The sequence below is a fragment of the Priestia sp. SB1 genome, assembly GCF_038898415.1.
Genome location: NZ_JBBJSS010000007.1, coordinates 285,968 through 373,439, shown reverse-complemented (window position 1 = coordinate 373,439; position 87,472 = coordinate 285,968). Strand labels below are relative to the sequence as shown.

The window sequence follows — 87,472 nt, the reverse complement described above, 5'->3', positions numbered from 1 at the left end:
TCCTGAGCCAGGATCAAACTCTCCGAAGAAATGTTTGACTTGCTCATTTTAAAAAATAAAAATTAACGTTGACGTTTACTATTTCGTTCAGTTTTCAAAGAACTCTTGTCTTAAAGCGACTCCTACATAATAACACTTTATAAGAATCATTGTCAACACTTTTATATAACTTTTTTTAAAACTACTAAAAAACTTATATGTGTTTTGCTGACTTTTTATATATTACCAAAATAAAAAGCCTATGGCAAGGTTTTTTACATAAAAAAAAGCCCCTGCTTTTTCAGGGGCTTTTTTTATTCTTCCGTTTCTTCAGCTTCAATTATTATATCTGTCTCTTCATGTTCATCTAATTCATCTAATACTTCGTCTTCATCTTCTGAAGTTTGTACTTTTGCAACCGTTGAAACAAACTCTTCGTCTCCTAAACGGATGACTTTGACACCTTGTGTGTTACGGCCCATTTGTGAAATATCTGAAACAGAAACACGGATAAGAACGCCGCTTACTGTGATAAGCATAATATCTTCTTCTTGAGATACGCATTTCAGTGCGACAACATCACCATTTTTATCAGTGATATTACATGTTCTTAAACCTTTACCGCCTCTTGTTTGTACACGATATTCCTCAATCGGCGTACGTTTTCCGTAACCATTTTTCGTAATGATCAAGATATCTGATTGTTCTTCGAGAATCTCCATACCGATTACTTCATCTTCTGAATCGAGAGTAATCCCTTTAACTCCAGTAGCTGTACGTCCCATTGAACGAACATCATTTTCATTAAAACGAATTAACATACCCTTCTTCGTTCCAATAACCATATCGCGCTTACCATCTGTCAATTTAACAGAAATCAATTCATCTTCTTCTCTTAAATTCAAGGCGATAAGTCCGCTATTTCGAATGTTCTCAAAAGAAGATAAAGGTGTACGCTTAGAAATTCCTTGTTTTGTAGTAAAGAATAGATACCAATCGTCTACAAATTCATCGACGCGAATGATGGCATTTACCCATTCACCTTTGTCTACTTCTAATAAGTTAATAATAGGTATCCCTTTAGCTGTTCTTCCATACTCTGGAATTTCGTATCCTTTCGTACGGTAAACTTTTCCCTTATTTGTAAAGAAGAGAATCGTATCATGAGTAGACGTTGTTAGAAGATGTTCAACGAAATCATCTTCGTTTGTATTCATTCCTTGAATACCTCTTCCGCCTCTTCGCTGACTCTTATACGTAGAAACAGGCAAACGTTTAATATAGCCGTTGTGCGTTAAGCTAATAACAATATCTTGGCGAGGAATCAGATCCTCGTCTTCGATAATTTCAGCTCCTCCGCTTACGATTTCTGTTCGACGGCCGTCATTGAATCTTTCTTTTACTTCTATTAGTTCTTCTCTAATAATTTCTAATACTTTTTCTTCATCTGCTAAAATAGCTTTTAATTCAGCAATTAGCGCTAATAAAGATTGATATTCCGCTTCAATCTTCTCTCGCTCTAATCCTGTTAAACGCTGCAGGCGCATATCCAAAATAGCTTGCGCTTGTTTTTCAGATAACGAAAACTGCGTCATTAATCCTTCACGTGCAATATCTGTTGTTTGAGAACCTCTAATTAAAGCAATAACAGCATCTAAATTATCAAGAGCAATCTTTAAACCTTCTAAAATATGCGCACGTGCTTCGGCTTTTCGAAGTTCAAATTCAGTACGACGACGAATCACCACTACCTGATGGTCTAAATAGTACTGTAGACATTGCTTTAAGTTCAATACTTTTGGCTGTCCATCTACTAATGCAAGAGTATTAATACCAAAACTTGTTTGAAGAGATGTCTGCTTATATAAGTTATTTAATAAAACATTTGCATTTGCATCACGTCTTACTTCAATAACAATACGCATACCCGAACGGTCAGACTCATCTCGTAAGTCCGTAATTCCATCAATCTTCTTATCACGAGCTAGCTCGGCAATTTTTTCAATTAGCTTTGCTTTATTTACTTGGTATGGAAGTTCATGAACAATAATAGTTTGTTTACCATTGTTTTGTTCTTCAATTTCTACTTTTGCGCGAACAATAATAGAACCTTTCCCAGTTTCATAAGCTTTACGAATCCCGCTGCGGCCAAGAATTTGTCCTGCAGTTGGGAAATCCGGTCCTGGAATAATCTCCATTAACTCTGCAATTGTGATATCAGGGTCTTGACTTACAGCTAAAACGCCGTCAATGACTTCCCCTAACTGATGCGGAGGAATATTTGTCGCCATACCTACCGCAATTCCGGCTGAACCGTTTACAAGTAAATTTGGAAATCTAGCAGGTAATACAATTGGTTCACGTTCAGAACCGTCATAGTTATCTTGATAATCAATTGTATCTTTATTGATGTCACGTAACAGTTCCATCGAAACTTTTGACATTCTTGCTTCTGTATAACGCATAGCTGCTGCTGCATCTCCATCAACAGATCCAAAGTTTCCATGACCGTCAATTAGCATATAACGATAGCTAAAATCTTGTGCCATACGAACCATTGTTTCATATACAGCTGAGTCACCGTGTGGGTGATACTTACCAATTACTTCTCCTACGATACGAGCTGATTTTTTATATGGCTTATCCGATCCCATACCTAAATCATTCATTGCATATAAAATACGACGGTGCACGGGCTTAAGTCCGTCTCTTACATCTGGTAAAGCACGCGATACAATTACGCTCATTGCATAATCTAAAAAGGATGCGCGCATTTCTTGACTAATATTTACTTCTCTTATTTGAGAGTTTGGTTTATCTGACATCGATAAGAACCTCCTTCGCGAAGTTCAGTATAGTAATTCATATATATGTAAACGCAGGATAGAACCTATCTCTATCCTGACGTTTATATACCCTTTATAAAAAATATAAAGGGTATTACCGTTCATTTAAATATCGAGATTTTTTACGTACTGAGCATTTTCTTCGATGAAATTACGGCGCGGTTCTACTTTGTCGCCCATTAAAATTTCAAATGTCTCATCAGCTTCAATTGCATCTTGCAAGTTCACCTGAAGAAGGGTACGGAATTCTGGATCCATTGTTGTTTCCCATAATTGTTCAGGATTCATCTCTCCTAAACCTTTGTAACGCTGAAGGTTTGGTTTTGCGCCTTCAGGGAAAGAAGCTAATACCTCTTCTAATTGACGATCGTTGTACGCGTACTCTACTTTTTTACCTTGTGAAACTTTGTAAAGCGGCGGCTGGGCAATGTACACATATCCGTGCTCAATAATCTGTCTCATATAGCGATAGAAGAACGTTAGAAGAAGCGTACGAATATGCGCACCATCTACGTCTGCATCTGTCATAATCACAATTTTATGGTAGCGGGCTTTCGAAATATCAAAATCGTCACCAATACCCGTTCCTAGAGCGGTAATGATTGTACGAATTTCGTTATTAGATAAAATTTTATCTAAACGCGCTTTCTCTACGTTGATAATTTTACCGCGCAAAGGCAAAATAGCTTGGAAATGGCGGCTTCTTCCCTGCTTAGCTGAACCTCCGGCAGAGTCACCCTCTACTACATAGAGTTCGCTAATAGAAGGATCTTTTGATGAACAATCTGCTAATTTACCCGGTAAGTTTGAAATTTCAAGCGCGCTTTTACGTCTTGTAAGCTCACGAGCTTTTTTAGCTGCCATTCTTGCTCTTGCAGCCATTAAACCTTTTTCAATTACCTTTTTCGCCACAATAGGGTTCTCTAGCAAGTAAGTTTCTAAGTGTTCTGCAAACACAGAGTCAGTAATTGTTCTTGCTTCACTATTTCCCAGCTTTGTTTTTGTTTGTCCTTCAAACTGCGGATCTGGGTGCTTAATAGAGATAATAGCTGTAATTCCTTCACGAACATCTTCACCCGTTAAATTGGCGTCACTATCTTTAAATACGCTGTTTTTACGTGCATAGTCGTTAATTACACGCGTTAACGCTGTTTTAAATCCTGCTTCGTGCGTTCCACCTTCATATGTGTGAATGTTGTTTGCGAAAGAATATAAATTACTTGTGTAGCTATCGTTATATTGAATAGCAATTTCTACAGAAATGTTGTCTCGATTACCTTCAATATAGATCGGCTCTTCGTGAATCACTTCTTTCGAACGGTTTAAGTGTTCAACGTAAGACTTAATTCCGCCTTCGTAATGGTATTCACGTCTTTTATCTTCTTCACGTTTGTCTTCAATCGTAATTTTAATGCCGCGGTTTAAGAAAGCTAACTCACGCAGACGATTAGCTAACGTATCAAAATCGTATTCAAGCGTTTCTGTAAAAATTTCACCGTCTGGATGGAATTGAATAACAGTACCTGTTTTATCTGTTTCTCCAACTACTTTTAAGTCAGCAGCCGGTACACCTCGTTCATATTTTTGATAATGAACTTTACCGTCACGATGTACGTGTACTTCCAAAGAGGTAGAAAGTGCGTTAACAACTGAGGCACCTACACCGTGTAATCCACCAGATACTTTATAGCCGCCGCCGCCAAATTTACCTCCGGCATGAAGAACCGTTAAGATAACTTCAACAGCAGGTCTGCCCATTTTTTCTTGAATACCAACTGGAATTCCACGACCGTTATCTTTGACTGTAATACTATTATCCTTTTCGATAATAACATTAATTTCATCGCAATAGCCGGCCAGCGCTTCATCAATACTATTATCTACAATTTCCCATACAAGATGATGTAAACCCTTTGCGCTCGTCGATCCAATATACATCCCCGGACGTTTACGAACAGCTTCTAATCCTTCTAATACTTGTATCTGATCAGCTTCATATGCTTGTACTTCTTTTTGTTCCATCGTCAAATGTATCACCTACACTTTTTTTTAACAGCAAACTGCTGTATTTATCATTTTGTATTATGTTTTTCGAATATTATGTGGAAATAATACGGAGCCTTTAATGTATTTGCCATTTGTTTACTTATGCACAAAATTTTCATAATCGAGGGTACGAGTTGAAATATATAGACTTAAAACTATAATGATATCATATTTCAGTTAGATTGCCTTGTGAAAAGTTTTTAGACAGATCAATTGCTATTTGACCTTTTGAATTTGGCCAGCTTCTACATGATATGTAGCGGCTTTTTCTAAGGTCTCGTGATGAATTCCTTCAATGCTCGTTGTCGTTACAAACGTCTGAACTTTTCCTTGGATGGTATTTAGCAAGTGTGATTGACGAAAATCATCTAATTCAGACAATACGTCATCTAAAAGCAAAATTGGATATTCACCTACTTCTTGATGAATTAACTCAATTTCAGCAAGCTTTAACGATAAAGCAGTCGTCCGCTGTTGCCCTTGTGAACCAAATGTTTGAACGTCTTTTTCATTAACGTAGAAAAGAAGATCATCACGGTGTGGTCCTGCTAAGGTGACACCTCTATCAATTTCTCTACTTTTTATTTTATCAAACTTTTGATGATATGCTTCTAACATTTTCGACAAATCTGCATCTTCTGATACATCAATTGAATTCTTATACTCAATTTTTAATGTTTCTAAGTCTCGACTGATCCCTTTATGAATAGGCTCTGCCCACTGTTGGAGTAACTGTAAAAACTCAAAACGTTTTTTTAAGATTTTCGCTGCCATTTCACTTAACTGTAACGTAAGTACGTCTAAAAGTGAAAGATCCGTTTGTTTTTTTGTCTGCAGCTGCTTCAAATATTGATTTCTTTGCTGCAAAATCTTTTGATACCTGCTTAGATCATGCATGTAAACAGGCGAAACTTGACCAATTTCCATATCGATAAATTTGCGCCTAACTTGCGGACTCCCTTTAACTAGGTTCAAATCCTCCGGAGCAAACATGACAGTGTTAATTGACCCTATATATTGACTGAGTTTTTTCTGCTCAATGTGATTATATTTTGCTTTTTTCCCTTTTGTTGAGATGACTAAATCCAGTGTAACGGGCCCTCTATGCTTTTCTACAATGCCCGATAGCTTTGCATACTCACAGTCCCATTTAATTAATTCTTTATCGTTGGACGTACGATGAGATTTAGCCATAGATAATACGAAGATCGATTCCATCACGTTTGTTTTACCCTGTGCGTTTTCACCCAAAATGACGTTTACTTTATTTTCAAAGGGAATCGTTGTCTTCGTATAGTTTCGGTAATTTGTTAAAGTAATTTCTTTAATATACAAACGTTTCACCAACTTTAAGTAATAACAACAAATGATCCTGCAGCCGGTATATCTACTTCGTCATTTGCATATAATTTACGTCCGCGGCGCTCTTCTAGCTCCCCGTTCACATATACTTCGTGCTCACTTAAAAACCATTTTACCATTCCACCTGTTTGAATGACGTCTGCTAGTTTTAAAAACTGGCCAAGCGTAATGTATTCAGTTGAAATTTTAACCTCTGTTTTCATGCGACTCTCTCACTTTCTAATGATGTATCTCTATTTTACTAAATAATTCTTCTTGAGAAAAGAAAGCTACTAGTACGGCATGCTAGTAGCTTTCTGAGATTTAATATGTTCGCACTGGTAAAATCAGCTGCAGCATTGAATCATCCTCTAATGTTCGAATGACAAATGGACGCATCGCACCAGTGAAGTTAATTTTGATATCTGTTCCTTCGAGCGCTTTTAATGCGTCTAACATATATTTTGCGCTAAAAGAAATTTTTAATTCTTCTCCTGAGATAGACTGACTTTGTACCTCTTCAATGACTTTTCCGATTTCAGGAGAGTTAGAAGAAATTTCAACAATTCCTTCATCTAGCGTAGATAGTTTTACTACGTTGTTTCTTCCTTCACGAGCTAATAAAGAAGCACGGTCAATCGATTGTAAAAATTCTTTTACGTTCAATATAACATCCGTTTTACTATCGGCTGGGATCAATCTTGAAGTGTCAGGATAATTTCCGTCCAGTAATCTTGAGAAAAATAGTAAGTGTTTTGTTTTGAATAATACTTGATTTTCCGTGATAACGATGTCTACTAATTCATGAGAATCATCAAGGATCTTACTGAATTCACTTAAACTTTTACCTGGAATAACCACATTATACGTTGCTTCATTTCCAGTTTCAATGGTCGCTTTTCGCAAAGCTAGACGATGACTGTCAGTGGCAATACACGTTAATTCTTTGCCGTCGACTTTCCAGTTTACACCTGTCAAGATAGGTCGTGTTTCTGAGGTGGACACTGCAAAGACAGTTTGTCGAATCATGTTTTTTAATAAGTCTGTCGGTAATCTAAACATGTTGTTTTCTTCGATCTGTGGCAAATGAGGATACTCTTCTGCATCTAAACCATTTAAGTTAAATTCAGCTTTTCCTGAACGAATGATTGTTAAAAAGTGACTTTGGACGTCCAATTCTACGATGTCTTTAGGAAGCTTTTTGACGATTTCACTAAAGAAACGAGCTGGGAGAACAACGCTTCCTGGTTTTTGGATATCAACAATCTCTTTTCCTTCTTCCTCGTTTGGAATAAACGATTCAATAGAGATATCAGAATCACTTCCGGTTAAAGTAACACCTTCTTCAGTCGCTACAATTTTAATCCCTGTTAAAATTGGAATTGTTGTTCTAGAAGATACAGCTTTCATAACGTCTTGAACGCTTTGAACTAGGTAGTCTTTCTGTATGATAAATTTCATAATAATTAATCCTCCTTAAAAGTAGGTTTAAAAGCTTATTATTTATTATATTTTAAGATAGTAGTAGTAATAGGGGCTGTGGAAATGTGGATAACCCCTAAAAACGTGAGAACACAGCCTATCCACATGTGGACAGACTGTGTACAATCCTAACTCACTTATACACAAAATACAAGTAAAAAAAGCCTATATTTTTAGTGATTCACTTATTTCTTTAATTTGTTTTTGTAGGTCAGTATCTGTTTGAACAAGTTTTGAGATTTTTTCATGAGCATGGATGACCGTAGTATGGTCTCGCCCGCCAAACTCTTCTCCAATTTTAGGAAGCGAAAAATCCGTTAGTTCGCGAGAAAGGTACATGGCAATTTGTCGAGGAAACGCTACTGACTTTGTACGTTTCTTCGCTTTGAAATCATCTAATTTTATATTAAATTCTTGTCCAACAATCTGTTGAATATCTTGAATCGTAATAACCCTAGGTTTTGAACTAGGAATGATATCTTTTAATGCTTCTGCTGCTAAGTCAGCGTTTATATCTTTATTAATTAGTGAAGAATAAGCTACTACGCGAATAAGTGCTCCTTCTAATTCTCTGATATTTGAATCAATCTGATTGGCGATATAAAGCATAACTTCATTTGGAATAACTAAGCCGTCCGCTTTTGCTTTTTTACGCAAAATAGCAATTCGTGTTTCCAAATCTGGTGGTGTGATGTCTGTAATAAGGCCCCATTCAAAGCGAGAACGAAGTCGATCTTCAAGTGTAGGAATTTCTTTTGGCGGTCGATCACTTGAGATGACAATCTGCTTGCTTTCTTCATGAAGCGTATTAAACGTATGGAAAAATTCTTCTTGTGTCTGCTCTTTACCCGCTAAGAATTGAATATCATCAATCAGTAAAACATCTACATTGCGGTATTTGTTGCGGAATTCTACTGCTTTATTGTCACGAATAGAGTTAATAAACTCATTTGTGAATTTTTCAGATGATAAGTACACGACTTTAGCAGCAGGATTATGATCTAACACATAGTGGCCTATTGCGTGCATTAAGTGTGTTTTACCTAATCCTACTCCCCCGTAAATAAAAAGCGGATTATAGGCTTTAGCCGGCGCCTCTGCTACTGCTAAAGAAGCTGCATGGGCAAAACGATTCCCAGATCCGATAACAAATGTATCAAAGGTATACTTCGAATTTAGCATACTTTGAGGGAATTCTGCTCCTTCGTCTTTATTGACTTTCTTTTTAGGAGTTTGAATATCGAATTCTTCCTCGGCCTGGTTAGGAGGAATAATAAATTTCACATCTAACTCTTCCCCCGTAAGGTCGTAAAGTGTTTCAGCAATTAAATTAGAATACCTAGATTCTAACCAGTCCCGTGCAAAATCATTAGGTGCAGTAATAATGAGCGTGTCTCCTTGCAAAGCATGAGCTTTTGTCGATTTGAGCCAGGTTTCAAAACTAGGTTTGCTTAATTTTTTTTCAATTTGATCTAAAGCTCTGTTCCATAAATCATGAATGTTTTCCAACGAGTAACCCCTCCTTTTTCTAGTTTTCATGCGCTTTGTACAACCCTTGTACAACCTGTACAAAACCTTATGCATAAAAAATTTATATTTATACAATTGCTATTATGTGGGTAAATATATATTATAGAAGAAAGCCGACTATTCGACAGATTCCACATGGTGTGGATAACTTTATACAGTGATAGTGGAAATGATGTCCACAAGTTGTCCACAGTTTGTGGATAAAAACCAACTGTGGAAAAGTAATTAAGAGTGAAAACAAAAATATAATATCAAAGAATTCGGCATGATGCAATGAATTTTCGAAACTTATCCACAATCACTACACCTTGTGGAGAAAAGTTTTCCACAACACAAGATAGTGTGCATGAGTTGTCGATAAGAAATGGAAAAGTAGAAAAATGTCGAAAAAACTTATCCACAAAGGTTTAAGAGAAGAATTTGAATAAAAAAGAGGCTTTTTATAACATTTATTGTTGTAGTTTTGTTCAGTAACGATGCGATCGCAGCTGGTAGAGAAAGAAAAAGAGATGAAAAGGAAAAATTTTTTCTTTAATAAATCAATGAATTTTATTGATTAGGTATAGACAATTGGGTTATAAAGATATTAGAATGAAGAAGATTGAGTAAAACAGATAATGAAACCAAGAGATTGAAAATTTTATTTTTTAAATAACATTGACATCTTCTTAGTCTTTTCATTATAATTGCAAGGACTGTCTTTTTCAGTTATTCCTCGAGGAGGTGTTTATAGATGAAAAGAACTTACCAACCAAACAAACGTAAGCACAGTAAAGTACACGGTTTCCGCGCTCGTATGAGCTCAGCGAATGGACGTAAAGTTTTAGCTCGTCGTCGTCGTAAAGGAAGAAAAGTATTATCAGCATAATAGACCACTGACGCCAGTGGTCTTTTTTCGCTTTCTAAGGCTAAAATCACCTCTGTTCCTGTAGGGACTACATAAAAGCATGACCTGAAAAAGGGCAGGAGTTGTTAAAAATGAAAAAAAGATATCGTATAAAAAAGAATGATGAATTTCAAACCGTTTTTAAAAAGGGCAAGTCCGTAGCGAATCGCCAATTTGTCTTGTATGTTCTAGACAAACCGGATCAAGAACATTTCCGCGTAGGATTCTCCGTGGGCAAAAAGATTGGAAATGCCGTGACTCGTAATCGAGTTAAGCGCCTTGCTAAACAAATTATGTTTGAATTCACACCGTATTTAAAGCAAGACAAAGATTATATTGTAATTGCAAGGCAGCCTGCTGCAACAATGAGCTATGAAGAAATTAAAAGCAGTTTGCAGCATGTCTTTAAGCGTGGCAAATTACTTACACATAGACAAAACGATTAATAAACAATAGAAGAAAAGCCTTTAATAGCTGTTGTTTTTCTACCGCATCCTTATATAATGGATTTTGACGCACTTTCAGAATTGAAAGGTGAACATGTAGAAGGAGGAAAAACAGGTGAAGAAGAAGTTGTTTTTAGGGATAACGCTTATCTTTCTATTAACTGTTTTAGCGGGTTGTACGGAAATGAACCAACCTATTACAGATGATAGTAAAGGTTTTTGGAATGAGTATGTTGTGTATCCGCTGTCATTAGTCATTACGTATCTGGCGGAGGTATTTAAAAGCTATGGAGTTGCGATCATCGTTGTCACGATCCTGATTCGCTTACTTATTCTACCGCTTATGATCAAACAGATGAGAAACACGAAAGCAATGCAGATGCTTCAGCCCGAAATGCAGAAGTTAAAGGAGAAGTACAGTTCAAAAGATGCCCAGACGCAGCAGCAATTGCAGAAAGAAACGATGGCATTATTCCAAACTTACGGAGTAAATCCTTTAGCTGGGTGCTTCCCAATTCTAATTCAAATGCCCATTCTTATTGGGATTTTCCACGCGATTACACGAACTTCGGAAATCGCAAACAACAGCTTTTTATGGTTTGATTTAGGTGCGCGTGATCCGCTATTTATCTTACCAATTGTCGCAGGAATCACAACGTTTATTCAGCAAAAGATGATGATGGCCGGAAATGTAAATCAAAATCCTCAAATGGCTATGATGCTTTGGATTATGCCGATCATGATTGTGGTTTTTGCAATCAATTTTCCAGCCGCCTTATCTCTTTATTGGGTAGTGGGAAATCTATTTATGATTATTCAAACCTACTTCATTAAAGGGCCAGACTTAAAACAAGCGAATATTGAAGGGGTTAAAAAATGAACGAAATCACAATTACGGCCCAGACGATTGAAGCTGCTGTTCAAGAAGCATTAAATGCTTTAGAAGTAGAGCGAAATCAAACAAATGTAGAAATAATTGAACCAGGTAAAAAAGGATTTTTAGGAATCTTTAAGGGAAAACCGGCAGTTGTAAAAGTTACAAAAATAGTTGACCCTGTAGAGGAAGCGGTTCATTTTATTACAAATGTTAGCCGTGAAATGGGGATTTCGATTCATACGAACGTCAAAAAAACCTCCAGAAACTGCATAATTGAGATTAGTAGCGATTCAGCGGGAATGTTGATTGGAAAACATGGACAAACCCTCAATGCGCTCCAGCTTCTCACACAATTGGTAGCTAATCGATACAGTCAGCAATTTTTAAATGTTGTCTTAAATCCAGAAGGCTACCGGGAAAAACGAAAAGAAATGGTCGAAAAACTGGCATTAAAAATAGCTAATCAGGCGATTAAAACGAATCGATCTGTTCAACTAGAACCAATGCCTTCCCATGAAAGAAAAATGATTCACCAAGCGTTAGCTAAAAATTCTTTAGTTGAGACACAATCCGTTGGCAAAGAACCCAAAAGAAGTATTTTGGTTCAGCCAGTTGCCAAAAAGCACTAGCAAAATAAGCTAGTGCTTTTTTATATGCTTATTTTATCGATCCAGCGTTCAAAAAAATCAAGATGCATACGTTGTTATTCACATGTGGATAAGTTAAAATAGTACATACTGCCTGTTTTTCTTGCTGTGCATAACAGAAGAACGTTAGAGATGTTCCAAATCGGTGAATTGTGGTATTCTATTTATTTGGTTCATACAAATCACGGGCCTTAAAATAGATGTTTTTGTTCGTAGAAAATTGTTAACGATGATAGTATATAACATCGTTTAAAATAAAAGGTTTATAAAATGAAATGAGGTGAAGTTGGTGCTAGATTTTGATACAATTGCGGCCATTTCTACACCAATGGGAGAAGGAGCTATTGCCATCGTCCGCCTGAGTGGTGAAGAAGCAATTACGATTGCAGATCGTATCTTTAAAAGCGTTTCGAATAAACGATTAACAGACGTAGCTTCTCATACTATTCACTACGGTCATATCGTAGATCCCAAGACGGAGCAAGTCGTTGAAGAAGTGATGCTTTCCATTATGAAAGGTCCTAAGACATTTACTAGAGAAGACATTATTGAAATTAACTGTCACGGAGGAATTGTATCCGTTAATCGTGTGCTGCAGTTAGTTATTGCAAATGGTGCTCGTTTAGCCGAGCCAGGTGAGTTTACAAAACGAGCATTTTTAAATGGTCGAGTAGACTTATCACAAGCAGAAGCTGTAATGGATTTAATTCGTGCCAAAACAGATAAAGCGATGAATATGGCAATTGGCCAAATGGAAGGGCGTTTGTCCAAGCTAGTACGTCATTTACGCCAGGAAATTCTCGAAACACTTGCCCATGTAGAAGTGAACATTGACTATCCAGAATATGACGATGTAGAGGAAATGACTCACCAAGTGTTGATCGAAAAAGCTTCAAATGTACGCCAAGAAATTGATAAGCTTCTTCAAACCTCTCATCAAGGGAAAATTTTAAGAGAAGGATTAGCTACGGTTATTATTGGACGTCCTAATGTAGGGAAATCTTCTCTTCTAAATAGTTTAGTGCAAGATGCAAAGGCTATTGTCACAGACATTCCTGGAACGACGCGAGATGTGATTGAAGAGTACGTTAATGTGCGAGGAGTTCCTCTACGATTAGTTGATACAGCTGGAATTCGTGAAACAGAAGATATTGTAGAACGAATTGGTGTGGAACGCTCCCGTCAGTATTTGAAAGAAGCGGATTTAATTTTGCTTGTGTTGAATTTCAATGAAGAATTAACGGACGAAGATAAAAAGCTATTTGAAGCTGTAGAAGGCATGGACGTTATTGTCATTGTGAATAAAACAGATCTTGAGCAAAAAATTAATCTAGAGGAAGTGCAGCTATTTGCTGGTGATCATCCAGTAGTGACGACTTCGCTTCTTCAAGAACAAGGAGTGGATCAGCTTGAAGAAGCAATCGCAGCTCTTTTCTTTGAAGGAACAATTGAATCTCAAGATTTAACATATTTATCTAATACGAGACATATTGCGCTTTTAACGCAAGCAAGAGGAGCTATCGATGAGGCCATCACAGGTATTGAAAGTGGTGTTCCAATCGATATTGTCCAAATTGATTTAACAAGAACGTGGGAACTATTAGGTGAAATTATTGGTGATGCTGTTCACGAAAGCTTAATTGATCAGTTGTTCTCTCAATTCTGTTTAGGAAAATAGATTATTAAAGGAGGCTACTATTATGCAATATGAAGGTGGACAATATGATGTTATTGTCATTGGAGCAGGTCATGCAGGATGTGAAGCGGCGCTTGCTTCTGCGCGTATGGGTGCTAAAACGTTAACGTTGACCATCAACTTAGACATGGTGGCGTTTATGCCCTGCAATCCTTCTGTAGGTGGTCCTGCAAAAGGTATTGTCGTACGTGAAATTGATGCTCTTGGCGGAGAAATGGGTAGAAATATCGATAAAACTCATATTCAAATGAGAATGTTAAACACAGGAAAAGGTCCGGCTGTTCGAGCACTTAGAGCTCAAGCAGATAAATTTGCTTATCAGCATGAAATGAAAAAAACGTTAGAAAATGAAGAAAACTTAACCCTTATGCAAGGCATGGTAGAACAGTTAATCGTAGAAGACGGTGTATGTACAGGTGTTGTCACTCAAACGGGAGCTGTGTATAAAGCTAAAACAGTTGTTATTACGACAGGAACATTCTTACGCGGGGAAATTATTTTAGGTGAACTAAAATACTCAAGCGGTCCTAACAATCAACAACCGGCTATTAAGCTTTCTGAACACTTAGAGGAGTTAGGACTGGACATGGTCCGTTTTAAAACAGGAACTCCACCTCGTGTTAATAGCTCAACTATCGATTACAGCAAAACGGAGATTCAGCCTGGGGATGATGTGCCTCGTGCTTTCTCATATGAAACAACACAGTACATTACAGATCAATTGCCTTGCTGGTTAACATATACAAGTGAACAAACGCATCAAATTATTGATGACAACCTCCACTTATCCCCTATGTATTCTGGGATGATCAAAGGTACTGGACCACGCTACTGTCCATCTATTGAAGATAAGGTTGTGCGCTTTAATGATAAACCGCGTCACCAAATTTTCTTAGAGCCAGAAGGACGAAATACGCAAGAAGTATATGTTCAAGGACTATCAACAAGCCTTCCTGAGCACGTACAGCGTCAAATGCTTGCAACAATTCCTGGCCTTGAAAAAGTCCAAATGATGCGTGCGGGCTATGCTATTGAATATGATGCAATTGTTCCGACTCAGTTATGGCCAACGCTGGAAACGAAGAAAATTAAAAATCTTTATACGGCTGGACAAATTAACGGAACGTCTGGTTATGAAGAAGCTGCAGGCCAAGGTCTTCTTGCCGGAATTAACGCGGGAAGAAGAGCGCTGGAACAAGAAGAAGTCATCTTAGGACGTTCTGATGCTTACATCGGTGTATTGGTGGATGATTTAGTAACAAAAGGAACAAATGAACCGTATCGTCTGCTAACATCGCGTGCAGAATATCGTTTATTGCTTCGTCACGACAACGCTGATTTACGCCTCACTGAAATTGGTCGTGAACTAGGATTAATCAGCGATGAGCGCTATGCTAAATTTGAACAAAAGAAAGCGGAAATCGAGCAAGAGAAGAAACGTCTTTTCTCTTTTATTATTAAGCCGAATGAAGCTGTTCAACAACTGATTAAAGAAGCTGGCGGCAGCGAATTAAAAGATGGCATTCGTGCGACAGATTTACTTCGCCGCCCTGAAATGACGTATACTCATATTCATCAATTAGCACCAGCGGATGAGACGGTAGATCCTGAAGTAGCTGAACAAGTAGAAATTCAGGTGAAATACGAAGGATATATTCAGAAATCACTTCAACAAGTTGAACGCTTGAAGAAATTAGAAAACAAAAAGATTCCTGATTATATCGATTATGATGCAATTAACGGTTTAGCTACAGAAGCCCGTCAAAAATTAAACCAAGTGCGTCCACTAACGGTAGCGCAAGCTTCACGTATTTCTGGAGTCAACCCAGCTGATATTTCAATCTTGCTTGTTTATATTGAACAAGGGCGCATCGCTAAAGTATCAAATGATTAAAACTCTTAGGCGCGAAGAAAGGGAAACTCAATGAATATTCAACAGTTTCAACAGCTATTAGAAGAAAAGGGAATTTCTCTTTCTTCTAAACAGCTGAATCAATTTGAAAAGTATTATCAAGTTTTAGTGGAATGGAACGAAAAAATGAATTTAACTGCTATCACTGATCACGGTGAAGTGTATGAAAAGCATTTTTACGATTCTATTTCAGCTGCTTTTTTTCAAGACTTTACAGAAATTGAATCCATGTGTGATGTAGGGGCAGGAGCAGGATTTCCAAGTATTCCGATCAAAATTTGTTTCCCGCATTTGCATGTAACCATTGTTGACTCGTTACAAAAGCGTATTACGTTTTTGACGCATCTTGTAAATGAGCTTGAACTAGACAATGTCACACTATGTCATGATCGAGCTGAAACATTTGGTAAAAAAGAAACGATTCGCGAGTCATTCGATCTTGTAACAGCAAGAGCCGTGGCACGTATCTCGGTTCTTAATGAATTTTGCTTACCGCTTGTTAAAGAACAAGGACGCTTTTTAGCAATGAAAGGTGCTTCTGCCCCTGAGGAATTAAAAAATGGGGAAAAATCATTTCAAGTATTAGGTGGAAAAGTGAAGTCGATTGAACATTTCCAATTGCCTTTGGAGCAAAGTGAACGTTACATTATTTTAATAGATAAAATAAAGAAAACGCCTAAAAAATATCCTAGAAAACCTGGTACCCCAGTTAAGCTTCCATTAGAGTAGGCGGTAAATAGATAGAGAAGAAAATGTTTCATATGAAACATTTTCTTCTCTATATTTTCTGTTTAGAAAGCAGGATATGATTAAAAAACATCGAATTAGTTTAAGGCGGGATTTTCCTGAAGGTGGTGTGGGACTATGAAATCTGCTTTTTCACGTTTTTTTAATTTAAAAGAAAAAGATGAGGATATTCATGTAGAGATTGAAACTGTCCAAGATGAAAATGTCGAAAAAGTTTTAAGAGATGAAGTAAAACAAATTAGGGTTTCAAGTATTATTCCGAATCGTTATCAGCCGCGTACTGTGTTTAATGAAGCAAAAATTGAAGAGCTAGCTCTTACTATTCATACACACGGTATTATTCAACCTATTGTGGTTCGACCGACTGAGGGCGAAGAATACGAATTAATTGCTGGAGAACGACGGTGGAGAGCTGTACAAAGCTTAGGATGGGATACGGTTCCTGCAATTGTGAAACATTTTAATGATACAGAAACGGCCTCTGTGGCTTTAATAGAAAACTTACAACGTGAAGAGCTAACGGCTGTCGAAGAAGCACTAGCCTACGCAAAGTTAATTGAGTTACATAATCTTACCCAAGAGGCATTAGCTCAACGTTTAGGAAAAGGCCAATCCACAATTGCAAACAAGCTTCGTTTGTTAAAGCTTCCTGTTGAAATACAAGAAGCAATCAAACAAAAATTGATTACAGAGCGACATGCGAGAGCGCTCATTCCCCTCAAAAATCAAGAAAAACAACTTCAAGTATTAGCTGAGATTATTGAAAAACAATTAAATGTAAAACAAACGGAAGATCGAGTAGTTAAATTGTTAGAAACGCAGGTTAAAAAGCCAAAAGCAAAAAGAAAAGCGTTTAGTAAAGATACGCGTATCGCAATGAATACAATCCGTCAATCGTTGACAATGGTTAGTGACAGCGGTATCTCATTAAACACAGAAGAAGAAGAGTTTGATGAATATTTTCAGTTTACTATTAAGATTCCGAAAAAATAAAGAAATAGCCCTCATCTTTTTTTGATGAGGCTTTTTTATCAAAGTTTTTCGTCAGAAAATTCAATGAACAATAAAACTGTCTGGACAAATGGGATGGAAATGAAAGTAGGTGACAACATGGGGAAAATTGTGGCAGTTGCGAATCAAAAAGGCGGGGTTGGAAAAACAACAACCGCTGTTAATTTAGGCGCTTGTTTAGCTGAACAAGGAAAAAAGGTTCTACTTGTAGACGGAGATCCACAGGGTAACGCTACGAGTGGAGTTGGCATAGATAAAGCAGATGTAGATGAATGTATTTACAATGTAGTAGTGGAAGATATGGAAGCCAAAAACGTTGTGCGTTCAACAGCCGTCGAAAATTTATCAATCATTCCCGCGACCATTCAATTAGCTGGTGCAGAAATTGAATTAGTGTCGACTATTTCACGTGAAGTTCGACTTAAGAGAGCTTTAGAAACGGTGAAAGATCACTTTGATTATGTTATTATTGATTGTCCCCCTTCTCTTGGTTTACTGACATTAAATGCGTTAACTGCAGCTGATTCTGTTTTAATACCTGTACAGTGTGAATATTATGCGCTTGAAGGATTAAGTCAATTGCTAAATACCGTTAGATTAGTCCAAAAACATTTGAATAATCAACTGCGTATCGAAGGTGTATTGCTTACTATGCTTGACGCACGCACAAATTTGGGACTCCAGGTAACAGCAGAAGTGAAGAAGTACTTTCAGGATCGGGTTTATCAAACGATTATTCCTCGAAATGTTCGTTTGAGCGAAGCACCTAGTCATGGTGAACCAATTATCTTATATGATGCAAGATCTAGAGGGGCCGCAGTTTATACGGAACTTGCAAAGGAAGTGATTTATAATGGCGAAAGGATTAGGGAAAGGAATTAATGCCTTATTTTCAGGCTTAGATGCACAGGCTGATGATTCAATTCAGGAAGTTGCTATTCACGAACTTAGACCCAACCCCTATCAACCACGTAAAACGTTTAATAAAGAAGCAATTAATGAGTTAAAGCAATCCATTTTACATCATGGCATCTTACAGCCTATTGTAGCTCGCAAAAGCATTAAAGGCTATGAAATCTTAGCGGGTGAAAGACGATTTAGAGCTGCTAAAGAAGCTGACCTTGCTACTGTTCCTGTCATTATAAAAGACTTTTCAGAAAAGCAAATGATGGAACTAGCTTTGTTGGAGAATTTACAGCGTGAAGATTTGACGCCAATTGAAGAAGCAACGGCTTATCAATTGCTTATGGATAAGCTCGATATGACACAGGAGCAACTTGCTACACGACTAGGAAAAAGCCGACCTCATATTGCTAACTATGTTCGCCTCTTGCAACTGCCTGAGGAAATTCAAACCCTCATTTCTACTAATGAATTGTCTATGGGACACGGGCGTACGCTAGTCGGTTTAAAAAATAAAGCTCTTCTACCTAAAGTAGTTGAAAAAATACGCAAGGAACAATTAAATGTCAGACAGCTAGAGGCTTATATTGCTCACTTAAATAAAGCCGTTCCACGTGAAACATCAAAAACCAAAAAAGATAAAGATTTATTCATAAAACAAAGTGAAACACAGCTCCGTGAGCGCTTTGGTACCTCTGTTCATATTACACAAAGCAAGAAAAAAGGAAAAATTGAAATCGAATTTTTCTCTAAAGAAGATTTAAACCGTCTTCTTGAATTATTTAATGATCTTTCTCAGACCAATAAATCTTCTGTATAAAAAAGGTTGTCCTAGTTTTAGGACAACCTTTTTTATTGTTTATAGTGTCTTACAGTTTGGTAAACCGGAGAAGCATTAAACTCTTTCTCTCGTTCGTTGTGTACAGTCTCAATACTTTTCGCAATTAAATCGGCAATGCACATAACAAGATGAAGCCTCGTATTTTGCAAGACGAAAAACTCCATAAATCCGCTCACGTTGACAACCCCTGTTATATGAATATCCCCGACTGGCGGCAATTCTTTATTAACCCCTGCTCCTGGTTTAACGGGTCCTATTCCAAGTGATGCAGAGCCTACGCTTTTCATACGACCTAAACAAGCATCAATTCCAATAATAAAAGGATTCGGGAAAAGCTTTTGAATATGTTTTAACGTTTCTTTCAAATTAACAGCATGAACAGGCTCTTCTAACGTTCCAAAAATATGAAAAGATGAAACCTTTTTTTCATTCAGTTTCGTTCCGACTAATGGACCCAATGAGTCCCCAGTTGAACGGTCCGTTCCAATACATACAAAAACAATTGGTCTGTCTTTCTGTGCTGGAAGTAAAGATAGTAACTGTGTACTCAGCTTCTTTATAGCAGATTCTTCATCATGAAATACGCGGGTTGAATGTTGTGTCTTCTCAAAGAAGGGAGATTTTAAATTCATAGGGTCCACTCCTTATACATAATAGTAACAGTATACGAAGATTTTGAAGATTCTATACATATATTTCATAGATTGGGGGAAAATCGATGTGGAGAGCAGGATGTAAATGGATATTCTTAATTATGGGAACCATGATAGGCGCTGGATATGCTTCAGGGAGAGAGCTATGGCAGTTTTTTGGCGAAGAAAGCGGACTTGCTATTTTTCTATTTTCTATTATTTTTGCGATTTCTTGCAATGTGATTATGCAAATCAGCTATCGCTATCGAACCAATCAATTTTACCCAGTACTAATTGAATTAATAGGAAAGAAATGGGCTGCAGCCTACGACGTTTTAATCGTTTTTTATTTGTTTACGACGACGGTGATTATGATTGCAGGAGGCGGGGCGACATTAGAAATGTGGCATGTTCCTTACTGGTGGGGAATTGGTGCTCTTAGTGCGTTGATTGTCTTTGTTTTTTCAAGAGGATTAAGTGGACTGCTTTCTATCAATTCTTTCGTTATGCCAATCTTAATGATTGGACTAGCTGGCGTACTTCTTACATTTGTTTTACGTCATCCTGGAGTAACTAATTGGCATCTTCAGCATAATTGGCCTGCTGCTTTTACCTTTACGGCTTTGAATATTCTTCCTCTCGTCGCGGTATTATCTACAATTGGAAAGGAAATTAAAAGCAAAAAAGAGATTTATATTGCAAGTGTTGGCAGTGGTTTTTTATTAGGAGGTCTCTCCTTTATTTATAATGAATCACTTATTCAAGTTTCAGGGCTTCTTTCCTCTTATGAAATTCCATTATTCGCTATTCTTAAAGAGTTTCCTTATATGATGACGTTTTTAATGAGCATTGTTTTGCTTATCGCAATTTATACGACAGCCGTTTCGGGAATTTTAGGATTGACCGCTCGTTTTCATACTGAAAAGGTGCAATCTCTTTGGAAACTGGCAGCCTGCTGGCTACTTTTAATGATTCCCTTTACAAAGGTAGGGTTTTCTACTTTGATTGCCGTTTTGTATCCAATGTATGGAATCGTCAATTTATTTCTAGTAACAGCCGTTCTGTTGTATCCATTTCGAAATCGCTACAAAAGTTCGTAGAAACTTGCTACAATAGGTTAAAACTTTCTCATATGCAGATTATGTTATGTTAGGAGCTACATGTAGTATGAATTCGTTGAAGTCGGTTTTTAAGAACGTGTTTGAGCCATTTTTTCAAGAAGAAACGTGGGCACATATTGGAGAGGGATTTATAAAAATTCTGTTGATTCTACTTATTTCCATGTTTTTAATTCGGATTGGAAAGAAAGCGTTAAATAAATTTGTAGAGGTTCGCACAAATAGCCCTCTGCGTATTTCTGAGCGACGAGAAGCTACGATGGTCCGTTTGCTTCAAAATATTTTTTCTTATGCCATTTATTTCGTTGCGGGAGTTATGATTTTAGAAACGTTATCTGTAGATGTCCGTGGATTGCTAGCGGGGGCTGGAATCGTAGGGCTCGCAGTAGGGTTTGGTGCTCAAAACTTAGTGAAAGACATTATCACGGGATTTTTTATTATCTTTGAAGATCAGTTCTCCGTTGGGGATTATGTTCGAGTAGGAACATTCGAGGGAACTGTGGAAGAAATTGGGTTGCGCACCACGAAGATTAAGAGTTGGACAGGCGAAATTAATATTTTGCCTAATGGCAGTATTGTGGAGGTCACTAATTTTTCGTTACATAACAGCGTAGCTTTCGTTGATGTAAGCATTTCTTATGAAGAAAACATACAAAAAGCAGAACAAGTGATTTTAGACCTGTTAGAAGAATTGCCAAGTCGCTATGAAGATATGGTGAAAACGCCTGAACTGCTGGGGGTTCAAAATATCCATGCAACTGAAGTTACAATGAGGATTACAAGCGAAGTAAAGCCAATGAGACATTTCCATATTTCTCGTATGATTCGTAAAGAAGTGCGTACAAGGCTAAATGAACATGGAATTGAAGTTCCATTTCCACGTATGGTTATGTATAATCGTACAGAAGAAGCACAGCATTCGTCGACGTTGAAAGGGACATAAGGAGGAGAGAGCTGATGACGGAAAAAGAATTTGGTTTAAATGACGTTGTGGAAATGAAAAAACCTCATCCTTGCGGTACAAATGAATGGAAAATCATTCGAATGGGAATGGATATCCGTATTAAATGTGAAGGCTGCGGCCATAGCGTAATGATTCCAAGACGTGATTTTGCACGTAAAATGAAAAAAATTCTTGTAAAGCATGAGGAATAACCTCATGCATTTTCTATGTTTATGCCTTATACTGTAAGGTGGGACAAAATGAGGCACCTTAACCCCATGCGGTTAAAGGTTCTTTATCAAACTTGTATTTCAAAAGTTGACTCACTATAATTGTGACAGGTTAACTTGTTTCGGATATATAAAGAGGAGTGAATAAATATATGGCTTTAACAGCTGGAATTGTTGGTCTTCCTAACGTTGGAAAATCAACATTATTTAATGCAATTACACAAGCGGGCGCAGAATCTGCGAACTACCCTTTCTGTACGATTGATCCTAACGTAGGTATCGTAGAAGTACCTGATCATCGTCTTCAAAAACTTACAGAGCTTGTAAAACCTAAAAAAACAATCCCAACAGCATTTGAATTCACAGATATCGCTGGAATCGTAAAAGGTGCTAGTAAAGGTGAAGGATTGGGAAATAAATTCTTATCTCATATTCGAGAAGTAGATGCGATTTGTCACGTTGTGCGTTGTTTTGAAGATGAAAACATCACGCACGTTTCAGGAAAAGTAGATCCTATCTCAGATATTGAAACAATTAATTTAGAGTTGATTTTAGCAGATTTAGAAACGGTAGAGAAACGTATTGGCCGTGTTCAAAAAATGGCTAAACAAAAAGACAAAGAAGCAATGTATGAATACGAAATTCTAGAGAAACTAAAGAATGCATTTGAAAGTGATCAGCCAGCTCGTGCTGTATCATTTACAGAAGAACAAATGAAATTAGTAAAACAATTTCACTTGCTAACGATTAAGCCTATTCTTTATGTAGCAAACGTTGCTGAAGATGAAGTAGCCGATGCATCTGCTAACGAATATGTAGCAAAAGTGCGTGAGTATGCGGCAAGCGAAGGTGCAGAAGTAATTGTTGTTTGCGCACGCATTGAATCTGAAATTGCTGAACTTGAAGGAGAAGAAAAAGCAATGTTCCTTGAAGAACTAGGCATTGAACAGTCAGGTCTAGATCAGCTTGTACGTGCAGCGTACGATTTACTTGGATTAGCTACGTACTTTACAGCTGGTGAGCAAGAAGTACGCGCGTGGACGTTTACACAAGGTATGAAAGCTCCTGAGTGTGCAGGTATTATTCATACAGATTTTGAACGTGGATTTATTCGTGCAGAAACGGTGTCATACGAGGATTTATTAGCTGCCAAAACAATGGGAGCAGCTCGTGAAGCTGGAAAAGTACGTTTAGAAGGAAAAGAATACATCGTAAAAGACGGAGACGTTATGCATTTCCGCTTTAACGTATAAGATTAAAAGCCGAAAGAAGATATCTTCTTTCGGCTTTTATCGTTGGCGAAAATATTAGCTTATATTTACGAAACAGCCCGCAATGCATATTGCTTTGCCTAGGGTAGTGTGCTATAATTTTAATTCGTGAGTAATATTTTATTGCTCCTTGCCCGTTTCGGGCCGTTAGACCAAAAGGAGGTGACAGTGATGAGAAAGTATGAAGTAATGTACATCATCCGTCCAAGCATTGATGACGAAGCAAAGAAAGCATTAGTTGAGCGCTTCAACGGCGTATTAACTGATAATGGTGCTGAAATCGCAAATGTTAAAGAATGGGGTAAACGTCGTTTAGCATACGAAATCAATGATTTCCGTGACGGTTACTACATGATTCTTGACGTGGCGGCTACTTCAGAAGCAGTTTCTGAATTTGATCGTCTTGCGAAAATCAACGAAGACATTATCCGTCATATCGTTGTTAAACAAGAAGCATAATTAAACGTTTAAATAAATGGGTTTTATTTCCTTAAGGAGTGGTTCTGATGATGAATCGCGTAATTCTCGTAGGACGCTTAACCAAAGATCCTGAATTACGTTATACCCCGAGTGGAGCAGCGGTTGCAACATTCACTTTAGCGGTAAACCGCACATTTACAAATCAGCAAGGTGAACGTGAAGCTGACTTCATCAACTGTGTTGTATGGCGTCGTCAGGCTGAAAATGCAGCCAATTTCCTTAAAAAAGGAAGTTTAGCTGGTGTTGATGGTCGACTACAATCTCGCAGTTACGAAGGACAAGACGGTCGTCGTGTATACGTAACGGAAGTTGTAGCGGAAAGTGTGCAATTTTTAGAGCCGAAAAGTGGCGGTGGGGATACGCAACGCAGTAACTTTGCTAACACTGGAGGATCTGGACAAGGCTCTCCATTTGGAGATAATCAGAACCGTAACTCAGGTAATCAAGGTTATACTCGCGTTGATGATGATCCATTTGCAAATAATGGCGAGACAATTGACATTTCTGATGACGATTTACCGTTTTAATTCGCAGTAGATTATCCGGAGTATAAAATTTTATAGAAATTTTTAAGCGGAAGGAGGCGTATCAAAATGGCAGGTGGACGTAAAGGTGGACGCAACAGACGTCGTAAAGTTTGTTTCTTCACAGCAAACGGCATCACTCACATCGATTACAAAGATGTAGATATGCTTAAAAAATTCGTTTCAGAGCGTGGTAAAATTTTACCTCGTCGTGTAACTGGAACAAGCGCTAAATACCAACGTAAATTAACGATCGCTATCAAACGCGCTCGTCAAATGGCATTATTACCATATGTTTCTGGTGAATAATGAACGGTATAAAAAGAGGCAGTAAGGATTCCCTTACTGCCTCTTTTTACATTACATAGGTGCTCTTTTGTCAAATAGTTGCTTCTTATGAACTGAATCGATAAAATAAATAATAGTCTATATCAACGAGGTGAAGTTGTGAAAGGAATTCGATATATTACAGAAGGAGCAGCTCTTTTAGCGCTGTTTGTAGCGCTGTTGCTTTTTTCACTATACATACCTGTTGTGGGAACCATTTTTCAACTAGCGCTAGCTGTTCCATTTATTGTGTATACCGTTCGTCATGGGTGGAAAAAGGCAATATTATTTTTAGTAGTAGGGTTGTTATTGACTTTGTTATTTGGAAATGTATTGACTCTTCCTTTTACACTTGTATTTGGTATTGGTGGATTAGCAATAGGAATGCTTTACCGACAAAAACAAAAAAGGTATACCATTTTACTAGGCGGCACGGTTGCATTTAGTTTAGGTTTACTTTTATTGTTCGTAGGAGCAAATGTCATTTTTAATGTTAATTTAATGGAGCAAATAAATAATGCTTTAGATCAATCGATTAATCAAAGTATTGAAATGATGAAAAGTTTAGGACAAGACGTTAAGGAATCTCAAATTGACCAAATGAGAGATGCATTTGATATGTTTAAAAATCTGCTGCCTCTATTAATTGTTATGGGTGGAGTTATTCTAGCCTTTTTCTCTCAGCTTATTGCTACGCCTATTCTTAAAAGAACAGGTTATGAGGTGCAAGCATTCCCGCCTTTTCGTGAATTTAAACTTCCTAAAAGTATTCTATGGTATTATTTGATTGCATTAATCTTATCTTTCCCATCTTTTAATATTGAACAAGGTACATTTATGTACGTAGCTATTATCAACATCGTGATGGGACTGCAAATGCTAGTCGTGTTACAAGGGATCTCTTTTATTTTCTATTTCTCACATCAAAAAGGGTATGCCAAAGCAATTCCAATTGTTGTAACAATTTTAGCATTAATTATTCCAATTATCCTTCAAATTGTGCGCATCTTAGGTATAATTGATTTAGGATTTAATTTAAGAAAACAATTAGACACAAAAAAGTAGATATTGTGGAACTTAAAAAAGTAGGAGCTGAAATGGATGCCTGTCTTTACAAAAAAGAACGTCATTCGCTATCCATTTTACTCATTGTATAGTATAGCCCTGATTTTAGTAGGTATCGTGACCTATCATAATTGGATCATAGGAATGATAGGCTTTATATTACTATTAGCCTGTCTTTTTCTATACATGAGAATGGAGCGAATGCTGTCCGATGAGTTTGAAACCTATATTTCAATGCTGTCTCATCGGTTGAAAAAAGTAGGCGAAGAGGCATTAATGGAAATGCCGATTGGGATTATGCTATTTAATGATGAATATCAAATTGAATGGACCAATCCTTTTCTAGCATCTTGTCTGGGTGAAGACACACTGGTGGGAAGATCATTATACGATGTGGCAGAGAGTATTATTCCACTGATCAAACAAGAAGTGGAAACAGAAGTTGTCACGTTGCATGATCGGAAATTCAAAGTGGTGATTAAACGAGACGAGCGCTTACTGTACTTCTTTGATATTACAGAGCAAATAGAAATCGAAAAATTGTATGAGGAAGAACGAACAAGTTTAGGCATTATCTTTTTAGATAATTATGATGAACTAACGCAAGGAATGGATGATCAAGTTAAAAGTAACTTGAATAGCCAAGTAACTTCTATGTTAAATAGTTGGGCTCAAGAATACGGTATTTTTATTAAACGTACGTCTTCTGAGAAATTTATTGCGATTATGAATGAACAAATCTTAATTCATTTAGAGCGAAGCAAATTTTCTATCTTAGACCAAGTTCGAGAAGAGACGTCTAAACAAAATATACCGCTTACATTGAGCATTGGTATCGGAGCTGGTGCTGCTGATTTACCTGAGCTGGGTGCTTTAGCTCAATCTAGCTTGGATTTGGCCTTAGGCCGAGGTGGAGATCAAGTAGCGATTAAACAGCCGAATGGAAAAGTGAAATTCTTTGGCGGCAAGACTAATCCAATGGAAAAACGGACGCGCGTGCGTGCCAGAGTTATTTCTCACGCGTTAAAAGAGCTCATTACAGAGAGTGGAAAAGTGATTATCATGGGTCATAAGTATCCGGATATGGATGCTGTAGGAGCTGCTATTGGGATATTAAAAGTAGCGCAAGTAAATCAGAAAGACGGTTTTATCGTATTAGATCCTGATCATATTGATACAGGTGTTCAGCGAATGCTAGAAGAGATTAAAAAGAAAGAAGGCCTGTGGGAACGATTTATTACGCCTGAAGAAGCCTTAAATCTTGTGAGTGATGATACTCTTTTAGTAGTAGTAGATACGCATAAGCCGTCGCTCGTTATTGAAGAAAGGTTATTAAATCGTATTGAAAATGTCGTGGTCATTGATCATCATAGACGAGGAGAAGACTTTATCGAAGACCCTCTTCTTGTCTATATGGAGCCATATGCTTCCTCGACAGCAGAACTCGTTACTGAGCTTCTTGAATACCAGCCAAAACGATTTAAAATTGATATGCTAGAAGCAACAGCACTTTTAGCCGGTATTATTGTCGATACAAAAAGCTTTACATTACGCACGGGATCTCGTACGTTTGATGCAGCGTCCTTTTTACGTTCTCAAGGCGCAGATACGGTTCTTGTTCAAAAGTTTTTAAAAGAAGATATTACGCAATATGTACAGCGAGCACGCTTTATTGAACATGCAGAGATTTATACAGCAGGTATTGCCATTTCACGCGCTGAACCGAACAAAATGTATGATCAAGTGTTAATCGCGCAAGCTGCAGATACGCTGCTTTCAATCAGCGGAGTGGTTGCTTCGTTTGTTATTTCTAAGCGACGGGATAATCTAATTGGCATTAGTGCTAGATCGCTTGGAGATATCAATGTACAAGTTATTATGGAAAGTCTCCAAGGCGGAGGCCACTTAACGAATGCTGCTACTCAGCTTCAAGACATTAGTTTGGATGAAGCTGAAGAAAGGCTTAAACAAGCAATTGATGAGTACTTAGATGGAGGTAAAAAATCATGAAAGTAATTTTCTTAAAAGATGTAAAAGGAAAAGGCAAAAAAGGTGAAGTGAAAAATGTTTCAGACGGTTATGCACATAACTTCTTATTAAAGAATGGTTATGCTGTTGAAGCTACAGGCGGTAATGTGAAGGTATTAGAAGCACAAAAAAATAGAGAGCAAAAAGATGCAGCTGCAGAACTTCAAGCAAACAAAGAGTTAAAAGCAACTCTTGAAGAACTAACAGTTGAATTAACAGCAAAATCTGGTGAAGGTGGCCGTTTATTCGGTTCTATCACAAGCAAACAAATTGCTGAAGAATTAAAGAAAAAACACAAAATTAAAGTAGATAAGCGTAAAATTGAATTAAATGATGCCATTCGCGCATTAGGCTACACAAATGTACCGGTTAAATTACATCCGGAAGTAACGGCTACTGTAAAGGTACACGTGACTGAACAAAAATAAACGTACGATTGAGAAATAAGTAAATAATATAAAGGGTTGGCGCGGACTTGTATTTGTTCGCGCCAACATTTATGATGAAAGAAAATACTGAAAGAATATAAGAGGGGCATAGAAATATGAGTGATCTTTTTGCTGATCGTCTTCCGCCTCAGAATATTGAAGCAGAGCAAGCGCTATTAGGGGCCATTTTCTTAGAGCCTTCTTCTTTAACCTTAGCATCTGAACTGCTGATACCTGAAGATTTTTATCGGGCATCGCACCAGAAAATCTTTACATGTATGCTGAAACTTTCTGACCAAGGTGAACCGGTTGATTTGGTAACGGTAACGTCTGAATTAGCTGACCAAAAAATCCTAGAAGAAGTTGGCGGCGTATCGTATTTAAGTGATTTAGCTAACTCTGTTCCAACGGCTGCAAACGTAGAGTATTACGGTAAAATCGTAGAAGAAAAGTCGATTTTACGCCGTCTAATTCGTACTGCAACGCATATTGCTTCAGAAGGATATGCAAGGGAAGACGAAGTGGAAGTTTTATTAAATGAAGCGGAAAAAAACATTTTAGAAGTAGCACAGCGTAAAAACAGCGGTGTGTTTCAAAATATCAAAGATGTACTTGTACAAACGTACGATGATATCGAAGTTCTTCACAATCGAAAAGGTGACATTACAGGTATCCCAACTGGGTTTAGTGATTTAGATAGAATGACAGCAGGGTTCCAGCGAAATGATTTAATCATTGTAGCGGCGCGTCCATCGGTAGGTAAAACGGCTTTTGCCTTAAATATTGCGCAAAACGTTGCAACGAAAACGGATGAGAACGTAGCAATATTCAGTTTAGAGATGGGTGCTCAGCAGCTTGTTATGAGGATGCTGTGTGCCGAAGGAAATATTGATGCACAAAGGCTGCGTACAGGCTCGCTTACAGCCGATGACTGGGGAAAGCTCACGATGGCAATGGGATCTTTGTCCAATGCAGGGATTTATATTGATGATACACCGGGTATTCGAGTAGGTGAAATTCGTTCTAAGTGTCGTCGCTTGAAACAAGAAGGCGGACTTGGGATGATTTTAATTGACTACTTACAGCTTATTCAAGGTAATGGACGAAGCGGAGAAAACCGACAACAGGAAGTATCTGAAATTTCGCGTGCGTTAAAAGCTTTAGCCCGTGAATTAGAAGTTCCTGTTATCGCCTTATCACAGCTTTCCCGTGGCGTAGAGCAGAGACAAGATAAGCGACCGATGATGTCTGATATCCGTGAATCCGGAAGTATTGAGCAGGATGCCGATATCGTAGCTTTCTTATATCGTGAAGACTATTATGAAAAAGACACAGAAAATCAAAATATTATCGAGATTATTATAGCCAAGCAGCGTAACGGTCCAGTTGGAACCGTACAGCTTGCCTTTGTAAAAGAATACAATAAATTCGTTAATCTCGAGCGGCGCTTTGATGACGCAGGAGTGCCGCCTGGTGCATAAAACCTCTCAATATGAGAGGTTTTATTTTATTGTTATCGCATTCGTTCCGCAAAATACGATATATTTGTAATAACTTTTGTTAAATCGTTCGGATTTAATTGACTTTAGTGTGATAAATTGATACACTTATCCATGGTTAAATTATGTCGTAGTGAGCTGTTGCTTACTAAGCGGAGGTGCTTAAGATATGTCTTCAGTCGTTGTAGTAGGAACACAATGGGGAGATGAAGGAAAAGGGAAGATTACAGACTTCCTATCAGAAAATGCAGAAGTGATTGCACGTTACCAAGGTGGGAACAATGCAGGTCACACAATTAAGTTTAATGGTGAAACTTATAAGTTACATTTAATTCCTTCAGGTATTTTTTATAATGACAAAACGTGTGTAATTGGAAACGGTATGGTTGTTGATCCAAAAGCACTTGTTCAAGAATTAAAATACTTACATGATCGCGGTGTAACAACAGAAAACTTACGTATTAGTAACCGAGCTCATGTGATTCTTCCATATCATTTAAAATTAGATGAAGTTGAAGAAGAACGTAAAGGTGAAAATAAGATTGGTACAACGAAAAAAGGTATTGGACCAGCTTATATGGATAAAGCAGCACGTGTTGGTATTCGAATTGCCGATTTACTAGACCGTGAAGTATTTGAAGCAAAATTAACACAAAACTTAGCTGAAAAGAATCGCCTTCTTGAAAAAATGTATGAAGTAGAAGGCTTTACATTAGAAGAAATTTTAGATGAGTACTATGAGTATGGTCAACAAGTTGCAAAATATGTTGTTGATACATCAGTAGTATTAAATGATGCGTTAGACGAAGGACGTCGTGTACTATTTGAAGGCGCACAAGGTGTTATGTTAGATATCGACCAAGGAACATATCCATTTGTTACATCTTCAAACCCAGTAGCGGGTGGAGTAACAATTGGTTCTGGTGTAGGTCCATCTAAAATCAAACACGTTGTAGGTGTATCAAAAGCCTATACAACTCGTGTTGGTGACGGTCCTTTCCCAACTGAATTAACAAACGAAATCGGTGATCAAATCCGTGAAGTAGGACGTGAATATGGTACAACAACTGGTCGTCCTCGCCGTGTAGGTTGGTTTGACAGTGTAGTTGTACGTCATGCTCGCCGCGTTAGCGGAATCACAGACTTATCTTTAAACTCAATTGATGTATTAACGGGAATTGAGACATTAAAGATTTGTGTAGCTTACCGTTATAAAGGGGAAGTTATGGAAGAATTCCCTGCTAGCTTAAAAACACTTGCAGAATGCGAACCTGTATATGAAGAGCTTCCAGGTTGGACAGAAGATATCACGGGTGTGAAAACATTAGATGAGTTACCTGATAACGCTCGCCACTACTTAGAGCGCGTGTCTCAATTAACAGGTATTCCTTTATCTATTTTCTCTGTAGGTCCAGATCGTACACAAACAAATGTATTACGTGGTGTATATAGCTAAATAAAAAGAGTTAGCTCTTCGTGAGCTAACCTTTTTTATTTATAATTGGTGCTTTTTAACAAGACTTTTAAAAAAAGCTCAATAATAAAAAGAAAGTTTTAAAAAAACTATTGCATTTATATGAAATATCATGTTATTATAATAAGCGTCGCTAAGAGATATAACATGAGCCATTAGCTCAGTTGGTAGAGCATCTGACTTTTAATCAGAGGGTCGAAGGTTCGAGTCCTTCATGGCTCACTTTTGTTACAACGTGGCCCGTTGGTCAAGCGGTTAAGACACCGCCCTTTCACGGCGGTAACACGGGTTCGAATCCCGTACGGGTCATTTTTAATATTTTTAATACATAGCATATAGACTGAGGTCCCGTGGTGTAGCGGTTAACATGCCTGCCTGTCACGCAGGAGATCGCGGGTTCGATTCCCGTCGGGACCGCCATTTTGGCTCGGTAGCTCAGTTGGTAGAGCAAAGGACTGAAAATCCTTGTGTCGGCGGTTCGATTCCGTCCCGAGCCATCAAAAAGCATGACTTTATTTAAAGTCATGCTTTTTTCTTTTATTTACATTTAAAAGAAAACGTTATTTGCTTTGCATCTCTTTTATGGTAATATATTACTTTTGTATTTAGAGATGGTTGAAAATCATATATCTTCATGTATAGTAGAGGATGAACTTGTGACGTTTCAAGGGTTATCAAGTATAATAAAACTACGGTATTCAAACAGTATGAATACTATCTTTTATATTTTGCTTCAACTAATAAAGGAGAACGATGATCATGGATAAACGTATTTTAGTCGTAGATGACGAAAAGCCGATTGCAGATATTTTAAAGTTTAATTTGCAAAAAGAAGGTTACGAAGTATTTTGTGCTTATGATGGCGTAGAAGCACTTGAAAAAGTGGAAGAAGTACAGCCTGAAATGATTTTATTAGATATTATGCTTCCTCAGAAAGATGGAATGGAAGTTTGCCGAGAAGTGCGCAAAAAATATGATATGCCCATTATCATGTTAACAGCAAAAGACTCTGAAATTGACAAGGTTTTAGGTCTAGAATTAGGTGCAGATGATTATGTAACTAAGCCGTTCAGTACGCGTGAATTATTAGCACGTGTAAAAGCTAATTTACGTAGACATCAGCAGGTAGCTGTTCCAACAGAAGAAAGTGAAACGAATGAAATTACGATTGGAGCACTTGTTATTCATCCAGATGCTTATATTGTGTCTAAGCGCGGAGAAACGATTGAACTGACTCATCGTGAATTTGAGCTGCTGCATTATTTAGCGAAGCACATTGGACAAGTCATGACGCGTGAACACTTGCTTCAAACTGTATGGGGTTATGACTATTTTGGTGATGTGCGTACGGTAGATGTAACAGTTCGAAGATTACGTGAAAAAATTGAAGATAATCCAAGCCATCCAATGTGGATTGTAACAAGACGTGGAGTAGGCTATTATTTACGCAGCCCAGAGCAGGAGTAATTTTAGATGAAGAAAGTAAGGCTCCTGCAATCTATTCATTTAAAGTTTGTATTGATTTATGTGCTGCTTATTTTAATTGCGATGCAAATTATTGGGGTCTATTTTGCTCGACAATTAGAAAAAGAATTAGTTAACAACTTTCGAACGTCTCTTCAAGAGCGGACAGACTTGCTGACGTATAACATTGGACAAGAAATGGTGAAAAATCGTGATGATGATTCACCGACTCTTGAGGAAGACTTAAAGACTATTTTACGAGATTTTGCTTCAAGACCCAATTTAGCTTCAAATGATATGAATGACATCTCTGAAGTAAGAGTCATTGACCAAAATAGAAGAATCATTGCTACATCGAACTCAAATCCTCAACAGATCATAGGTAAAAAGACTAATGATTTAGCGATTACAAATGCGTTGTTAGCAGGAACGAACTCTGATAATGTATTTGTTGATCAAAGCGGGCAGCGAATCAGAGTTATGATACAGCCTATCCGTTTACAGGATAAAGTAGGTGCCAGTCAATCAAGTTCAACTAATAAAAATGGAAAAGTTCAGTCTAGCGAAGAAATCTTAGGCGCTATTTACTTAACAGCTTCCATGGAGCCTGTTTACGATCAAATGAGTAATATCAATCAGATCTTTAAGGCAGGTACGGTGATTGCTCTTTTTATCACAGCTATTTTAGGCGTGTTTTTAGCTCAGACCATTACTCGTCCAATGTCTGAAATGAGAAAACAAGCACTTGAGATGGCCAAAGGTAATTTTACGAGAAAAGCTAAGGTGTACGGGTATGATGAAATTGGTCAGCTAGCTCTCACATTCAACAACTTAACAAGAAAGCTTCAAGAAGCACAGGCAACGACAGAAGGGGAGCGCCGTAAGCTTAGTTCGGTATTAGCTCATATGACGGACGGCGTTATTGCGACGGATCGAAAGGGAAGAGTAATTTTAATTAATGATCCAGCCGCAGCTATGCTAAATGTTTCACGTGAAACGGTTTTGTCTGATCCAGTTGTTTCCCTATTAGATCTTGAAGAAACGCATACGTTTGAAAGCTTGCTTGCCAATCAAGAGTCATTAATTTTGGACTTTAGTACAAAATCGGATCCCTTTATTTTACGAGCTACCATTTCCGCTATTCAAAAAGAGACCGGTTTTATCAATGGGATTATCATTGTCTTGCATGACATTACAGAGCAGGAAAAAATTGATCAAGATCGCCGAGAATTTGTAGCGAATGTTTCACATGAATTGCGTACGCCGTTAACAACGATGCGCAGTTATTTAGATGCGCTTGCAGATGGTGCTTGGCAAGATAAGGACTTAGCTCCAACATTTTTAAATGTAACGCAAACGGAGACAGAGCGAATGATTCGTCTCGTTAACGACTTGCTTCAATTATCTAAGCTAGATAGCCAAGACTACCGATTTAGTCGTGACCCAATCAATTTTGTAAAGTTTTATCATTACATCATTGATCGCTTTGAAATGACAATTGAACAAGGTATTTCGTTCGTGCGCGACTTGCCAAATGAAGCAATCTATGTCGCTATCGATCAAGATAAAATTACACAAGTATTAGATAACATTATTTCCAATGCAATAAAATATTCACCTGAAGGCGGAACCATTACATTTTCAATTGCTCAGCATACGCATGAAATTGTTGTGAGCATTAAAGACCAAGGTATGGGAATTCCAAAATCAAATTTAGCTAAAATTTTCGAACGCTTCTATCGTGTAGATAAAGCACGAACTCGTAAATTAGGCGGAACAGGATTAGGGCTTGCTATTGCCAAGGAAATTATTGAAGCACATGATGGACGCATTTGGGCAGATAGTCAGGAAGGAAAAGGAACAACGATTTACTTTACTCTTCCGATTGAAAGTGAGAATGATGACGAATGGGAATGAGATATGAACATATCAAAACGGCCATCTTAGTTGTTCTCGTCGCTTCCAGTTTAATTATGACGTATCATATATGGACGTATCAGCCTTCTTATAAGGTCATTTCAAAAAATCAACATTTGCAAGAAGTTGAAGTTAGTTCAAAAAGTAAAATAGAAGATCATATTCTTCCAACAGAAGTTCTCTATCATCGAAACGATAATCACTACATGTCTCACGATGAAGATGATGTAAACAAATGGGTAAATGAAATGAAAAAGTGGAAATTTTCGAATGTGACGGACGTTTCGGATGCTATTTCTCCTGATGGATTTTTAAATTATGTACATGGAAGTAATTCTATTGAAGTGCTGTATCCAGACGCACTACCTTTGAAAACATTTCAACAGCTTTTTTCATTTTCTCAAACGTCTTTGCCTAATCAAACATTTGACCGTGTACTCATTAAAATTAAGCGTACACCTTCCTTTTTCGTGAGCGTGTATCTTGTGAATTATGAGCAAAAAAAGATTTATTCGGTTACAGTCAAGAATTTGGCCAAAGATGATATCAAAGAATTAGAAGATAAAATGAAGCGTACGTATGCCCCGAGCCTTGTATATAAAGAAAACAAAAATCGGTATATTTTCCTTCCGGAAAATAATATTACGATGAATAGTGAAGTCTACTATACGAGCATGAGGCATTTAGATATTGAAAAATATAAAGAAGCGCTTTTTAACAACCCAGACTATGCACGGAAAGAAACGTCTACAAACCGAGATGTCTACACTGAAGGTACAAAAGTAATCAATGTCAATACGAAGACAGATGTGATGGAATATGTGAATCTTGTAAATTCCACGACCGAGGTAATGGAAGATTATAATTTAATAAATCGCAGCTTTAGCTTCGTTAATGACCACGGCGGCTGGACAGAATCTAATTACAGGTTCAACAGCTGGAATCGCATTACAAAAGAAATTAGCTATCGTTATTATAAAGATAACTATCCAGTGTACAGCAATCAGGGAATGACTGAAATATATCAGAGATGGGGAAATGCGGAGATTTTAAATTACCGTCGTCCTCTTTATCGTTTTGTAAGAGTACAGGACTCGAGTGTAGAAAAGCTGCAGTCATCTCAAAAGGTGATTCAATTAATTGAAAAACATCAAAACTTTGACCCGAATCTGTTAAAAGATATTTCAATAGGCTATCAGCTAGAAGAAGTGTCACAGCAGCCGAAAACCGGCGAAAAGACGGTTGAGTTTAATTCTAATTCTGTCAAACTCGTTCCTTCTTGGTTCTATTATTATAATAGCAAATGGTATCGAATTGCACCGCCGACCGAAGGAGGCGATAACGATGGATTGGAATAGAACAAAAACCATCTTTATTTTCACTTTCTTGATTCTTAATATTTACTTAGGCTATCAGATTTTTAAAACTCATCAAGAAGATCAGTACTCTCTATTTGTGGAGTCGAGCGTGGAAGAACAATTAACGAGTGAAGGCATTGAATATAAACATTTACCTGTAGATGTGAAAGAAGCTTCTTCGTTAAATGCTAAAAGTAAGCTGTTTAAAGAAGAAGACTTAAAAAAGCTGAAAGAGCAAAAAGCAGCGCTGCTTGAGGAAAAAACAATTCGAAGCGTATTGGACAAACCTTTTTCAGTGCCTGAAAAAAATACAAAAGCAAAGCTAAGTCAATTTTTGAAACGATATGTGCTCTCCGGTGAAGATTATGAGCTATGGAACGTTAATAAAGAGAAAAAAACAGTTACATTCTTTCAACAATATAAGAAGCACAAAATCTATGACAATGAAAATGGCATGATCATTGCTCATTTAAATGATAAAGGTGAAATTGTTTCATATGAACAAACGATGCTAGGTTCCGTGAAAACGTTGGATGATGAGCAGGATGTTTTGTCTCCTTTAAAAGCATTGGAAAATTTGTTTTTGAAGGATGAATTGAAAAAGAAAGATTCTGTAACAAACGTAGAGTTTGGATACTATACGTTTGATCTGCCGTTATTAAATTCCCAAGTTTTAGCACCAACTTGGCACATTGTTGTAAATGGAGATACAAGTTATTTTGTAAATGCCTTTGAAGGACAGATCATTAAAAAAGGAAATAAATAAGTATTTGGAGTGAGATAAATGAGCCTGCATTTCAGCGTGCTAGCGAGTGGAAGCACAGGAAATGCGATTTTAGTAAGTGATGGAGAACATTCCTTACTAGTTGATGCAGGGCTGAGCGGAAAACAAATGGAAGCTCTCTTTCAACAAGTAAATCGCAATATCCCGGATTTATCAGGAATTTTAGTGACTCACGAACATAGTGACCATATTAAAGGACTAGGTGTTCTGGCACGTAAATATAAGCTCCCTATTTTCGCGAATGAAAAAACGTGGAACGCAATGGACGGCTTGATCGGCAACATTGATACGGAACAGAAGTTTCACTTTGAAATTGGCCAAACGAAATCGTTTGGTCAATTGGAAGTGGAGTCTTTTGGCGTTTCGCATGATGCTGCAGAGCCTATGTTTTATGTCTTTCATCAAGGGTCTAAAAAATTGACCCTTATTACGGATACCGGCTATGTAAGTGACCGCATGAAAGGTACAATTAAAAATAGTGATATGTACGTATTTGAAAGCAATCATGATGTTGAAATGCTGAGAATGGGGCGCTACCCTTGGAGCATTAAAAGACGAATTCTAAGCGACGTGGGACATGTATCGAATGAAGACGCGGCGCTTGCAATGGCAGATGTGATCGGAGATCAAACCAAACGCATTTACTTGGCGCATTTGAGTCAAGACAATAACATGAAGGAAATTGCCCGCATGTCGGTTGCACAAGTGTTACAACAAAAAGACATCAATGTAGAGGACAATATTCTTCTATGTGATACTGATCCAAAAAGACCAACTGATATTGTTTATGTATAGTCTCTAGAAAGGAAGCGAAAAATAACTTCATTTAGTACGTGAATGCAGACATTCACGATGATAAATGAAGGGTTCGGTGATAGTGTGGAACATTATGATGAAGGCCAAGAGCCGAATAGTCGGCCGCCTAAACGCCGCAGAGGATATTTCGCTTCTGCTCTGATTGGAGCTATTATAGGTGCACTTATTGTACTGCTTCTTATGCCAGCCTTGGTGAGGAACGGGATTTTGCCATACGGATGGATGAATGATGAAAACGGAGATGAACAAACAGGGTCTACGATACAAAAGTCAGTATCTCTTGACGTCACTACGGCCGTCACAAAAGCTGTTTCCGAAGTCAATGCAGCAGTTGTAGGAGTTGTAAACATTCAGAACTCTGAAAGCTTTTGGAATGATGAACGAACTGATGCCGGGACGGGCTCAGGTGTTATTTACAAAAAGCAAGGCAATAAAGCTTATATTGTGACAAACTATCATGTCATTAAAGGTGCTAACGAAATTGAAGTGAGCTTCAGTAACGGTACAAGGGTATCAGCTAAAATTCTTGGCAGCGATGATTTAATGGACTTAGCAGTTCTTGAAATTGATGCAGGTCACGTGACAAAAGTGGCTACCTTCGGAAATTCTGATAAGCTTAAAGCTGGTGAACCAGTGATTGCTATCGGAAACCCGCTAGGCCTTCAATTTTCTGGATCCGTTACACAAGGAGTTGTCTCAGGAGTTAACCGTGTCATTCCTCAAGATTTGAATGGCGATGGAAATCCTGATTGGCAATCAGAAGTCATTCAAACAGATGCCGCAATTAACCCTGGCAATAGCGGGGGTGCTCTTGTTAATATTGATGGTGAATTAATAGGCATTAATTCCATGAAAATTGCCCAAGAAGCAGTAGAAGGCATTGGTCTTGCAATACCAATTAACATGGCTAGGCCCATTATTAATGACTTAGAACGATATGGTGAAGTTAGACGTCCGTATCTTGGAGTTAGTACACTATCATTAAGTGAGGTATCAGGGTATCATTTAAAAGAAACCCTTAAGTTACCGCATGATGTAGTAAACGGAGTCGCTGTTCTAAAAGTCGAGCCAGGTTCGCCAGCCGCTAAAGCTGGGTTGAAGGAATATGATGTGATTGTCGAGCTAGATCACAGCAAAGTAAGAGATATTGCGACACTTCGCAAACACCTCTACATTGAAAAAGAAATTGGCGATAAAATGAATGTAACGTTCTATCGTGATGGCAAAAAGAAATCCACAGAAGTAAAATTAACGCGTCAAATGAAGTAAAAGAAAAGTTATCCACAGGGGATAAACTCCTGTGGTTTTTTAATGAAAAGAATAGAGAAAGGAAGATAAATACATGAAGATATATTGCTGTTTAGAACACACGGAACTAGCGCTGGATGTAATGGTAGATGAGATTGAGCTAGCACCTGTTTTTGAAAAAATAGAAAATTCAACTGACAAAAAAAGCTGCGAATATTGTGACAATGAAGCTGTATATGTAGTAGGGAACTAATATTCTTATACAAAATGTGGATATGACATGTGGATATGTGGATAATATCTGTGGATAAGGGATAAAGGAGAGGAGAATAGCCTGTGAATATCTCTATTATAACCATTGGGAAGTTAAAAGAAAAATACTTAAAACAAGGCATTGAAGAATATTTAAAGCGTTTATCAAGCTATGCAAAAGTAGAAATTATTGAGCTTGCAGATGAAAAAGCGCCCGAAAACTTAAGTGAATCTGAAATGGAACAGGTGAAACAAAAAGAAGGAGAGCGTATCTTAGCGAAAATCTCAGATGATACTCACGTGATCGCATTAGCTATCAACGGAAAACAAAAATCTTCCGAGGAACTGGCAAAAGAAATCGATTCATTAGCTACTTACGGAAAAAGTAAAGTAGCGTTTGTCATTGGCGGATCGCTTGGCTTAAGCAGCGAAGTAATAAAACGTTCAAACGCAGCTCTTTCTTTTTCAAAAATGACCTTTCCTCATCAGCTTATGCGCCTAGTATTAGTAGAACAGATTTACCGAGCTTTTCGTATTATTCGAAATGAACCTTATCATAAATAGAATGTGTGGATATTTTTTCATCAAAAGCTGAGGCAGAAGGAAATGTAGAACCTTCTGCCTCAGCTTTTATCATATGTGGATAAATAGCAAACGTCTATAAAATAGAACAATTGAGTTTAAGCAAACGAGCTCTTATTTAAGAAACAGAAAAACCTTCGTCTTCTTTCACTCCAGCTCTGTCTTTAAACTCATCAAGCAATGCACGCACTTCATCAGTCGTTTCCGTGCTCATGAGTAGATTTCTTAATTCACTTGCACCGCGGAATCCACGAACGTAAATTTTGAAAAAGCGTCGAAGCGGTTTGAAAGGGCGCGGCTCTAGCTCTTCAGAATATTTGTCATGAAGGTCTAGCTGCAGGCGAAGAAGTTCTAATAGCTCTTCGCTTGTGTGCTCTTTCTTTTCTTTTTCAAACGCAAACGGATTATGGAAAATTCCGCGTCCAATCATGATTCCATCAACGCCGTACTTCTCTGCAAGTTCCAGACCTTTCTGGCGGTCAGGAATATCACCGTTAATTGTTAGTAGCGTATGAGGCGCAATTTCGTCACGAAGTTTCTTAATCTCCGGAATTAACTCCCAGTGCGCGTCAACATCGCTCATTTCTTTTTTCGTACGAAGGTGAATAGAAAGGTTCACGATATCCTGTTCTAAAATGTGCTTCAGCCAGTCGTACCACTCATCAACTTGCGTATAGCCAAGACGAGTCTTTACGCTTACTGGAAGCCCTCCAGCTTTGGCTGCCTGGATAATCTCAGCCGCAGTATCTGGACGGCGAATCAAACCAGAACCTTTTCCGTTTCCTGCAACGTTCTGCACAGGACAGCCCATATTAATATCAATGCCGCGAAAGCCCATTTCGGCCATGCCGATACTCATTTGACGGAAGTACTCAGGCTTGTCTCCCCAAATGTGCGCAACGATTGGCTGTTCATCGTCTGTAAACGTCAAACGTCCTTTTACGCTATCTTTTCCTTTCGGATGGCAGTAGCTTTCCGTATTCGTAAACTCTGTAAAAAATACGTCAGGTCGTGCTGCTTCAGTCACAACATGGCGAAAAACGACATCCGTCACAGCTTCCATCGGTGCCAAAATAAAAAACGGACGCGGCAACTCATGCCAAAAATTATCTTTCATCTTATATCTAAACCCTTTCTCTTAGGGAAAACATCTTCCCAAAATTAAAAAGTGTAATTTCTTTTATAAGGTTGAATGCTAGTATAAACTTCAACCAATATATACTTTAATGGTATGGAACGAAAAGTGCAAGGGAACGAGACATTTTGTTTAGCTGGAAATACTTATTGAAACGAATTTTATATCTAGCATTAGTGGGGCATAAGGGAGCCTGAAGGGATATACCGGATACTTACCAATAAATATGCTAACGCGTTTGGGGCTAGGCACTTTCTTTAAGGATATTATAAAGTATTCACCATAATTGTGGTTGCGATAAGCGGTTTTATAAATAACTTCTACTATATAAAAACCACGTCTGTCACTCACAACAGACGTGGTTTCATTACGTATTAATGCTTTTTGTAAGGAGCGCCGTCCTTAGAAGGCAGTCCAGAAATGTATCCGACACCACCAGTTTCTTGAATGCCAATGCTTTCTTTCATTGCATTAGCTAACTCTTCTTTATCAACAGCGGTAATATTTTTGTCGCTGATGTCCTCGCCCGGGTGCTGATAGTTGCTTAGTACGTAGCGAGAGTTTTTAATGTTTTCTACTGCACGAAGTCCTGTTGCTTCTGCTCCCACTGGAACCGAAAGGATGCGTGATAGTTTTTTGGTTTTTACATTATAGGCCCATACAAAGTTGTTTGTGTGCAGTGAGCTGTCTTCTCCGATAAACAGTGTATTTAAGTCATTTGAATACGTAAGGTTATCAGGGTTGGCAATTTTATTTGGATCCGCTGTATTGCCGTATGCATCTGCTTTTTCTAGGTCTTGTCCAATCAATAGCCCTTCCATACTTGCAGGAACGTAGCGGCTGTTAATCTTGCCTTTTGCTTGGTCTTTTTGATGCGAGCCTAAGTTCAGCTGGTAGGTCACACCAGACTCTAATTTTGGAAGCTGAATATCATCTTGTACAGCACCAGGCTCTTTTAGCATGGCACTATTTTGGTAAGAAATAGCCATATACGCTTTTTTGTCTTTTTTATTAACCGTTAGTCCTTCCATCTTGTTGAATTCAGACGTGGCACCTAGAATCGCACCGTATCTGCGTGATTCTAAAAAGGCAGCTGCTTTTTCCATGCCAGGCTTTACTTTTAAATATTCAACTTTTTTACTTGCGGCGGTTTCGACTGCTTTAAATCCTTTTGTAGGCTGGTCGGCTGTTTCAAAAATATCACTGAATTTTGTGCCTTTGTCGATTATTGTTTTCACTTCATTGTCTGTTGCATGGCCAAGCTTAATCCACTGAAGGTCGCCTTTCCCTCCATTTTTTGTGCTCGTTTGTTTAAACTTTGCGGCATAAAGAGTTCCTGCTGAGAAGTCTTTTTCCTTATCTGCTACATACATAAACATCATGGTATTAGACCCATCGTCTCCAAAAAGAGCGGTTTTATTATCTGGAAGTACCTGCATCATTTCATGTGAAAAACGGCCTGTGCTGTAATGTTTTACGACAGACGCATCGCCGCTTTCATCCACTGAAATTTCTGGAATCCAGCCGTAGTAGTAAGGGTTTGCTTTTGACGTGTCACCGAAATAAAGCTTAGCGAAGTTCGTAACGTCTTTATAAGAGCTAGATGCAGGGTCTTCAAAAGCGCGTGCATCAGGCTCGTATTCTTCTGAACCGAGGTGAGTACCCCAATCCGTTGTAGAGCCATTACACGGCGTCCACAAACCATTTACATTAGAAAAATCAATTTTTTTAGCATGGTTGACGGTTAGTTTTCCTGTTTTATCATCTCGGTCAACTTGTGTAAGCGTCATGGAAGCAGGAAGACCGGAAATCTCTTTTCCAGCATTATTAACAGATTCGTATTCATAATGTGAAATAATATAAGACTTACCGTTAATGGTAATAAAGCTGTTTGAATCTGGCGCGTCTGATACATACGGTGATGGCTGATCAGGAACGCTTCGGTCAATAATTGGATCCCCGTTTGCATCGATTGGTGTACCTGCGGCGATTAATTCTCCTTTATTATCGACAATTTTATCTTTTGAAAGAAAGAGTTGGTTATAGTTAAGCGGCGTTTCTTCCACACTTCCATCTTTATACGTTACTTTTACAGAGGCCTCTGTATACGTTTTAATCATATTTTCAATCGTAGTAGGTGCTTTCATTGGCTGAAACTCGACGCTTTTGATTTGTTTTGGATGTTGAACTGGATGATGCTCTGCTGCAAAAGCAGAAGCGGCGCTAGAAGCTAAGAGAGTGAGAGATAGTCCAAGAGATACTCGTTTTTTCATGGTTGATAACCTCCAAATCGTATTCATACATTTATTAAATCATTTGATTGTTGAGGAAATATGAAGAGAAGCATTGGATTTGTTGAGCTGTTGTTAAGAACGTTGAACATTTAGATGACAAGTTTAACTAGAAGTTATTCAGCTATCTTTCAGAATTTGTTCAGATAGCATTCAGCTGGGCTTCATAGTGAATTCATGTTCCGCTCTTACAATAAACACATAGCTAAAGAGGACAAGAAGCGCTTTGGCTCGTACAGCAAAAGTGAAAGGTATTTTAGCAGAAAAAAACGTTACTCCAATGGCGCTATTTTGATAAATGACCGCTGTTAAAACCTTTAGCTTGTGCTGTAAATACATTGGAAATTACGCGGAGGTATAATCATGATTGGAAAAGTATTAGCAGGAAAAGCAGTAGTAGCAAAAGCCGTGGGAGGTGCCACAATTGGAACAGCTATTGCTCTTGGTTCAATGACAAGTGCATTTGCTTCAGACGGTCAGCACATTACTTCAACAAAAGCGTCGGCTCATACTGAAGCGGCCACATATACACAAGCTCAAGCAAAAACAATTGCCTTAAAGAACTGCGGAGGAACGGTTCAATCGGTTTCTTTTGAAAATAACGCCTACACGTTTTTAATTCACGGAAAAGATAATCAAGACCATCATGTGAAAGTAAATGCACACAGCGGAAAAGTGGTAAAGGTTGAAAAACTATCTTTTTCTCAAAGTGAGGCACAAGCAGTAGCGGTGAAAAACTGTGGAGGAACGGTTAAGTCGGTAGGCTTCAACGATGGAGTGTATACGTTCTTAATTCATGGAAACGATAGCCGTGATCACCACGTAAAAGTCAATGCACAAAGTGGAAAAGGGATTCAAATTCAAAGCGCTGCATTTACAAAAGCACAGGTTCAATCAATTGCATTAAAAAATTGCAGTGGAACGATTCAATCGAGTTCATATGCAAATGATGTATACACATTTTTAATTCACGGGAAAGATAACAAAGATCACCATGTGAAAATAAACGCTGAAACGGGAAAAGTAATCAAAGTCGAAGCGGTAAAGTTTACGCAAGAACAAGCTAAACAAGCTGCTCTTCAACAGCACAAAGGAACGGTTCAATCTGTTTCATTCAGTGAACAAGCGTACACGTTTGTGATCAAAGGAACAGACAATATAAAACATACTGTAAAAATCAGCCCTCAAACAGGAAAAGTATGCTGATTTGATAAAAAAGACGATTGCTTCAAGGCAATCGTCTTTTTTATGTCAAGGGCAATACGATTTCAAAAGCAGTTCCTGCATTCAATTTGCTTTCTACATGTATTTTCCCCCCGTGCAGCTCTATAATAGATGCGCTGATGGCCAAGCCTAAGCCCGCTCCTCCATATGCCCGAGAGCGTGAAGCATCAGCTTTGTAAAATCGCTCAAATAAATGAGGAAGGTGTTCTTGAGGAATACCATGACCGTTATCTTGTATTATTAACGAAAGTTCTTTCTCATTTATTTTTCCTATCACTTGAATAACTCCTGTAGTTGGATTTGTATGCTGTACGGCGTTGGAAAATAAGTTTAAAACAACTTGTTTAAATTGATCTTTGTTAATGTCTGATGGTAAACGGCTTGGAAAGTCGAATAAAACCTTTCTGTTCCCCGCCAATAGTATGAGTTGAGGTTTCATATCTAAAATCAACTCATCTACAAAACAGTATTCTTTTTGAAACGGTGGAAGTTGATCAAGCTGAGCAAGAAGCAGAAGATCCTGAATAAGTTTGTGTAGCCTTTTGGACTCTCCATACATGCTTTTTAATGCGTCGTTTAATTGTTCTGGATTACTGCTAGCCCCTCTTAATAAAACTTCTAAAAAGCCGTGAATAGATGTAAGCGGCGTTCGCAGTTCATGCGAAGCATCCGCAACAAAACGCCGCATTTGTTCTTTGGCTTCTGTTTCTGCTTTAAATGCTTTTTCAAGACGTTCAAGCATTTCATTAATAGAAAGAGAAAGGCGATCCATTTCGATTTGTCCTTGATTAACAGGCAAGCGGTCATGTAAGCTTCCGGCATTAATATGCTCCACTTTTTTAGTAGTAGTAAACAAAGGGACTAACGTCTGTTTTAAAACAGAAGAAAAAACAAAAAAAGCAATGGTCATTGCGGTAAGTGAAAGCATTAAAAAGATGAGCATTTGTCTGATTAAGAGGTCTCTTAATGATTCTGTGGGAGTATTAATTTGAATAACTCCCTGTATTTCTCCATCAAAGATAATGGGTTTTAAAACAATGACTTGCTCTTGATGACCATCCATTTTTTTTATAAGGCTCGTCGTGTTGTCCGGCTGGTTGCTGTTTTTCATTACTTGTTTGTATGCAGATGCAGAAAGCTTAGGGAAGTAAGAATGATGTGGATCCTTAGCCAGCCGTAAAAAGGTGCTTTTTTGATTGATAAAGGTAATATTAACGCCCGGGAAATAAACCATTGGTCTTGATGATTGTTTTACATTCTGGCTTGTTTCAATATCGTGCTTCCAGACATCATCGGGAATCAAGTGAATTTGGTCTTCGATGCTTCTAATTTTATTTGTGTAAATAAATTGCTTCATAAATACGTATTGAAAAACGCCTATCAGCATCAGTAAACTCAAAATAACGAGTAAACTTCTAGATAAAAGCTGAAGGCGAAGAGAGTTCAAATGAAAGAAACGTTTGTGCTTCATGAAATATCAATCCGGTACCCTACACCGCGAAGCGTTCGAATAACGGTTCGGCTATGGTCCTGTAATTTTTCTCTCAGTGATCGAATGTATACTTCAACAATGTTTTCTTCTCCTCCAAAATCATATCCCCACACTCGATCTAAAATGGTGGATTTACTTAGTACGAGACCGTGATTAATAACTAAGAATTTTAAGAGTGCATATTCAGTAGGGGATAAATTAAGTATGTGATTAAGGTATTTAATTTCTTTGCGGCGGTCATCAATTTTAAATGGACCGATGGATACTTCGTCTAATAAGTTGGGAAATTGATTGCGGATTCTAGCTTGAATGCGCGCAAGAAGTTCTTCAAAACTGAAGGGTTTGACCATATAATCATCTGCTCCAATAGTCAGCCCCTTTACTCGATCGTCCACTTGATCTTTTGCTGTTAGCATGATGACAGCTATATTCCCCATTTTCTTTAACAAACGGCATACTTCAAATCCATCCATTCCCGGAAGCATAACATCTACAATAGCGATATGAGGCTTGAATTCTTTGGCTATATTAATGCCTTCCATTCCGTCTTGGGCAGCTTTGATATCAAATCCTTCATTCGTTAACCCTAAAGATAAAAACTGTAAAATAGTTGGTTCGTCATCTATAAGTAAGACTTTAATTCCTTTTAGTTGATCCATCATGGTGAAAACTCCTTTGCTCCTCTACTTTCTATTATGCTTTTTTATCTGAAACAGCCCTGAATAATAGCTGAAAGCAAGCTGAAAAATAGTAGCTATTCTTATATCTTCAGCTAACTTTAAGCTTCTATTCGTCTTATTCTCAGAAATCTTTTGCATAATGAACGGCGTACTAGATAAAACGCCATAGACGGAAAGTCTAATGGTGAAAGAGGAGGAAATGTAAAGATGATTAAATGGGTAAAAGTATTGTCTACATCTGCTTTAGGAGCTGCAGTTGCATTTAGCTCTATTACAACGAGTCACGCTGCAGAAATGAAGACAGCGAAAGCAGAGACAACTGAACATGTGAGTATCTCGCAAGCTCAAGCAAATGGTATTGCTCTGCAAGATTGCAAAGGGACGGTCACATCTACGGAATTTAAGCAAGAATCAAGTGTGTATGTGATTACAATTGTAACGAATAACCTTGAGCAAAGAATCGTAGAAGTAAGCGCAAGCACTGGAAAAGTAGTGAAGAAGCAAGAAGTGAAGTTATGGACACAAAATCAAGTGAAAGAATCCATTTCTAAGCAGTATACAGGAGCGATTCAATCTATTACATTTAACAAAGAAACGCATGAATATACGTTAACTGTAGTAGATGGCAAAGTAGAATATACGCTAACCGTGGATGGTCTAACGGGGAAAGTCATTCATGAGAATAAAAAAGAGCTGCAGCTAATATCAGAGCAAAAAATAAAAGAAACAATTGTTAAACAATATAGTGGTTACGTATATAGTCTAGAGTTTAAAGAATCCGCTAGTCAGTATGTCGCAGTGATTCTTAAAGATAGCACTCAATATACGGTAACGTTAGATGCTTTCACAGGAAAAGTAGTTAATACTTCTCAGCAAGCAGTGAAGCTATTAACGAGACAAGATGCAAAAGATCTTGCATTGGCTACATATGCAGGTAAGGTGAAAATGGTAGAATATGATCAAAACGCAGCGATTTTCACAGTAAAAATAATCAAAGATAATACGGAATACACCGTTACAATCGATGCGGTTTCGGGTGAAATCACACATGTAAGACATGATAAGCTTCAGCCGTTAACGGAGACCGCTGTGAAAGTTCTTGCTTTAAAACATCAAGAAGGAAAAGTAGATCATATTGAGCTTATAACAGAAAACTCAATAACTGTATACGTGGTGACTTTAGTGAGCGGAAGCAAGCAGCAGACGCTTAAGTTCGATGCATATACTGGACAAGAGTGCTCATAATTTTTTATCTTAAAACATAAAACATACATTTCATTTTTCATTCATATCAAGCAGGGGGTGCTTCAAGGCATCCTCTGCTTTTCTATTTTGTAACTGGAAACATTACCGGTTATCTATGTTAAGATAAATGTAGATTATTCTCGTAAAATGGATAAAACTAGAATGAACTAAATTAAATAGATAGGGTGTACACATGAGAAAAGAAGTACAAGTTATAGCCAAAGAAGCTTTTATTAAAAAAGTGAATAAAGGTTATCCACTCATTGAAAAAGATGCGCTTGTTGATGGTCATAAACTGCAAGAAGAAGGCGTTATTATTAACTTAGTCACTCCAAAGAATCAATTCTTAGCCAAAGGCTATTATGGAAAACAAAACAAAGGCTACGGATGGATTCTGACGAAGAAGAAAAGTGAACAAATTGACGCGGCGTTTTTTGTACGAAAAATTCAGCGAGCTATTACCTCTCGTCACGATTTTTATGCGTCTGAAGATACAACTGCTTTTCGTGTATTTAATAGTGAAGGTGACGGAATTGGCGGCTTAATCATTGATTATTATGACGGATATTACGTCACGAGTTGGTATAGTGAAGGAATTTATCAATTTAAAGAATACGTTATTGAAGCTTTAAAATCTGCGCCTAACTTTAAAGGGCTGTACCAGAAAAAACGTTTCAACGTAAAAGGGCAGTATATTGAAGAAGATGATTTTGTCACAGGAAATAAAGGTGAATTCCCTTTAATTGTAAGAGAAAATGGTATTCGTTTTGCCGTTTATTTAAATGACGGAGCGATGGTTGGGGTCTTTTTAGATCAGCGAGACGTCCGTAAAACGATTCGAGATAAATATGCAAAAGGAAAGACCGTTCTAAACATGTTTTCGTATACAGGCGCATTTTCAGTGGCGGCCGCTCTTGGAGGAGCTGCGAAAACAACAAGTGTCGACTTGGCCAATCGCAGCCTGGCAAAAACAATTGAGCAATTTAGTGTAAATGGAATTGATCACGAAGCACAGGACATTATTGTGGAAGATGTTTTTAAGTATTTTAAATATGCAGTTAAGAAGAATATGACGTTCGATCTTGTGGTGCTAGATCCGCCGAGCTTTGCTAAATCGAAAAAGCATACGTTCAGCGCGGCAAAAGACTACAAAGATTTATTAAAAGAAGCCATTGCTCTTACAAAGCCAAATGGTGTCATTGTAGCTTCGACGAATGCAAGTAATTTTGATATGAAAAGATTTCATTCGTTTATTGAAAAAGCTTTTAATGAAAAAGGGGAACGCTACAAAATGATGGAGCAGTTCTCTCTTCCAGCTGATTTTAAAACAATAAAAGAATTTAAGTCAGGTGATTATCTCAAAGTCGTGTTTATTCAAAAAGTAAATCGTTAAATGCAAGGCTGCATGATGAACTCATGCAGCTTATTTATTTTGATGAAATAACGCTTACAAGCTATTTTGAAGGGAATAAAATGAAGGTGAAAGATAAAAATTGTCAATATGTATGATAAAATAATAAAGGAATTATGCTCAACACTTCACAAATTTACAATATCATCCTTATGAAACGTATTTTTACAATTATTTTATTTTAAATGGGACAAGTATTGGGTACGAAGGGGAAAGAGCATACTACTATTATTATTTAAAAACATGAAAGGAGAAAGATTATGGCTGAAACAACTAAAAAGCCTGCCGGCGAAGTGAAGTTTATTCCTTTATTAATTTGTCTGGCAATCGGACTTATTTTATGGTTTATTACACCTCCGTCCGGACTTGATGTGAAGGCTTGGCACTTATTCGCTATTTTTGTGGCTACTATCGTAGGTCTTATCATTAAACCATTGCCATTAGGCAGTGTAGCTATTTTATCTTTAACCATTATTGTATTAACTAATACATTAACACTTGAACAATCGCTCAGCGGTTTTCAAAATACAACGATTTGGTTGATCGTTATTGCATTCTTTATTTCTAGAGGTTTTATTAAGACTGGTCTAGGAACAAGGGTTGCCTATATCTTTGTCCGTTTGTTCGGTAAAAAGACGTTGGGACTATCGTATTCTCTTATCGTAAGTGATTTACTTTTATCACCTGCAATGCCGTCTAATACAGCACGAGCTGGAGGAATTATTCTTCCAATCATTCGTTCTTTATCTGAAACATACGGATCGAGAACTGGAGACGGTACGGAGCGCAGAGTCGGTGCTTTTTTAACAAAAGTATCGTTTCAAGGAGATATGATTACATCGGCTATGTTCGTAACGGCAATGGCGGCCAATCCTCTTGCTGTTAAAATGACAGAACAAATTACAGGAAAGACTATTTCATGGGTTGGATGGGCAGCGGCTGCAATCGTGCCTGGAATTATTAGTTTAATTGTTATTCCGCTCGTTATTTATAAGCTGTATCCGCCAGAATTAAAAGAAACGCCGGAAGCATCTGAAATTGCAGCAAAAAAACTAAATGAAATGGGTCCGCTAAAGAAAGAAGAATGGTACATGATTGGCGTATTTTTACTTCTTCTTGTGCTGTGGATTTTTGGCGCTAATTTAAATATTAATGCAACAACAACTGCTTTTATTGGTCTATGTGCGCTGCTTTTAACGCAAGTGTTAAGCTGGTCGGACATCAAAAAAGAACAGGGAGCATGGGATACATTAGTCTGGTTTGCTGTTTTGGTTATGATGGCAACTTTCTTAAATGATCTAGGCATGATTCCTTGGTTCAGTGATCTGATGAAAGGCACTGTTAGTCATATGTCTTGGATGACGGCGTTGATTGTACTAGCTATTGCATATTTTTATTCTCACTACTTTTTTGCGAGTAACACGGCTCACGTCAGCGCTATGTACGCAGCATTTTTATCTGTCATCGTGGCCGCTGGTGCGCCTCCGTTACTGTCAGCATTAATTTTAGCGTTCTTTAGCAATTTATTTGGCTGTTTAACTCACTACGGCAGTGGACCGGCACCGGTGTTCTTCGGTAGTGGATATGTAACGCAGCAAAAATGGTGGTCGCTCGGCTTTTTAATTTCAATTATTCATATTATCATTTGGATTGGAATTGGCGGCTTGTGGTGGAAACTGCTAGGTCTATGGTAAAAAAACAGTGGCGCAGGCCACTGTTTTTTTATGCTTCAGCCCAAACGGATACAGAGCCGCCATTTACAGGGAAGTGTCCGTAGCCGTCTTCTTCAATCACAACTTGGTCTTCTCGGTTCTTTGTGAAGTCGATCCACGTTTGTCCGCTTCGGTGTTCGCCGACGAACATTCTCTTTTCGCCGTCTTCGCCGTTTGACATCACCACAGCGCATCCAGACTTCTCAAATTCCTCTACACCATGCCTTACCCATCCAATGGTATTCGGGTGATCAAAATAATCGTCTTGCTGTCCGTATGCTTTGTCATAGCGTACGTGCAAGAGAGCAGAAATATCTTTTTCTTTTCCCTCAATTGGATGCTCTCCACCTATCCCAAAATAGTCTCCGTAAAATACACAAGGATAGCCGTCTTCACGAAGTAAAATTAGAGCGTAAGCACTTTGTTTGAACCAATCTTCTACCCAAGATTCTAAAGATTCATTTGGCTGAGAGTCATGGTTATCTACAAATGTGACAACATTCAACGGATGAGTCTTAACCAATGTATCATCAAAAATTGTGGTTAAATCAAAATCTCTTCCTTGCTGAGAGGCTTCATGCAGTTTGTAATGCAGCGATACGTCAAACAAATCAATTTGATAATCAATAACGTCTAAAAATTCCTGACAGGTTGTTAATTCTGGATTCCAAAACTCTCCCACAAAATAAAATGGCTTTTCTTGAGAAGAGGACAATTCGTGAGCAAACTCTTTAATAAAATCATGGTTAATATGTTTAATGGCGTCTAATCGGTAACCGTCGCACTGCAGGGTGTCTGCTAACCATTTTCCCCATTTGATCATTTCTTCTCGAACTTCAGGGTGGTCGTAATCAATATTCGCAAACATTAAATAATCGTAGTTGCCAAACTCTTGATCAACATTTTCGTTCCAGCTTTTGTTTTCCCCGGCAATACGAAACACACCTTCTTTTCCATTTTTATCATCGTAATCAGTGCCATTAAAATGATTAAAGTTCCATTTGAAAGAAGAATATTGATCGCCGCGCCCTTCAAATGTAAACTTTGTCCACCCTTCAATTTCAAAGGGTTCAGAAATCTCTTCTGTTCGGTTCATGGGGTCTACTTCAATGACGTGGAAGGTTTCTTTTTCATCCGCTGCAGCTTTATGATTCATCACAATATCAACATAGACATTAATTCCGTGATTATGACAGGCATCAATTGCTTCATGCAGCTCTTGCTTGGTTCCATACTTTGTACGAACGGTTCCTTTTTGATCAAACTCGCCAAGATCATATAAGTCGTAAACGCCGTAGCCATTATCCTCTGATGAAACACCTTTTGTAACCGGGGGAATCCACACGGAATCAATTCCTTGTTCTTTTAGTTGAGGAGCGAGCTCTTTGAGGCGTTTCCAATGCTCGCCATCAGCTGGCACATGCCATTCGAAAAATTGCATAATTGTATGATTCCGTTCCAAGTTAAATCATCCTCCTTTTAAATAAAAAGATATAATCGCTCACGGATAGTTCTTTAGAATCAAATGAGGAATTGATTATATTTTTTCTTTTAACGTTCCTGTTATCCCTATTCCTTAAACCTTTTTCAATATATGATGCTTAAGAAAATCTTAAGATTCCCCCTTCTTTTTTCTTAAGAAATGCAGTTTACAATAAAACCCATAGACGAAATGACCCATGATATACTTTTGAAAGGAGTGTGAGAAATCAATGAACGAATATGTGGTTTTAGTTGTAGATGATGAGCAAGAAATCCGCAATGGTATTGCTATTTATTTAAAAAATGAAGGTATTAAAGTCTTTACGGCCAAAGATGGAATCGAAGCCATAGAGATACTAAATAAAGAAAAAGTTCACTTGATTATTCTGGATATTATGATGCCAAGGCAAGACGGCATTTCAACAACGTTTAAAATTCGAGAACAAAAAAATATCCCGATTATTATGCTGAGTGCTAAAAGCGAAGATGCCGATAAAGTGCTTGGTCTGCAGGTAGGAGCAGACGATTATGTGACAAAACCTTTTAATCCATTAGAACTGATAGCAAGAGTTAAATCACAGTTAAGAAGATATGTGACATTAGGTACCTATGAAGAAACAAAGACGATTAATATCCGAGGTCTTGTACTTGATATTGAGGCTAAGTCCGTCACTCTTGATGGGGAATTCATTAAGCTCACTCCCATTGAGTATAAAATTGTAGAATTATTAATGAAAAATGCAGGAAGAGTTTTTTCCATACATGATATTTATGAGCGCGTATGGAATGAACCCGGCTACAACGCAGAAAATACGGTAGCAGTGCACATTAGAAAAATAAGAGAAAAAATTGAGATTGAACCAAAAAATCCGAGATATGTAAAGGTTGTGTGGGGACTTGGATATAAAATGGAAAAATAGCGTTATTTCAGCTATAGGTATTATCTTGTTTTTATTTGGTTTAGGAGCAACCATTTCTTCTATTGGCAGCATGCATAACCTAGTAAAAGCAAACTACTTACAAAAAAGTACCTATGTAAAATCAGAAGACTTCCAAAAAGAAATAGATCGTTTTACAAATGATCTTTACCTCTTAGAATTGACATCCAAGAATAAAAATACCGTTAACGCAAATACGATAACAGAAGAAGAAATTGAGTCGTATCGATATGCAGAAGGAAACTTAACGGAACAAATACAAAACGTACACGATAAATATGAAGAAAAAATAGAAGACGCTAAGCAAGCAAAGAGTAAAAAAGTTGAAGATGCCTATGTAAAGCAGCGGGATCTAGAAGTTAAAAACATTCAAAAAAAGTTTCAAGATGATCAATTTGTTCGAGAAAAAATAGCAAAAAATAAAGAATTCGAAATAACGAGAATTTATGATGAAGCTTTTGATCGGCAAAAACCATTATCTCAATATAAAAAAGACATCATGTATTATTTGAAAGATAGAAACACACAAAAAATATATACGAACATCCAAAATGCAAGCAAGGAAAACGTTAATCAATTAGTAAAACAAAAAAATATGTTGTATAAACATACCTATTCAGCTCAATCACCCCTTGTGTTTCAACTAGATGAATATAAAAATTCATTGTTAAGCAGTGAGACAGACTCAGAGATTCCAAACCGGTATTTAAAGCAGAAGTTTACGGGTATAATTGCTGTTCCTGAAAAAGAAGCTTTCAGTAGTTCTTTATTTGATGAATATAACTATTACCATCACCAAAATGTAGTATTTCTCGTGTATGCATTGTCAGGAATAATAGCTCTGTTAATAGTTTACTTTATTTATAAAAGAACAATAACCGGACGTTTAAAAGAAATAACAAGACAAAATGCCGTACAGAGGATTTATAAAAAAGTACCTTTAGATATGTGTATAATTGTTTTTCTTTTGTACTCATTTTTCACATCAAGTCTAGTTCTGAACGGCTATCCAACTTCTTTATTAGAATCATATAAGCATGTTGCTATATTTTTCTTTTATATGATAGTTATATCCATAGCTATTTGCCTGTGGGTACTTCAAGTATTTTTACTGTTTCAGCGTATGCGCACACTAGATGATATAAAAGAAGAATATCACAGAACGTGTGTTTATCAAGTCATTTATTTTCTTCAATCTATTTTTATTATCAGACATATTGGCATGTATATAATGGTTGTAGTACTGCTTTTAGTTTTTGCGGTATTTGCTGTTGCAGCTTTATTGACCAGTGGATCTATGTTTGTAGAACAAGTGTCTATACTATACTTAGCTGTCGGCAGTGTTATAGGAGTGGTTACTTTGATACTGCTTATGCTACGAATTAATTATTTAAATAAAATTATTATTTCCATTAATCAAATCGCCACAGCTGAGTGGAAAAGGCCGTTACCTATCAAAGGAAAATCAGCTTTAACTCAAGCAGCGATAGATATAAATCATATTCAGCAGCAAATTCAAAAATCTCAGCATGTTCAAGTTAAAAGTGAACGCTTGAAAACAGAGTTAATTACCAACGTCAGTCACGATTTAAGAACACCATTGACTTCTATTATGACATATACAGCGTTGCTAAAGTCCCAAGATCTTACTTGGGACGAACAACATGCTTACGTTGAAATTATTGACCGTAAATCAAAACGTTTACAGACACTTATTGATGATTTGTTTGAAGTATCAAAAATGGCAAGTGGAAATGTAGAATTGCATAAAGACACAATTGATATTAATCAGCTTCTTCATCAGGCTTTAGCTGAATATGATGAAGCAATTAAAGATTCAACTCTGCAATTTCGTATTCAATCTATCCAAAAGCCGATATTTGCTACTGTAGATGGTCAAAAATTATGGAGAGTATTTGACAATTTGATAGAGAACATATTGAAATATTCACTTGAACAAACGCGTGTCTATATTTCTGTTCAAGAAATAAACGAACAAGTGAAACTAACGTTTAAAAATGTAAGTAAATATGAGTTAAATGAGCAGGCAGACGAGCTGTTTGAACGATTTAAAAGAGGGGACGCCTCAAGACAAACCGATGGCTCTGGACTTGGTTTAGCTATTGCTAAGTCAATTATTGATTTGCACGGAGGAGAATTGAATATTGAAATTGACGGAGATTTATTTAAAGTAACGATTACTCTTTAATGTGAGTGAATATAAACAGCATATCTAGTAAAAAAGAGAAGCAACCTCATTATGCTGGTTGCTTCTCTTTTTTTAGCGTTCGTAATTTTATTCCGCAACCGCAAAGTGTACTGTGCTTTAGTACTTTTATTTCTCTATGACACTGATTACATCTTATTTCTTGTCCAATCATTTCTTCATCCCTTCCTCTTTTTACAAGAATTTAAATAAGTATCCATAAAATATGGATACTTATTTAGTGATAAAATGTTAAACTAATTGAGAATAAACGAAAATCTAAAATGAGAAAAACACCTTTATTTTCTCATTAGGAAAACTGATATCTTTATTTTACTTGCTGCGGAACAGACAATCCTAAACCGTCTGCAACGCGTGTTCCATACTCTGGATCTGCTTTGTAGAAGTGCTGAATTTGACGCAGTTTAATCTCTTCTTTTTCTACAGGCTTCATAGCTTCAACGATGTTTGCAACTAGTCGTGTACGCTCGTCTTCGCTTAGAAGGCGGTATAAGTCACCTGCTTGCGTGTGATGGTCGTTATGATCATATGAAACACTATCGGCAACGCCTGAAACAGGGTATGCCGCTTGTTTGTTTTCATGAGATTCTGTCGGACCGCCAAAGCTGTTTGGCTCATAGTAAACAGAACGGCCGCCGTTATCGTCAAAGCGCATTTGACCATCACGCTGATAGTTATTTACTTCATTGCGCGGACGGTTAATAGGTAGCGCTTGATGGTTAGCACCCACGCGGTAGCGATGTGCATCGCTGTATGCGAATAGTCGACCTTGCAGCATTTTATCAGGTGATACGTCAATTCCCGGTACAAGCGTTCCAGGTGAGAATGTAGCTTGCTCCACTTCGGCAAAATAATTTTCTGGATTTCGGTCCAAGACCATGCGACCTACTTCAATTAACGGATAGTCTTTTTGTGACCAAACCTTTGTTACGTCAAACGGATCAAAGCGATACGTATCAGCGTCTTCTAATGGCATAATTTGAACGTACAGCTTCCATGAAGGGAAATCGCCTTTTTCAATGGCATTAAATAGATCTTCAGTATGATAATCTGGATTTTCACCAGCTAGCTTTGCGGCTACGTCTGGAGACAGATTTTTCACGCCTTGCTCTGTTTTAAAGTGATATTTTACCCAAACGCCATCTCCTTCGGCATTAACCCATTTAAATGTATGGCTGCCAAATCCATGCATATGGCGTAACGTTGCCGGGATACCGCGATCAGACATTAAAATAGAAACTTGATGCAAAGATTCAGGAGATAAAGACCAGAAATCCCACACGGCCGTCGGGTTTTTCAAATGCGTGCGTGGATCGCGTTTTTGTGTATGAATAAAATCGGGAAATTTAATCGCATCTCGGATGAAAAATACAGGTGTATTATTTCCGACTAAGTCGTAGTTGCCTTCTTCTGTATAAAATTTAACAGCAAATCCGCGAGGGTCGCGAACGGTATCTGCTGAGCCGTTTTCACCAGCTACTGTTGAAAAGCGAACAAATAGAGGTGTTCGTTTTCCTACTTCAGAAAGGAAAGCTGCTTTTGTATAGGCTGAAACATTGTTTGTCACTTCAAAATAACCGTGGGCACCGGCGCCTTTTGCGTGTACGACGCGTTCAGGAACACGCTCTCGGTTAAAATGGGCTAATTTCTCTAAAAGGTGAACATCTTGAATTAAAGTAGGTCCGCGTGAACCAGCGGTCATCGAATTTTGATTATCTCCAACCGGAGATCCCCAACTAGTCGTTAAGTTATTCTTGTTTGTTGTCATCTTAGAACCACCTCTTATTTGAATTTTATTATGTTAGAAATAATAATAACATTTTTAAATAAAAAATCAATACTAAATTATAATTATTATAATTTAAAGTGTTAATTTTGAGATGTAGTCAGTGGGGGTTATAAGCATGTGAAGTGTACGAACTATTTTAAAAATTTTCTGTATAGTATATTTAGTTTAATAATAAAAATGCCTGGTGTGCAATTATTTTGACCGGCTATTACCATATCAAAAACACGCTTGCTTATATAAGCAAGCGTGTTCGTTTTATATATTTTGTGATAAGTTTGCTTTCGCCGCTAGTTCAGCCTGAGGCGTGCGCCAAAGCTGCGTCCATTTTTGAATCGCGGCAATCATAATAATGAGACCGAGTATAAGCATGATGATTGAAAGAGTCGCATTTAATATGCTGTAACCTGCCGCAGCTTCATTTAAATACACATTCTTAACCATCCAATAACCCGCGTAGTTAACCGTTACGTAAAGGTAGGCTAGTGGAATAAGACAAGTAAGCATATAGGAGCGCTTATCTGCAATTCTAAGAATAACGGTTGCACCAATAATTAAACCAATGGATGCCATTAACTGATTCGATACGCCGAACAGCGCCCAAACTGAGCCAATATCTCCTGAGAACAATAAGTATCCCCACATAAAACAGGCTAGGGCACTTGCAAAAATGGACCCAGGAAGCCAGTCTACTCGCTTCAATGGCTTATAAAATTCACCGAAAAAGTCTTGAATTAAATAGCGGGAAACGCGTGTACCCGCGTCGATAGCAGTCAAAATAAACACTGCTTCAAACATAATAACGAATTGAAAAAAGTAAGAAGACAGGTGGCTGAACCAAGGAATTTCCGTGAAAATATACGTCATTCCTACAGCCAGTGTAACAGCGCCGCCTGTACGGCCTTCTAAGTTTAGGCCAATTTCTTGGCTAAGCTGAGGAAGAGCCGTTACGTTCATGCCAAGCGTTTTGAATACTTCAGGTGTAGAGTTGATTGCAAAATAGTCTCCAGGATGTAAAGCAGTTGCGGCAATTAATGCCATAATTCCTACTAAGCATTCGACTAACATCGCGCCGAAGCCTACAACTTTAATGTCACTCCAACGATCGAGCATCTTAGGGGTTGTTCCTGAACCAACAAATGCATGGAAGCCAGAAATAGCACCGCAGGCGATCGTAATGGAAATAAACGGCCACACAGGTCCTGCTAAAATAGGGCCGCCTCCGTGAATAAATTCAGTAACTGCAGGAAATGGAATTGATGGATTTACGAAAAACACGCCTACAATCAGCGCGATAAAGACACCAATTTTCATAAAGCTGCTTAAGTAATCTCGAGGTGCTAAAAGCAGCCAAACGGGCAAGGCCGCTGCAAAAAATGCATAAACGGGAAGAATAATTGAAAGTGTTTTAATATCTAGCGTTAAAAAATCTCCTAAAGCTGTTCCTTGAATATAAGGACCGCTAAATACGGCAATTAAAATTAAAATGAAGCCGACGGTAGAAGCCGCTTTTAAATTACCTGTTTTTTTGTGGTAAATACCTACCCCCATTGCGATCGGAATGGTAATTCCAACAGCGAATGTACCCCAAGGATTTTTCTCAAGGGCGTGTAACACGACCATAGATAAACCGGCCATTGTAATGGTAATGATAAAAAGCATAGCTAAACCTGTACAAAAACCAGCGACGGGTCCTAGCTCTTTTTTAGCCACTTCTGAAAGCGACTGGCCTTTTTGGCGCATAGATGCAAATAACACAACTGCATCGTGAACGGCTCCTCCGATTACAGCTCCGATTAAAAGCCAGAGCAGTCCGGGCAAATAGCCAAACTGAGCTGCTAAAATAGGTCCAACAAGCGGACCCGCAGCTGCAATAGCTGCAAAGTGATGACCAAATGTTACCCATCGATTGGTTGGCACGTAATCTTTTCCATCTTCAAGCTCATGTGCCGGCGTTTTTTGCGCATCGTTTAGTTTCAAGACCTTAACAGCCATGAATGTTCCATAAAGCCGATACGCAATCATTAAAATACAGATAGATCCAATAACAATCGTAACCGCATTCATTACAAATCCCCCTATCCCTTAGTTGTCTGATGTTTGTACTACTACACAACGTTATGTAATTGTGTGTTCCCCTTACAACTTTCATTATAAAAGAAGAAAGCGCTTTTATCACCAGTTTTTCCCTTAATTATTTAAAAAATTAGAAAGTTCAAATTCCCTTTGAAAAACTATAAGACTTTTCACATAATCTCTGCTATAATTTTTAAAAAAATTAGTACGCATTTAGGTGTTTTTAGTTAGGGAGATGAAATGAGTGAAGCATCGTCAAGAGTTACAAAATAGCAAGCGTATCGTAGTCAAAGTAGGGACATCTACGTTGACCTATGATAACGGAGATATTAACTTAGCACGCATTGAAAAACTAGCGCGTGTTTTATCTGATTTAATGAATGCAGGAAAAGAAGTTGTGCTTGTTACATCAGGTGCCGTTCAAGTGGGAGTAAAAAAACTAAAGTTAAAAGAAAAACCAACTTCTATTCGAGAAAAACAAGCAGCAGCCTCTGTCGGGCAGTGTGAGCTTATGCATATCTATAGTAAATTCTTTGGTGAGTATAGTCACATTGTTGGTCAAGTACTGTTAACAAAAGATGTAATCGAAGATGAACATGTGCGCAATAACGTTGTGAACACGTTTGAAAAATTAATTGAAGACAAAGTGATTCCTATTGTGAATGAAAACGATACAGTTGCCATCGATGAGATTGAAAACATCGTGCGTTTTGGAGATAACGATAATTTATCCGCCATTGTTTCAGTTTTGATTCACGCAGATTTACTTGTTATTTTATCTGATATTGACGGTTTCTTTGATTCAGATCCCACAAAAAACCCTAACTCTAAATTAATGAAAGTAATAGATGGCATCACGCCGGAGCTTGAGAATTTTGCTGGAGATAGTGGAACTGACGTTGGAACAGGCGGAATGGTCACAAAACTGACCGCTGCTAAAACAGCTACAAGTGCAGGCGTGAGCTTAATCCTAGCAAATGGGAAAGAACCAAGTATTTTGCGAGATATTATTGAAGGCCAAGAAATTGGAACGTTATTCTTAAAACAAGCTGAAGGAGTAATGAAATGAGTGAATTGCAGCTTAAAGGAAAGCAGGCAAAAGAAGCCTCTTATTTCTTAGGAAATGTAACGAGCGAACAAAAACAGCAGGCACTTTATAAAATGGCGGCTGCTCTATTGGATCAACAAGAGACAATTTTAAAAGCAAATGAATTAGACGTAGAAAAAGCCGTTCAAAAAGGCACGTCAAAAGCGATGTTGGATCGCCTATCTTTAAATGAAGGGCGGATTCATGGAATGGCAGACGGCCTGCGCCAAGTAGCTGCGCTTGCAGATCCGGTAGGAGAAGTGCTGTCTATGGCTAAACGACCAAATGGCTTACAAATTGGGCAGCAGCGTGTACCTATTGGTGTCATAGGAATTATTTATGAAGCGCGTCCAAACGTTACATGTGATGCAGCAGGCTTATGCTTAAAAGCAGGAAATGCGGTTATTTTGCGCGGAGGCAGTGAGGCATTTCATTCGAATCAAGCGATTGTTTCTGTATTATCCCAAGCTGCGGCAAGTGCAGGATTTCCTGAGCATAGCGTACAGCTTATTGAAGATACGTCGAGAGAAACAGCACTGGAGTTAATGAAGCTAAATGAATATATCGATGTATTAATTCCTCGAGGCGGTGCTGGTTTAATTGAAGCGGTGGTAAAAAATGCAACGGTTCCTGTTATTGAGACAGGAACCGGGAACTGCCACATTTATGTTGATGAAGAATATGACCGTGACATGGCAGCCAGTATTGTCATTAATGCAAAAACATCTCGTCCAGCGGTGTGCAACTCAGCCGAAAAGCTGATTATTCATGAACGGGCGGCTCATGAATTTTTGCCGATTATTGTTCAAGCGCTACGAGAGAAAGATGTAGAAGTACGCGGTGATGAACGTGCGCTCACAATCGTTCCAGATCTTGTTCCAGCAGGGGATGAGGATTGGAAGAAAGAATATTTGGATTTCATCATGGCAGTTAAAATCGTAGATGATATCGATGAAGCGATTTCCCATATTAATGTTCATAGTTCACATCATTCTGAAGCGATTGTAACAACAAATTATGCTCATGCTCAGCGTTTTTTACAGCGCGTTAATTCAGCTGCTGTTTATGTGAATGCTTCGACGAGGTTTACGGACGGAGAAGAGTTTGGTTTCGGGGCAGAAATCGGAATTAGTACACAAAAGCTTCATGCGCGTGGACCAATGGGATTAAAGGAATTAACAACATTAAAATATATTATTTACGGAGATGGACAAATTCGATAAAAAGAAGAGGCTGGGACGAAAGTATTTTAGACAAAGTAAAACCGAACCATTGATCAAAATTTTTGATTAGTGGTTCGGTTTTTTTGTTAGGGTGAACATAGTTTTCATCTGTTTAAATTCTTCTAGTAGTTGATTGGAGGGCGAGATGAAGACTCCCGCGGAAAGCGAAGTCTTGCACGGAAATCAACTACGGTGTCATAAGCCGTTTAGCTCATGTATCCCATTTGTTTTTCTTTAGATTGGATTCATTTAGATATACCCCAACCTCTTCCCTTACTTCCATATATGTTCAATTTCTTCAAGTGACTTTCCTTTTGTTTCTGGAACCCACTTCCATATAAACAAAAATGAAGCGATACACATAATCATAAAAGATAAAAAGGTAAAAGATCCTCCAGCTTTGTTCCAAAGAATAGGAAAAAACTGAGACACAAACCAATTAGCTATCCACAAGAAAAAGGTAGAAATAGACATTGCATAGCCTCTCGCATGATTAGGAAAAATTTCAGAAATCACAACCCATACAACAGGCCCCATAGAAATATTAAAAAGAAATAAATAAAAAACAATAAGTAAACTAGTAGTCAAGCCTTCAGTACCCTGTGAATGAAATCCAAAAGAAACGAGAAGCTGCGTAACGGCCATACCGGCTGTGCCAATAAGTAATAAAGCTTTGCGGCCAATCCGGTCGATAAGCCACATGGAACAAAGAACGCCTAAAAAGGCAGCTACACCAATCATAGACGTAACAAGGAGCGATAAATCTCCTCTAGCTCCAGCTGCTTCAAAAACTTGCGGGGCGTAATAAATAATGGCATTGATTCCGACAAGCTGTTGAAAGGCTGCAAGTAGAATACCAATAAGCAACGCTTTTCGAAGGCCTGCCTCTTTAAAAAGCGAAAGAGAAGCCGGTTGATTTTCTTTTAACGATTGCTCAATATGATACAGCTCTTGGCGTGCAATGTGTGTACCATTGATTTTAATTAAAATGTCCATAGCTTCTACAGTGCGGTTTGCTTTTACTAGCCACCTCGGACTTTCAGGAACAGGAGAAAGGATAAGAAGAAATAAAAGAGCTGGAATCCCAGAAGCACCGATAATGTAGCGCCATCCTGTGGAATTCTGCCATGCGTCTTCTCCAATAGATAAAATGTAGTCATTTACAAAATAGACAGAAACAATCCCAACGGCAACAGCAAATTGATAAAGAGAGCCTAAGCGGCCGCGCATGTGCGGAGGGGCTATTTCAGAAATATAGGTAATAGAAAGAACGGAGGCCATACCAATGCCTAGCCCTCCAATAATTCGAGAAATAATCACAAAAGAGATGGTTGAAGATAGCGCTTGCATAATTGCGGATACGATAAATAAAGAAGCTGCTAAAAGCAAGATACCTTTTCTACCGAATCGATCACTCAGTTTTCCTGAAGAAAGTACCCCAACGGCACCCCCGAGCAGCAAACTGGATACAACAAAACCTACCATCGTTGGACTGAGATTAAAATGCACTTCCATCAATCCAATAGCCCCTGAAATGACGGCTGTGTCATAGCCGTAAAGTAACCCTCCAAAAGCAGCTGCACATGAAATGAAAATAACAAAAAATAGATTTCCTTTTTGCTCTTTATACTCGTCAGAAGTTACTTTTACTATCCCCATATAAATTCCTCCTTTGAATCGCGTTCACTATTTTAATTTAAAAAAACGTTATACGTAAAACGTTTTCATAAAAGATGTTTTTATGTTAAACTAAAAATTGTAAATAATCAAACTATTTTTTAACTTTTATATGAATTATGTACGTTTTGTTATCAATCAATAGGGAAGAAAAAGTAAGGGGGAAGAGAAATATGGCGTTTATTCAATGTGATTTTTTTTCAGAAGTATTGCAAATAAGTACTTCAATGAACGTTTTGATACCGCAGCAAACAAAATCTCAGATTGGTTTACAAACTAATACAAGAAGTGAGAAACACCCTACGCTCTATTTATTACACGGTCTTTCTGATGATCATACGATATGGATGAGAAGAACTTCGATTGAACGCTACGCATCAGAATTAGGACTTGCAGTTGTAATGCCAAATGTAGATCGTAGCTTTTATAGAGATATGGCTTATGGAAAGAAGTATTGGACGTTTGTAACAGAAGAACTTCCTCAATTGGCTAGGTCATTCTTTCCGTTATCGGAAAAAAGAGAAGATAATTTTGTGGCTGGTCTTTCTATGGGAGGGTACGGCGCTTTAAAATGGGCGTTTCGCAAACCACATCAATTTTCTGCAGCTGCCAGTTTATCAGGAGTGATGGACATTGAAGGGCTTGGAGAGCGAGGGGAAGTTCAGTTCCTAGATTATCCTTTGATTTTTGGCATGCCGCCTGTTATTAGACCTGAGGATGATCTTTTCTGGCTGCTTGAAAATCGCCGGCGCTATGGAGAAGTGACTCCGCGTATTTATCAATGCTGTGGAACGGAAGATTTTTTATATCAGGAAAATAAACGTTTTTCCGAGCGATGTAAGCAAGAGCCTATTTGTTTTACATATGAAGAAGGAAAAGGAAGTCACGACTGGGCATATTGGGATCAAAAAATTCAAGATGTGTTAAAGTGGCTGTTTAGTGAAAAGTAGGGAAGGTAGTTTTGGGTGGTTCCGACTTCTAGTAGTATAATAAAGAAAAATGTTTACTTGGTCGATAGACTAAAAGGAAATAGGAGTCGGTACGAATGGGGAGAAAAAAAGTCACGATTACAGAAGTAGCAAAAGAAGCGGGTGTTTCATTAGCTACGGTATCAAGAATCTTCAATAATAAAGACGGTAAAATTAAAATCAGTGAAAAAACAAAACAAAAAGTACTAAAAGCAGCAGCTCATTTAGGGTATCAGACAAATCCATTTGCGGCAGCTCTGCGGGCCCAAAAAACAGGGATTATCGGGATATTAATTAGAGATTTAAAAGACCCATTTTTAATCGAGCTGTTAAAAAAGGTACAGCAGCAAGTTCAAAGTCGAGGGATGGACGTTCTTATTGGCCATACGGATTACCAAGAAACAACGGCTGAGCGTCAATTAAATGTGATGATGAATCATTGGTTTGATGGAGTCATTTTATTAGATTATGTAGCCGCTCCGCATCCGTTTGTAGACGTATTAAAACAATATCAAACGCCTTACGTTTCTCTTACAGGAGACGGCTCTTCTGCACTTTGGCCAATTGTACATGTAGATGATGCGGTGGGAATGCAATTAGCTGTTGCTCACTTAACGGACCTTGGCCATAATAATATCGGGTTCGTTGGAAAAGCTGTAAGCGGAGTGGAGCACCGTCTGTCTCTTTTTTATCAATATGTACCGTCAGCAAACGCAAAGTTTGTGAAAGAAGATATGAATAACTCAGATGAACTATATCAGTTTATAAATGAGCTAGCTCATCATCCAGAGCCCCCAACTGCGCTTATTTGTGCTACGGATTACATTGCTCTGAAAGTGATACACTGTGCGTGGCAAAACGGACTTCACGTTCCAGCGGATTTGTCTGTTATAGGGTTTGATGATATTACAGAAGCTAGTGAAGCGCAACCTCCGCTAACAACCATCCGTCAACCGATGGAAAAAATGGCTGAAAAAGCAGTAAACCTCTTACTTCAGCAAATTCAGGATCAGCAAGAAATAGATCAGGTACAGTATAAAATGGCACCTGTATTAGTAGAGCGTGAGACCACAAAACGTATGAATTGATAAGGAATGTATATACTATTCCTGAAAGTGTGAGACAAAAAGTCCACACTTTTTTGCATTAACCATTGCGTCCACTTCCCTCTTTCTTATACACTGTATGCTGTAGGGGAAAAAACCAAGCTTTAATATGTTTGGAGCGATTTGATGACACAACAAAAATTAGATAAATATGAAATTATGGACGTTAGCTTACTAGCAGGTAAAATTATGTTAGAAAGCGGAGCAGAAACGTATCGAGTAGAAGACACAATGATGCGGATTGCAGCGTCTTACGGTATAAAAAAATCCCACAGCTATGTGACGCCAACAGGGATTATGTTTTCACTTGAAACGAAAGAACCGACGAAAACGAAGTTAATTCGTATTTCCGAACGAACGACCGATTTAAAAAAAGTAACTATGGTAAATAGCGTCTCAAGAACCATCAGTCAAGGAAACATCTCCTTGGAGGAAGCGTATGAAATGCTACAAGAAATTGAAGCAACGAACGTAGCTTTTCCACTATGGGTTCAACTTGCAGCTGCATCCATTTCTAGCGGATGCTTTTTAATCATGTTTCAAGGTTTATGGACGGACTTTATTCCAGCGATGTTTTCAGGAGGTCTCGGATTTTTAACCGTGGTGTATTTCCACCGTCTTATTCCGATTCGCTTTTTTGCTGAGTTTACCGCTTCGTTAGTTATTGGACTTTTATCAGCTCTTTTAGTCGCTTCAGGACTAGGAACGCAAATTGATAAAATTATTATTGGATCCGTTATGCCTCTCGTTCCTGGGTTATCGATTACCAATGCAGTGCGAGATTTAATGGCGGGACATTTACTGTCTGGATTATCAAAAGGAGCAGAAGCGTTTCTGACGGCATTTGCTATTGGTGCAGGTATTGCCATTGTATTTACGCTTCTATAGAAGGGAGGCATCATATGCATATCGTAGAGCAGATAATTACAAGTTTTATTGCTTCAGCAGCGTTTGGGATTATTTTTAATGTTCCACGTGAATCATTATTAAAAAGTGGCTTTGTCGGAATGATTGGCTGGCTCATTTACTATTTGCTAACGTTCTATGGTGTAGATGAAATTCCAAGCACTGTAGCATCGGCCTTTTTTATTGCTATTATTAGTCAAATTTACGCAAAAATTTATCGTACGCCGATCATTATTTTCACGGTAGCAGGTATTATTCCGCTCGTTCCAGGGGGAACAGCATACGATGCCATGCGTAACTTTGTAGAAAATAATTATAATGAAGCGATTAGTCTTGCAGCAAAAGCCTTTATGATTTCAGGTTCAATTGCCATTGGTATTGTATTTTCTGAAGTCATTAACCAAATCATTCGTCAATCTAAATTAAATGCGAAAGCAAAATATCGACCGTAGAGAAGCAAGCTCAAATCAGAGCGTGCTTTTTTCATGAAAAAATAAAGAGATCCTGCCCTTTTTTGTCACAAGAAAGTCACGTTTTAGTCTAAAAACGTTCAAAAAATGTACGTGCACAGCTAAAAAAATAGACTATACTATGTAAATAGAAAGAGAGACATTACATATGTTTGTGAAATGTTGAGCATATTTCTCGAATTGTTATGCTCAATGTTTCACAATATAAGTAAAAGATGCTCAGGAATGAGCAAAGTATCTATGGAAATGATGAATGTTCTTATATATGAAAGGAGAAAGAAGATGGATACAGTCATACTATCACGTATTCAATTTGCATCAACGACGCTGTTTCATTTTATCTTTGTACCGCTGTCTATCGGCCTTGTCTTTTTAGTAGCGATCATGGAAACGATGTACGTAGTAAAAAAAGATGAACAGTATAAAAAGATGGCAAAGTTTTGGGGGCACTTATTCCTGATTAACTTTGCTGTCGGAGTCGTAACAGGTATTTTACAAGAATTTCAGTTTGGCATGAACTGGTCAGAGTACTCAAGATTTGTAGGAGATGTATTTGGTGCGCCGCTTGCTATTGAAGCACTGCTAGCGTTTTTTATGGAGTCCACGTTCCTCGGGCTGTGGATTTTCGGGTGGGATCGTTTGCCTAAATGGCTGCACTGTCTATGTATTTGGCTTGTTAGTCTAGGTACTATCTTTTCAGCGTTCTTTATTTTAACGGCTAATTCTTTTATGCAGCATCCGGTCGGAATGGAGCTAAATAATGGCCGTTTGGAAATGAATGACTTCTTTAAATTATTAACGAACGGTCAGCTGTGGGTCGAATTCCCTCATACAATTTTAGGTTCGTTTGCAACAGGCGCCTTTTTTATCACGGGTGTCAGCGCTGTTATGCTCTTGAAGAAAAAACATGTGGTTTTTGCTAAAAAATCATTTCAAGTTGCTATCCTTGTAGGGCTAGTTTCAGGTGTAGGAATTGCACTATCTGGGCATGAACAGGCCGGATATTTAGTTAAAACACAGCCGATGAAAATGGCCGCAAGTGAAGGATTATGGGAAAACAGCGGAAGTCCAGGTGCTTGGACAGTAACAGCAAATATTCACCCTGATGAAAAGAAAAATACGAGTGAAATCAAAATACCTTACTTATTAAGCTTCTTATCATACGGTAAGTTTTCAGGCTCCGTTCCTGGAATGAATGAGCTGCAGCAGCAGTATACGGCGAAATATGGAGAAGGAAATTATATTCCACCCGTTCGAACAACGTTTTGGAGTTTCCGCATTATGGCTGGTCTAGGTGGCGTATTATGTGCATTAGGCATTTGGGGTACGTACTTGCTTTCTCGTAAAAAACTTCAAGAAAGCAAACTATTTTTACGTATTATGACGATTGCCATCGCCTTTCCGTTCCTTGGAAGCTCAGCAGGTTGGATTATGACAGAGATTGGCCGTCAGCCTTGGGTTGTATTTGGCTATATGAAAACCGAAGATGCCGTGTCTCCTGGTGTAACAGCAGGCGAATTGCTATTTTCTATTATCTCGTTTTCGTTCTTTTACTTAATTTTAGCTGTGATTATGGTGTTCTTGTTCGTTAAAGAAATTAAAAAAGGTCCAGATCACGATCACGAAGCACATACAAAAGTAACATCAACTGATCCGTTTACAAAGGAGGGATACAATGTTTTCTCTTAATGAATTCTGGTATTTGCTAGTATCCATTCTGTTTGTTGGTTTTATCTTTTTAGAAGGCTTTGATTTTGGGATTGGAATGGTGTCTCGCTTTTTAGGAAGAAACGACTTAGAGCGACGAGCTTTTATTAATACAATCGGTCCTTTTTGGGATGCAAATGAAGTTTGGTTAATTTCAGCAATCGGTGCTATGTTTGCCGCTTTTCCAAACTGGTATGCAACGCTATTAAGCGGGTCATATGTTCTTTTTGTTCTTCTGTTGCTTTCGCTTATCGGACGCGGTGTAGCATTTGAATTTCGAGGAAAAGTTGAAAAACAAGCGTGGAAAAATGCGTGGGATTGGGTTATCTTCTTTGGAAGTCTTTTTCCACCGCTCATTTTCGGCATCTTATTTTCAGCACTAATGAAAGGATTGCCTGTTGAGCGCAACATGCAAATGAATGCCGGCTTTTCGGATATTGTGAATCTATATACCATAACGGGCGGCGTGACGCTAACGATGCTTTGCTTATGGCACGGACTTATTTTTGCGACGATCCGTACGATGGATGACATTAGAGATCGTTCACGAAAAGTTGCCATGAAGCTTTTGCCTGTTAATGCCTTGCTGCTTCTTATTTTTTCAGGCATGACGTTTTTTGAAACAAATTTATTCAGCAATCATAGCCGCTTGATGCTATACACATTTTTTATCGGTATTTTCGTGTATTTACTAGCAGGATTTTTCCTTACACGGAAAAAAGACGGATGGGCCTTTGCTATGTCTGGCTTAATTTTAATTTTATCAATTTCCTCTATATTTGCAGGATTGTTTCCAACCGTTTTGGTTAGTTCAGTCAATGAAAGCTATAGTTTAACGATTCATAATGCAGCATCAGGGAATTATTCCTTGAAAATTATGTCTTACGCTGCTATTGCGTTACTGCCTTTTGTGTTAGGTTATCAAATTTGGAGCTACTACGTTTTTAGAAAACGTGTAGATCATAAGGAGCATATGGAGTACTAATGGGTAGAAATTTAATGGTTTACAACGGAATAAAAATGGTTCTTGCCGTGTTAATAGGGCTTATTACTATTCAAAGTGTAGCCATTATTTTTCAAGCTAAGTGGCTTGCCGAAGTAATTACTGCTCTTTTTCATGGTGAAAGTTTAACTTCGCAGACAAAAGCAATCGGATTGTTTTTGTCTGCCTTTATGGTTCGTCAGATCGTAAGTTTTATAGTGAAAAAAACAGCATATCAATTTGGAGTCAAAACGACTCAGGAACTTCGTTTGACGGTCATGAAAAGCATTTTTGCACTCGGACCGCGCTTTACCAAAAATGAAGGGACAGGAAACTTGGTGACGCTCATCACCACAGGCCTACAGAAGCTTCGCGCTTATCTTGAGCTGTTTTTGCCTAAACTGGCCGCCATCAGCGTTACACCTTGGCTAGTGCTCGCTTTCGTTTGGTATCAAGATCAGCTTTCAGGCATTATTTTGCTTGTAACTATGCCCATTTTAATTTTATTTATGATTTTACTTGGACTGGCTGCCCAGAAAAAAATAGATAGCCAATGGGAGACGTATCATGTGCTGTCCAATCACTTTGTAGATTCGCTTCGAGGATTAGAAACGTTAACATTTCTCGGGAAAAGTAAGGAGCATGCTGAAACGATTGGAAGAGTCAGTGACCGCTATCGAAAAGCGACAATGGGAACGCTCCGAATTGCTTTTTTATCTACGTTTGCTTTAGATTTCTTTACGATGTTATCTGTAGCCATCGTGGCTGTTATGCTCGGTTTGCGGCTAGTGAACGGTTCGATGACGTTAGAGCCTGCACTTATGATTTTATTGCTGGCGCCTGAATACTTCCTGCCGATACGGGAAGTCGGAAACGATTATCATGCAACATTAGACGGAAAAGAATCTGGAGATGCATTAATTAAGATTGTAAAGCAGGCTGAAAAACCGTCGGCTAAAGAAGAAGATGTCCCTGATTGGACGGAAAACAGTGAAATTCAATTGCGTCATATCACCTTAAAATATGACGAAGAGCAGCCGCCTTCTCTTGAAGATGTGTCACTTCATGTTAAAGGAAGTAAAAAAATTGGGATTATAGGAAAAAGCGGAGCTGGAAAATCGACGCTTATTGATATACTGAGCGGCTTTGTACAATTTACAGAAGGGTCTGCTGAAGTAAACGGCGTGCCGGTTGATTTACGCTCAGATGCTTGGCAAAAGCAGATTACGTATATCCCTCAGCACCCATTTATTTTTAATGGAACAGTGAAAGAAAATATTGAATTTTATCAGGATAGAGGCGGTTCTTATGATTATGAAGATGCTTTCACGAAAGCAGGACTTTTATCTACGATTCAACAGATGCCTAAGAAGGAAAATGAAGTGATAGGAGATGGAGGACGGCAGCTTAGCGGCGGCCAAGCTCAAAGGATTGCCCTAGCTAGGGCGTTTCTGAGCGATCGCCCTATTATTATGCTTGATGAACCAACGGCGCAAGTAGATATTGAAACGGAATATGAATTAAAGCAAGATATCTTAACGATGTTTCAAGACAAGTTATTTATTTTAGCTACGCACCGTCTGCATTGGATGAAAGATATGGACCTCATTGTTGTAATAGAGAACGGAAAGGTTGCAGAAGTCGGCAATCATCAAGAACTGATTCGAAAAAAAGGAGCTTACTATCAATTTTTACATGAAGAGGAGGAGATATGATGAAATATAAAAGTTGGATATGGCCCTACTTTAAAACGTATAAATATCGTATCTTTTCTATCTTATTACTAAGCTTGTTAACGATTGGTTCTGCTTGTGCGCTAATGTTCACATCAGGTTACTTGATTTCAGCTTCTTCCTTACGTCCAGAAACAATCTTACTGGTGTACGTTCCCATTGTGCTTGTGCGTACATTTGGTTTAAGTCGAGCCGCCTTTCGTTATGCGGAGCGTCTTGTTAGTCACGATTTTATTCTTCGCATTTTAGCTAAGATGCGTACACGTCTTTATCATTTGATTGAACCGTTAGTTGCTACATCCCGCTATCGAACGGGAGATGTTTTAGCGGTTCTCGCTGAAGATATTGAAAGTTTACAAGACTTGTTCTTGCGTACCATTCTTCCAACAATCTCAGCTGTTATTTTATACGTTATTTCGATTGTAGCTTTAGGATTCTTTAGCCTAAAGTTTGCATGTTTGATTGCCATCTATTTATTTTTATTAGTAGTAGTGATGCCGCTTTTTTCCCTTTGGCATATGAAAGCGGCCAATCAGCGATATAAATCAAGCAAAGCACAGTTATATGCTAAGGTCACAGACGGGTTTTTAGGAGTTGCTGATTGGGTGTTAAGCGGTCAGCAGCAGTCATTTTTTCATTCGTATAACAAAACAGAAGATGAGCTAGACCGCATGGATCGTAAGCTTAAACTATGGACGTATTACCGAGAATTGATTGGCCAAGTTATTGTAGCAGGTTTAATTGTCACAATGATTTGGTTTGGGGCTTCTCTTTTTGCAGACAAAGAGCTTGCAGGTGTTTTTATTGCTGCTTTTATTTTAGTAGTATTTCCTTTATCTGAAGCACTGCTGCCGGTATCTAATGCAGTAGAAAAAATTCCTCAATTTGAAGAGTCATTAAATAGAGTGCAGGAAATGGAAAAGAACTGGGGATCTGTGAATGAAAAGAAAAAACATACTCTTTCCCTACCTTACAAAGGTTCATGGGACTCGGTTAGCTTAAAAGTCGAGCATGTAAGCTTTCGCTATAGCAATGAGGAAGAGTCAGTCATTCATGATCTTTCATTTCAAGTCGAGCAAGGGAAAAAAATTGCGATTCTTGGCAAGAGCGGAGCTGGAAAGTCGACTCTGTTAAAGCTGCTGCAAGGCTCCTTATTGCCTACAGAAGGTACAGTTCAACTAAACGGTCAGTCTGTTGCTGAAGTTCGTGAAGATGTACCAAAACTCATCTCTGTATTAAATCAAAATCCTTATTTATTTAATACAAGCGTAGCAAACAATTTATTACTAGCTAATGAAGAGGCTACAAAAGAAGAGGTAATTGGGGCAATGAAGCAAGTCAATATGCACTCCCTTGTGGAAGGTTTGCATCAAGGATATCAAACGTCCATGCTCGAAACAGGTCAGCGCTTTTCAGGAGGAGAACGTCAGCGGATTGCGTTAGCACGTGTTCTACTTCAGCGTACGCCAATTGTTATGCTGGATGAGCCAACTGCAGGGTTGGATACCGTGACTGAAAAGCGTTTGTTATCCACTATCTTTGAAACTCTTCACGACAAAACTTTAATTTGGGTTACACATAATTTAGTTGGGATGGAAAAGATGGATGAAATCTTATTCCTACAAGATGGAAAGATAGCCATTCGCGGAACGCATGAGGAATTACTTGCTACGAACAGTCACTATCAAAAGCTATATGAATTGGATCATCCGGCAAAAAGCCTTTAGCAGCAGCTAAAGGCTTTTTACTATTTTATACTAAAGTGAAATTCGACAAACATGAGTAAGATATGTGTCGAACGAAGGAAAATAGCTTGGATTCAAAGAGGGGAGAGGCGTTTAGCATTTTTGAAAAAGTGGTAAAACAAGGTAGTGTTTGTTTCTTCCTGTATAACATCGGTTTATTTTAGGGAAAATATATACACATTATGCGAACGAGAGAAGGAAGATACAATGGAACCTATGCTTGTACATATCACACTTGTAGTGGGACTAGGAGTTCTATCTCAGTGGCTGGCTTGGAGATTTAAGCTACCAGCAATTGTCGTGATGTCGATTATCGGACTGCTAACAGGCCCTATTTTAGGTTTAATTGATCCTAAAGCACAGTTTGCTCAGCTTTTTGATCCTTTTGTATCGATTGCTGTAGCTGTTATTTTATTTGAAGGCAGCTTGAACTTAGACATGAGAGAGGTAAGAGGAATCGAAAAGCCCGTGTTTCGCATTGTGACACTGGGAGCCATGCTAGCTTGGATGTTAGGCTCTTTAGCTGCTCATTATATAGCGGATTTATCCTGGGCGGTGGCAATTGTTATCGGAGGGCTTTTTATTGTGACGGGTCCAACCGTAATTTTACCTCTTTTACGACAAGCTAAATTAAAACCAAAACCAGCAGCGATTTTAAAATGGGAAGGTATTATTGTCGATCCATTTGGTGCACTGTTGGCCGTTTTTTCGTTTGAAATTGTTCAATTTTTAGTGCTGAGAGAAGTGAGTGGAAAAACAATTCTCTTTTTCTTCGTAGCCTCTATTATTGCCGTTTTAATAGGATGGATTCTTGGCCGCGGAATAGGATGGATGTTTCAAAAGGGGCATATTCCAGAGTATTTAAAATCTCCGGTCGTATTTATTGTCGTTATTGCCTGCTTTACAGTAGCTGATGAAATTAAGCATGAAACAGGTCTTCTAGCAGTAACAGCGATGGGGATTACCCTTGCTAATATGCATATTTCGTCTATTAGTGATATGCGACACTTTAAAGAGAATATTTCGGTTCTATTAACTTCTACTATTTTTATCATGTTAACGGCTGGACTGACGATGAAGACCATTACTGAAATTTTTCATTGGAATATTATTTTGTTTGTTTTACTTATGCTGTTTATTGTCAGACCTGTCTCCATCTTTTTATCAACGGTAGGCACAGATTTATCTATAAAAGAAAAAATACTGATTGGCTGGATTGCCCCGCGCGGAATTGTGGCGTTAACGGTCTCAAGCTACTTTGCGAAAGTACTAATTGATGAAGGATTTAAAGATGCTTCGATCTTAACAACGCTGACATTTGCTTTAGTGTTTGCTACGGTTTGTGCACACGGTTTTTCCCTTTCATGGCTAGCTAAAAAGCTGGATTTATCGATTGGCGAAGAACCCGGTATTTTGCTTGTGGGAAGCAATGATTTTACGGTTGCCTTTGCAACGAAGTTAAAACAGCTGGGCTATCCAGTATTAGTTGCTGATTCTTCGTGGGAGCGGTTAAGAGTTGCGCGCAGAGCGGAGGTAAATGTTTATCACGGAGAAGTACTAGCTGAGCAAACGGAATATCATCTAGACTTAACTCCTTATGAATATGTGATTGCTGCAACTGAGTTAGATGCATATAATGCGCTTGTTTGTACTGCCTTTCTTCAAGATATGGGACGGAACAATGTTTTTCAATTGAGCATTCGTGACCAAGAAGATTCAAGAGAAGATGTTGATGAAATTATGCATACAGTAAGAGGACGTATGCTCTTTAAGAAAGGCATTACGTGGGAGTTTCTGCATCATAAAATGGAGCATGGATATACGATTTACAATACAAAAATCACGGATGAATATACGTACGAAACATATCTTGAGGAGAAAAGCGATGATTCTCTTTTACTAGCAGTGAGTACGCAAGGAAAGGCATTGAGTTTTTTTGCTCATGATCAAGAAATAAACGTCAATGCGGGCGATACGGTGTTAAGCCTTCAGCCATTAAAAAGATAAAAAAACAGGCCGTTAATGGCCTGTTTTTTTATGCTTGTCTTTGTTTAAAATGAATGACGAACAGATAAGCAGCAGCTGCTGCAAAATAGATGGTAACGGCTGGTGCTGTAAAGACATGCCCAGCTACAAAAGCAATTCCAAGAGCTAATACAATTGCTGTACTATACATCATAAAGCTTTCATCAAGAAGCTGTGATGGCTCTTTAAATAATCGAACCAATACGGTTAAACCAACTACTAGAAGTGGAAGAACCCATAGTAAAAATCCAATGATACCTAAAGAGAAAAACAAATCATAAAAATCCATTTCAATCATCTTTGGCGGAAGCTGTTTTGTATAGTCACCAGAAAAGCCCATACCTATCATTTTTCGTGCAATAGGTGCTTTTGCATACTCTTCCTTATGATGAGCTAAGAATTGCTCACGGCTGCTTAGAATCAGATTTTGAATATCTTTATCATCTAAATTTGATTCCTTTTGTTTTTTCTTTTTAGCCGGCTTTTCTTTTTCTTTCTTTTCCGGCTTTTCTTGCTTTGTTTTCTCTTTTTTAGCCTCTAACATATCGATGTGCGTATATGTGTTTTTATAAGCTGGAGAAATCGGAGTAGTTGCTCCGGTTACAATTAAAAGCAGAATTGAGATTACTAAGTTGGCTTTAATTAAGCTGCGTTTATTCGTAAATAATTTAGCAAATAAGACAACTGTTGCTACAACTAAAGAAAGAATAACGGCACCTAAGCCTACTTTCGTTCCAAGCATGATGGACGAAACGGCTAACAAGATAAAAGGAATCCAGTAATAAGCTTTTGAAAACGAACGTACTTTATCTAAAGCTAAAAGCAGTGTGAGAGGAAGCAAAATAGCAATGGTTGCGCCTAGCTCATTCGCTGCATAAAACCAGCCTTTAAACCCAATTTTATTATACTGATAACTCTCTAGTGCTGTACCCGTTAGCATTGTACCGATAAAAACAATACTGATGATGAGTGAAGCAGTTAATAAGTTTTTGCTCAGTATTCTTTTTACATCCACAGATGATCGATAATGTGAAAACATCACAATCATTCCAAGCAGCGTAACGTTCATATAAACAACTTTATTGAAAAATTTAATTTCTTGCCCAATATAATAAGGATCTTTCCATTGATGATTTAAGTAGATGTTGAGTCCAAGAAAGAGTGCAAAAACAATAAGGTAGATAATCGAATATCTAGCCCATTTTGATTGTTTGGCAAACACTAAAAGTAGGACACCTGCAAAAATCATATATAGAAAGCGAATAACAACCCCAATTGAGAGACCACTATCCATGTTCAAAACCATGTACGTCGTTAGCATATCAATAATCGGCTGAATTGAAATAAAACCAACGAACAGAAAAAATAACCAGTATGTGTTCTTCATATAGTACTCTCCTGTTTTACGTGAATTAACGTTTTCTTTTAACTAAAAGCATAACACCTTCTACTCTGCATAATAGCGTCGACATTAAGTATACTAAACCACCTGCAATACAGACAATACCAAATCGTAAGATAACATGTAATGAATTCAAAAATGCGATGTCCTTTAAGAAGAACATGACGATCGCAACAGGTACGGAAGCTAAAAGAATTTTTCCTGTTTCTTTCACTAGATATCCGTAATGGAAGTGATTGATTTGTTTTGCCAGCATAACGAATACGATAGCCGTATAGAAAAAGGCAACTACTGACATGGAAAGTGCTAATCCTTGGTATCCCATAAATTTAGTGAAAATCATGTTAAAGATGATATTTAACACAATGGATAATAAGCCTGCTCTCATAATAAGATAACCTTTTTGAAGAGAATAAAATCCTTTTGCAAGAACAGCTTGCAGGGAATAGAAAAACACCGAACCTAGGTAATAATAAGATACATCCGTTGTTTTTAACGTCGAATGTGCGTCAAATGCACCGCGCTGGTAAGCAATCATTACAATGTCTTTCATATAAAAGATCATGATAACAATCGTCGGAATCAGCAGCATCAGCATAAACGTAATCCCTTTTTCAATTCCTGATTTAAAGCGCTCTTCATCTTTTTCAGAAATGGCTCTTGCAATCAGCGGATAAATAATGGTTGCGACCGTAACCCCGAATATTGCCTGGGGAATACTTACAAGTCTGAAAGCATAATTCAAGTATGAAATAACGCCCTCACCAAAGGAACCGGCAAAGAAGAAGTTGACAGTTAAATTAATTTGACCGACCATAATGGTTACACCAACAGGGATGAATACTTTATAAAAAGCCACCACTTCATCACGGTCAATTTTTTGCTTCCATAACAGCAGATGCTGCGGTTTAAAATAGACAACTTTAATTAAGAAAGAAGCAATAGTTCCTATAAAATAGCCAAGAGCAATTGCATAGCCGCCCATAATTGAATGTAATAGGATTGTACTTAAAATTGTAAATAATACAACAACTGTTTGAGAAAACACAGAGAAAGAATATTGACTTCGTGCATCAAATACACCTTCGTATACGGCATTCACTCCAACTAGTGAAAGAGATAAGAAGTACATAACGCCCGTATAAATTCCTAGTTCAATTGCTGCTTTAGAAAAATTAGAATACGAAGCGGGAAAGTAAAAGAAAGCCGCAATTGATCCGAGAACCGAAATAATGAAACAAATAAGAAAGGTTGATTTAACAATATTAGTCAAATGAACCTTTCCTTTATTTTCTTTTTCATAACGTAAATAACTAGGAATAAACGCATCCTTCATCCCCGTTAACATAAATAAAATAAAAGCATTTGGAATAATCATTGCTGCGTTGTATGAATCGACAATATAACTTGTACCGAAATAGTTAGCAATAACTAAATCACGAATCATACTAGAAAATTTCAAAAATAATGTTGATATGAGCAGTAAAATGCTCGCGAATTTTAAGTTTTTCATGCGAAACTCCTACCTTTTCAAGTTATCTCATCAACTATTAGCAATAAAGAAGCATCCGACAATTAGAAGAATACAGCCGATAACTTGTTTTGTTGTAACTTTTTCTTTAATTAAAAAGTAACCGAATGTTAATGTCCAAATATACGTAATAGACGTGAGCGGAAATACAATAGAATAAGGTAACAGCGTTAAAACATACACATTAAGCAGAGCTGCCGCCCCGTAAAAAAGGCCGCCACCCACAAAACAAATAAGCGCTAGCTTTATCTTTTTTTCATTTAAATACGTAGAAATATACTTGAAAAAGACAGCGCCAACTGAACCTAAAAGAGTCATAATAATTAAAAGTGGGATACTATTCATCTTGGCCACCTACTAAAATTACACCTACGATAATAATAAGAGTACCGACCAGCTTCATAGGGCTAATGGTTTCATTTAATAGAAAGAAACCAAGAGCGATGCTGATGACATATCCTAGGCTTAAAAATGGATGAAGCAAGGAAACTCTTTCAAATTTAAAAGCGGCAATCATAAACACCGCTCCTAATCCATAAAGGAAAAAACCAATAATTAAATTTAAGTTAAATGAAGCTTCGGACAACTTCCAAAAAAGTTGTCCAACAGCTGTAAACAGGGAAGCCACGATAATGAGTGTGATTCCTAGCTTTTTGTTATAATTGCTCTCCATCAGGAGGTCACATCCTTTTCTTTCTGATCAAATCGGATAAAAGGAAGACCAATAAAGAAGAAAGACACAAATACGCTTGCTAATAAATATCGAAAATCTTGAGCCGGCAGTGCCGCAAGAACAGAAAGCGTGTTAAGTGCCCAAGGAATGACAATAATAAGGGACGTAATTCCTCTTCGAATCACTAGCATTAATGAAAATAATAAAATGACACAGTGATAAAAAGCTGGTTTCCATAAGAATGTAAAAACAGGGTGCTTAAAAATAGCTAAGTAAGCATTGGCAGTATGTGTAATAAACGGCTCGATTACTTTATTTTTAAGACCTAAATCATTGCCGTAATAAATGTTGGTTACGTACGTATCCGTGTAGCCATCTTTAAAAGGATTGATTTGCCATACTAAAGCTGTTTGTTTGAGAAAGCCTTCCGTTGCTAGATAAGGATTTTTGATGACAATGCTAGCATAGTTCTTAAAGTAAAGGCCTAAATCATTAAAAATAAACTCGCGGTCGTAGTATTTCCACGTGAATTTAATTGGATCGCTTTTGTATGGATTATACTTTTCTTTCCACAATTCAATAGGGAGCACTTTATTAAAATATTCGCGCTCTTCTTTTGACATCTCTCCATCATTTGAAATGATGTTTGCAATTTGTTGAGTTGGAATAGACAAAGCTTCATTTGGATCTGAAGGTTTTACATCAAGCCACGTGAACACAGGGCCTGTAACAATCTTTTGTAAAATAAAGACGACTAAGAAAATCGTGACAAGAGGTTTCCAATTTTTTCTGAATAAGACAATCATTAAAAGGAAAGTCAAAACAAATACAGGAAAACCATTATGTCTAAAGAAAGCTACTCCAAATGCGGAAAGTAAAAGTAAGAAAAAGCTCGCTTTACTTTTAACCCAAGCGCCTTTTGACAGATAAATTTTTGCAATGTTAACCGTAAAAAACAGCAGAAAAGCACTGTATAAAATGTCTTTCCAAATAATAATTGAAAAGATTAAAAAGCTTGGAATAATGACAATAATAGCTGTTAAAAGTCCAATCATAACAGGATGTGCTTTGCGTTTAATGAAAAAGTCAAATGTATAGGCGTATATGCTCACTACAACAACAATTTGCGTGAACGCTACAATTCCTGGGTTATCCCATATTTTTGTCAGCAGCATAATAAGCCAAGTAATCATAATAGGGTGCCAATCGTTAAATTCTCCGTTATGTGCCTGTCTCCACTGTGCTAATGAATCAGGAGTCATGGCCGCTGGGAAAAAGGCGAACCAGTAATATAGACTAACAGTTAAAATAAGAATCGTAACAATTCCTAGATAACGCTTTGGGTGTGCAAATGTGTAGTGAAAATCGTTTATCTGTTTGATAGCGCTGAGTACAGCGGCCGTCAGCAGCATTGCCAATAAAGTACGGCTGATGGCATACAAAACGAGTGAAAAAATAGTTGAGCTCGTCATATGTAAGTTATCTAAAAGTGAAAACTGTACGATAAACGAAAAAACAATCAGCAATAGCCATTCTAGCGGTTTAAATGAAGCATAAGCTCTATTTTTATAAATAAAAATAGAGCTTATGATGGTAAATACAAGTGCAGCAAAAAGGGAAAGATAGTGAACACCGTCTGGATTACCAATACTTAAACCGATAAGAATAATTAAAGCTGTTACTGTAAGCAGTAAAATACTTTTTTTATTCTTCATCATTGTTATTCTCCTACTTGTTCAATCTGTTCAATTTTTTTATTTAGTTCTAATTCATATTGCTTGCGATTCAATGAAGCGATTGTATCTAGAATTAATCCACAGACGAAAGATAAAACACCTAACACCATCAATCCAGTTGCTAAGATAGATGAAGGTACTTTGGTAATAAAGCCTGTATCAAAAAATTCATAAAGTACCGGAGCACCAACAGCTAATCCTGCGACAATAAACAACACTGTCCAAATGGAGAAGAACTGAAGCGGCTTGTACTCTTTAAATAACGTAAAAATCATTCGTAACACTTTAAATCCATCAGAGAACGTATTAAGTTTCGATTCGCTGCCTTCAGGTCGATCGCGATAATCGATCGCGATTTCTTTTAGGCGGAATCGTTTATCTAACGCGTGAAGACTCATTTCTGTTTCAATCTCAAATCCTGGGCTCATCACAGGAATTGATTTTACAAATAATTTATCGTACGCACGATAACCTGTCATGATATCTTTAATGTTACTTTTGTACAGGCCGTTAATTAAAGAACGTACTAAGTTGTTACCAAAATTATGGAAAGCACGTTTGTTTTCTTCGAGATACGTTCCGTTTGATAAACGATCTCCAATGACCATGTTAGCTTCTCGATTTCTAATAGGCTCAATTAATTGATGAACAAATTCTGCAGGATACGTATCATCCCCATCTACCATAACATAACAATCTGCATCAATTTCTTGAAACATTGAACGTACAACGTTTCCTTTTCCTTGCTTAAATTCTTTTTTGACGATTGCGCCGTGTTCAAGTGCAATTTCACTTGTACGATCTTTTGAATTGTTGTCGTATACATAAATATCTGCACTAGGCAGTTCGCGTTTGAAATCGTCAATTACTTTTCCAATTGTTACTTCCTCGTTATAACAAGGAATTAAAACTGCGACTTTCATTTTTCCACCTCATCAAAAAAAATTGTTGGGAGTTGTTCAGCAATTACATCTACTGTGTAGCGGTTTGCTGTTTGTAACGCCTGTTGAGACATTTGCTGTTTCACATCTTCAGGAAGATTAATAAAAGCCTGTAGCTGTGAAGCTAGCTCATCTACATTTTTAGGCTCAAAGAATAGACCATTCTTTCCGTCTATAATGTAATCTTTTAGACCACCAATCTGACTCCCAATCACGGGTGCTCCGCAAGCCATAGCTTCGAGGCCGACTAAGCCCAAACTTTCTCCTTTTCTTACGGTCGGAAACACGAATGCTTCAATCGCATTATATACGTAAGCAAGAGACGACTGAGGAAGCAGAGGAAAATGGATGACTTTTCCCTCTAGGCCCAGAGTCTTGATCATTTCCTTAAATGCAGCTTCGTCTTTTCCGCTTCCAACGTATAAGTATTTGTAAGAAGTGGGCGTTTGTTGTTCAGCTTTTGCAATTGCTTGAAGGTAGTATTCCCATCCTTTACCCACATCAATGCGGCTTACACATCCAATATAACGGATAGTAGGGTCCAAGTTTAGTTCTTGATAAGCTTTGCTTTTATCTGCATAAGGATGAAACAGATCTTTATTCACTCCTCCGCTTGGAAAAATATAGATTGGATTATGAACCTTATATTTCTCTTCAACGAGCCCTTTATAGTAGGGAGAAGGAGTAATAATTTTAGTGGAATGGTGCAATAAGTCATTTACTCTAGGCTGATATTTTTCCTGTGAAGCTACTTCAGGTACAACATCTGAACCATGCACGTTTGTCACAATCTTCACATTCTTCTTTAGCTTTTTGAGAATCAGCAGCGGAAGAGCATTATGAGATGCATAATGTACGTAAAGATAGTCGTAATTTTTTGTTAAGCCCGTCACAATGACATTAGCATAATGAGAAGCATAGCTAAAAAGCTTGCTTAATTTGCTTGTCTTTTTTTGCATGACAATTTTATCAACTTGAATACCATGTTGAACTAAAATTTTTTCAGTGTTTTGAACAAATACACCATAGCTCGGGAATTGTTCAGAAGGATACATATTTGAAATCAACAAAATTTTCATGATTGTTTCACACCTATTTTTCTTTATTAGTTTATGATAATGACAACGGGTGTTCATTTAAATAGAGCTTACATGTATCATCTTACTATTAAGTTGAGCGATTTCATTGATAAACATGCAAAAATGGGTTGCATATCGTCAACATCACAATATTATAGCACACCTACTTTTTAAAATGCGAAAGTTTATCGGACACTTCTAAAACGATAGATAAAGCAGTAAAGAAGATGATTTTTACATAATCATAATCACAAGAAAAAAGCGAACGCTATTCGTTCGCTTTATGTCACTTATTTCACTTCAACGCTTACCCCAAAATGGTCAGAAACAACTGGATAATGTATGCCGTTAAAAACTACAGTCGATGATTGAATATCCTGCGCATGACTCGATAGAATGAGATCAAGGCGCAGCGCCCGTTCATTATCATCCCATCCAGCAATGTTCCCTTGAACTGTAATACCGCTATCTTTTTTGTTCGATAGAGTATACGTATCATAGAGGCCTTGGCTCAACAGGTAGTCGTAACCTTCATGTCGTCTATGAGCGTCATTATTAAAGTCTCCAAGTAAGAAAAATGGGTTATCTTTGTGTACATGAGCTAGCAGCGTATCAACTTGCTGCTTGAATGGCTCTTCTTCGTCATCCCACCAGCCAAGATGACAAGAATAAAAAGTAAGGAGTTCTTTTTCATATTCGATTGTTGCTCCAACAATTCTTCTCGTTTTCCAATAGTCAATATTTGACGTTTGTGAAACAAAAAATGAATGCTCTTCAATAATTGGGTGTTTCGTTAAAATGGCAATTCCTTCTTCATACACTTCATAGCCTATATGAGATAAATCCCATACCAATTGATAGTCTTCACCTTGCTTACCCAGTTCTTTTGCTAAAAGCCAAGCGTAATTATCGCTGCGAATGTAGTCATATACATAAGGCGCGTCTATTTTTTGGCTTACTTCCTGTAAAGCAATGACATCATATTTTTCTTTTTTAATTACTTCAGCTAGACAAGATAACTTGTCTAGCTGATTTTCCTCTTGCCAAGAGTGGCAATTTAACGTTAATAGCTTCATTATATTAAGCTCCTAACAAATCTTGAATGTCGGATTTCAAAACATCCGCTTTAGGTCCATAAATAGCTTGTACCCCTTTATCTTTCAAGATTAAACCAAGGGCTCCGTTTTGTTTCCATTCACTTTCTCCTGCAACGGCATGTATATCTTTTACCGTTACACGTAAGCGAGTCATACAAGCATCCACGTCTTCAATATTGTTTTCTCCGCCAAGCAGTCTAATAATGACTGGGGCAAGCGAATCATTTTTCACCTGCTTGCTGCTTGTTGCAGTTGTTTCTTCATCGATATAGTTTCCGTTACGTCCCGGTGTTGGGAAGTTAAAACGTTTAATTAAGAAGTTTGCCACTCCAAAATTTAAGCCAAAAAATACAAGGCAGGCGATGACAAAGTTCATTAAGTCAGCCCATAGTCCGGCTTTGATAATCATTGGTGTACGTGTTAATAGTTCAATTACGCCAAATGAGTGTACGCGAACATGAACAATATCAACAATGGCAAAAGCCAGTCCTGTCATAATGGCGTATACGACGTATAGAAGAGGCGCCGCGAACATGAACATAAATTCAATCGGCTCTGTTACGCCTGTTAAGAAAACAGCTAGTCCAGCTGAAAAGAACATTGAACGATATTTCGAACGTTTGTCAGGATCTACGTTGCGATACATTGCTAAAGCAATTCCAATTAATGACGCACAAGATAAAATCATCTGTCCTACTTTAAATCGTGCAGGTGTAACGTCATGTAAGAGCTGCTTGTAGCTGTCCATATCTCCTGCAGCACGGAAGTTATTTAAGTCTGCAATCCAAGCAAGCCACAAAGGATCTTGACCGGCAACAGTGGAACCTGCTCCAGAACCCGTTAAAATTTTGTACGTACCGCCTAGCTCCGTATAGTTCATAGGAACTGTCAGCATATGATGAAGACCAAACGGAAGAAGGAGACGCTCTAATGCTCCGAAAATAAATGGTGCCAGAATAGGAGCTGTATCTCTAGATGTTGCAATCCACTGTCCGAAGCTGTTTAGCGAACCTTGGATGAACGGCCACACAATGGATAAAAGCAGTGCCGTTACAACTGAACCACCGATGACTACAAACGGTACGAAGCGCTTGCCGTTAAAAAACGAAAGGGCTTCAGGCAATTTATCATAATTGTAATATTTGTTGAATAAATTTGCGCCTAAGAAACCAGCGATAATTCCTACGAATACTCCCATGTTAAGAGCGGGAGATCCTAAAATAGATGTGAAGTAGTCTTTTACAACTAATTCTTGTCCAAACAGTGATTGAACCGTTGCTTTTGAATCTGAGAGCATTTCTGCTTTAACTCCAAAAATGGCTCCTGTAATTCGATTAATAAGAATGAATGCAATGAGTGCAGCAAATGCACCGCCAGCACGTTCCTTTGCCCAAGATCCCCCGATGGCAACAGCGAACAAGATGTGAAGATTTGTAATGATACCCCATCCTATATCTTCCATCACTCGTGCAATTGTTTGTACAGCAGTGATGTCTCCCCCAGTCATTGCAACTAGTTTTCCAAGTGAAATCATAATACCAGCTGCGGGCATAACCGCTACTACTACTAATAAAGCCTTACCAAACTTCTGCCAAAAATCAAATGAAAAGAACTTCTTCATAGTTTTTCCCCTTCCCCTATGTATGGGTTTTCATTTTATTTTTTGATAAACTATATTTTTAAGACAGTGCAACCGTTTGCATAAACCTATTGTAATAAAAGGGCTTTCATAATGCAATACTGTAATTTCTCTTTTTTTGAAAAATTTATTCATAAATTATAAATGATGAAAAAATTTTTATGATAAAGTGAACAATATCAACGGTATTTTAACATGGTGGGATGTAATAAAAGCATTTAAGTAATGGCATAAAGATAGGTACAGAGGAGGATAATATGAGAAAAGAAGAGCTACAAGCGATTATTTTTGATTTAGACGGTGTTATTGCAGATACAATACATCTATATTATAGAGCAAATAAAAAAGTAGCAGATCAACTTAACGTTTCGTTTTCTGAAGAACTAAATCAACAGCTGCAGGGAATCAGCCGGATGAGAACTGTAGAGCTCATTGCTGCGCAAGGCAATGTACACCTGACAGTGGAACAAAAAGAAGAGTTTGCTTATGAAAAGAATAAGCATTATCAGGCTTTAATAAGAGAAATGACAGAAGATCATTTACTTCCAGGCATTAAAATGTTGTTAGAAGATTGTAAAAAACAAGGCATTAAAATGGGAATTGCTTCTTCTAGTTCGAATGCAAATACTGTAATAGATGCGCTAGGAATACGCTCTTTTTTTGATTGTATTGTGGATGTGAGGAAAATCAAGAAGGGAAAACCAGATCCAGAAATATTTTTGACAGCTGCCCATCAATTAAAAGTAAAACCCGATGCATGTGTGGCAATAGAAGATGGAGAGGCAGGTATAAAAGCTATTAATCAAACAGATATGGTTTCTATCGGCGTTGGTAAGCATCTGAGGGAAGAAGATGTGAATTTTCGCGTATATTCAACAGCTGATTTGCATGTAAAGACGATCAAAGAGGTTTTCGAAAAAGCAAGAAAAGGAACAGATTATAACAGCGCGTATACAAAAAATTAGTAAATCTTTTACATGCAAGTAGCAAAGCGCTAAAAAACATATGCTAGAATAAAATAAGAGAGCAAAGATACATAGGAAGGGGTACATCATGATTAAATGTATTGCGATCGATATGGATGGAACGCTAGTAAATAGTGAACAAGTTGTAAGTAAAGAAAATGCCCAAGCGATTAAGATAGCTCAAAAGGCAGGGGTGGAAGTTGTTGTTGCTACGGGACGTTCTTATGAAGAAGCGCGTTATGTTTTAGAAGAAGTAGGACTTCATACATATTTAATTTGTGCAAACGGAGCAGAGCTTCGCAATCCACAAGGGGAAAAACAATATTCAGTAGGCATGACGATGGAAGCTATTCGTGAAGTAGAAGATATTTTTAAGAAGTTTCAGCTGTACTTTGAAGTCTATACAAGTGAAGGTACGTATTCAAATGACTATGAAAAAGCTTTGTCCGTATTAATGGATATTTATTTAAGTGCTAGCTTAAAAGATAATTATGAAAAATCGTTAGAAGCGGCAAAAGAGCGTTTCAATAGCGGCAGAGTAAAGCTTATTGAAGAGTATGAAGCGCTGTTTCAAGATCCAAACAAGGACATTTATAAGCTGCTTGCTTTCTCTTTTGATGAAGAAAAGTTAGAACAGGCAAAAGTAGAACTTGTGAAGTTAGATTCTATTGCAGTCAGTGCATCTGGTAAAGAAAATATTGAAATAAATGATGAAAATGCTCAAAAAGGAATTGCGGTTACATCATTTGTTCAAGAACGCCATATTTCTTTAGAAGAAACGATGGCTATTGGAGACAATTATAACGACGTATCGATGTTTCAGCGAGTTGGACGTGCCGTAGCGATGGGAAATGCCCCTCAAGAAATTAAAGAGTTTGCCCATATCGTAACAGGAACAAATGACGAGCACGGCGTAGCTCAAGCTATCTTAAATGCGCTTGAAACAGTCAAACAATAAGCAAAATAGAAAAGCATGCCTTTAGGCATGCTTTTAGTTTGTTACTTTTTCTTTGTTACGACGGTATGCACCGTGATTTGTTGGTCCGACATATTGATTTAAAGCAAATGAATGGCGAATTGCTTCTGTAATAAACTCTTTTGCTGTATAAATAGCTTGTTTGACGTCACTGCCTTTTGCCAATTCAGCAGCAATCGCAGCTGAGTATGTGCATCCAGCACCATGTGTAAATGTCGTTTCAATACGTTCAGACTCTAAGATCTCAAATGTCTTTCCATCATAAAGCAAATCGATTGCTTTTTCGTGTGCTAATTTACTTCCACCTTTAATCAATACATATTTGGCACCAAGTTCAGAAATTTTCACGGCTGCTTCTTTCATTTGATCAACCGTTTTGATAGGGCCAAGTCCGCTTAATTGACTAGCTTCAAATAAGTTAGGCGTTACGACTGTTGCTTTTGGAACTAGTACATCACGCAAGCTGACAGTTGTT

74 protein-coding genes and 4 tRNA genes (1 of these 78 only partly in view) are annotated in these 87,472 nt (G+C 37.9%); 53 read left to right on the top strand and 25 right to left on the bottom strand.

Going from position 1 to position 87,472, the window contains the following annotated elements; genetic code table 11:
• Window positions 1-293: 293 nt before the first annotated feature.
• From gyrA to dnaA, 6 genes are all read right to left on the bottom strand, one after another.
• Window positions 294-2,804 (bottom strand): DNA gyrase subunit A, encoded by a 2,511-nt coding sequence (gene gyrA / locus WKH56_RS26115; protein WP_028411909.1) that lies wholly within the window; start codon window positions 2,802-2,804, stop codon window positions 294-296.
• 126 nt (window positions 2,805-2,930) lie between these two features.
• Window positions 2,931-4,847: a DNA topoisomerase (ATP-hydrolyzing) subunit B gene (gene gyrB / locus WKH56_RS26110; RefSeq protein WP_028411910.1), complete on the bottom strand. Its 1,917-nt coding sequence runs from the start codon at window positions 4,845-4,847 to the stop codon at window positions 2,931-2,933.
• Window positions 4,848-5,087: 240 nt separating this feature from the next.
• Window positions 5,088-6,206 (bottom strand): DNA replication/repair protein RecF, encoded by a 1,119-nt coding sequence (recF, locus tag WKH56_RS26105; RefSeq protein ID WP_013054823.1) that lies wholly within the window; start codon window positions 6,204-6,206, stop codon window positions 5,088-5,090.
• A 14-nt stretch (window positions 6,207-6,220) separates the two neighbouring features.
• Window positions 6,221-6,436, bottom strand: coding sequence for a S4 domain-containing protein YaaA (gene yaaA / locus WKH56_RS26100; RefSeq protein ID WP_013054822.1), 216 nt, complete (start codon window positions 6,434-6,436; stop codon window positions 6,221-6,223).
• A 100-nt stretch (window positions 6,437-6,536) separates the two neighbouring features.
• Window positions 6,537-7,673, bottom strand: a complete 1,137-nt coding sequence (dnaN, locus tag WKH56_RS26095; RefSeq protein WP_013054821.1) for a DNA polymerase III subunit beta — start codon at window positions 7,671-7,673, stop codon at window positions 6,537-6,539.
• A 186-nt stretch (window positions 7,674-7,859) separates the two neighbouring features.
• On the bottom strand, window positions 7,860-9,203 hold the full coding sequence (dnaA, locus tag WKH56_RS26090; protein WP_028411911.1) for a chromosomal replication initiator protein DnaA: 1,344 nt from the start codon (window positions 9,201-9,203) through the stop codon (window positions 7,860-7,862).
• Window positions 9,204-9,957: 754 nt separating this feature from the next.
• Here dnaA and rpmH point away from each other — a divergent pair.
• The 10 genes from rpmH to WKH56_RS26040 all read left to right on the top strand — a co-directional run bounded on the left by rpmH (window position 9,958) and on the right by WKH56_RS26040 (window position 19,169).
• The gene (rpmH, locus tag WKH56_RS26085) at window positions 9,958-10,092 is read left to right on the top strand and encodes a 50S ribosomal protein L34 (RefSeq protein ID WP_013059930.1); all 135 of its coding nucleotides are present in this window, start codon (window positions 9,958-9,960) and stop codon (window positions 10,090-10,092) included.
• A 110-nt stretch (window positions 10,093-10,202) separates the two neighbouring features.
• Window positions 10,203-10,556, top strand: a complete 354-nt coding sequence (rnpA, locus tag WKH56_RS26080) for a ribonuclease P protein component (protein ID WP_013059929.1) — start codon at window positions 10,203-10,205, stop codon at window positions 10,554-10,556.
• Between the two features lie 115 nt (window positions 10,557-10,671).
• Window positions 10,672-11,436: a YidC family membrane integrase SpoIIIJ gene (spoIIIJ, locus tag WKH56_RS26075; RefSeq protein ID WP_310884143.1), complete on the top strand. Its 765-nt coding sequence runs from the start codon at window positions 10,672-10,674 to the stop codon at window positions 11,434-11,436.
• Window positions 11,433-12,062, top strand: a complete 630-nt coding sequence (gene jag / locus WKH56_RS26070) for an RNA-binding cell elongation regulator Jag/EloR (protein ID WP_028411913.1) — start codon at window positions 11,433-11,435, stop codon at window positions 12,060-12,062. Before spoIIIJ ends, jag begins: the two co-directional genes overlap by 4 nt.
• A gap of 307 nt (window positions 12,063-12,369) precedes the next feature.
• Window positions 12,370-13,758: a tRNA uridine-5-carboxymethylaminomethyl(34) synthesis GTPase MnmE gene (mnmE, locus tag WKH56_RS26065; RefSeq protein ID WP_081214023.1), complete on the top strand. Its 1,389-nt coding sequence runs from the start codon at window positions 12,370-12,372 to the stop codon at window positions 13,756-13,758.
• Between the two features lie 22 nt (window positions 13,759-13,780).
• Window positions 13,781-15,670: a tRNA uridine-5-carboxymethylaminomethyl(34) synthesis enzyme MnmG gene (gene mnmG / locus WKH56_RS26060; protein ID WP_013059925.1), complete on the top strand. Its 1,890-nt coding sequence runs from the start codon at window positions 13,781-13,783 to the stop codon at window positions 15,668-15,670.
• A gap of 30 nt (window positions 15,671-15,700) precedes the next feature.
• The gene (gene rsmG / locus WKH56_RS26055) at window positions 15,701-16,417 is read left to right on the top strand and encodes a 16S rRNA (guanine(527)-N(7))-methyltransferase RsmG (RefSeq protein ID WP_013085565.1); all 717 of its coding nucleotides are present in this window, start codon (window positions 15,701-15,703) and stop codon (window positions 16,415-16,417) included.
• A gap of 135 nt (window positions 16,418-16,552) precedes the next feature.
• Entirely contained in the window at window positions 16,553-17,428 is an 876-nt protein-coding gene (gene noc / locus WKH56_RS26050) for a nucleoid occlusion protein (RefSeq protein WP_013059923.1), read from the top strand.
• A 117-nt stretch (window positions 17,429-17,545) separates the two neighbouring features.
• Complete coding sequence (locus WKH56_RS26045) at window positions 17,546-18,328, top strand: ParA family protein (RefSeq protein ID WP_013059922.1); 783 nt, start codon at window positions 17,546-17,548, stop codon at window positions 18,326-18,328.
• A complete protein-coding gene (locus tag WKH56_RS26040) occupies window positions 18,300-19,169 on the top strand; it encodes a ParB/RepB/Spo0J family partition protein (RefSeq protein ID WP_013059921.1) in 870 nt (289 codons plus the stop codon). Before WKH56_RS26045 ends, WKH56_RS26040 begins: the two co-directional genes overlap by 29 nt.
• Window positions 19,170-19,201: 32 nt before the next feature.
• Here the strand turns inward: WKH56_RS26040 and yyaC are convergent, their stop codons facing one another.
• Entirely contained in the window at window positions 19,202-19,822 is a 621-nt protein-coding gene (gene yyaC / locus WKH56_RS26035) for a spore protease YyaC (RefSeq protein ID WP_028411915.1), read from the bottom strand.
• Window positions 19,823-19,908: 86 nt separating this feature from the next.
• Here yyaC and WKH56_RS26030 point away from each other — a divergent pair, with 86 nt between their 5' ends.
• From WKH56_RS26030 to rlmH, 24 genes are all read left to right on the top strand, one after another.
• A complete protein-coding gene (locus tag WKH56_RS26030) occupies window positions 19,909-20,922 on the top strand; it encodes a YkvI family membrane protein (RefSeq protein WP_033580877.1) in 1,014 nt (337 codons plus the stop codon).
• A 67-nt stretch (window positions 20,923-20,989) separates the two neighbouring features.
• Window positions 20,990-21,883 carry a mechanosensitive ion channel family protein gene (locus WKH56_RS26025; RefSeq protein ID WP_028409761.1) on the top strand — a complete coding sequence of 298 codons (894 nt, stop codon included), beginning with the start codon at window positions 20,990-20,992 and terminating at the stop codon, window positions 21,881-21,883.
• Window positions 21,884-21,897: 14 nt separating this feature from the next.
• Complete coding sequence (locus WKH56_RS26020) at window positions 21,898-22,095, top strand: DUF951 domain-containing protein (protein WP_013059917.1); 198 nt, start codon at window positions 21,898-21,900, stop codon at window positions 22,093-22,095.
• Window positions 22,096-22,265: 170 nt separating this feature from the next.
• On the top strand, window positions 22,266-23,366 hold the full coding sequence (gene ychF, locus WKH56_RS26015) for a redox-regulated ATPase YchF (protein WP_028411917.1): 1,101 nt from the start codon (window positions 22,266-22,268) through the stop codon (window positions 23,364-23,366).
• Between the two features lie 189 nt (window positions 23,367-23,555).
• Window positions 23,556-23,843, top strand: a complete 288-nt coding sequence (rpsF, locus tag WKH56_RS26010; RefSeq protein ID WP_013059915.1) for a 30S ribosomal protein S6 — start codon at window positions 23,556-23,558, stop codon at window positions 23,841-23,843.
• Window positions 23,844-23,890: 47 nt separating this feature from the next.
• The gene (gene ssb / locus WKH56_RS26005) at window positions 23,891-24,391 is read left to right on the top strand and encodes a single-stranded DNA-binding protein (RefSeq protein WP_013059914.1); all 501 of its coding nucleotides are present in this window, start codon (window positions 23,891-23,893) and stop codon (window positions 24,389-24,391) included.
• A gap of 66 nt (window positions 24,392-24,457) precedes the next feature.
• Window positions 24,458-24,697 carry a 30S ribosomal protein S18 gene (rpsR, locus tag WKH56_RS26000; protein WP_013059913.1) on the top strand — a complete coding sequence of 80 codons (240 nt, stop codon included), beginning with the start codon at window positions 24,458-24,460 and terminating at the stop codon, window positions 24,695-24,697.
• A 138-nt stretch (window positions 24,698-24,835) separates the two neighbouring features.
• The gene (locus tag WKH56_RS25995; protein WP_033580875.1) at window positions 24,836-25,780 is read left to right on the top strand and encodes a YybS family protein; all 945 of its coding nucleotides are present in this window, start codon (window positions 24,836-24,838) and stop codon (window positions 25,778-25,780) included.
• Between the two features lie 36 nt (window positions 25,781-25,816).
• Window positions 25,817-27,790 (top strand): DHH family phosphoesterase, encoded by a 1,974-nt coding sequence (locus tag WKH56_RS25990; RefSeq protein WP_025752414.1) that lies wholly within the window; start codon window positions 25,817-25,819, stop codon window positions 27,788-27,790.
• Window positions 27,787-28,236 carry a 50S ribosomal protein L9 gene (gene rplI, locus WKH56_RS25985; protein WP_013059910.1) on the top strand — a complete coding sequence of 150 codons (450 nt, stop codon included), beginning with the start codon at window positions 27,787-27,789 and terminating at the stop codon, window positions 28,234-28,236. Before WKH56_RS25990 ends, rplI begins: the two co-directional genes overlap by 4 nt.
• A gap of 116 nt (window positions 28,237-28,352) precedes the next feature.
• A complete protein-coding gene (gene dnaB, locus WKH56_RS25980) occupies window positions 28,353-29,717 on the top strand; it encodes a replicative DNA helicase (protein ID WP_013059909.1) in 1,365 nt (454 codons plus the stop codon).
• Window positions 29,718-29,904: 187 nt separating this feature from the next.
• A complete protein-coding gene (locus WKH56_RS25975) occupies window positions 29,905-31,191 on the top strand; it encodes an adenylosuccinate synthase (RefSeq protein WP_013085553.1) in 1,287 nt (428 codons plus the stop codon).
• A 167-nt stretch (window positions 31,192-31,358) separates the two neighbouring features.
• Window positions 31,359-31,431, top strand: a tRNA-Lys gene (locus WKH56_RS25970).
• Between the two features lie 15 nt (window positions 31,432-31,446).
• Window positions 31,447-31,518: transfer RNA gene (locus WKH56_RS25965), tRNA-Glu, on the top strand.
• 35 nt (window positions 31,519-31,553) lie between these two features.
• Window positions 31,554-31,629: transfer RNA gene (locus WKH56_RS25960), tRNA-Asp, on the top strand.
• Window positions 31,630-31,633: 4 nt separating this feature from the next.
• A tRNA-Phe gene (locus tag WKH56_RS25955) sits at window positions 31,634-31,706 on the top strand.
• A gap of 262 nt (window positions 31,707-31,968) precedes the next feature.
• Window positions 31,969-32,676: a response regulator YycF gene (yycF, locus tag WKH56_RS25950; RefSeq protein WP_013085552.1), complete on the top strand. Its 708-nt coding sequence runs from the start codon at window positions 31,969-31,971 to the stop codon at window positions 32,674-32,676.
• A gap of 6 nt (window positions 32,677-32,682) precedes the next feature.
• Window positions 32,683-34,590: a cell wall metabolism sensor histidine kinase WalK gene (gene walK, locus WKH56_RS25945; RefSeq protein WP_033580358.1), complete on the top strand. Its 1,908-nt coding sequence runs from the start codon at window positions 32,683-32,685 to the stop codon at window positions 34,588-34,590.
• Between the two features lie 56 nt (window positions 34,591-34,646).
• Entirely contained in the window at window positions 34,647-35,948 is a 1,302-nt protein-coding gene (locus WKH56_RS25940; protein WP_249276199.1) for a YycH family regulatory protein, read from the top strand.
• A complete protein-coding gene (locus WKH56_RS25935; protein WP_034263964.1) occupies window positions 35,935-36,714 on the top strand; it encodes a two-component system regulatory protein YycI in 780 nt (259 codons plus the stop codon). Before WKH56_RS25940 ends, WKH56_RS25935 begins: the two co-directional genes overlap by 14 nt.
• Window positions 36,715-36,732: 18 nt before the next feature.
• Window positions 36,733-37,527 carry an MBL fold metallo-hydrolase gene (locus WKH56_RS25930; protein ID WP_014457688.1) on the top strand — a complete coding sequence of 265 codons (795 nt, stop codon included), beginning with the start codon at window positions 36,733-36,735 and terminating at the stop codon, window positions 37,525-37,527.
• 57 nt (window positions 37,528-37,584) lie between these two features.
• Entirely contained in the window at window positions 37,585-38,817 is a 1,233-nt protein-coding gene (locus WKH56_RS25925) for a S1C family serine protease (RefSeq protein ID WP_063248454.1), read from the top strand.
• A 73-nt stretch (window positions 38,818-38,890) separates the two neighbouring features.
• On the top strand, window positions 38,891-39,049 hold the full coding sequence (locus WKH56_RS25920; protein ID WP_013059901.1) for a CxxH/CxxC protein: 159 nt from the start codon (window positions 38,891-38,893) through the stop codon (window positions 39,047-39,049).
• A gap of 83 nt (window positions 39,050-39,132) precedes the next feature.
• A complete protein-coding gene (rlmH, locus tag WKH56_RS25915) occupies window positions 39,133-39,612 on the top strand; it encodes a 23S rRNA (pseudouridine(1915)-N(3))-methyltransferase RlmH (protein WP_342836949.1) in 480 nt (159 codons plus the stop codon).
• A 136-nt stretch (window positions 39,613-39,748) separates the two neighbouring features.
• Here rlmH and WKH56_RS25910 read toward each other — a convergent pair whose 3' ends face one another.
• Together WKH56_RS25910 and WKH56_RS25905 are read right to left on the bottom strand one after the other, a co-directional pair.
• On the bottom strand, window positions 39,749-40,747 hold the full coding sequence (locus WKH56_RS25910) for a tRNA dihydrouridine synthase (protein ID WP_014457691.1): 999 nt from the start codon (window positions 40,745-40,747) through the stop codon (window positions 39,749-39,751).
• Between the two features lie 392 nt (window positions 40,748-41,139).
• Complete coding sequence (locus tag WKH56_RS25905; RefSeq protein ID WP_310884142.1) at window positions 41,140-43,038, bottom strand: PhoX family protein; 1,899 nt, start codon at window positions 43,036-43,038, stop codon at window positions 41,140-41,142.
• Between the two features lie 381 nt (window positions 43,039-43,419).
• Between WKH56_RS25905 and WKH56_RS25900 the strand changes: the two genes are divergently transcribed.
• On the top strand, window positions 43,420-44,262 hold the full coding sequence (locus WKH56_RS25900; RefSeq protein ID WP_310884141.1) for a PepSY domain-containing protein: 843 nt from the start codon (window positions 43,420-43,422) through the stop codon (window positions 44,260-44,262).
• Between the two features lie 40 nt (window positions 44,263-44,302).
• On the opposite strand, the gene WKH56_RS25895 is transcribed toward WKH56_RS25900, so the two are convergent.
• Both WKH56_RS25895 and WKH56_RS25890 read right to left on the bottom strand, forming a co-directional pair.
• Entirely contained in the window at window positions 44,303-45,751 is a 1,449-nt protein-coding gene (locus WKH56_RS25895) for a sensor histidine kinase (protein ID WP_182028515.1), read from the bottom strand.
• A complete protein-coding gene (locus tag WKH56_RS25890; RefSeq protein WP_310884536.1) occupies window positions 45,748-46,431 on the bottom strand; it encodes a response regulator transcription factor in 684 nt (227 codons plus the stop codon). The genes WKH56_RS25895 and WKH56_RS25890 overlap by 4 nt, the downstream gene beginning before the upstream one ends.
• Before the next feature lie 228 nt (window positions 46,432-46,659).
• On the opposite strand from WKH56_RS25890, the gene WKH56_RS25885 reads away from it, so the two are divergent.
• The 3 genes from WKH56_RS25885 to WKH56_RS25875 all read left to right on the top strand — a co-directional run bounded on the left by WKH56_RS25885 (window position 46,660) and on the right by WKH56_RS25875 (window position 50,802).
• Window positions 46,660-47,697, top strand: coding sequence for a PepSY domain-containing protein (locus WKH56_RS25885; RefSeq protein ID WP_048021662.1), 1,038 nt, complete (start codon window positions 46,660-46,662; stop codon window positions 47,695-47,697).
• A gap of 193 nt (window positions 47,698-47,890) precedes the next feature.
• On the top strand, window positions 47,891-49,090 hold the full coding sequence (locus WKH56_RS25880; protein ID WP_028411929.1) for a class I SAM-dependent rRNA methyltransferase: 1,200 nt from the start codon (window positions 47,891-47,893) through the stop codon (window positions 49,088-49,090).
• Window positions 49,091-49,368: 278 nt separating this feature from the next.
• Window positions 49,369-50,802: an anion permease gene (locus WKH56_RS25875; RefSeq protein WP_028409745.1), complete on the top strand. Its 1,434-nt coding sequence runs from the start codon at window positions 49,369-49,371 to the stop codon at window positions 50,800-50,802.
• 28 nt (window positions 50,803-50,830) lie between these two features.
• On the opposite strand, the gene WKH56_RS25870 is transcribed toward WKH56_RS25875, so the two are convergent.
• A complete protein-coding gene (locus WKH56_RS25870) occupies window positions 50,831-52,282 on the bottom strand; it encodes an alpha-amylase (RefSeq protein WP_048021665.1) in 1,452 nt (483 codons plus the stop codon).
• Between the two features lie 250 nt (window positions 52,283-52,532).
• Here WKH56_RS25870 and WKH56_RS25865 point away from each other — a divergent pair, with 250 nt between their 5' ends.
• Both WKH56_RS25865 and WKH56_RS25860 read left to right on the top strand, forming a co-directional pair.
• On the top strand, window positions 52,533-53,222 hold the full coding sequence (locus WKH56_RS25865) for a response regulator transcription factor (RefSeq protein WP_028411932.1): 690 nt from the start codon (window positions 52,533-52,535) through the stop codon (window positions 53,220-53,222).
• Window positions 53,200-55,449, top strand: coding sequence for a histidine kinase dimerization/phospho-acceptor domain-containing protein (locus WKH56_RS25860; RefSeq protein WP_048021667.1), 2,250 nt, complete (start codon window positions 53,200-53,202; stop codon window positions 55,447-55,449). Before WKH56_RS25865 ends, WKH56_RS25860 begins: the two co-directional genes overlap by 23 nt.
• 325 nt (window positions 55,450-55,774) lie before the next feature.
• Here WKH56_RS25860 and katA read toward each other — a convergent pair whose 3' ends face one another.
• Window positions 55,775-57,235 carry a catalase KatA gene (gene katA / locus WKH56_RS25855; protein WP_310884140.1) on the bottom strand — a complete coding sequence of 487 codons (1,461 nt, stop codon included), beginning with the start codon at window positions 57,233-57,235 and terminating at the stop codon, window positions 55,775-55,777.
• Window positions 57,236-57,511: 276 nt separating this feature from the next.
• Entirely contained in the window at window positions 57,512-59,320 is a 1,809-nt protein-coding gene (gene cstA / locus WKH56_RS25850; RefSeq protein WP_048021669.1) for a carbon starvation protein CstA, read from the bottom strand.
• A gap of 253 nt (window positions 59,321-59,573) precedes the next feature.
• Here cstA and proB point away from each other — a divergent pair, with 253 nt between their 5' ends.
• Both proB and WKH56_RS25840 read left to right on the top strand, forming a co-directional pair.
• Window positions 59,574-60,398 carry a glutamate 5-kinase gene (gene proB, locus WKH56_RS25845; RefSeq protein WP_048021671.1) on the top strand — a complete coding sequence of 275 codons (825 nt, stop codon included), beginning with the start codon at window positions 59,574-59,576 and terminating at the stop codon, window positions 60,396-60,398.
• Window positions 60,395-61,639: a glutamate-5-semialdehyde dehydrogenase gene (locus WKH56_RS25840; protein WP_034263707.1), complete on the top strand. Its 1,245-nt coding sequence runs from the start codon at window positions 60,395-60,397 to the stop codon at window positions 61,637-61,639. Before proB ends, WKH56_RS25840 begins: the two co-directional genes overlap by 4 nt.
• Before the next feature lie 273 nt (window positions 61,640-61,912).
• Here WKH56_RS25840 and WKH56_RS25835 read toward each other — a convergent pair whose 3' ends face one another.
• Window positions 61,913-63,298, bottom strand: a complete 1,386-nt coding sequence (locus WKH56_RS25835; protein WP_048021674.1) for a sugar porter family MFS transporter — start codon at window positions 63,296-63,298, stop codon at window positions 61,913-61,915.
• A gap of 191 nt (window positions 63,299-63,489) precedes the next feature.
• Between WKH56_RS25835 and WKH56_RS25830 the strand changes: the two genes are divergently transcribed.
• The 9 genes from WKH56_RS25830 to WKH56_RS25790 all read left to right on the top strand — a co-directional run bounded on the left by WKH56_RS25830 (window position 63,490) and on the right by WKH56_RS25790 (window position 74,940).
• Window positions 63,490-64,266, top strand: a complete 777-nt coding sequence (locus WKH56_RS25830) for an alpha/beta hydrolase (RefSeq protein ID WP_047749562.1) — start codon at window positions 63,490-63,492, stop codon at window positions 64,264-64,266.
• Between the two features lie 95 nt (window positions 64,267-64,361).
• Window positions 64,362-65,372 (top strand): LacI family DNA-binding transcriptional regulator, encoded by a 1,011-nt coding sequence (locus WKH56_RS25825; protein WP_048021676.1) that lies wholly within the window; start codon window positions 64,362-64,364, stop codon window positions 65,370-65,372.
• A 144-nt stretch (window positions 65,373-65,516) separates the two neighbouring features.
• A complete protein-coding gene (locus WKH56_RS25820; protein ID WP_013085528.1) occupies window positions 65,517-66,278 on the top strand; it encodes a threonine/serine exporter family protein in 762 nt (253 codons plus the stop codon).
• Window positions 66,279-66,292: 14 nt separating this feature from the next.
• Window positions 66,293-66,748, top strand: coding sequence for a threonine/serine exporter family protein (locus WKH56_RS25815; RefSeq protein ID WP_013059882.1), 456 nt, complete (start codon window positions 66,293-66,295; stop codon window positions 66,746-66,748).
• 300 nt (window positions 66,749-67,048) lie between these two features.
• Complete coding sequence (locus tag WKH56_RS25810) at window positions 67,049-68,455, top strand: cytochrome ubiquinol oxidase subunit I (RefSeq protein WP_048021678.1); 1,407 nt, start codon at window positions 67,049-67,051, stop codon at window positions 68,453-68,455.
• Entirely contained in the window at window positions 68,442-69,458 is a 1,017-nt protein-coding gene (gene cydB, locus WKH56_RS25805; protein WP_028411941.1) for a cytochrome d ubiquinol oxidase subunit II, read from the top strand. The genes WKH56_RS25810 and cydB overlap by 14 nt, the downstream gene beginning before the upstream one ends.
• Window positions 69,458-71,170, top strand: coding sequence for a thiol reductant ABC exporter subunit CydD (gene cydD, locus WKH56_RS25800; protein ID WP_063248442.1), 1,713 nt, complete (start codon window positions 69,458-69,460; stop codon window positions 71,168-71,170). Before cydB ends, cydD begins: the two co-directional genes overlap by 1 nt.
• Complete coding sequence (gene cydC / locus WKH56_RS25795; protein ID WP_310884139.1) at window positions 71,170-72,915, top strand: thiol reductant ABC exporter subunit CydC; 1,746 nt, start codon at window positions 71,170-71,172, stop codon at window positions 72,913-72,915. Before cydD ends, cydC begins: the two co-directional genes overlap by 1 nt.
• 225 nt (window positions 72,916-73,140) lie before the next feature.
• Window positions 73,141-74,940: a cation:proton antiporter gene (locus tag WKH56_RS25790; protein ID WP_168761670.1), complete on the top strand. Its 1,800-nt coding sequence runs from the start codon at window positions 73,141-73,143 to the stop codon at window positions 74,938-74,940.
• A gap of 28 nt (window positions 74,941-74,968) precedes the next feature.
• Here WKH56_RS25790 and WKH56_RS25785 read toward each other — a convergent pair whose 3' ends face one another.
• The 9 genes from WKH56_RS25785 to WKH56_RS25745 all read right to left on the bottom strand — a co-directional run bounded on the left by WKH56_RS25785 (window position 74,969) and on the right by WKH56_RS25745 (window position 85,038).
• A complete protein-coding gene (locus WKH56_RS25785) occupies window positions 74,969-76,345 on the bottom strand; it encodes an O-antigen ligase family protein (protein WP_028411945.1) in 1,377 nt (458 codons plus the stop codon).
• 25 nt (window positions 76,346-76,370) lie between these two features.
• Complete coding sequence (gene murJ, locus WKH56_RS25780) at window positions 76,371-77,873, bottom strand: murein biosynthesis integral membrane protein MurJ (RefSeq protein WP_013059875.1); 1,503 nt, start codon at window positions 77,871-77,873, stop codon at window positions 76,371-76,373.
• Window positions 77,874-77,903: 30 nt separating this feature from the next.
• Complete coding sequence (locus WKH56_RS25775) at window positions 77,904-78,236, bottom strand: EamA family transporter (protein ID WP_014457712.1); 333 nt, start codon at window positions 78,234-78,236, stop codon at window positions 77,904-77,906.
• Window positions 78,229-78,564 carry an EamA family transporter gene (locus WKH56_RS25770; protein WP_013059873.1) on the bottom strand — a complete coding sequence of 112 codons (336 nt, stop codon included), beginning with the start codon at window positions 78,562-78,564 and terminating at the stop codon, window positions 78,229-78,231. Before WKH56_RS25770 ends, WKH56_RS25775 begins: the two co-directional genes overlap by 8 nt.
• Window positions 78,564-80,279, bottom strand: a complete 1,716-nt coding sequence (locus WKH56_RS25765; protein WP_230683517.1) for a DUF6020 family protein — start codon at window positions 80,277-80,279, stop codon at window positions 78,564-78,566. The genes WKH56_RS25770 and WKH56_RS25765 overlap by 1 nt, the downstream gene beginning before the upstream one ends.
• Before the next feature lie 5 nt (window positions 80,280-80,284).
• Window positions 80,285-81,223, bottom strand: coding sequence for a glycosyltransferase family 2 protein (locus tag WKH56_RS25760; protein ID WP_013059871.1), 939 nt, complete (start codon window positions 81,221-81,223; stop codon window positions 80,285-80,287).
• The gene (locus WKH56_RS25755) at window positions 81,220-82,320 is read right to left on the bottom strand and encodes a glycosyltransferase family 4 protein (protein ID WP_028411949.1); all 1,101 of its coding nucleotides are present in this window, start codon (window positions 82,318-82,320) and stop codon (window positions 81,220-81,222) included. Before WKH56_RS25755 ends, WKH56_RS25760 begins: the two co-directional genes overlap by 4 nt.
• Before the next feature lie 290 nt (window positions 82,321-82,610).
• On the bottom strand, window positions 82,611-83,396 hold the full coding sequence (locus tag WKH56_RS25750; RefSeq protein WP_028411950.1) for an endonuclease/exonuclease/phosphatase family protein: 786 nt from the start codon (window positions 83,394-83,396) through the stop codon (window positions 82,611-82,613).
• A 4-nt stretch (window positions 83,397-83,400) separates the two neighbouring features.
• Window positions 83,401-85,038, bottom strand: a complete 1,638-nt coding sequence (locus tag WKH56_RS25745; protein ID WP_048021688.1) for a PTS transporter subunit IIBC — start codon at window positions 85,036-85,038, stop codon at window positions 83,401-83,403.
• A gap of 275 nt (window positions 85,039-85,313) precedes the next feature.
• Here WKH56_RS25745 and pgmB point away from each other — a divergent pair, with 275 nt between their 5' ends.
• Both pgmB and WKH56_RS25735 read left to right on the top strand, forming a co-directional pair.
• Window positions 85,314-86,021 (top strand): beta-phosphoglucomutase, encoded by a 708-nt coding sequence (pgmB, locus tag WKH56_RS25740; RefSeq protein ID WP_063248439.1) that lies wholly within the window; start codon window positions 85,314-85,316, stop codon window positions 86,019-86,021.
• 88 nt (window positions 86,022-86,109) lie between these two features.
• Window positions 86,110-86,979 (top strand): Cof-type HAD-IIB family hydrolase, encoded by an 870-nt coding sequence (locus WKH56_RS25735; protein WP_063248438.1) that lies wholly within the window; start codon window positions 86,110-86,112, stop codon window positions 86,977-86,979.
• A gap of 33 nt (window positions 86,980-87,012) precedes the next feature.
• On the opposite strand, the gene pdxK is transcribed toward WKH56_RS25735, so the two are convergent.
• Window positions 87,013-87,472, bottom strand: partial view of a pyridoxine/pyridoxal/pyridoxamine kinase gene (gene pdxK, locus WKH56_RS25730; protein WP_047749570.1) — the 3' portion only. The gene runs 365 nt beyond the window's last position; only the last 460 of its 825 coding nucleotides appear in the window; the start codon falls outside the window, past its right edge — the gene reads right to left on this strand; its stop codon occupies window positions 87,013-87,015.

Bases quoted from the DNA above. Each gene is read 5' to 3' on its own strand.
- yycF (WP_013085552.1), top strand. From the start codon at position 31,969: ATGGATAAACGTATTTTAGTCGTAGATGACGAAAAGCCGATTGCAGAT.
- gyrB (WP_028411910.1), bottom strand. From the start codon at position 4,847: ATGGAACAAAAAGAAGTACAAGCATATGAAGCTGATCAGATACAAGTA.
- WKH56_RS25770 (WP_013059873.1), bottom strand. From the start codon at position 78,564: ATGGAGAGCAATTATAACAAAAAGCTAGGAATCACACTCATTATCGTG.
- WKH56_RS25765 (WP_230683517.1), bottom strand. From the start codon at position 80,279: ATGAAGAATAAAAAAAGTATTTTACTGCTTACAGTAACAGCTTTAATT.
- WKH56_RS25880 (WP_028411929.1), top strand. From the start codon at position 47,891: ATGAGAAAAGAAGTACAAGTTATAGCCAAAGAAGCTTTTATTAAAAAA.
- WKH56_RS25875 (WP_028409745.1), top strand. From the start codon at position 49,369: ATGGCTGAAACAACTAAAAAGCCTGCCGGCGAAGTGAAGTTTATTCCT.
- noc (WP_013059923.1), top strand. From the start codon at position 16,553: ATGAAATCTGCTTTTTCACGTTTTTTTAATTTAAAAGAAAAAGATGAG.
- WKH56_RS25925 (WP_063248454.1), top strand. From the start codon at position 37,585: ATGATAAATGAAGGGTTCGGTGATAGTGTGGAACATTATGATGAAGGC.
- ychF (WP_028411917.1), top strand. From the start codon at position 22,266: ATGGCTTTAACAGCTGGAATTGTTGGTCTTCCTAACGTTGGAAAATCA.
- jag (WP_028411913.1), top strand. From the start codon at position 11,433: ATGAACGAAATCACAATTACGGCCCAGACGATTGAAGCTGCTGTTCAA.
- rplI (WP_013059910.1), top strand. From the start codon at position 27,787: ATGAAAGTAATTTTCTTAAAAGATGTAAAAGGAAAAGGCAAAAAAGGT.
- pgmB (WP_063248439.1), top strand. From the start codon at position 85,314: ATGAGAAAAGAAGAGCTACAAGCGATTATTTTTGATTTAGACGGTGTT.
- mnmG (WP_013059925.1), top strand. From the start codon at position 13,781: ATGCAATATGAAGGTGGACAATATGATGTTATTGTCATTGGAGCAGGT.
- WKH56_RS25885 (WP_048021662.1), top strand. From the start codon at position 46,660: ATGATTAAATGGGTAAAAGTATTGTCTACATCTGCTTTAGGAGCTGCA.
- cydC (WP_310884139.1), top strand. From the start codon at position 71,170: ATGAAATATAAAAGTTGGATATGGCCCTACTTTAAAACGTATAAATAT.
- rsmG (WP_013085565.1), top strand. From the start codon at position 15,701: ATGAATATTCAACAGTTTCAACAGCTATTAGAAGAAAAGGGAATTTCT.
- WKH56_RS25810 (WP_048021678.1), top strand. From the start codon at position 67,049: ATGGATACAGTCATACTATCACGTATTCAATTTGCATCAACGACGCTG.
- WKH56_RS25835 (WP_048021674.1), bottom strand. From the start codon at position 63,298: ATGGGGATAGTAAAAGTAACTTCTGACGAGTATAAAGAGCAAAAAGGA.
- WKH56_RS25790 (WP_168761670.1), top strand. From the start codon at position 73,141: ATGGAACCTATGCTTGTACATATCACACTTGTAGTGGGACTAGGAGTT.
- cydB (WP_028411941.1), top strand. From the start codon at position 68,442: ATGTTTTCTCTTAATGAATTCTGGTATTTGCTAGTATCCATTCTGTTT.
- WKH56_RS25920 (WP_013059901.1), top strand. From the start codon at position 38,891: ATGAAGATATATTGCTGTTTAGAACACACGGAACTAGCGCTGGATGTA.
- WKH56_RS25825 (WP_048021676.1), top strand. From the start codon at position 64,362: ATGGGGAGAAAAAAAGTCACGATTACAGAAGTAGCAAAAGAAGCGGGT.
- WKH56_RS26045 (WP_013059922.1), top strand. From the start codon at position 17,546: ATGGGGAAAATTGTGGCAGTTGCGAATCAAAAAGGCGGGGTTGGAAAA.
- murJ (WP_013059875.1), bottom strand. From the start codon at position 77,873: ATGAAAAACTTAAAATTCGCGAGCATTTTACTGCTCATATCAACATTA.
- WKH56_RS25815 (WP_013059882.1), top strand. From the start codon at position 66,293: ATGCATATCGTAGAGCAGATAATTACAAGTTTTATTGCTTCAGCAGCG.
- WKH56_RS25895 (WP_182028515.1), bottom strand. From the start codon at position 45,751: ATGAAGCACAAACGTTTCTTTCATTTGAACTCTCTTCGCCTTCAGCTT.
- WKH56_RS25830 (WP_047749562.1), top strand. From the start codon at position 63,490: ATGGCGTTTATTCAATGTGATTTTTTTTCAGAAGTATTGCAAATAAGT.
- WKH56_RS25940 (WP_249276199.1), top strand. From the start codon at position 34,647: ATGACGTATCATATATGGACGTATCAGCCTTCTTATAAGGTCATTTCA.
- rpmH (WP_013059930.1), top strand. From the start codon at position 9,958: ATGAAAAGAACTTACCAACCAAACAAACGTAAGCACAGTAAAGTACAC.
- cydD (WP_063248442.1), top strand. From the start codon at position 69,458: ATGGGTAGAAATTTAATGGTTTACAACGGAATAAAAATGGTTCTTGCC.
- ssb (WP_013059914.1), top strand. From the start codon at position 23,891: ATGATGAATCGCGTAATTCTCGTAGGACGCTTAACCAAAGATCCTGAA.
- WKH56_RS25775 (WP_014457712.1), bottom strand. From the start codon at position 78,236: ATGAATAGTATCCCACTTTTAATTATTATGACTCTTTTAGGTTCAGTT.
- cstA (WP_048021669.1), bottom strand. From the start codon at position 59,320: ATGAATGCGGTTACGATTGTTATTGGATCTATCTGTATTTTAATGATT.
- WKH56_RS26020 (WP_013059917.1), top strand. From the start codon at position 21,898: ATGACGGAAAAAGAATTTGGTTTAAATGACGTTGTGGAAATGAAAAAA.
- WKH56_RS25865 (WP_028411932.1), top strand. From the start codon at position 52,533: ATGAACGAATATGTGGTTTTAGTTGTAGATGATGAGCAAGAAATCCGC.
- WKH56_RS25890 (WP_310884536.1), bottom strand. From the start codon at position 46,431: ATGGATCAACTAAAAGGAATTAAAGTCTTACTTATAGATGACGAACCA.
- yyaC (WP_028411915.1), bottom strand. From the start codon at position 19,822: ATGAATTTAAAATCTCCCTTCTTTGAGAAGACACAACATTCAACCCGC.
- rpsF (WP_013059915.1), top strand. From the start codon at position 23,556: ATGAGAAAGTATGAAGTAATGTACATCATCCGTCCAAGCATTGATGAC.
- WKH56_RS25760 (WP_013059871.1), bottom strand. From the start codon at position 81,223: ATGAAAGTCGCAGTTTTAATTCCTTGTTATAACGAGGAAGTAACAATT.
- WKH56_RS26040 (WP_013059921.1), top strand. From the start codon at position 18,300: ATGGCGAAAGGATTAGGGAAAGGAATTAATGCCTTATTTTCAGGCTTA.
- katA (WP_310884140.1), bottom strand. From the start codon at position 57,235: ATGACAACAAACAAGAATAACTTAACGACTAGTTGGGGATCTCCGGTT.
- WKH56_RS25905 (WP_310884142.1), bottom strand. From the start codon at position 43,038: ATGAAAAAACGAGTATCTCTTGGACTATCTCTCACTCTCTTAGCTTCT.
- WKH56_RS25900 (WP_310884141.1), top strand. From the start codon at position 43,420: ATGATTGGAAAAGTATTAGCAGGAAAAGCAGTAGTAGCAAAAGCCGTG.
- dnaB (WP_013059909.1), top strand. From the start codon at position 28,353: ATGAGTGATCTTTTTGCTGATCGTCTTCCGCCTCAGAATATTGAAGCA.
- WKH56_RS25735 (WP_063248438.1), top strand. From the start codon at position 86,110: ATGATTAAATGTATTGCGATCGATATGGATGGAACGCTAGTAAATAGT.
- WKH56_RS25935 (WP_034263964.1), top strand. From the start codon at position 35,935: ATGGATTGGAATAGAACAAAAACCATCTTTATTTTCACTTTCTTGATT.
- WKH56_RS25975 (WP_013085553.1), top strand. From the start codon at position 29,905: ATGTCTTCAGTCGTTGTAGTAGGAACACAATGGGGAGATGAAGGAAAA.
- rpsR (WP_013059913.1), top strand. From the start codon at position 24,458: ATGGCAGGTGGACGTAAAGGTGGACGCAACAGACGTCGTAAAGTTTGT.
- dnaN (WP_013054821.1), bottom strand. From the start codon at position 7,673: ATGAAATTTATCATACAGAAAGACTACCTAGTTCAAAGCGTTCAAGAC.
- WKH56_RS26030 (WP_033580877.1), top strand. From the start codon at position 19,909: ATGTGGAGAGCAGGATGTAAATGGATATTCTTAATTATGGGAACCATG.
- yaaA (WP_013054822.1), bottom strand. From the start codon at position 6,436: ATGAAAACAGAGGTTAAAATTTCAACTGAATACATTACGCTTGGCCAG.
- WKH56_RS25755 (WP_028411949.1), bottom strand. From the start codon at position 82,320: ATGAAAATTTTGTTGATTTCAAATATGTATCCTTCTGAACAATTCCCG.
- WKH56_RS25745 (WP_048021688.1), bottom strand. From the start codon at position 85,038: ATGAAGAAGTTCTTTTCATTTGATTTTTGGCAGAAGTTTGGTAAGGCT.
- WKH56_RS25910 (WP_014457691.1), bottom strand. From the start codon at position 40,747: ATGAAAGATAATTTTTGGCATGAGTTGCCGCGTCCGTTTTTTATTTTG.
- rnpA (WP_013059929.1), top strand. From the start codon at position 10,203: ATGAAAAAAAGATATCGTATAAAAAAGAATGATGAATTTCAAACCGTT.
- WKH56_RS25785 (WP_028411945.1), bottom strand. From the start codon at position 76,345: ATGAAGAACACATACTGGTTATTTTTTCTGTTCGTTGGTTTTATTTCA.
- WKH56_RS25750 (WP_028411950.1), bottom strand. From the start codon at position 83,396: ATGAAGCTATTAACGTTAAATTGCCACTCTTGGCAAGAGGAAAATCAG.
- walK (WP_033580358.1), top strand. From the start codon at position 32,683: ATGAAGAAAGTAAGGCTCCTGCAATCTATTCATTTAAAGTTTGTATTG.
- WKH56_RS25840 (WP_034263707.1), top strand. From the start codon at position 60,395: ATGAGTGAATTGCAGCTTAAAGGAAAGCAGGCAAAAGAAGCCTCTTAT.
- gyrA (WP_028411909.1), bottom strand. From the start codon at position 2,804: ATGTCAGATAAACCAAACTCTCAAATAAGAGAAGTAAATATTAGTCAA.
- WKH56_RS25820 (WP_013085528.1), top strand. From the start codon at position 65,517: ATGACACAACAAAAATTAGATAAATATGAAATTATGGACGTTAGCTTA.
- WKH56_RS26025 (WP_028409761.1), top strand. From the start codon at position 20,990: ATGAATTCGTTGAAGTCGGTTTTTAAGAACGTGTTTGAGCCATTTTTT.
- WKH56_RS25990 (WP_025752414.1), top strand. From the start codon at position 25,817: ATGCCTGTCTTTACAAAAAAGAACGTCATTCGCTATCCATTTTACTCA.
- WKH56_RS25930 (WP_014457688.1), top strand. From the start codon at position 36,733: ATGAGCCTGCATTTCAGCGTGCTAGCGAGTGGAAGCACAGGAAATGCG.